The 110,625-nt window shown below is 62.4% G+C and carries 117 protein-coding genes and 2 pseudogenes (1 of these 119 only partly in view); 53 read left to right on the top strand and 66 right to left on the bottom strand.

The window, feature by feature from the left end; genetic code table 11:
- A protein-coding gene (locus tag E5X88_RS19285) for a PfkB family carbohydrate kinase (RefSeq protein WP_292164023.1) crosses the window boundary here: on the top strand, positions 1-755 show its 3' portion. The gene continues 154 nt to the left of window position 1, outside the view; 755 of the gene's 909 nt are visible here — the last part of the coding sequence; its start codon lies off the left edge, out of view; the stop codon is at positions 753-755.
- Positions 752-1,594: a BtpA/SgcQ family protein gene (locus tag E5X88_RS19280; RefSeq protein ID WP_292164021.1), complete on the top strand. Its 843-nt coding sequence runs from the start codon at positions 752-754 to the stop codon at positions 1,592-1,594. The genes E5X88_RS19285 and E5X88_RS19280 overlap by 4 nt, the downstream gene beginning before the upstream one ends.
- Here the strand turns inward: E5X88_RS19280 and E5X88_RS19275 are convergent.
- Positions 1,587-1,793, bottom strand: a pseudogene (locus tag E5X88_RS19275) (hypothetical protein); the annotation flags it as partial. The gene E5X88_RS19280 and the pseudogene E5X88_RS19275 sit on opposite strands and share 8 nt — an antisense overlap.
- Positions 1,794-1,805: 12 nt before the next feature.
- Here E5X88_RS19275 and E5X88_RS19270 point away from each other — a divergent pair.
- Both E5X88_RS19270 and E5X88_RS19265 read left to right on the top strand, forming a co-directional pair.
- Entirely contained in the window at positions 1,806-2,315 is a 510-nt protein-coding gene (locus E5X88_RS19270) for a type IV secretory system conjugative DNA transfer family protein (RefSeq protein WP_292164020.1), read from the top strand.
- On the top strand, positions 2,312-2,605 hold the full coding sequence (locus E5X88_RS19265) for a hypothetical protein (protein ID WP_292164018.1): 294 nt from the start codon (positions 2,312-2,314) through the stop codon (positions 2,603-2,605). The genes E5X88_RS19270 and E5X88_RS19265 overlap by 4 nt, the downstream gene beginning before the upstream one ends.
- Before the next feature lie 459 nt (positions 2,606-3,064).
- Here the strand turns inward: E5X88_RS19265 and E5X88_RS19260 are convergent, their stop codons facing one another.
- From E5X88_RS19260 to E5X88_RS19240, 5 genes are all read right to left on the bottom strand, one after another.
- Positions 3,065-4,012 (bottom strand): spore coat protein U domain-containing protein, encoded by a 948-nt coding sequence (locus E5X88_RS19260; protein WP_292164017.1) that lies wholly within the window; start codon positions 4,010-4,012, stop codon positions 3,065-3,067.
- Positions 4,013-4,019: 7 nt separating this feature from the next.
- Positions 4,020-6,239 carry a fimbria/pilus outer membrane usher protein gene (locus E5X88_RS19255; protein WP_292164015.1) on the bottom strand — a complete coding sequence of 740 codons (2,220 nt, stop codon included), beginning with the start codon at positions 6,237-6,239 and terminating at the stop codon, positions 4,020-4,022.
- 211 nt (positions 6,240-6,450) lie between these two features.
- Positions 6,451-7,176: a molecular chaperone gene (locus tag E5X88_RS19250; protein ID WP_292164013.1), complete on the bottom strand. Its 726-nt coding sequence runs from the start codon at positions 7,174-7,176 to the stop codon at positions 6,451-6,453.
- A gap of 29 nt (positions 7,177-7,205) precedes the next feature.
- Positions 7,206-7,703 carry a spore coat U domain-containing protein gene (locus tag E5X88_RS19245; protein ID WP_292164012.1) on the bottom strand — a complete coding sequence of 166 codons (498 nt, stop codon included), beginning with the start codon at positions 7,701-7,703 and terminating at the stop codon, positions 7,206-7,208.
- Positions 7,704-7,917: 214 nt separating this feature from the next.
- Complete coding sequence (locus tag E5X88_RS19240; protein ID WP_287291938.1) at positions 7,918-8,061, bottom strand: hypothetical protein; 144 nt, start codon at positions 8,059-8,061, stop codon at positions 7,918-7,920.
- A gap of 121 nt (positions 8,062-8,182) precedes the next feature.
- On the opposite strand from E5X88_RS19240, the pseudogene E5X88_RS19235 reads away from it, so the two are divergent.
- Positions 8,183-9,424 (top strand): annotated as a pseudogene (locus tag E5X88_RS19235) (xanthine dehydrogenase family protein molybdopterin-binding subunit); the annotation flags it as partial.
- 180 nt (positions 9,425-9,604) lie between these two features.
- On the opposite strand, the gene E5X88_RS19230 reads toward E5X88_RS19235, so the two are convergent.
- Both E5X88_RS19230 and E5X88_RS19225 read right to left on the bottom strand, forming a co-directional pair.
- Positions 9,605-9,796, bottom strand: coding sequence for a hypothetical protein (locus tag E5X88_RS19230; protein ID WP_292164008.1), 192 nt, complete (start codon positions 9,794-9,796; stop codon positions 9,605-9,607).
- A gap of 412 nt (positions 9,797-10,208) precedes the next feature.
- Positions 10,209-10,790: an XRE family transcriptional regulator gene (locus tag E5X88_RS19225; RefSeq protein ID WP_292164007.1), complete on the bottom strand. Its 582-nt coding sequence runs from the start codon at positions 10,788-10,790 to the stop codon at positions 10,209-10,211.
- Between the two features lie 163 nt (positions 10,791-10,953).
- On the opposite strand from E5X88_RS19225, the gene E5X88_RS19220 reads away from it, so the two are divergent.
- The 5 genes from E5X88_RS19220 (at position 10,954) to E5X88_RS19200 (ending at position 13,555) form a co-directional block, all read left to right on the top strand.
- Positions 10,954-11,439, top strand: a complete 486-nt coding sequence (locus tag E5X88_RS19220; RefSeq protein WP_292164114.1) for a fasciclin domain-containing protein — start codon at positions 10,954-10,956, stop codon at positions 11,437-11,439.
- A 31-nt stretch (positions 11,440-11,470) separates the two neighbouring features.
- Positions 11,471-11,743 (top strand): DUF378 domain-containing protein, encoded by a 273-nt coding sequence (locus E5X88_RS19215; protein WP_292164005.1) that lies wholly within the window; start codon positions 11,471-11,473, stop codon positions 11,741-11,743.
- A gap of 4 nt (positions 11,744-11,747) precedes the next feature.
- Positions 11,748-12,242 (top strand): TspO/MBR family protein, encoded by a 495-nt coding sequence (locus tag E5X88_RS19210; RefSeq protein ID WP_292164004.1) that lies wholly within the window; start codon positions 11,748-11,750, stop codon positions 12,240-12,242.
- Positions 12,239-12,748, top strand: coding sequence for a hypothetical protein (locus E5X88_RS19205; RefSeq protein WP_292164002.1), 510 nt, complete (start codon positions 12,239-12,241; stop codon positions 12,746-12,748). The genes E5X88_RS19210 and E5X88_RS19205 overlap by 4 nt, the downstream gene beginning before the upstream one ends.
- A 297-nt stretch (positions 12,749-13,045) precedes the next feature.
- The gene (locus E5X88_RS19200) at positions 13,046-13,555 is read left to right on the top strand and encodes a pyridoxamine 5'-phosphate oxidase family protein (protein WP_292164000.1); all 510 of its coding nucleotides are present in this window, start codon (positions 13,046-13,048) and stop codon (positions 13,553-13,555) included.
- Positions 13,556-13,700: 145 nt separating this feature from the next.
- Here the strand turns inward: E5X88_RS19200 and E5X88_RS19195 are convergent, their stop codons facing one another.
- Complete coding sequence (locus tag E5X88_RS19195; RefSeq protein ID WP_292163998.1) at positions 13,701-14,492, bottom strand: hypothetical protein; 792 nt, start codon at positions 14,490-14,492, stop codon at positions 13,701-13,703.
- 372 nt (positions 14,493-14,864) lie between these two features.
- Here E5X88_RS19195 and E5X88_RS19190 point away from each other — a divergent pair, with 372 nt between their 5' ends.
- A complete protein-coding gene (locus E5X88_RS19190; protein ID WP_292163996.1) occupies positions 14,865-15,251 on the top strand; it encodes a hypothetical protein in 387 nt (128 codons plus the stop codon).
- Positions 15,252-15,964: 713 nt separating this feature from the next.
- On the opposite strand, the gene E5X88_RS19185 is transcribed toward E5X88_RS19190, so the two are convergent.
- The 3 genes from E5X88_RS19185 to E5X88_RS19175 form a co-directional block, all read right to left on the bottom strand.
- Positions 15,965-16,765 (bottom strand): endonuclease/exonuclease/phosphatase family protein, encoded by an 801-nt coding sequence (locus E5X88_RS19185; RefSeq protein WP_292163993.1) that lies wholly within the window; start codon positions 16,763-16,765, stop codon positions 15,965-15,967.
- A 140-nt stretch (positions 16,766-16,905) separates the two neighbouring features.
- Entirely contained in the window at positions 16,906-18,366 is a 1,461-nt protein-coding gene (locus E5X88_RS19180; protein WP_292163992.1) for a phospholipase D-like domain-containing protein, read from the bottom strand.
- A 172-nt stretch (positions 18,367-18,538) separates the two neighbouring features.
- Complete coding sequence (locus E5X88_RS19175) at positions 18,539-19,285, bottom strand: class I SAM-dependent methyltransferase (RefSeq protein WP_292163990.1); 747 nt, start codon at positions 19,283-19,285, stop codon at positions 18,539-18,541.
- 495 nt (positions 19,286-19,780) lie between these two features.
- Here E5X88_RS19175 and E5X88_RS19170 point away from each other — a divergent pair, with 495 nt between their 5' ends.
- The 4 genes from E5X88_RS19170 to E5X88_RS19155 all read left to right on the top strand — a co-directional run bounded on the left by E5X88_RS19170 (position 19,781) and on the right by E5X88_RS19155 (position 24,020).
- Positions 19,781-20,167: a DUF302 domain-containing protein gene (locus E5X88_RS19170; protein WP_292163988.1), complete on the top strand. Its 387-nt coding sequence runs from the start codon at positions 19,781-19,783 to the stop codon at positions 20,165-20,167.
- A gap of 841 nt (positions 20,168-21,008) precedes the next feature.
- Entirely contained in the window at positions 21,009-22,124 is a 1,116-nt protein-coding gene (locus E5X88_RS19165; protein WP_292163986.1) for an efflux RND transporter periplasmic adaptor subunit, read from the top strand.
- Positions 22,121-23,254 (top strand): ABC transporter permease, encoded by a 1,134-nt coding sequence (locus E5X88_RS19160; RefSeq protein WP_292163985.1) that lies wholly within the window; start codon positions 22,121-22,123, stop codon positions 23,252-23,254. The genes E5X88_RS19165 and E5X88_RS19160 overlap by 4 nt, the downstream gene beginning before the upstream one ends.
- 1 nt (position 23,255) lies before the next feature.
- Positions 23,256-24,020: an ABC transporter ATP-binding protein gene (locus tag E5X88_RS19155; protein ID WP_292163983.1), complete on the top strand. Its 765-nt coding sequence runs from the start codon at positions 23,256-23,258 to the stop codon at positions 24,018-24,020.
- 630 nt (positions 24,021-24,650) lie between these two features.
- On the opposite strand, the gene E5X88_RS19150 is transcribed toward E5X88_RS19155, so the two are convergent.
- From E5X88_RS19150 to E5X88_RS19135, 4 genes are all read right to left on the bottom strand, one after another.
- A complete protein-coding gene (locus tag E5X88_RS19150) occupies positions 24,651-25,637 on the bottom strand; it encodes an NAD-dependent epimerase/dehydratase family protein (RefSeq protein WP_292163981.1) in 987 nt (328 codons plus the stop codon).
- A gap of 118 nt (positions 25,638-25,755) precedes the next feature.
- Positions 25,756-29,214: a chromosome segregation protein SMC gene (gene smc, locus E5X88_RS19145; RefSeq protein WP_292163980.1), complete on the bottom strand. Its 3,459-nt coding sequence runs from the start codon at positions 29,212-29,214 to the stop codon at positions 25,756-25,758.
- 93 nt (positions 29,215-29,307) lie between these two features.
- The gene (locus tag E5X88_RS19140) at positions 29,308-30,060 is read right to left on the bottom strand and encodes a DsbA family protein (RefSeq protein ID WP_292163977.1); all 753 of its coding nucleotides are present in this window, start codon (positions 30,058-30,060) and stop codon (positions 29,308-29,310) included.
- 133 nt (positions 30,061-30,193) lie between these two features.
- Entirely contained in the window at positions 30,194-30,691 is a 498-nt protein-coding gene (locus E5X88_RS19135; RefSeq protein ID WP_292163975.1) for a DUF721 domain-containing protein, read from the bottom strand.
- A 54-nt stretch (positions 30,692-30,745) separates the two neighbouring features.
- Between E5X88_RS19135 and mutY the strand changes: the two genes are divergently transcribed.
- Together mutY and E5X88_RS19125 are read left to right on the top strand one after the other, a co-directional pair.
- Positions 30,746-31,858, top strand: coding sequence for an A/G-specific adenine glycosylase (mutY, locus tag E5X88_RS19130; protein ID WP_292163973.1), 1,113 nt, complete (start codon positions 30,746-30,748; stop codon positions 31,856-31,858).
- A gap of 51 nt (positions 31,859-31,909) precedes the next feature.
- Positions 31,910-32,521, top strand: coding sequence for an HAD family phosphatase (locus tag E5X88_RS19125; protein ID WP_292163971.1), 612 nt, complete (start codon positions 31,910-31,912; stop codon positions 32,519-32,521).
- A 66-nt stretch (positions 32,522-32,587) separates the two neighbouring features.
- Here E5X88_RS19125 and E5X88_RS19120 read toward each other — a convergent pair whose 3' ends face one another.
- A complete protein-coding gene (locus E5X88_RS19120) occupies positions 32,588-33,721 on the bottom strand; it encodes a site-specific DNA-methyltransferase (RefSeq protein ID WP_292163969.1) in 1,134 nt (377 codons plus the stop codon).
- Between the two features lie 171 nt (positions 33,722-33,892).
- Here E5X88_RS19120 and E5X88_RS19115 point away from each other — a divergent pair, with 171 nt between their 5' ends.
- The gene (locus E5X88_RS19115; RefSeq protein WP_292163967.1) at positions 33,893-34,582 is read left to right on the top strand and encodes an HAD family phosphatase; all 690 of its coding nucleotides are present in this window, start codon (positions 33,893-33,895) and stop codon (positions 34,580-34,582) included.
- A gap of 40 nt (positions 34,583-34,622) precedes the next feature.
- Here E5X88_RS19115 and E5X88_RS19110 read toward each other — a convergent pair whose 3' ends face one another.
- Positions 34,623-35,297, bottom strand: a complete 675-nt coding sequence (locus tag E5X88_RS19110) for a hypothetical protein (RefSeq protein WP_292163965.1) — start codon at positions 35,295-35,297, stop codon at positions 34,623-34,625.
- Positions 35,298-35,425: 128 nt separating this feature from the next.
- Here E5X88_RS19110 and thrC point away from each other — a divergent pair, with 128 nt between their 5' ends.
- From thrC to E5X88_RS19090, 4 genes are read left to right on the top strand one after another with little or no spacing between them, the layout of a single operon-like run.
- Complete coding sequence (gene thrC / locus E5X88_RS19105; RefSeq protein ID WP_292163964.1) at positions 35,426-36,823, top strand: threonine synthase; 1,398 nt, start codon at positions 35,426-35,428, stop codon at positions 36,821-36,823.
- A gap of 14 nt (positions 36,824-36,837) precedes the next feature.
- Positions 36,838-38,130: a pitrilysin family protein gene (locus E5X88_RS19100; protein ID WP_292163962.1), complete on the top strand. Its 1,293-nt coding sequence runs from the start codon at positions 36,838-36,840 to the stop codon at positions 38,128-38,130.
- A gap of 15 nt (positions 38,131-38,145) precedes the next feature.
- Positions 38,146-38,742 (top strand): GNAT family protein, encoded by a 597-nt coding sequence (locus E5X88_RS19095; protein WP_292163960.1) that lies wholly within the window; start codon positions 38,146-38,148, stop codon positions 38,740-38,742.
- Between the two features lie 3 nt (positions 38,743-38,745).
- A complete protein-coding gene (locus tag E5X88_RS19090) occupies positions 38,746-41,634 on the top strand; it encodes an EAL domain-containing protein (RefSeq protein ID WP_292163959.1) in 2,889 nt (962 codons plus the stop codon).
- A 202-nt stretch (positions 41,635-41,836) separates the two neighbouring features.
- Here the strand turns inward: E5X88_RS19090 and E5X88_RS19085 are convergent, their stop codons facing one another.
- Positions 41,837-42,445, bottom strand: coding sequence for a YqgE/AlgH family protein (locus E5X88_RS19085; RefSeq protein ID WP_292163958.1), 609 nt, complete (start codon positions 42,443-42,445; stop codon positions 41,837-41,839).
- A gap of 148 nt (positions 42,446-42,593) precedes the next feature.
- On the opposite strand from E5X88_RS19085, the gene E5X88_RS19080 reads away from it, so the two are divergent.
- The 3 genes from E5X88_RS19080 to E5X88_RS19070 all read left to right on the top strand — a co-directional run bounded on the left by E5X88_RS19080 (position 42,594) and on the right by E5X88_RS19070 (position 44,532).
- Entirely contained in the window at positions 42,594-43,400 is an 807-nt protein-coding gene (locus tag E5X88_RS19080) for a protein-disulfide reductase DsbD domain-containing protein (RefSeq protein ID WP_292242240.1), read from the top strand.
- A 116-nt stretch (positions 43,401-43,516) separates the two neighbouring features.
- The gene (locus E5X88_RS19075; RefSeq protein ID WP_292163952.1) at positions 43,517-43,999 is read left to right on the top strand and encodes a peroxiredoxin; all 483 of its coding nucleotides are present in this window, start codon (positions 43,517-43,519) and stop codon (positions 43,997-43,999) included.
- 53 nt (positions 44,000-44,052) lie between these two features.
- A complete protein-coding gene (locus E5X88_RS19070; RefSeq protein ID WP_292164111.1) occupies positions 44,053-44,532 on the top strand; it encodes a DUF2938 domain-containing protein in 480 nt (159 codons plus the stop codon).
- A 17-nt stretch (positions 44,533-44,549) separates the two neighbouring features.
- Here E5X88_RS19070 and rnhA read toward each other — a convergent pair whose 3' ends face one another.
- The 11 genes from rnhA to coxB all read right to left on the bottom strand — a co-directional run bounded on the left by rnhA (position 44,550) and on the right by coxB (position 53,678).
- Positions 44,550-45,089 (bottom strand): ribonuclease HI, encoded by a 540-nt coding sequence (gene rnhA / locus E5X88_RS19065; protein WP_292163951.1) that lies wholly within the window; start codon positions 45,087-45,089, stop codon positions 44,550-44,552.
- On the bottom strand, positions 45,086-46,048 hold the full coding sequence (locus tag E5X88_RS19060) for a homoserine kinase (protein WP_292163949.1): 963 nt from the start codon (positions 46,046-46,048) through the stop codon (positions 45,086-45,088). Before E5X88_RS19060 ends, rnhA begins: the two co-directional genes overlap by 4 nt.
- Positions 46,049-46,055: 7 nt before the next feature.
- Positions 46,056-47,066: a 4-hydroxy-3-methylbut-2-enyl diphosphate reductase gene (gene ispH / locus E5X88_RS19055; protein ID WP_292163946.1), complete on the bottom strand. Its 1,011-nt coding sequence runs from the start codon at positions 47,064-47,066 to the stop codon at positions 46,056-46,058.
- Positions 47,067-47,163: 97 nt separating this feature from the next.
- Positions 47,164-47,919, bottom strand: a complete 756-nt coding sequence (locus E5X88_RS19050; RefSeq protein ID WP_292163943.1) for an SURF1 family protein — start codon at positions 47,917-47,919, stop codon at positions 47,164-47,166.
- Positions 47,916-48,302, bottom strand: a complete 387-nt coding sequence (locus E5X88_RS19045; RefSeq protein ID WP_292163941.1) for a DUF983 domain-containing protein — start codon at positions 48,300-48,302, stop codon at positions 47,916-47,918. Before E5X88_RS19045 ends, E5X88_RS19050 begins: the two co-directional genes overlap by 4 nt.
- Before the next feature lie 82 nt (positions 48,303-48,384).
- Positions 48,385-49,266: a cytochrome c oxidase subunit 3 gene (locus E5X88_RS19040; protein ID WP_292163939.1), complete on the bottom strand. Its 882-nt coding sequence runs from the start codon at positions 49,264-49,266 to the stop codon at positions 48,385-48,387.
- A gap of 1 nt (position 49,267) precedes the next feature.
- A complete protein-coding gene (locus tag E5X88_RS19035) occupies positions 49,268-49,909 on the bottom strand; it encodes a cytochrome c oxidase assembly protein (RefSeq protein ID WP_292163937.1) in 642 nt (213 codons plus the stop codon).
- A gap of 8 nt (positions 49,910-49,917) precedes the next feature.
- Positions 49,918-50,079, bottom strand: a complete 162-nt coding sequence (locus tag E5X88_RS19030; protein ID WP_292164120.1) for a hypothetical protein — start codon at positions 50,077-50,079, stop codon at positions 49,918-49,920.
- A gap of 2 nt (positions 50,080-50,081) precedes the next feature.
- Entirely contained in the window at positions 50,082-51,026 is a 945-nt protein-coding gene (locus E5X88_RS19025) for a heme o synthase (protein WP_292163935.1), read from the bottom strand.
- A 77-nt stretch (positions 51,027-51,103) separates the two neighbouring features.
- Positions 51,104-52,756, bottom strand: coding sequence for a cytochrome c oxidase subunit I (gene ctaD / locus E5X88_RS19020; protein ID WP_292163933.1), 1,653 nt, complete (start codon positions 52,754-52,756; stop codon positions 51,104-51,106).
- 37 nt (positions 52,757-52,793) lie between these two features.
- Positions 52,794-53,678, bottom strand: coding sequence for a cytochrome c oxidase subunit II (gene coxB, locus E5X88_RS19015; RefSeq protein ID WP_292163932.1), 885 nt, complete (start codon positions 53,676-53,678; stop codon positions 52,794-52,796).
- Between the two features lie 373 nt (positions 53,679-54,051).
- Here coxB and E5X88_RS19010 point away from each other — a divergent pair, with 373 nt between their 5' ends.
- The 3 genes from E5X88_RS19010 to E5X88_RS19000 all read left to right on the top strand — a co-directional run bounded on the left by E5X88_RS19010 (position 54,052) and on the right by E5X88_RS19000 (position 56,487).
- Positions 54,052-54,627 (top strand): invasion associated locus B family protein, encoded by a 576-nt coding sequence (locus E5X88_RS19010; protein WP_292163929.1) that lies wholly within the window; start codon positions 54,052-54,054, stop codon positions 54,625-54,627.
- A 141-nt stretch (positions 54,628-54,768) separates the two neighbouring features.
- On the top strand, positions 54,769-56,181 hold the full coding sequence (tldD, locus tag E5X88_RS19005) for a metalloprotease TldD (RefSeq protein WP_292163926.1): 1,413 nt from the start codon (positions 54,769-54,771) through the stop codon (positions 56,179-56,181).
- Positions 56,182-56,223: 42 nt separating this feature from the next.
- Entirely contained in the window at positions 56,224-56,487 is a 264-nt protein-coding gene (locus E5X88_RS19000) for an AbrB/MazE/SpoVT family DNA-binding domain-containing protein (RefSeq protein ID WP_292163924.1), read from the top strand.
- Here the strand turns inward: E5X88_RS19000 and E5X88_RS18995 are convergent.
- The 4 genes from E5X88_RS18995 to E5X88_RS18980 all read right to left on the bottom strand — a co-directional run bounded on the left by E5X88_RS18995 (position 56,476) and on the right by E5X88_RS18980 (position 59,461).
- Positions 56,476-56,982, bottom strand: coding sequence for an RES domain-containing protein (locus tag E5X88_RS18995; RefSeq protein WP_292163921.1), 507 nt, complete (start codon positions 56,980-56,982; stop codon positions 56,476-56,478). The genes E5X88_RS19000 and E5X88_RS18995 overlap by 12 nt on opposite strands.
- Positions 56,975-57,346, bottom strand: coding sequence for an antitoxin Xre/MbcA/ParS toxin-binding domain-containing protein (locus tag E5X88_RS18990; RefSeq protein WP_292163918.1), 372 nt, complete (start codon positions 57,344-57,346; stop codon positions 56,975-56,977). The genes E5X88_RS18995 and E5X88_RS18990 overlap by 8 nt, the downstream gene beginning before the upstream one ends.
- Before the next feature lie 82 nt (positions 57,347-57,428).
- Complete coding sequence (locus E5X88_RS18985) at positions 57,429-58,670, bottom strand: class I SAM-dependent RNA methyltransferase (protein WP_292163916.1); 1,242 nt, start codon at positions 58,668-58,670, stop codon at positions 57,429-57,431.
- Entirely contained in the window at positions 58,667-59,461 is a 795-nt protein-coding gene (locus E5X88_RS18980; RefSeq protein ID WP_292163914.1) for a TlyA family RNA methyltransferase, read from the bottom strand. The genes E5X88_RS18985 and E5X88_RS18980 overlap by 4 nt, the downstream gene beginning before the upstream one ends.
- Before the next feature lie 172 nt (positions 59,462-59,633).
- Between E5X88_RS18980 and E5X88_RS18975 the strand changes: the two genes are divergently transcribed.
- A complete protein-coding gene (locus E5X88_RS18975; RefSeq protein ID WP_292163911.1) occupies positions 59,634-60,035 on the top strand; it encodes a GFA family protein in 402 nt (133 codons plus the stop codon).
- Here E5X88_RS18975 and E5X88_RS18970 read toward each other — a convergent pair.
- From E5X88_RS18970 to E5X88_RS18935, 8 genes are all read right to left on the bottom strand, one after another.
- Entirely contained in the window at positions 60,032-60,319 is a 288-nt protein-coding gene (locus E5X88_RS18970; protein ID WP_292163909.1) for a hypothetical protein, read from the bottom strand. The genes E5X88_RS18975 and E5X88_RS18970 overlap by 4 nt on opposite strands.
- 148 nt (positions 60,320-60,467) lie before the next feature.
- Positions 60,468-62,408, bottom strand: coding sequence for a 1-deoxy-D-xylulose-5-phosphate synthase (dxs, locus tag E5X88_RS18965; protein ID WP_292163906.1), 1,941 nt, complete (start codon positions 62,406-62,408; stop codon positions 60,468-60,470).
- A gap of 105 nt (positions 62,409-62,513) precedes the next feature.
- Positions 62,514-63,434, bottom strand: a complete 921-nt coding sequence (locus E5X88_RS18960; protein ID WP_292163904.1) for a pirin family protein — start codon at positions 63,432-63,434, stop codon at positions 62,514-62,516.
- A gap of 35 nt (positions 63,435-63,469) precedes the next feature.
- The gene (locus tag E5X88_RS18955) at positions 63,470-63,736 is read right to left on the bottom strand and encodes a DUF2277 domain-containing protein (RefSeq protein WP_292163902.1); all 267 of its coding nucleotides are present in this window, start codon (positions 63,734-63,736) and stop codon (positions 63,470-63,472) included.
- Between the two features lie 35 nt (positions 63,737-63,771).
- Positions 63,772-64,023, bottom strand: coding sequence for an exodeoxyribonuclease VII small subunit (locus E5X88_RS18950; RefSeq protein WP_029355594.1), 252 nt, complete (start codon positions 64,021-64,023; stop codon positions 63,772-63,774).
- 3 nt (positions 64,024-64,026) lie between these two features.
- Positions 64,027-64,953, bottom strand: a complete 927-nt coding sequence (locus E5X88_RS18945) for a histone deacetylase family protein (RefSeq protein WP_292163900.1) — start codon at positions 64,951-64,953, stop codon at positions 64,027-64,029.
- 71 nt (positions 64,954-65,024) lie between these two features.
- Complete coding sequence (locus tag E5X88_RS18940; RefSeq protein ID WP_292163899.1) at positions 65,025-66,008, bottom strand: hypothetical protein; 984 nt, start codon at positions 66,006-66,008, stop codon at positions 65,025-65,027.
- 54 nt (positions 66,009-66,062) lie between these two features.
- Positions 66,063-66,707: a TetR/AcrR family transcriptional regulator gene (locus tag E5X88_RS18935; protein WP_292163898.1), complete on the bottom strand. Its 645-nt coding sequence runs from the start codon at positions 66,705-66,707 to the stop codon at positions 66,063-66,065.
- A 119-nt stretch (positions 66,708-66,826) separates the two neighbouring features.
- Between E5X88_RS18935 and E5X88_RS18930 the strand changes: the two genes are divergently transcribed.
- Positions 66,827-68,050 (top strand): MFS transporter, encoded by a 1,224-nt coding sequence (locus E5X88_RS18930; RefSeq protein ID WP_292163897.1) that lies wholly within the window; start codon positions 66,827-66,829, stop codon positions 68,048-68,050.
- 57 nt (positions 68,051-68,107) lie between these two features.
- Here the strand turns inward: E5X88_RS18930 and ribB are convergent, their stop codons facing one another.
- Together ribB and aroC are read right to left on the bottom strand one after the other, a co-directional pair.
- Positions 68,108-69,202, bottom strand: a complete 1,095-nt coding sequence (ribB, locus tag E5X88_RS18925) for a 3,4-dihydroxy-2-butanone-4-phosphate synthase (protein ID WP_292163895.1) — start codon at positions 69,200-69,202, stop codon at positions 68,108-68,110.
- Positions 69,203-69,289: 87 nt separating this feature from the next.
- The gene (gene aroC, locus E5X88_RS18920; RefSeq protein ID WP_292163893.1) at positions 69,290-70,399 is read right to left on the bottom strand and encodes a chorismate synthase; all 1,110 of its coding nucleotides are present in this window, start codon (positions 70,397-70,399) and stop codon (positions 69,290-69,292) included.
- Positions 70,400-70,683: 284 nt separating this feature from the next.
- Between aroC and E5X88_RS18915 the strand changes: the two genes are divergently transcribed.
- Positions 70,684-70,947, top strand: coding sequence for a DUF1344 domain-containing protein (locus tag E5X88_RS18915; RefSeq protein ID WP_292164108.1), 264 nt, complete (start codon positions 70,684-70,686; stop codon positions 70,945-70,947).
- A gap of 81 nt (positions 70,948-71,028) precedes the next feature.
- Here E5X88_RS18915 and E5X88_RS18910 read toward each other — a convergent pair whose 3' ends face one another.
- Together E5X88_RS18910 and E5X88_RS18905 are read right to left on the bottom strand one after the other, a co-directional pair.
- Entirely contained in the window at positions 71,029-72,342 is a 1,314-nt protein-coding gene (locus E5X88_RS18910; RefSeq protein WP_292163891.1) for a HAMP domain-containing sensor histidine kinase, read from the bottom strand.
- 14 nt (positions 72,343-72,356) lie between these two features.
- Complete coding sequence (locus tag E5X88_RS18905) at positions 72,357-73,016, bottom strand: response regulator transcription factor (protein WP_292163890.1); 660 nt, start codon at positions 73,014-73,016, stop codon at positions 72,357-72,359.
- 165 nt (positions 73,017-73,181) lie between these two features.
- On the opposite strand from E5X88_RS18905, the gene E5X88_RS18900 reads away from it, so the two are divergent.
- The 3 genes from E5X88_RS18900 (at position 73,182) to E5X88_RS18890 (ending at position 76,317) form a co-directional block, all read left to right on the top strand.
- Complete coding sequence (locus E5X88_RS18900) at positions 73,182-73,451, top strand: PepSY domain-containing protein (RefSeq protein WP_292163889.1); 270 nt, start codon at positions 73,182-73,184, stop codon at positions 73,449-73,451.
- Between the two features lie 4 nt (positions 73,452-73,455).
- A complete protein-coding gene (locus E5X88_RS18895; RefSeq protein ID WP_292163888.1) occupies positions 73,456-73,995 on the top strand; it encodes a cytochrome b/b6 domain-containing protein in 540 nt (179 codons plus the stop codon).
- Positions 73,996-74,247: 252 nt separating this feature from the next.
- Positions 74,248-76,317: an LTA synthase family protein gene (locus E5X88_RS18890; protein ID WP_292163886.1), complete on the top strand. Its 2,070-nt coding sequence runs from the start codon at positions 74,248-74,250 to the stop codon at positions 76,315-76,317.
- 108 nt (positions 76,318-76,425) lie between these two features.
- On the opposite strand, the gene E5X88_RS18885 is transcribed toward E5X88_RS18890, so the two are convergent.
- From E5X88_RS18885 to E5X88_RS18870, 4 genes are all read right to left on the bottom strand, one after another.
- The gene (locus E5X88_RS18885; protein WP_292163884.1) at positions 76,426-77,013 is read right to left on the bottom strand and encodes a histidine phosphatase family protein; all 588 of its coding nucleotides are present in this window, start codon (positions 77,011-77,013) and stop codon (positions 76,426-76,428) included.
- 60 nt (positions 77,014-77,073) lie between these two features.
- Positions 77,074-77,892 (bottom strand): enoyl-ACP reductase FabI, encoded by an 819-nt coding sequence (gene fabI, locus E5X88_RS18880; RefSeq protein ID WP_292163882.1) that lies wholly within the window; start codon positions 77,890-77,892, stop codon positions 77,074-77,076.
- Positions 77,893-77,998: 106 nt separating this feature from the next.
- Positions 77,999-78,922 (bottom strand): DnaJ C-terminal domain-containing protein, encoded by a 924-nt coding sequence (locus E5X88_RS18875; RefSeq protein ID WP_292163880.1) that lies wholly within the window; start codon positions 78,920-78,922, stop codon positions 77,999-78,001.
- A 99-nt stretch (positions 78,923-79,021) separates the two neighbouring features.
- On the bottom strand, positions 79,022-79,495 hold the full coding sequence (locus tag E5X88_RS18870; protein WP_292163879.1) for an RT0821/Lpp0805 family surface protein: 474 nt from the start codon (positions 79,493-79,495) through the stop codon (positions 79,022-79,024).
- A gap of 40 nt (positions 79,496-79,535) precedes the next feature.
- Here E5X88_RS18870 and pdxH point away from each other — a divergent pair, with 40 nt between their 5' ends.
- The 4 genes from pdxH to E5X88_RS18850 all read left to right on the top strand — a co-directional run bounded on the left by pdxH (position 79,536) and on the right by E5X88_RS18850 (position 81,452).
- Positions 79,536-80,153 (top strand): pyridoxamine 5'-phosphate oxidase, encoded by a 618-nt coding sequence (gene pdxH / locus E5X88_RS18865; RefSeq protein WP_292163877.1) that lies wholly within the window; start codon positions 79,536-79,538, stop codon positions 80,151-80,153.
- Between the two features lie 64 nt (positions 80,154-80,217).
- Positions 80,218-80,847: a LysE family translocator gene (locus E5X88_RS18860; protein WP_292163875.1), complete on the top strand. Its 630-nt coding sequence runs from the start codon at positions 80,218-80,220 to the stop codon at positions 80,845-80,847.
- A gap of 69 nt (positions 80,848-80,916) precedes the next feature.
- Complete coding sequence (locus E5X88_RS18855; protein WP_292163873.1) at positions 80,917-81,162, top strand: CopG family ribbon-helix-helix protein; 246 nt, start codon at positions 80,917-80,919, stop codon at positions 81,160-81,162.
- On the top strand, positions 81,159-81,452 hold the full coding sequence (locus tag E5X88_RS18850) for a type II toxin-antitoxin system RelE/ParE family toxin (RefSeq protein ID WP_292163871.1): 294 nt from the start codon (positions 81,159-81,161) through the stop codon (positions 81,450-81,452). The genes E5X88_RS18855 and E5X88_RS18850 overlap by 4 nt, the downstream gene beginning before the upstream one ends.
- A 43-nt stretch (positions 81,453-81,495) precedes the next feature.
- Here E5X88_RS18850 and E5X88_RS18845 read toward each other — a convergent pair whose 3' ends face one another.
- Positions 81,496-82,248: a crotonase/enoyl-CoA hydratase family protein gene (locus E5X88_RS18845; RefSeq protein WP_292163870.1), complete on the bottom strand. Its 753-nt coding sequence runs from the start codon at positions 82,246-82,248 to the stop codon at positions 81,496-81,498.
- A 53-nt stretch (positions 82,249-82,301) separates the two neighbouring features.
- A complete protein-coding gene (locus E5X88_RS18840) occupies positions 82,302-84,071 on the bottom strand; it encodes an acyl-CoA dehydrogenase (protein WP_292163868.1) in 1,770 nt (589 codons plus the stop codon).
- Positions 84,072-84,281: 210 nt separating this feature from the next.
- Between E5X88_RS18840 and E5X88_RS18835 the strand changes: the two genes are divergently transcribed.
- The 4 genes from E5X88_RS18835 to E5X88_RS18820 all read left to right on the top strand — a co-directional run bounded on the left by E5X88_RS18835 (position 84,282) and on the right by E5X88_RS18820 (position 87,096).
- Positions 84,282-84,518, top strand: coding sequence for a hypothetical protein (locus E5X88_RS18835; protein WP_292163867.1), 237 nt, complete (start codon positions 84,282-84,284; stop codon positions 84,516-84,518).
- 156 nt (positions 84,519-84,674) lie between these two features.
- A complete protein-coding gene (locus E5X88_RS18830; RefSeq protein ID WP_292163865.1) occupies positions 84,675-85,112 on the top strand; it encodes an antitoxin Xre/MbcA/ParS toxin-binding domain-containing protein in 438 nt (145 codons plus the stop codon).
- Positions 85,112-85,573 carry an RES family NAD+ phosphorylase gene (locus E5X88_RS18825; RefSeq protein ID WP_292163863.1) on the top strand — a complete coding sequence of 154 codons (462 nt, stop codon included), beginning with the start codon at positions 85,112-85,114 and terminating at the stop codon, positions 85,571-85,573. Before E5X88_RS18830 ends, E5X88_RS18825 begins: the two co-directional genes overlap by 1 nt.
- Before the next feature lie 422 nt (positions 85,574-85,995).
- Positions 85,996-87,096: a glycoside hydrolase family 25 protein gene (locus tag E5X88_RS18820; protein ID WP_292164106.1), complete on the top strand. Its 1,101-nt coding sequence runs from the start codon at positions 85,996-85,998 to the stop codon at positions 87,094-87,096.
- A gap of 18 nt (positions 87,097-87,114) precedes the next feature.
- On the opposite strand, the gene purD is transcribed toward E5X88_RS18820, so the two are convergent.
- Positions 87,115-88,392: a phosphoribosylamine--glycine ligase gene (gene purD, locus E5X88_RS18815; protein ID WP_292163862.1), complete on the bottom strand. Its 1,278-nt coding sequence runs from the start codon at positions 88,390-88,392 to the stop codon at positions 87,115-87,117.
- 344 nt (positions 88,393-88,736) lie between these two features.
- Positions 88,737-89,255, bottom strand: coding sequence for a hypothetical protein (locus E5X88_RS18810; RefSeq protein ID WP_292163861.1), 519 nt, complete (start codon positions 89,253-89,255; stop codon positions 88,737-88,739).
- A gap of 257 nt (positions 89,256-89,512) precedes the next feature.
- Between E5X88_RS18810 and ubiA the strand changes: the two genes are divergently transcribed.
- Positions 89,513-90,496, top strand: coding sequence for a 4-hydroxybenzoate octaprenyltransferase (gene ubiA, locus E5X88_RS18805; RefSeq protein WP_292163859.1), 984 nt, complete (start codon positions 89,513-89,515; stop codon positions 90,494-90,496).
- On the opposite strand, the gene E5X88_RS18800 is transcribed toward ubiA, so the two are convergent.
- From E5X88_RS18800 to E5X88_RS18790, 3 genes are all read right to left on the bottom strand, one after another.
- Positions 90,497-91,063 carry a DUF6101 family protein gene (locus tag E5X88_RS18800; RefSeq protein WP_292163857.1) on the bottom strand — a complete coding sequence of 189 codons (567 nt, stop codon included), beginning with the start codon at positions 91,061-91,063 and terminating at the stop codon, positions 90,497-90,499.
- 182 nt (positions 91,064-91,245) lie between these two features.
- Positions 91,246-92,676, bottom strand: a complete 1,431-nt coding sequence (locus tag E5X88_RS18795; protein WP_292163855.1) for an FAD-binding oxidoreductase — start codon at positions 92,674-92,676, stop codon at positions 91,246-91,248.
- Between the two features lie 18 nt (positions 92,677-92,694).
- Complete coding sequence (locus E5X88_RS18790; RefSeq protein ID WP_292163853.1) at positions 92,695-93,675, bottom strand: L-threonylcarbamoyladenylate synthase; 981 nt, start codon at positions 93,673-93,675, stop codon at positions 92,695-92,697.
- 160 nt (positions 93,676-93,835) lie between these two features.
- On the opposite strand from E5X88_RS18790, the gene E5X88_RS18785 reads away from it, so the two are divergent.
- Positions 93,836-94,294, top strand: a complete 459-nt coding sequence (locus E5X88_RS18785) for a hypothetical protein (protein ID WP_292163850.1) — start codon at positions 93,836-93,838, stop codon at positions 94,292-94,294.
- A gap of 78 nt (positions 94,295-94,372) precedes the next feature.
- The gene (locus tag E5X88_RS18780) at positions 94,373-94,762 is read left to right on the top strand and encodes a hypothetical protein (protein ID WP_292163849.1); all 390 of its coding nucleotides are present in this window, start codon (positions 94,373-94,375) and stop codon (positions 94,760-94,762) included.
- A 48-nt stretch (positions 94,763-94,810) separates the two neighbouring features.
- Here E5X88_RS18780 and E5X88_RS18775 read toward each other — a convergent pair whose 3' ends face one another.
- The 3 genes from E5X88_RS18775 to E5X88_RS18765 form a co-directional block, all read right to left on the bottom strand.
- Entirely contained in the window at positions 94,811-95,140 is a 330-nt protein-coding gene (locus E5X88_RS18775; RefSeq protein WP_292163846.1) for an ATPase, read from the bottom strand.
- A 110-nt stretch (positions 95,141-95,250) separates the two neighbouring features.
- A complete protein-coding gene (glyS, locus tag E5X88_RS18770; protein WP_292163844.1) occupies positions 95,251-97,731 on the bottom strand; it encodes a glycine--tRNA ligase subunit beta in 2,481 nt (826 codons plus the stop codon).
- Positions 97,732-98,135: 404 nt separating this feature from the next.
- On the bottom strand, positions 98,136-99,056 hold the full coding sequence (locus E5X88_RS18765; RefSeq protein ID WP_206616857.1) for a glycine--tRNA ligase subunit alpha: 921 nt from the start codon (positions 99,054-99,056) through the stop codon (positions 98,136-98,138).
- Positions 99,057-99,272: 216 nt separating this feature from the next.
- Here E5X88_RS18765 and E5X88_RS18760 point away from each other — a divergent pair, with 216 nt between their 5' ends.
- Positions 99,273-99,734, top strand: a complete 462-nt coding sequence (locus tag E5X88_RS18760; RefSeq protein WP_292164100.1) for a GNAT family N-acetyltransferase — start codon at positions 99,273-99,275, stop codon at positions 99,732-99,734.
- A 65-nt stretch (positions 99,735-99,799) separates the two neighbouring features.
- Here the strand turns inward: E5X88_RS18760 and E5X88_RS18755 are convergent, their stop codons facing one another.
- Positions 99,800-101,575, bottom strand: coding sequence for a tetratricopeptide repeat protein (locus tag E5X88_RS18755; RefSeq protein WP_292164097.1), 1,776 nt, complete (start codon positions 101,573-101,575; stop codon positions 99,800-99,802).
- Between the two features lie 278 nt (positions 101,576-101,853).
- On the opposite strand from E5X88_RS18755, the gene E5X88_RS18750 reads away from it, so the two are divergent.
- Positions 101,854-103,008 (top strand): helix-turn-helix transcriptional regulator, encoded by a 1,155-nt coding sequence (locus tag E5X88_RS18750; RefSeq protein WP_292163842.1) that lies wholly within the window; start codon positions 101,854-101,856, stop codon positions 103,006-103,008.
- Positions 103,009-103,054: 46 nt separating this feature from the next.
- Here E5X88_RS18750 and E5X88_RS18745 read toward each other — a convergent pair whose 3' ends face one another.
- From E5X88_RS18745 to E5X88_RS18725, 5 genes are all read right to left on the bottom strand, one after another.
- Entirely contained in the window at positions 103,055-103,471 is a 417-nt protein-coding gene (locus E5X88_RS18745) for a DUF1284 domain-containing protein (protein WP_292163840.1), read from the bottom strand.
- The gene (locus E5X88_RS18740) at positions 103,468-104,073 is read right to left on the bottom strand and encodes a biotin transporter BioY (protein ID WP_292163838.1); all 606 of its coding nucleotides are present in this window, start codon (positions 104,071-104,073) and stop codon (positions 103,468-103,470) included. The genes E5X88_RS18745 and E5X88_RS18740 overlap by 4 nt, the downstream gene beginning before the upstream one ends.
- Positions 104,074-104,369: 296 nt before the next feature.
- On the bottom strand, positions 104,370-104,780 hold the full coding sequence (locus E5X88_RS18735) for a hypothetical protein (protein WP_292163836.1): 411 nt from the start codon (positions 104,778-104,780) through the stop codon (positions 104,370-104,372).
- 19 nt (positions 104,781-104,799) lie between these two features.
- On the bottom strand, positions 104,800-105,468 hold the full coding sequence (locus E5X88_RS18730) for a GntR family transcriptional regulator (RefSeq protein ID WP_292163834.1): 669 nt from the start codon (positions 105,466-105,468) through the stop codon (positions 104,800-104,802).
- An 84-nt stretch (positions 105,469-105,552) separates the two neighbouring features.
- On the bottom strand, positions 105,553-106,569 hold the full coding sequence (locus E5X88_RS18725) for a polyprenyl synthetase family protein (protein ID WP_292163832.1): 1,017 nt from the start codon (positions 106,567-106,569) through the stop codon (positions 105,553-105,555).
- A 166-nt stretch (positions 106,570-106,735) separates the two neighbouring features.
- Between E5X88_RS18725 and E5X88_RS18720 the strand changes: the two genes are divergently transcribed.
- The 6 genes from E5X88_RS18720 (at position 106,736) to moaB (ending at position 110,555) form a co-directional block, all read left to right on the top strand.
- Positions 106,736-106,960, top strand: coding sequence for a DUF2007 domain-containing protein (locus E5X88_RS18720; protein ID WP_095483967.1), 225 nt, complete (start codon positions 106,736-106,738; stop codon positions 106,958-106,960).
- Positions 106,960-107,760, top strand: a complete 801-nt coding sequence (locus E5X88_RS18715) for a methyltransferase (protein WP_292163831.1) — start codon at positions 106,960-106,962, stop codon at positions 107,758-107,760. The genes E5X88_RS18720 and E5X88_RS18715 overlap by 1 nt, the downstream gene beginning before the upstream one ends.
- A gap of 94 nt (positions 107,761-107,854) precedes the next feature.
- Positions 107,855-108,721 carry a S49 family peptidase gene (locus E5X88_RS18710; RefSeq protein ID WP_292163830.1) on the top strand — a complete coding sequence of 289 codons (867 nt, stop codon included), beginning with the start codon at positions 107,855-107,857 and terminating at the stop codon, positions 108,719-108,721.
- A 179-nt stretch (positions 108,722-108,900) separates the two neighbouring features.
- Complete coding sequence (locus E5X88_RS18705) at positions 108,901-109,086, top strand: hypothetical protein (protein ID WP_292163829.1); 186 nt, start codon at positions 108,901-108,903, stop codon at positions 109,084-109,086.
- A 25-nt stretch (positions 109,087-109,111) separates the two neighbouring features.
- On the top strand, positions 109,112-110,014 hold the full coding sequence (locus tag E5X88_RS18700) for a 4-(cytidine 5'-diphospho)-2-C-methyl-D-erythritol kinase (RefSeq protein WP_292163828.1): 903 nt from the start codon (positions 109,112-109,114) through the stop codon (positions 110,012-110,014).
- Positions 110,001-110,555: a molybdenum cofactor biosynthesis protein B gene (gene moaB / locus E5X88_RS18695; RefSeq protein WP_292163827.1), complete on the top strand. Its 555-nt coding sequence runs from the start codon at positions 110,001-110,003 to the stop codon at positions 110,553-110,555. The genes E5X88_RS18700 and moaB overlap by 14 nt, the downstream gene beginning before the upstream one ends.
- Positions 110,556-110,625: the final 70 nt, after the last annotated feature.

Genomic DNA, 110,625 nt, shown 5'->3' with positions numbered 1-110,625 from the left:
CGGCGGTGACGCTTTGGACGGCGCTTGGCAAGGACGTCGCGGGGACTTGGATCCGAGGCTGTCTCGACAGGGAACTGTCCAGTTTCCAGGCGATCGCGTTCGACCTGCCGAGCGACCGCTCGACCATCGTCACCCAAGCTGGTGGCGAGAATTTCATCGTCAGCGCCGTCGCCTGCAGCGAAGCATTCGATCCGATTGCGCAGACCGCACTTGCTCGCCGGATCGCGTTTGGCGACATCCTCGTCTGCCAAGGGAACCTGCGAGGTGACGCGACAAACTCCTGCCTGCGGGCCGCACGCGAACGTGGCGCGCAAACCGTTCTGAACGCCAGCCCTGTCGATGCGGCGGCCCCGCCTGACTTCGGTCTGGCTACTCTGCTTGTGGTGAATCAGTCCGAGGCAAAAGCACTGACCGGCCAGGGTGATATGGCAACCGCGGCCGGCGCGCTAGCGGCCAAAGGCGCCGGGACGGTGGTGGTCACGCTCGGCGCCGAAGGTTGTCTCGTGCTTGGCACGGACCAGGGAGGATCGCTTCGTTTGCCCGCGCCACGCGTCGAGGCGCTCGACACCAGCGGCGCCGGCGATGTTTTTTGCGGCTGTCTGGCCGGCGGGTTCGCCAGGGGAATGTCAGTTACCTCAGCGCTGAAATTCGCGCTCGCGGCCGCGGCAATTGCGGTGACACGGCCGGGCACACTGATATCCTGTCCTTCAGCGTCTGAAATGGCGGCGCTCGTCGGTCAAACGGAGTTCTCATGACCCAGCCCTCACGTCCGATCGGCCAATCAGGCAGCGACGCGCTCTTTCAGCTTTTCGGGCGCACCAAGGTGGTGATCGGCGTCGTTCACCTTGCGCCGCTTCCTGGCGCGCCGCGATACGACGGCGAGGCTGTCGAGGCGATCTATCAGCGGGGGTTCGATGATGCGAGATCCTATCTCGATGGCGGATGCGACGGCGTGATCATAGAAAATCATGGCGACATTCCCTTCGCCAAACCTGACGATATCGGACCGGAGACAGCGGCCTATATGGCGGTCGTCTCCGACCGTATTCGCCGCGAACTTGGCAAGCCAATCGGCATCAATGTGCTCGCTAACGCCGCCATCCCTGCCCTAGCGATCGCAAGTGCCGCTGGCGCGGGCTTCATCCGCGTCAATCAATGGGCGAATGCCTATGTCGCCAACGAGGGTTTTGTCGAGGGGGAATCGGGTCGCGCAGCGCGCTACCGCGCCAGGTTGCGCGCCAACGGCATCCGAGTTTTCGCCGATGCTCATGTCAAGCATGGCGCGCATGCGATCGTCGGCGACCGCCCGGTGGAGGAACTGGTCAAGGATCTGGTCTTCTTCGACGCCGATGCCATCATCGCGACGGGTCAGCGCACCGGGCACGCTGCGGATCTCAGCTACATCCGCATGATCAAGGAGGCCGCCGGCCTACCGACGCTGGTGGGCAGCGGCGTGACGCCCGACAATGCCAACGATATTCTTGGCATAGTCGATGGCATCATCATCGCCAGCGCGCTGAAGCATGACGGCGTCTGGTGGAACAAGGTCGACCCCGCCCGAGTAAAGACCTTCATGGCCGTGCTGAGTCGATGATCGAGCGGCAATCGATGCGAGGCTGGTGGTGGCGCGAGGGCCAAGGCAACTGCGCTGCCTGGAGGACCGTCCGATCGTCAAGCGCGATATCGGTCCGGCCCGCTTCCCCCTTGCCAGCCCGGCGCGGTCCCACGATGAGGACCGCCGGAGTGTCTGACAGGGCTTCCTCCGCCCGACGCTCCACGAACCGTTCGTACATGCCACTTTCCGAATGACCGCCGACTATGCTTCCCGTGCGCTCGGCAAGCGGACCATCCGCTACCAGTCGGAATCGCGCACAATTGAACTGCTTGGTCTGCCGAGGCGCACGAAGGTCGAACAGATTCGCGAACGTGACCTGATGATGCCGCAGGAAATCCGGCAGATGTCGGAAACAAAGATGGTACTGCTTGTTGAAGGCCAGCGCCCGATCTTCGGCGACAAGCTGCGCTTTTTCGAGACGCAGCCATTCAAGTCCGCGGAAGCATTTTCTCAGGCGCACATGCCGGATGTACCGCCGATCGAATATCTTCCGATTCAACCCGTACCGGCTTTGACCGACTATTACGCCCAAGCCGGCCAGCCCGCCGAAGATGCCGGTGCCCCGACTACCGGGATGCTGACATGGCTGATTCCGAAAAGAGAACGTCATCACCAGTTAACAGCGCTGAGGCGATGCCAACTATCGCTGCGACCGCGAAAGCGGAGCCGGCAACAAAGCGGGCCGCAGCTCGCATTGTGAAACGCAAAGCCAGCCTGCCGAAACCGACACGCGCTAAAGCGGCGTCGAATGGCGGATCTGGAAACGAAGCGGAGGCGACACCGGATTTAGCGGCTGTCGACGCGCGGATTAAGGTTGCTGAAGAAAGCTTGAAACCTAGCGCTGAACGCCTCAAGGAGACGGTTTCTCAGAAAGTCGAAAAGCTCGGCCAAGTGTCGCCTACGAAACGGCGGAACTATCTCGACGTTTTCGCAGCGACGGTCCCCGATCCCGTCGAACTCGGCCTGGAGGCCGTGGAGGCCCAAGCATAAAGAGCCGCGAATTGCGGGTCTTATGCTTTGGCTCGCGGGGTTCGCGCCTATAGCTTAAGAGAGCGCGTGTATTCATCGCTTCCCTAATACTCGCGCCCCAATGGGTGACCAAAACAGGAACAAAAAGCGAATTTGAAATCAGGCGGAAGACGTAAGCGCGGCGGCGAATGGAAGCTTCGCAAAGCCCATGAGTTTGGCCAGTTCGTACTCGTCCGCTGCGTCTCTGCACGTAAAGTGTTGGTATCAGCCGAGTGGCCTGCGGTAAATCTTTGGGGATGTTGAAGCAGAGTTGCCGGGGAGCAAAATGAGTTGCGGGCGATGCGGCAACAACGAATTCGTCTATGCCGAGACACAGAGGTTGTGGAACCGGGATCTGGACTCGGCTTTCGATGTGACAGCCCCTGCAGACGCGGGCGCTGGGCTGTGACAAGCCTCGACCGACGACGTCGGGCGTTTGAGTCAATAGGTGACCGTGACCACCACAGTGTCAGTATAGGTACCTGGGGACGGTGTCGATTGCGCTGGCACGCGGCCATAGACGGGCAGGTTCTGCGTCGCGCCCGCGCCGGTGCCTGCGAAGGTGTCGGTCCCGATGGTTCCACCCCAGGGCTGACTGCGCGCGGCATCCATGTAGAGGCCATAGGTCACGGCTTGGCCGCCGAGCATCATGCGCCGTGCCGTCGGACCGGTGCCGCTTAGCCCGTTGTTCAAGCCGACATTGTAGGTCGTGCCCGGGGTACAGGTAACGCCGACGGCGCCGGCCGCATCGGCCGCGGCGTCGAGCACACCGTGGCTGCCGAAATTGATGTTCTGCGCCGTCACGTTGCAGTTGTTGACGACGTTGGCCTGCGCCATGAAGCTGGGCCGGACGGGGTTTTGCGTGACTGAGCTGCAGGCGGGAGGGGTAAATAGGTAAGTGGTCCAGTTGAAGCTCACTTGGCTCCCGGAGAAGCTCGATGTGTAGAGGCCAGCCGCCGCGCTTTGCTGGCTCCCGGAGACGCGCGCATAGATCGTCCGCGTCGCCATCGCAGTGGTGAGCGGCAAGGCGGTCAGATTCACGGCCACCGGATTGCCGAGCGCAGGCTGCTCTCGTGAGCCCCACTTCGTGATGCGCGCCGCTTCCTGGTAGAGATTGTAGTTCAGTGCGGCACTGGTGGCATTGCGCATGTGGCGGGTGCCCGACGTCGCGCCGCCCGTTCCGGCGTTGAGGTTAAGGCAGACGTGGAAATTCGCGCCGAGCGGTCCTCCGTTGCAGCTGATGTTGACCGTCGCCGTCGTATCGGCCGCAGCGCCCGACAGGGTATCGACATTGCCGAAATTGACATTGGAGACGCTGGAGGAACAGCTCTGGGCTTGCGCCTGGGCGGGCACAAGCAGGAAGCAGGCCAGCAGGATCAGACGGAGCATGACTTCCTCATTCGATTGGACGGCAGACCGCATTGGGGATCGCCACCTGCTCGCCCTTGCGCGGTTCGAAGTCAAATTCCGCTGCGCAGCGGCCGCGGGTCGGCTGATCCACCACGATGCGGTTTTGCGGACCGAGCCCCGTGATATAGGCCTGCCCTCCATAGCCCACGACGAAGCCTTCCGAGGCTCCCCCTTCCACCTGTCCCGCCGCACCTGTCTCCAGGAATTCACCGCTCTCGTCGCGGAGCGTGACAAGCGCGTTTTGGGCACCGGCCTCGACATCGAACTTGACCACGGTGCCGCTGCGGTCGGCCGGAACGGTGACCTCGCGGGTGCCAGCGACCGTTGCATCGATCGGCAGGTTCGTCGGGTCGATGGTGATCTGGTTCGGCTCGTAGGAGCGCAGGTCCGGCACCAGCAGCTTGCCCCTGCGGTTGGTGCGGCCGGCCGGCCGGTTTTCATATTGGACGTCGATATCCGGAACACCAGCATCGACCACGGTGAAAGCGTCATCGATGCGATTGGAAAAGAAAACGTCGCGGCCGGCGAAGACGACGGAACCATCGGCCTGGGCCGTTGCCCGAAATTGATCTTCGTACTGCTGAACACCGGCCTCGAAGCGGGCAAAAGGTGCGCGATAGCTGGCGGATGCGGCACGGTCCGTGTAAGCGCCTTCCGTGTCGCGGAACCGCCAGCCGACGCTGCCGATCTCGGTGTTTTCCGACTTGACCAGGTCCGCCGTCACCGCCGTCCCGTCGGAATCGGAGGAAACGCCCGCCGAAGCATAGATATCCTTGCCGAGCGGGATCGAGACCCCGGCGAACGCGCCGAACGAGTCCTCGTCCTCGAGGTCCGTGAAGGCGGTTGCAAAAAATGATGCGCCGTTGCCGAAGGGGCGGTTGAGGGAGAGCCCGACGATCTGGGATCTCTCACCCTCGACCGTCTTGATCTGCGTGTAGCTGAAATTGAGCGCCGCCGGATCGAACTTCAGGGGCACCGAGACCGACAGCTGATCGAGCACGCGCGGCGGTGCGGCGCTGTGGAAGTCATGATCGGGCAACAGCGGCGGGAGCGGATCGACGGTTACCGCGGCAATGTCGTTGTAGTCTCCGAACGTGCGCTGCGTTCGCGCAAAAAAATGCAGGTCCCAAAGCTCAAACTCGACACTGCCCGCCACCTGAAATCCCGTCTGCCCGCCATAGCTGCTCGCGGAAGCCGCGAATGATCCCACCCCGTATTGGCCGAGCCCGAACACCGCGCCCGCACCGCCGTTAACAAGGCCGCCTCCGCCTTCGGCATGGCCTTCGAGGGTCAGCCAGTCGGTTAACCCGTAGCGAAGCGTGCCCGAGGCCATGAAGCGCCCGTCATAGTCTTCGGATTCGACGCCATAGAATCGGCGGGCAAAGCCTGCTTCGGCCGAATAGTCCCAGAACCCCGACGCCAATAGGTCGGATGATGCGAAAAAGGGGGTTTCGGAAACCGTCTCCCGTCCGAGAGCGTCGCGCACCACGACACGCGCCGTTCCGCTTCCCGTCACCACTGGCAGATTGGTGATCTGGAACGGGCCGGTCGGAACCTGCTCCGACAGGCGACGGGCATTGTTGACATAGATATCGACCGTCGACGGAACGGCCGCGGAACCGGAGATCTCGGGCAAAGGCATGGTCACGAGATCCGGCCTCAGGCCGAAGTTGCGCTGGATCTGCACCCCGCCCAGGCGTGTGGGCCGAGTCCAGCTCAACCCGCCCGTAATGACGTCTCCGGCGCGAAACGTGGTCAGCCATTTGGGGTTCGAATAGGACCACGTCGTGTCGAGGCGGGTCGAGCCGTAAAGTTCGTCCGGCGAGCTGCTGGCGATATAGGAGCTCGCCAGGACGCCGAACGAACTGAATACGCGACCTTCGAACCATCCCGATGCGCCGTCGAAAGCCCACATATCATCGATCCTGTCACCTCCGGTGCTGGCGAACAGCGTGTAGTTCACAAGCGCGCCGAGGCTGCTTTGAGGGTCCGCGGCGGAAGTGTCGTCCTGAGCCCGCTCATGGGCATCGATGACGCGCGCCGAACGCGCGTCATATTCGACGGTGAAATGGATGGTCTGGGCGGTCTCGTCGAATTCGAAGGAAACGCGGGAAAGCTTGACAATGTCGATCAGCCCATCCGGCCGCGTCGCTTCTTCGCCGGGTTCGATGCCGACATTGCGCAGCTGGTCCGGTTCGATTGCCAAGGTTCCATCGGCATCCTGCCGGAACGCTGCAATCAGATCGGTCGATGTGCCGTTGATGAACACCTCCAGTTGAAGATCACGAGAGGCGCTGACGGGTGTTGCCGCTGCATCGATGCCTGCTGTTGGGGGGCCCGCTGCTGAGGGGATCGATTCAGCAACGGCTTTTGAGCCGTGCAGCGCAACGAGCCCGATCGACATCAAGAATGGAGCGCTAGCCGCCTGTAAGGCGCGCGGTAGCATCAAAACGTCCCGCTTCGCTGTCCGCCGAGATTGCCAGCGAACTACCGGACAGCCGACCGCGGCCGGTGGCCGGCACAAACCACTTCGCTGTGGAGTTCCCGAGTGCATAGCCGACCAGGCCGTCCCGGCGCGCAACGGCCCTACCGCCGCTGCTCAAGGCGAGGTTCGATATCTTGAGCCGCATCGATCCCCGGTTGCGGACGGTGACGAGATAGCCACCGCGCCTTTGCTGGACGCTCCACGACGGAGACGCTCCGGGAGCATCGCTCGTGGCGAAGAAAACAGGTATGGAATGGCGCACCACCAGAACGACTGTTCCGGCCACGCGGCGGGACGGGTCCGGCAGCTCGTCCACCACCAGCCGGTAGCTCTCTTCCCCGTTGACGGGACGTTTCGAGGTTCGGACAATCCGGATCAGATTTTCGCCCCCGGGTCGAAGCGTCGTGATCGGCGGACTGGCGACCACATCATTCGTCGTCTGGTAGGTGTCCTCACCGTTCTTCTGGGTCCAGCGTAAAACGCGGACCTGCACATTAATCGGCCGGCGCGCATCGTTCCAGATCCGAATCGTGGAGGCTGCCGTCGGCGCTCTGAGGTCGAGCACGACGGGTGCTACGCGCAACGACGCGGCTTCCGAGGAGCCGGCAAATTCAAGGACGGCTGCAAGACATGCGACTATGACGGCGAGTGACCGCATTTTCCCTCTCCCTGGTGCGGTGTGTGACCTCAGTAGGTCAAGGTTACCGTGATGGTGTCGGTATAAGTGCCGGCTGTTGGGGTGTCCTGCACTGGCACCTGACCATAGACGGGATAGGTCTGCTCGGCGCCGGTGCCGGTGCCGGCTACGGTGTCTGTTCCGATCGTGTCGCCCCAAACATCGGCATGGCCTGCATCTGTATAGAGGGAATAGGTCACCGTTTCCGAATTCGGCCCGGTCATCAGTCGGGCAGCTTCAGTTGCACCGGTCCCTTGTCCAACATCGAGCCCGATGTCGTAGTCCGTTCCATTGGTGCACTGAACGGCGATGGCGCTCGATGCTGCGACGGCGGTGTCGATCACGCCCGACGAGCCGAAATTCAGATCGGTCGCCGAATTGATCTGACATTCGGCGCTGATCGTGATCTGGACGTTGAACTGAGTGGTATCAGTCTGAGCAAGAGCCGAAGGCACGAGCAGCGCTGGAGCGGCAAAAGAACCGGCAAGGCAGAGAAGATGGTGTCGCATGCGTTCTCCATTCAAAATGCCGGAGAGGACCACGCAAGGGGCGGACCGCCTGAACCGGCAATCACCCACCCGCCTTCATCTGTATCACACACGCGCGCGTTGCAAAGCCCTTATTTGGCCGTAATTTTGCCTTTTCGGAATCGTGACCCGGATAGCCTGCCGGGAAAATGTGGTGATCCCGGCAGGGGTGTTTCGGAAAACCTGGATGTGCGGTTTAGTTTTCCTGAACTGATACGCCCGAGTCGTCGATCCGAAGTTCCACGCCTTTCGGCTTCGTCTCCTCGCGATAAACGTAAATGCCCAAGGCAATGACAGCGGCGACCAACGCGCCGATGACGAGATAAAGATTGTTCTTCATCGTCTGTCGTTAGCGATATGATGGGGACGAGTCCAGCAGTTCGTCGGACGGACGCGGCTAGGTCCCGTGAGGGAGATGCAGGAATTCGCGAGCGAGATGCCTATACCGCCTTCGCGGCGGCTGCCCGAGCGTGCGCACCCAGTATCGCCTGGCCGAACTCGATACGGGCACGCCCAACCACATGCGCGGTCCGGGCGAGGCAAGCGGCATCTTTGCGCTCGAAAGCGCCATGGACGAGCTGTCCTACAAACTCGGGATCGATCCGATCGAGCTGAGACGGCGCAACGAGCCGAAGATCGACGAGGCCGAAAACAGGCCGTTCTCCAGCCGCTCGCTGATCCGATGCTACGACCTTGGCGCCGAGCGCTTCGGCTGGGATCGAAGGTCTCCTGAGCCGCGCTCGATGCGCGACGGACGCCTGTTGATCGGAATGGGCACGGCAACCGCCACCTACCCAGCTTTCCAGGCGCCCTCGAACGCCAGGGTGCGACTTCTCCCAGACGGCACTGCCGAGATTGAAGCGGCGGCCAGCGACATGGGGCCAGGCACCTACACGTCGATGACGCAGGTGGCGGCCGAATTCCTGGGGCTGCCGCCGGAACAGGTACAGTTCGGGCTTGGCACGACGGACTACCCACCGACACCGTCCCACGGCGGCTCCTGGACGATGGCTTCGGTAGGATCCGCGATTCGGGCAGCCTGCCTCGAAGCGCAGTCGCAGGCCGCCAAACGGGCCATAGCCGATCAAGGCTTGCCTGTCTTTGGAGCCTCGATCGAGGACCTTGAATGGGTGGGCGGACGCCTTCGCCGACGCGGGGATGGCTCGCCGGGCATGTCTTACCAGGACATCCTAGCGAATGTCGGCAACCCTATCGAGGCAGACGGCTCCGCCCGGCGCGATCCGGAGGTAGCAGAAAAATATTCGATGCACTCGTTCGGCGCTGTATTCGCCGAAGTGTCGGTCGATCCCGATGTCGGTACGATCAGGGTACGCCGCCTCGTGGGCGCCTATGGCATTGGGCGAGTGGTCAATCCGCTCCTCGCCACGAGCCAGTGCACGGGCGGGATGATCGGCGGCATGGGCATGGCGCTGATGGAACGGACCGTTCTGGATGCGCGTGACGGTCGCCCGGTCAACGCCCACATGGCTGACTACCTCATGCCCGTGAACCTCGATACTCCGAAGTTGGAGGCGCTCTTCGTCGACGAGGTCGACCCGCATGTGAACCCGCTTGGCGTAAAAGGGCTGGGCGAGATCGCGTTGGTGGGCATGGCTCCGGCAATAGCCAACGCTGTGTTCCACGCGACGGGCAAGCGCGTGCGCACCCTGCCGATCAAGATTGAGGATGTGCTAACTGCATAAGCGTCACGGTTAGAAATTGGATCGGCATTGCGCCCCCATAAGACTGCAGCGACCACTACGGATCGTGGACATGCCGGGCATATTCGAGGGCTCAAGTATAGAGGCGCGCGACAGGCGTTCAGGCCTGACTGGAGTGCCGCCAAGGTCTTTCCAGCAGCGCATCGTCGATGCCGCGGTCCATCACAGCACGATGAAGGTACCGTTGGACTGTCCCTCGCCCGCATCACGCGCATGCAGTGGGATTTCAGAGGGTTGCACCACATCGCGCACCAATTGCAGCAGAAGCTGTCCCGCGGGGCAGTCCACCACTCTCTTGACGCGGATGATGCTGTCGCCGCGCCGCGAGCACCGCGAAAGCCAAGCCGAAAACATAATCCAGCTGCCCTCCTCCTGAGAAACTCGAGACGATAGGGCCGTATCGATTCGCGCGCCCGATAGTTCCGGGAGGTTGACAGGTTCGACATCCGACGCAAGTGGCAGCAATACTTCCTCGCTGCTCTGCCGCTTCGATCGCCGCCCCCGCGTTGGGCGCGCTAGGTTAATTTCGCTAAATCCTCGGCCGTCTCAGGCATCGGAAGCGCACAGTTCCGCACTGTCGAATTACCTCTTGCATTGCGGGAGCCATCCACAGAGGACAGTCAGCTTTCGGTCCCGACGCTGCCGATCAGAACGCGCCGCATATCGGCGGTTGACTATTCGCTGCTCCCCACCTGAAAGCCGACTTCCTTGGCCAACGCTGCGATGCATAGGGGATGAGTTTGAGGAGTACTCAGTCAACGATGGCCTACGAAGAGGTCACAACAATGGCCGTTGAAATTGCCTCGCCTTCGCGGCGATAATTGTGCGGAACACTAGAGTCGAAATATATTGCGTCCTCCGTATCCAGCGCGACCTCCTTGCCGTTCACATTCACTACAAGCCGACCGCTGAGCACGTAGATGAACTCAGCGCTGCCATGTTGATGCGGCTCTGAAGGCGGCGCATCGAGCGGGAACTCGGCGTAGAATGCCTCCATGCGGCGGCCAGAAGCGGGATAATCCAGGCTTTCGAATATATAGGCTGGGTGCTTTCCGCCCGGCGGGCTTGGAAGTTTGAGACGCTGTTCCTTTCTGACGATCGCGATGAGCGGCTCCTCCTCGGCAGTGAAGAAGTGGTCGAGGCCGACGCCGAAAACCATGGCGATCCGAAGCAGCGTGGGCAGCGTTGGAAACATCTGCCCGCGCTCGATCTTCGAGAGCATCGCAGGCGAAAGGCCGGTGTGCCCGGCCAGTTGCACCAGCCCCAGCTTCTTCCTTAGGCGTAGTGCCTTGATACGCGAGCCGATGGCGTAGCGCTGGAGCTCGTTTGAAAGGGTGTCGGAGAGCACGACGCAAACTCCTTTTCGTTTCGGGAAATTATGCAATGGCAATTTTCTTCACAAGAGAATCTCCTCCATTATCACGAAAATTTGAGTGGTAAGAAAACCAATTTTCTCCAGATGAAAGGGGCATGACGTGCATCTCGCACCGGTCATCGAGAGGAGAAACGCAATGAAGTTGAAAAGCCTTCTGGTCGCTGCAGCAATGATGCTCGCCAGCGGCGTTAGCGCATTCGCTGCTGAAAAGGATATCGTCAATACTGCAGTGGAAGCGGGTCAGTTCAAGACATTGGCAGCCGCGCTCGAAGCGGCCGGCCTAGTATCCACTCTCAAGGGAGATGGTCCGTTCACGGTCTTTGCTCCAACCGATGAGGCATTTGCCAAGCTGCCGGCCGGTACGGTCGAAAACCTGCTGAAGCCGGAAAACAAGCAGCAGCTCACCGAAATCCTGACCTACCATGTGGTCCCAGGAAAGGTCATGGCGGCGGATGTTGCTGGTCTTGATGAGGCCAAGTCTGTCAACGGCAAGATGATTGACATCGAAGTCGAGGGCTCCTCCGTCAGGGTCAACGATGCCGCCGTCACCGATGCCGATGTGGCTGCCTCGAACGGCGTAATCCATGTCATCGACAAGGTGATCATGCCGCCGGAAGGCTGACCTCGCGTCCCGTGGATCTTGGAGAAGAACAATGAAGTTCATCAACATCCTCACGCTCATCCTCGTTATCGTAGGAGGGCTGAACTGGGGGCTGGTCGGATTATTCAGCTTCGACCTCGTCGCCGCCATCTTCGGGGCCGGCTCAGGGCTTGCCAGGATCGTCTACGTCCTGGTGGGGCTATCGGCGGCCTGGCAGATTGTCCCGCTGCTTTCTGATGTGGGCTCCGGCGAGGTCGCCGCTGGCCGGACCGATAGCGCCTTCGGAGGACCTGCTTGGCTCGTCGGCGGTTCCCTCCATCTATAACCTGATGGACATACATTCGCTCCTCGCGCTTGTTGCGTTTGTAGCTGCGAGTTTCGCTGCGGCAGCCACCGGCATGATCTTCAGGCCAGGCGACTGGTATAAGCAGCTGGACAAGCCAGGATGGCGGCCGCCGGACTGGCTGTTCGCCCCAGTCTGGTCAGTGCTCTATGCATCGATCGCCCTGTCGGGCTGGCTCGTATGGCGAGAGGCGGGCATTGCCGGCGCAGCACTCGCTCTCGGCGTCTATGCAGCCCAACTTCTTCTCAACGCTGCGTGGGCGCCGATCTTTTTCGGACTTCACCGACCCGGGTTGGCGCTGGTGGAGATTATGGTGCTTTGGGTTGCGATCCTGGCAACGATCATTCTGTTTCAGCGCGTATGCTTGGCCGCCGCATTGCTGCTTGTTCCTTACCTGGCGTGGGTGAGCTTCGCGGCGGCACTCAACTATTCCATCTGGCGGCGCAACCGCTCGAAAGTACTGTCGAAGCGCTCCCGATGAAGCTGCGGTGGGTTGACGTGAACGACAGGATGCAGCACGGCTATCGCTATGCTCTCGTTGCGCCAATTGGCCATGACTTTCATCCCGAATTCCGGCCGGACCTGACGCCCGCCGCAATGCTGGCGCTCGGCGTGTTCGGCGGCAAATACATGACCGATTGCCGCGACGAATTCCCAAAAAGCTGGTTTGCAAAGGCGCGGCTGTCGCCGCTGCGAAAAGATCCGTTACTCAACTGGTTCGGCGTCGACGCCAGCCAGCCGCTCAGCGTCTGGCGAGCCAAGAGATGGATACATCCCGACGATCCGCGTGGCTGGTTCCAGTGGTACTGTCGCTATTACATGGGTCGCCGTCTATCAGGTGAGGACGAGCGGCAGATCGCACGTTGGAAAGCCATTCGCCGCCATGTCGCCCAGCTTCGCCGAGCGTGCGAACCGGCCGACTGCTGGTGCCGGCCGCGCCAACGCCAGGCCTTACTGCATTGGGCGTACGACAGCCGTTCGATTTAACCCTGCCACCGCTGTGCTGAAAAGCGTGCGGCATCTTGCTTGCGAGGCGAGAAGCTACCAGTCCGCATGTCGGCCCCAAAGCTGCCGATCATCGAGAACGCGCTTTCCTTTCAGGAAGGCGCTGAGAAGATCAGCGGCTAACGCCGGCTGCTTCTCCGAGGAAAAATTACCGCCTGATGTCGGCCGACCCTGCATGTCTTTCGTCCAGCGATACACCATAGCGCGAGCAAGGACAGGACAGTGGGAACGCTGTAGGCGGGAAGGCGTTAGCGAGGATGTCCAGCAAGCGAGCGAGCCATGGCAAACCACAAAGAGCAAGAAAATGACTTGACCCAGGAAGAGTCTACAGACCGGATTTGGGAACTCGCAAAGCAGATTGACGTCTGCATGTTTGCCACATGGGACGGAGAATATACGCGTGCTCGTCCGCTATCGGCCCGCGTACAACGCAAAGAGCATTCGATCTATTTTCTGGTCAACGACGACGGTGCCAAAAACGATCAGCTGAAGCGCTATCCGAAAGTCACTTTGGCCTGGAGCGACAACAGCAACTACAAATATGTGACAATTTCCGGCCCTGCGGTCGTGTCGAACGACCGCGCGAAAATAAGGGAGCTTTGGGAGAAGACCGACGAAGCTTGGTGGGATAACTCCGATGATCCGGATATCCGTCTCATCACCGTTACGCCGGATGACGGCGAACTCTGGGACAGTCCGGGCAAGATCCTCGCCACTGCCAAAATGATCGTGGCCGCCGTGACAGGTGCGAAGCCTGACATAGGCGACAATGCAAAGGTCGACCTCTAGATCCTCAACTTAATCGCTCTACCGACGGGCCCAAAACGCGAGGTCTCATGATTGGCTTCGCATGGTGGTCAGCGGAATGCCCGATTGCAGAACGGTGAGCCAAAAAAGACATTGACGCCGACCCAAGCTGATCGCGAGGTTCGTTCTATGATCTTTGCAGTCCGCGTGCGCTGCGCACCCATTGCTCGATATCCGCAAGGTTCGCCGGAACAGCGAAACCGCACTGGTTCAGCTCGGTGTTGAGCTCGAGAGTGATGCCTTCCTTGCCTTTGGCGAAAGCGTCGGCGATAGGACCGCTCGAGACCGGCGTCGTGGCATTCTTGATATCGGAGGCGCCGTTGCATAGATGCACGACCTTGCCTCCGTCGCTCCACCAAACAAGATCCTGACCAACGAGGTTCGTCACGACTTGAGATTCCACCGCTACCTGTTCCTGTGACAGCGGCTTGAAGTCGATACCAAGCACAGTCGCCGCAACCGCGACGATGATACCAGCGGCGCCGGCGATGTTCTTTTGCTTGGCATCCATGTCCTTGTTGAGGAAGATCATGACGATCAACGGCAAGAATGCCAAAAGCGCGATAAAGGCGCCGAGTTGATTCTGGATGAAGAACTTCACCGGTTCCTTGCGTGTTGCCGGATCCTGATGATTGGCTCTTTTCCATAAGAGCGAGCCGATTATCGCGAGCACGCCGATTACCGCGATGAAACCGAGAAGGGTGTACCAACGCCATTGCGGGAAGCCGTGATTGGCGGCCAGTTCGTCGAAAGGCGGCCGCATCACCCAGAAGATGGCCACAAGTTCGAGGATGATTGCTGCCGCCCAAAGCACGAGCGCGATGATCCGCGAGCGAGTCGCCTGGGCCTTTGCCGCTGGCGTCGTGGTAAACGCCGGGGCTTCAGTTTGAGTGGCGGGTTTCTTCGAAGCTGTCGCCATGGGCCTGGACTCTCACTTATGTCGCGATTGCATCTAGCGCAGGTTGATGACGATCCAAAGGAAAATCGCTTCCTAGCTACCGACAGGGTTCGTGCGTCGAAAAGACTGTCGCCATAACATAATCACCAGTCCTGATCGACAATATATCAATGAGCGTCTGTTTTCAGGTTTTGGCAAAAGCTGCGTCGCGGCTGACTTACGGCCCGCACCAGAACGGCCGCATGCTTATTCCTCCGGCCCCAAAGCCGCCTTTGGCCACCACCTCGGCCCGACGAATTGCGATCCTCCGCCAAGCGGCCCCTTGCCATCTGTGTTCACTTGCTATGCGTTGGAATGTGCATATATTGTGCGGATGAGAGATCGGAGACTGTCATGACCCACGCACAGCTCGCAAATTCCACGGCGATCTCAGTCTTTGTCGATAGCCTGCAGGAGCCGCGCACGCCTTATATCTCGCCGAAGCGCCTGTCGCAGGCGCTTGGCGTGAAGGTGGCCAATCTGGCGCAGCTGACTGGTGTTCATCGCAACACGCTACGCAATCCCTCGTCGGAGCGACTGCAGGGGCGGATGCGCGAGATGGTCAAGGTGATTTCTGCTGCGACAGAACTCACCGGCGACGTCGAGAAGGCAATCTACTGGTATCGCAATGAGCCGATCGCCGACTATGGCCACCGCACGGCGGCCGAACTGGTCGCGGATGGGCAGGTCGAAGCGGTCCTGGCCTTCATCCGCGATCTCGAGAACGGGGCGCGCGGGTGAAGCTAACCCGCGTCGGCCCGGACGAGATCTTCCATCGCTACCTGACACCCAAATGGGCTTTCCTGCCTACCAGCGGTGCAGGCGCGGCGATGGATGGTGGACGTTTCAATCGGCCAGGTGTCGAAGCACTTATCTGTAGAGTTCAGCCCGGCATCGCCAACACCGCCGCCTTCGAAAACGCCCTCACGCTGGCAAGCAGGTTGGCTGCATCCCGCGAGAGCGCGGTCGACCGATACCTGCGCATCGGATGCCGACGACGAGCGTCGGTTCTTGACGCCGCCTTAACGCTCTGCCGGCCTCGCCGAGCATCTGTAAAAGCGCCTGCGCCACGTCGAGGACATGCTCGCCCGCGATGTTGTGTTTCTTTCAGACTGTCGCTCGTCGGTAGCAGGTCGAGGTCGAAATGCGGGCCGTCGCGGACCGCGACGATCGCGCCCACCATGATCATCCAGATAAAGCAGAGCGCGCGATTTCCTCGGCCCAGATGTAGCGGGGAATAAGCCCGGTAAAGCGCGACAGAACCTGCATTGAAACAGGCGCCAACAACCTCTGAACTATATCCATCGTTTTCAGACGGCAACGGCGCGTCGGTCACGGCCGCGTCAGGTCGATATCTCGTGGTCTCGTTTGTGGGTGGAAAGATCGGGGCGAATAGAAGCGCATGATGGATTAACCTTTGAACCGATCTCCGCCCATGGGGCTGGGCAGCGACTTCACAGGCGAACGAATGCTGTAAGCGGCAGATGATCGGAGGCGACCCGCGAAAGCGGCGTATCATGGGCTTCGACGGTTGATATCATTCCGTGTCGATTTGCCATGATCCGGTCGAGCGCCAGCAGCGGCAGACGCGATGGAAAGGTGGGAACCGCCGGCAGCGCAGAACCGAAAGTCGTGTGCAGCGTATTTAGCGCGGATCGGTTTCCGAGTCGCCATTCGTTCAAATCGCCGAGCAGCAGTGTTGGTTTTTCGTCCGGGCTGTTCATGATATCGAGTACGACACGGGCCTGTTCGGAGCGCGATCGGCGCAGCAAGCCGAGATGGGCTGCGATGATGCGCAAAGTTCGTTTCCCTTCCAGATCGATTTCAGCAACCAGGGCTCCGCGCGGTTCCAGTCCCGGGAGCTCGATCTGATGGACATCGCGAACGATACCCCGTTTGAAAAGCAGAACGTTGCCGTGCCAGCCGTGCCCCTTGCCGTTTCCGGACACAGGCACTGGCACCAGGCCTGTTTCCAATTCGAGACGCGGCAGATCCAGAAGGCCGGCACGATCTCCAAATCGATTGTCCGCTTCCTGCAACGCAATGACATCCGGCCCGATTTCCCGGATGACGCGACCGATTCGTTCGGGATCGAACTTTCTGTCGACGCCCACGCATTTGTGGACGTTGTAGGATGCGACCAGTGTCCCCGCGGGGCGTGTCCCTTCGGACGACGCAGCCTTGGCCTTCTGCTTTTTTCTGTCGCGAATGGACTTGAGCACACTTGCAGGAAAGCTACGTCCAGTTCTTTGCATGAGTCTGTTGCTCGTCTCACTGCCTTCAAGACTTGGCTTTGTCCCACTCAAATAGGATCGGCAATCGCTGCCTCCATTCCCTGACGAGATCGAACGATGGCTGCGTCACCCAAATTCCCTCCGGCAGAAAGAGAAAGCCTCTAAAGATAGGGCGATCCCAGCCACAACACTCGGTCGAACAGGCGACCGATGAATGGCCGGGCTCTCAAGGTTTCGATCGTTACGGGCGCTGCGGAGGCGATTGCCGATCCGATCCGCGCTTCAATCTCGGCGGCAAAGCCTGCATCAAGAACCTCCATATCAATCTCAAAATTCAGCCGCAGGGACCGGGCATCAAGGTTGGAGGACCCTATATAGGCCCAAACCCCATCGACCGACAGCAGCTTCGAATGATCGAACGAGCCCTTCGTGCGCCATACACGGCAATAGTGCTTCAGGACCTGATCGAATTGGGCTGTCATCGCGCGGTCGACAAGGAAGAGATTGTTCACCGCCGGTACCACGATGTCGATCTCGACGCCTCGCCTGGCCGCGGTCGTCAGCGCGCTGATCAGTTCCCGATCCGGCAGGAAATAGGGGGACATGATGCGGATCGATTGGCGAGCGACGGAGAATGCCCCGATCAGCAATTTATGGTTCGTTTCGATACTGGCATCCGGCCCGGACGCAACCGCCCGCGTCAGCATCGGCTGACCGGGAGCCGCGGGAAGCGTGGCCACTTGCCAGGTGTGGCCTTTCAGGAGCTCGCCGCTCGCGAAGCGCCAATCTTCGGCGGCAACCGAAAAAAGGTCGGCCACGACCGGGCCGGTGACCTGAAAATGCGTGTCCCTCGCGCTGGAGGAGCCGGCGAACTCGGCTGAGAATCCCTTTCGGATGTTCATCCCTCCGGTGAACGCAATCGTGCCATCGACGACCAGGATCTTCCGGTGTGTTCTGAGATTGGCGTAGGGAAGACGCAGGCCCATGACGATGTTGCCGTTGAAGAGGTCGGCTGTGATTTTTGCCTCTCGCAGATGCCCAAGAATGCTGGGGACTGAGTAACGCGCCCCAACCGCATCGATCAGCACGCGAACGCCGACACCCCGCTGGACGGCTCCGGCGAGAGATTTCACGAAAAGCCGCCCGACATCGTCATTGTCGAAGATGTAGGTCTCGAGAAGGACACTGTGTTGAGCGCCATCAATCGCTCGGCACATTGTGGCATAGGCCTCGTCACCTGTCTCCAATATCGCAATTGCGTTTCCCGAGGTCAGGGCACGCCGCGCCACTCGGTCGCCCAATGTCTTCAGGCCGGTGAAGCGTTGGCCGTACCGCTCGGCGATCAATTCCTCGGCGGCAATGTCGCGCTCATGTTTTGCGGAAGCCGCCTCGCTGGAAAGGGGCCGCATGGCGCTGATCGTTGCACGACGGATACGGTTTATGCCGGCAACGGCGTAGATGATCGGGCCAAGGAACGGCGACAGGAACATCACGCCGACCCAACCTGTGGCGGCACGGACGTCTTCCTTCGTCATTATGGCGTGGACGATGCCGATGACCGCCATCACCACCGAAATGATAGCGAGGATCTGGGGCCAATGAGTCATTAAGGTCTGCAACATCGCCAGGACTATCCAGCGAGCAGCTACAGAACGCAATGCAGCTCATTGGCGGGCGCTGATACTCAACAAATCCTAGGAAGCCCACCGCGGCGTGCCAGTCGCGCTCGACCAAGGGCCGTTCGGCTTCGGACGGATCGAGGGCTCGCTGCCGCCAGATGCCACTTGCCTTACATCACCGCGCCATCAGCGCGAACACACCCCAGCCCAGGTATTCGCGCGTGTACGCGGCGTAGCGTTCGGGTTCCGAGGTCAGTTGGGCTCGAACATCTTTCGCGAAATCGTCGTCGGGATTCGCGTCGAGCCACCGGCGCATTGTGAGCCACTTGGCCGCCTCGTACCTGTCCCAGCCGTCCTGGTCCGCCAGGACCATTTCCACAACGTCGTAGTCGAGGTTGCCGAAAGACGCGAGAAGTCCTGGAAGCATGAGAAAGTCGGAGGTCGAACCGGCAAGGCATCCCTTGGCAACGTCTTCAGTGGGCGGCAACTGCAGCCAGTACGGCTCGCCGATGAGGATAATCCCTCCGGTGTGGAGGCTCTTCGCCAGAAGCTTGATGGTGCCGACGACTCCCCCGCCGATCCACGTGGCACCGAGACAGGCTGCCACACCGACCTTTGCGTCGGCCACATAGCCGGCAGCGTCGCCGTGGATGAACTCGACTCGATCGGCGACCCCGAGTTCTTCAGCGCGCAGCTTCGCTTGCTCGGTGAACAACTGGCTCATGTCAATACCAGTGCCGCTAATCCCGTAATCGCGTGCCCAAGTGCACAGCATCTCGCCTGAACCGCTGCCAAGGTCCAGCACACGGGTCTCTGGTTCCAGGCGCAACGCCGCGCCGAGAGTGGCGAGCTTTTCGGGTGTGAACGGATTATGGATGCGGTGAGCGCCTTCCGCGACGTTGAAGATCCGGGGGATGTCCACTGCAGAAACGCCTTTCGTGTGTAAGTGGAACGCTGAGTCACCAATAGTACACAAATTTTACTGGCCGGGGTGGTTCTCACCCGACCGACGCACAACTCACGAACTGGAGCAAGCGTGGCGACCACATCTTCACGGCCGCCAACACGAGAAAGGCGGCGGAGGATTTTCGGGGTTTTGTCGTATCGGGTGGCGAGGCGACGAAGCTGTTTGAGCCGGTTGAACATCTGCTCGATGCGTTTCGGTCCTTGTAGCTCGGAAGTCGCAGGCCAGCGGGCCATTCCGGTTGGGCTTTCGCGGAATGACTGGCCTGATACCATGCATCCAGTTTTCGCCGACGGGCAGGGCGTATGGGACGCGCTCTGGAGGCGCTTGTCGAACTTGGGCCGAGCGACGACTAGCAGCACATGATCGACAGCACCCCTTCAGGCTGCGGGTCCTACACACCTTGGGAACGCTTTCCGCATCCCGTCGTTGATCGGTAAAACAGGAGCTCCCATGACTTACACCATCAACCGCAAGTTCGACAGCGCCAGCTTTGATGACGTCGTCGAGAGGACCCGCGCGGCGCTAGCGGATCAGGGTTTCGGCGTGCTGACCGAAATCGACGTAAAGGCGACAATGAAGAAGAAGCTGGACGTCAACATGGATCCCTATCTCATATTGGGCGCCTGCAATCCGAAGATGGCCCATAACGCCATTGAAATGGAACCGCGAGTAGGAGCCATGCTGCCCTGCAACGTCATCGTCCGACAAGTCTCGGATGCGGTGGAGGTCAGCGCTATCGACCCTGTAGCTTCCATGGCCGCGATCGACAACCAGGAACTCACCCGCGTCGCCAGCCAGGTCCGCGATATGCTGGCCGAGGCCGTGAGGCGGATCTGAAGCCCCCTACATCCTTTTCGGCTACGAAACTGAGGAAAAGCCAGGTGACGTGATCGTCGGCTTCCGCAGGCTCCCTGACGGGAAGGGGCGCGACGATGTAAACGATCTGCTGGACGAGATTGCCAAGGACGCCGCGGGAGAGTGAGCTGGCGGCGGCGCTGGCTGACGTGAGCTTCAGGGTCCGTAGTAAAGGGACCGAGCCGAAAGCAGACCATGAACTGGAGCCGGCACCATAGCATGACACAACTCACCACTGAGATGTCAAGGGAGTAGAGTATCGTGCCGATGCGCGCGGAGACCTCGCGCCGATTGGCCCGTGCCGGTGCAAGTGGATTCTGGATCAGGATGCTTGTTGGGGTGCTTGAAAAGTCCGCTCATCCGGCGACCGTTCCTTTAGCCGCCGCAAATGCGACGTCGCCGTGCAGCCGGAAGGGTCATTCCCCTGGAAAGCTCTTCACGAAATCACCCACAATGGCGGCACACCCTTCCTCGACCAGGTCCGACACGCTGTTTCTACCGCCAGCCGGGCTGGACCCACCTGAAAACGCAGAAACGGCTGGAGTGGCGGTTGCGACTTGTCGCAGATCAAAGATGGAGCTTCGCTTGGCAGATAGGATGACCACCAAGGCTCAGTGCGAATTGTAGGCGTGGTGACACTTGATTTGGCACGACGATTATCTCGGCTGACGTCGCAAAACGAGTGAAGGCGTAGGAGTGGCCGGACGCTTGTCCTGCCTGAACTGACCTGAGGTTCAACATGCAAAGAAATCAAACCTCGGGTGTGGCTACCTTGATCCGCAGGCCTGCAATTTTGTACCCGCTGGTCGCGGTCATAGTTATTTTGACCGGCTTTGGAGGGTATGCCCTCTACAACCAGCGTCCAGTCGCCGTCGAGATTGTGGCGGAGGAACACGATGTCCCCGTCCGCGTCTTCGGGCTTGGCACTGTCGAGGCGCGCATCCGCTCCGATATCGGCTTTGAGGTTGGCGCCACCCTGGTGCAGCTCAACGCTGACGAGGGTGATCGCGTCCAACAGGGCGACCTGCTTGCAAGCCTGACGCTGGGAGAGCAACAGGCAAAGTTGGAGAAGGCCAAGGCTGCCCTGCTCGTTGCCGAAGCTACCGTCGAAAAGGCGAATGCCAACCTCGGAAAGACGCGAGCCATCCTAGCGCAGAAGAAGGACGCGAATGCTCGCAAACAGTCGCTTGCCGGGCAGAGTGTGGTGTCTCGGCAGTCAGCCGAGGAGGCGCTTATGGACGAGGCCGTCGCTGAAGCCGACGTCGCGGTAGCTTCGAGCGAAATCAAGGTCGCGCAAGCGCAGCTTGCCGATGCGGGAGCGCAATTGCGGTTCGAGGAAACCATGCTGCGCCACCGTAAGGTGGTAGCGCCCTACGACGCCATAGTCATTGACCGTCACAAGGAGATTGGCACCGTGGTGAAAGCCGGTGATCCGATCTTCACGCTGATAGCTGCCGACACCTACTGGGGCCTTGCCCATGTCGACGAAGCGCGCGCAGGGTTCATCGAGGAAGGCCAGCGCGTGGACGCGCGGCTGCGTTCGCGTCCGCAGGACGCATTCACGGGACGCGTGGTCCGTATCGGGCTTGAAAGCGACAGGGTAACCGAGGAACGGCGCGTCTTCATCAAGGGCGATAATCCACCGCCACGGGTCTATCTCGGGGAGCAGGTCGAGTTCTGGATCACGGTTGCGACAATCGACGCGGCACTGCTGGTGCCTGAGGCGGCCGTACAAGGTTTCGACGGCAGGCAGGGCTCGGTCTGGACGGTCGAATCCAGCCGTCTGCGATCCCGCGTTGTCAGCTTCGGCCATCGGACTGAGGATGCACGACTGGAAATCGTCGATGGACTTCCCCACGGCGCCAGCGTCGTCGCGCGGATCGTAAGTGGCTTTCGCGAAGGTCGTTCTGCGCGCGTGGTGGAGGCAGTCGGGAATTGAACCTCGCTTATCGCGATATCCGCCACGGTCTGGGCCGGTTCCTTCTTACCTGTGTCGGGCTCGGCCTCCTGCTCGGCGTGGTTCTCGCAATGATTGGCATATACAGGGGACTTGTTGTCGAGGCACTCACCATCGCACGCGCGCCAGGCATCGATCTGTGGGTGGTCGAGGCGAACACACGCGGTCCGTTCGCCGAGGCCTCCCGTATACCAGCCGACACACGCGAGGCGATCGCCCGAATTGCCGGCGTTGCCGCCGCCGGCAGCATCACCTACCAGACCGTCGAAGCCGAATACCAAGAACGAAAGCTAAGGCTCTACGTCATCGGCTATGAGCCGACGCGTCCGGGCGGTCCACCCGAGATCGAGGAAGGACATGCGATCGCTCGCAGCCATTTCGAGATGGTCGCCGATCGCTCTTCAGGGCTTGTCCCGAAAGACCGCGTTCGTCTCGGACGTGACACCTTCACCGTCGTCGGATCGACCCGCCAACAAGTCAGTTCCGGCGGAGATCCGGCAGTCTACATAACCCTGCAGGATGCGCAGAAACTTCAGTTCGACCTTGCCCCGCCCGCAACCCGCGTACAACTGGCGCGCGGCACAGGAAGCACGGGCCGCGACACCGTCAACGCGGTCGTGGCCCGCCTCCACCCCAACGCTTCGCCCGATGCCGTGGCCGAGACAGTACGCAGGTGGAAACATCTGGCGGCTGTGACGCAGGAGGCCCAGGAACTGATCCTGACACGCTCACTCGTCGATCGGGCGCGCAGGCAGATCGGTCTCTTCACATCGCTTCTGCTCACCGTCTCCGCAGTCATCATAGCGCTCATTATTTACACGATGACGATGGAGAAGCTCAAGCAAATCGCTACGCTGAAGCTGATCGGGGCGCCGGATCGAACGATCATCGGCATGATCGTGCAGCAGGCGCTGGCCCTCGGTTCGATCGGGTTTGCAATCGGCGCCACGCTCATCGCCAGCATCAAAGACTATTTCCCCCGTCGCGTGGTCCTCGAGCCCGACAACGTCTTGGCGCTAGGCGCGATCGTCATCGTCGTCTGCCTGCTGGCCAGCGCGCTCGGCGTTCGCGCAGCCCTCAGGATTGACCCCGCCACGGCCCTCGGAGGTTAGCGTGTCGGACAAGAAAGCAAACCAGCCCCCACTCGTCCGGCTCAGGGACCTGTCGAAGCACTTCGGCGAGGCGGAAACACGCGTCGATGCGTTGCGCAATGTATCACTCGACGTCCGAGCAGGCGAAGTCATTGCCCTGCTCGGACCCTCGGGATCCGGCAAGACCACCCTGCTTAATATCATCGGCTGCATCCTCGATCCGTCCTCGGGCTCGATGGAGCTCGACGGCGAAGTGGTGTTGACGGATGGCCGCTGGGTTCGACCAAATCTGAGGCGGCTGCGGCTCGACAAGATCGGATTCATCTTCCAGTTCCACAATCTGATGCCCTTCCTCGACGCGACCGATAACGTCGCCCTGGTCCTGCAACTGGCGGGAACCGACCCGCGCGAGGCCAGGCGTAGGGCGCTGGAGCTGCTCGACTATCTCGAGGTCGGGAACCGTCGGAGTTCAATGCCGGCACAACTTTCGGGCGGAGAGGCGCAGCGTGTGGCGATCGCGCGGGCCCTCGCCAACCAACCGCGCATCATCCTGGCGGATGAGCCGACAGCGGCGCTCGATTCGAAACGGGCTGGCATCGTCATGGATCTCCTGCGCAAAGTGGCCGTTGAACGCGATGCCGCGATCATAGCCGTCACCCACGACGAGAAGATCTTCGATCGCTTCGACAGAATATTCAACCTGCGCGACGGAAGGCTCGAATCCATGTCCAGCAACGGAATGAAATCCATCATGGTGGGACCGGGGGATGTCGGCGAGCGAATTTGACCTGTGTCCGGTGCGCCACTGGTTGCTGTAGTTTGCACGAGACTGCGATATCGCAGCACGGCGTCCGGAACAATGTTTGACCTCTGACGGCTCGAGGCTCGGCACCGCTCCCTGGTGAAGGATATCGTCGACGACAAACGGGCGCCTGATCTGGTGGCGGCGGTATTGCGGCACGGTAGGCTGCCCGTGGCGGGGCCAGCTTCGTGTTGAAGACATGCTAGCGCACGGCACGGAACAAGTTTGTCGGACTCGTCGACCGCGGTTTCCTGAATCTGACGCTCCGAAGGCACCAGTGCAGATCCCTTTCCGCTCGATATCAGGGAACGGCAGTTTCCGAATCTCTTCGTCGATGCCCAAGTCAATGTCTCCGAACCGCCCTCGCTGTCTTTCAGGTGAGTGGAAATTTTTAGGAAGTTGGGAAGAATTGGAACTCGGGGGCTAGGAGTGGGTGGAAGGGACATATCCAGACTTTTGGCGGCGCCGGGTCGATGCCTCGCTCGACAATCGCCGGGGATCGCGACGCCATCTGGTCACTGGCTGGCTTGGCCTCCCATCGGCGCGCAAGTTGGCATTGGTATGGTGCCCCCGGGGTCATAGATGGCGCGGGCAACGACGACACTCAGGCCGCAGTCACCTTGTCGTTGATCCCGCAGCCCATTCCGACCGGTACCAGTCGACAAACTTCTTCAGTCCATCTTCCGTCGAAACGCTCGGCTTGAAGCCGAAATCCCGCTCCAACGCGGTCATGTCCGCATAGGTCCGCTCGACGTCGCTGCTCTGCATCGGCTCGCTTTGGCGGATGGCCTTTACACCGAGCAGTTTTTCCAGAGTGTCGATGAAGTCGGCCAGCCGCACCGGCCGGTTATTGCCGACATTGTAGATCCTGCTGGGCGGAACGTCGGCCGTGGGCGGCTTGTCGAGCACGGCAACGACCGCCCGCACCACATCGTCCACGTAAGTGAAATCCCGCCACATCTCGCCATCGTTGAACACCCGGATCGGCTTGCCTTCGAGCATCGCCTTGGTGAATATCCAATAGGCCATGTCGGGCCGGCCCCAGGGACCGTAGACGGTGAAAAACCGCAAGCCCGTCAGCGGCACGCCAAAGAGATGGGCGTAGGTATGGCTCATCAGTTCATCGGCTTTTTTGGTGGCAGCGTAGAGCGAGACGGGCCTGTCGACCTGATCGGTCTCGCTGAACGGAACCTTGCGATTGCCGCCATAGACCGAACTCGACGAGGCATAGACTAGATGCTCGAATGCGGGCTGCGCGCGACAGAATTCGAGCACTTCGAGATGACCGACGACATTGGAACGGACGTAGAGCCTAGGATTGTCGAGCGAATGGCGCACGCCCGCCTGGGCGGCGAGGTGGACAATCCGGGTTATGTCTTGCCCTGCCAGTGCCGTAGCGAGCGCGCCCTGTTCGGCGATGTCGATCTGATGGAACGAAAAATCCTTGCGGGGCTGAAGGCGGGCGAGCCGCCCCTTTTTCAGCGCCAGGTCGTAATAGTCGTTCATATTGTCGACGCCGACGACCGCTTCCCCTCTGTTCAAGAGGTGATGACAAACATGGCTGCCAATGAACCCCGCGGCTCCGGTGACGAGTACAGGCAACAAGGTTCTCCATGCATATAGCCAGTTTGGTCATCCGATTGGACGGAGCCGACCATTCCGTTCGTGCTATAGCCGAAAGCCCCAACAGGCGCTACCGACAAGCTGTGCGGTCAACGCGTCAGCTCGCCTCGCGCATGGCCTCGGCCGCCTGCAGGTCGACCGAGACGAGTTGGCTGACGCCCTGTTCGGCCATGGTCACCCCGAACAGCCGGTTCATGCGGGCCATGGTGATCGGGTTGTGCGTGATGATGACGAAGCGCGTCTCGGTGGTGGCGGCCATTTCGTCCATCAGATTGCAGAAACGCTCGACGTTGTGGTCGTCGAGCGGCGCGTCGACTTCATCGAGCACGCAGATCGGCGCCGGATTGGTCAGGAATACGGCGAAGATCAACGACATCGCCGTCAACGCCTGCTCACCGCCGGAAAGCAGCGTCATGGTCTGCGGCTTCTTGCCCGGCGGCCGCGCAAGGATTTCGAGACCGGCCTCGAGCGGGTCGTCGGACTCGATCAGTTGCAGTTCCGCCGTGCCGCCACCGAACAGATGCGAAAACAGCCGCTGGAAATGGCCATTGACCACGTCGAAGGCAGCCAGCAGCCGTTCGCGGCCTTCACGGTTCAGGCTCTGGATTGCCTGCCGCAGCTTGCGGATGGCCTCGATGATGTCCTCACGTTCGGAAACGATGGTCTCCAGCCGGTCCGACAGTTCCTTCTGTTCTTCCTCAGCGCGCAGATTGACGGCGCCAAGCCGTTCACGCTCGATCTTCAGCCGGTCGAGCTGACGCTCGATCTCGGCCATTTCCGGCATCGGGCTGTCGGCCTCCAGGCCGGTATGGCGGATAACCAGATGCGGCGGCGTGTTCAACGTCTCCTGGATGCGCGCCTCGACCTCCAGCCGTCGCTCATCGGCAGCGGTCAGCCGCTCTTCGGCGCGGACACGGGATTCGCGCGCTTCGGCCAGCGACTGGATCGCTGATGTCGCGGCCTTGTCCAGTTCGGACTGCCGGTTCTCCGCCTCCTGCAAACGATCGCCGGCTGCATGGCGCAGGCTTTCGGCCTCGGCAAGCTGCGACAGCAAGGCGCGCCGCTTGGCGTCGATCTCGTCGGGTGCGTCGGCCAGCCTTTCGCGCTCGGCCTCGGCTTCCGCCTTGCGTTCACCAAGTGCGGCGATCTGCGTCGAGGCGTTTTCGGCGCGCTCCAGCCAGTTGCGGCGTTCCGCGCCGATGGCGTCGAGGCGGCGCATACGCGCCTCGGCTTCGCGCTTCAAACCTTCATGGACGGCGCGTGCATCGGCAAGCGTGGCGCGGTCGCGAGCGACGTTGGCGGCCGATTGTTCGAGCTGCAACTGCAGATCGCCGAGATCGGGAGCGCTTTGCAGCAGCATCTCCGCCTCGACGAAAGCCGCCGCCGTCTCTTCATGGCTGTCGACGATGCGCGCGCGCGCCTCGTCAAGTGCTGCGCGTCGGCTCGACAGCTCACCGCCGGCCTTCTCGGCCTCGGCCAGTGCGTTGCGGGCGGCGTCCAGCCCATGCTGGGCATCACGGCCGGCCTGACGGGCGTAGCGCTCGGCCTCACTCGCCTGGGCAAGCGCCTGCTCGGCATGGGCAAGAGCCTCTTCGGCATGGCGCAGGATGCGGGTCGCATGGACCGCCTCGGCGTCGAGCTCAGCCAGCCGGTTTTTCTGCGCCAGTCGCTGCGCGGCCGCGGTCGGCGCGTCGGCGCTGGCGGTGAATCCGTCCCAACGCCAGAGCGCCCCTTCGCGGCTGACCAGCCGCTGCCCGGGAGCAAGCAGCGCCTGCAGCCGCTTTCCGTCGCCGGCCTCGACGATGCCAATCTGCGCCAATCGGCGGGCCAGTTGCGCCGGCGCGCGGACCACACTGGCAAGGCTCTTGATACCTTCGGGCAGCGCGTCGTCGCCAGGCTGGACCTCGCTCTGGCCCCAATGCACCGGTGCGCTGCGATCGAGCGGCACGTCGAGATCCTCTCCAAGGGCCGCGCCCAGCGCCGTCTCGTAGCCGCGCTCGACGCTGATCTGCTCCAGGACGGAGGGGAACAGGTTGCCGCTTGCGGCATTCAGGATCTTGGCCAGCGTGCGGGCCTCGGTTTCGATCCGCGCCAGTTCGGCCTTTGCATCCTGAACCGGCGGGCGGGCATCGCTTTCCGCCGCACGCGCCTCGGCGACAGCCTGTTCGCCGGCAATGGCGGCGGCTTCGGTCTCCTCCAGCAGCGCCAGGGCCTGTTCGACCAGAAGCCGCTTCTCGGCGGGATCGGGCAGGCCCGCGACCCTGGAAGCGATGTCGGACAATTCCCGATCGACATCGGCGAGTTGGCGAGCGAAACGGTCGCGGCGCTCGGCGGTGTCGCGCAGCGTTCGTTCGATCTGATTGCGGGAGGCGGCGGCCTCCGCCCGTTCGGCCGTCAGCCCGGCGAGTTTGGCTTCACTCGCTGCAAGCGTCGACGCAGCCTGTTCGAAAGCCGCGCGGGTGCTGGCCTCGCGCTCACCGGCGCCGGCATTCTCGGTATTGAGGGCGGCTTCTTCTGTAGCGAGGCGTTCGAGGATATCCGCATTGTCGCGGACCATCCGCTCCTCACGGGCGATGTCGCCGTCGAGTTGCTGGAGCCGGCGGCCGAGTTCGTCCTGACGGGCGCGGATGCGGCCTGCTTCTTCTTCGATCTGCGTCTTGGCGATCGACAGGCGCTGGAAAGCGGCAGCGGCGGCCGCTTCCGCATCGCGCAGGTCAGGCAATCGGTGGGCACCGATCCCCTGCTCCTTGGCGGCGGCCATCTGGGCGGCGGCGCGCTCGCCGACCAGTGCCGTGGCAATCGCCAGCGCCGAGCGCGCCTCGCCTTCCTGCGTCTTGGCCAGCGTCCAGCGCAGATGCAGCAGCGTCGCTTCGGCCTTGCGGATATCGGCCGACAGGTTCTTGAACCGCGACGCCTGGCGGGCCTGACGCTTCAGGCTTTCGATCTGGCTTTCCAATTCGCCGACGACGTCGTCCAGCCGTTCCAGATTCTGTTCGGCCGCCTTCAGCCGGAGCTCGGCCTCGTGGCGGCGGGTGTGCAGACCCGAAATTCCGGCCGCCTCTTCCAGCAGCGCGCGGCGTGCCTGCGGCTTTGCCTGGATCAGCTCGCCGATGCGGCCTTGCCCGACCATCGAGGGCGAGCGCGCGCCGGTCGACTGGTCGGCGAAAAGCAGCTGCACGTCCTTGGCGCGGGCTTCCTTGCCGTTGATGCGGTAGAGCGAACCCGCCTCGCGCTCGATGCGGCGCGAAACCTGCAACTCGTCCGCATCGTTGAAGGCGGAGGGCGCGGTACGGTCGCTGTTGTCGAGGAAAAGCGTGACTTCGGCGGTGTTGCGGGCCGGACGCGTTCCCGAACCGGAGAAGATGACGTCGTCCATGCCGGACGCACGCATGTTCTTGTATGAGCTTTCGCCCATCACCCAGCGCAGCGCTTCGACAAGGTTCGACTTGCCGCAGCCGTTAGGCCCGACAATGCCGGTCAGGCCGCGTTCGATGACGAATTCGCCGGGTTCCACGAAGGACTTGAAACCGAGCAGGCGGAGGCGCGAGAACTTCATTCGCGCTGCCCCATAGACGGGTTTCGCAAGAACCCGAGGCACAACAAAAAGCCGCGCGCGCCGAAGCGCGGCCGCTTCGGCGCTGCCGAAACGTCAGAGCAGAGGGTCGATGATGGCCGACATTTCTGCAATCGACAGCGCCCCCTTGTAGGTCTTTCCGTTGATAAAGAAGGTCGGCGTCGAGTCGACCTTGAATTCATCGGCGCCGCGCTTCTGGACCGATCTCACATCGTCCAGAAGTTTCTGGTCCGTCAAGCAGGCCTCGAAGGACTCCTGTGTAAAACCGGCCATCTTGGAGATTTGCAGCAGGGCGTCCTTGACATTGCCACCACCCGCCCAGTTCGCCTGCTGCTTGAACAGAACGTCCACCATCGGGAAATAATTGTCCTTGGAGCAGCGCGCCAGCATGAAACCGGCCTCGGCGCTGGGGTCGAACGGAAATTCGCGCAGGATAAGGCGAGCCTTGCCGGTGTCGATATATTTCGTCTTCAGCTCCGGGAGTGTGGTTTCGTGGAAATGCGCGCAATGGGGACAGGTCATCGAGGCATATTCGACGATGGTGACCTTCGCGTCGTCCTTGCCCAGTTGCGCGTCGGGCAGTGCGCCGGGCTTCAGCAATGCCGCCATATCCACCGTGCCCTGAGCTTCTGGCGCCTTGGCGGCGGCCGGAGCAGCCGGGGTGGCCGGCTTAGCCGGATCGGCGGGGGCCGCAGGCTCGGCATCCTGCGCCACGGGTTTTTCGCCCGAGTCGCTGCATGCGGCGAGCAGAACCACCGCCGGAATGGCCGCCAGCGAAGACAGGAGGTTTCTGCGGGACAAGCTTTTGCCAAACGGGGGACGGTTCATACGAATCACCTGACAATGGTTGGATTTTGCAATGCAAAGGCTAGAAAAGGCGAGAGTTGGCGCGAATTAAGGCATCGCCGTCCCCATTCCAATCGCCAAACCTTGTGGACGCGATCACGAAAGCGCGAGTTTGTCACTTCTTTTGGCCGAGAATTGTGGCGCCGAGCCGCTCCAGCGAAGCGCGCAGCCCGTCATCCTCGATCAGTCCGACAGTGCCCGACAGTTTTGCTTTCTCAGCCACGGTCAGCGGTCGCAAGCTTGGTTTAGGCCGCCTCTTGTCCGCTGTCACCGGCTTTTGCACGATTCTGATCCGGCCGATAGCGTTGAAGCCGAGAAAGGCGTTGACCCGGTTGATGATCTCGCCGGTCTCGTGCTGCAGATGGAGCGCAGCCATGCCCTCGCAGGCGATGACCAGCACCGCCGGCTCGAACGGATCGTCTTCATGCATGCGGCGCGGCCACTGGATCTTTTCAGGGCGCGAGCAGCCGGCGAGCCGCGGCCCGGCAATCTCCTCCCATGACTGGACGAGCCCGATCGACATGCCGGCCCGCTTGCGCAACACCGGATCGAGGATCTCGGTTGCGAGATCGCTCACCGGAACGGGATTGCCGAAGGGCCTTTTCCCTGCCATGTGCGTTCTCCAGTCGACCTTCACCACTTCATCGGTTAGGCCAGTCCTCGATCAATGGCACTGCACGACCAGACCCGCAAGACTGCATCCGGAGATCGCGGCGAGATCGCGGCGCGCCTGCTTGTCTGGTACGACGCGCACCACCGAGACTTGCCGTGGCGCATCGCACCGCGCGAGCTGGCACGCGGCGTGCGGCCCGATCCCTACCGCGTCTGGCTTTCGGAAGTCATGCTGCAGCAGACCACGGTCGAAGCGGTAAAATCCTATTTCCGGGCCTTTGTCCAGAAATGGCCCGATATCAATGCGCTGGCCGCGGCACAGACCGAGGATGTCATGAAGGCCTGGGCCGGGCTCGGCTATTATTCCCGCGCGCGCAATCTCAAGGCCTGCGCCGATCTCGTCGCACGGCAAGGCGGCAGTTTTCCCGATACGCAAGCGGGTCTGAGAGCGCTGCCCGGCATCGGCGCCTACACGGCGGCGGCGATCGCGGCGATCGCCTTCGACGAGCCCGCCGCGGTCGTCGACGGCAATGTCGAACGGGTCGTCTCCCGGCTATTTTCGATCGCCACGCCGCTGAGCGAAGCCAAGGGCGACATCCGCGCCTATGTCGAGCGCATGGTTCCAGGGACCAGACCGGGCGATTTCGCCCAGGCGATGATGGATCTGGGCGCGACGATCTGCACGCCACGCCGGCCGCGCTGCATGCTGTGCCCGCTGCGCGAGGATTGCAGCGCAACTGTTTCCGGCGATCCCGAGCATTTCCCGGTCCGCCTGCCGAAGGGCGAGAAACCATTGCGGCGCGGGGCTGCCTTCGTTGCGTTGAGGGCTGACGGCGCCATCCTTTTGCGCAAGCGCGCGGACAAAGGCCTGCTCGGCGGCATGACCGAGGTGCCGACATCCGGCTGGACCGCGCGGGTCGACGGCGCCACCACCGACGCGGCGGCACCCTTCCCCGGCGACTGGCGACTTGCCGGGCGGATTGGCCATGTGTTCACCCATTTCGCGCTCGAACTCGACGTCTTCAAAACAATGACCGATGGCGCCGCGCCCGTGGGGCATTTCTGGTCGCTGGCCCAAGAAATTTCCGGCGAAGCGCTGCCCACTGTCATGAAAAAGGTAATCGAAGCGGCGATACCGGGTGCGACGAAGAAACAGCGTGCACATTGAATCACTCACATTGAATCGCCCCGCGTTGAATTGCATTGAACGAGGACAAGAATGACAGAAATCCGCCACATCGTTTTCGACATCGGCAGGGTGCTGATCCGCTACGATCCAAGCTTACCCTTCAGCCGGTTGATCCCCGACGCGGAAGAGCGGAAATGGTTCTTCGACAATGTCTGCACGCATGACTGGAACATCGAGCAGGATCGAGGCCGGACCTGGGAAGAGGCCGAGGCGCTGGCAATCGCACAGCACCCCCATCACGCGGAGAACATCCGCAATTTCCGTCGCTACTGGCACGAGATGGTGCCCCACGCCTATGACGACAGCGTCGCCATCATGATCGGCCTGATCGAGAGCGGCCACGACGTCACCATGCTGACCAATTTCGCCACCGACACGTTTGCCGAAGCCCGGCAGCGTTTCGACTTTCTCAACCGTCCGCGCGGAGTGACCATTTCGGGCGAGGTCGGCATGATCAAGCCGGATCGCGGCATCTACGACTATCACGTCGCCGCATTCGGCCTCGAGCCCGCGGCCACGCTGTTCATCGACGACAGCCCGAAGAATGTCGACGGTGCCAAGGCGGCCGGCTGGCAGGCCGTGCTGTTCATCGATGCAAAGACGCTTGGAGCGGACCTCGATCGCCTGGGGATCAGAGCGTGATTTGAATCACTTCGACAGGCTGATTGATAATTCGCTTTAACACGGCAGATACGTAAGATCCGTTCGTCAGGCCCCTGCCCGCTCCATGCCGAGGCGGGCGATGCGGCGAAGCTCGTCGATCGGGGTCAGGCCGCCGCTGCGCTCATAGTGCCAGAAGGTCCAGCCGTTGCAGGCGTCCAGCCCCTGCAATTGCGCGCCGATCTTGTGGATCGACCCGGCACTGTCGCCGATCGCCACCGTGCCGTCGGCGCGCACCTTGGCGGCCCAGCGCTTCTTGGCGTCATAGAGCGTGGCGCCCGGGGCCATCAGCCCGGTGTCTATGAGGCTGACGAAGGCGACGCGCGGCTCGGCGCGCTTGCCGGTAAGCACGGTTAGATCAGCGCCGTCCAGCGGCCGCACTGCATCGATGCGCTCGTTGGCGGCGTCGATATAGACCTGCTCACGCTCGATGCCGACGAAATGGCGGCCGAGACGCTTGGCCACCGCGCCAGTGGTGCCGGAGCCAAAGAAGGGATCAAGAACGATATCGCCGGGCTTCGTCGAGGCCATCATGATGCGGGCGAGCAGCGCTTCGGGCTTCTGCGTCGGATGCAGCTTGTCGCCATTTTCATTCTTCAGGCGCTCGCTGCCGGTGCAGATCGGAAACAGCCAGTCGGAACGCATCTGTATGTCGTCGTTCGACGCCTTCAGCGATTCGTAGTTGAAGGTGTAGGCCTTGCCTTTTTGGTCGCGCGAGGCCCAGATCATCGTCTCATGGGCGTTCTGGAAGCGGCGGCCGCGGAAATTCGGCATTGGATTGGTCTTGCGCCACACGACATCGTTGAGGATCCAGAACCCCAGATCCTGCATCTTGGCGCCGACCCTGAAAATGTTGTGGTAGGAGCCGATGACCCAGATGGTGCCGTTGGGCTTCAGCACGCGGCGCGCCGCCAGTAGCCAGGCGCGGGTGAAGGCGTCGTAGACCTCAAAGCTCGCGAACTGGTCCCAATCGTCGTCGACGGCATCGACCTTGGACTGGTCGGGCCGGTGCAGATCGCCGTCGAGCTGCAGATTGTAGGGCGGATCGGCAAAGATCACGTCGACGGATTTTTCGGGTAGCCGGTCGAGCGCGGCGACACAGTCGCCCTTCAGGATCGTATCCAGCCATTCGGATTGCTGGGGAGCATGGGAAAGCTCGTCGAGAAGACGCACGGCAGACATTGTGACACCCAAAGCACGCGTTACTGTTTACTCCCTGTTATGGTTACCGATCAGCGTAAATATTCGGTGAAGGATGAGAATTCTGACCTTAGGTAATTTGCGAAGGCCGGCCTGTTGGTGTATGCCGCGCCGCCTGAGTATCTCAGCCTCCCTCCCGTTTTCCGGATTGCCATGCCCCAACCAGACCTTGTCATCTTCGATTGCGACGGCGTGCTCGTCGATTCCGAAATCATCGCCGCGCGCATCGAAGCCGAGCTTTTGACGTTGGCCGGCTACGAGATATCGGCCGAGGAGATTGCCGAAACCTATGCCGGGCTGACGTTCAAGGACATCATGATGCGGGTCGAAGAGAAGTCTCGCATCCCGTTCCAGGCTTCGCTGATCGATCGAGCCGAAGACCTGGTCGACCGCAAGCTGCGCAGCGACGTGCGCGCCGTCGAGGGGGTGCGCGAGGCGGTCGCCGCCGTGACGGCACCGCGCTGCGTCTGCTCGAATTCGCGCACCGAGCGGATCGAGTTCATGCTGGAGAAGGTGCATCTGCTGCCGTTTTTCGCCGGCCATATTTTTTCGGCGCTGGAAACACCGAGCGGAAAATCCAAGCCGGCGCCCGACGTGTTTCTCTTTGCCGCGGAAAAGCTCAAGGCCGACCCGGCGAATACTTTCGTCATCGAAGATTCCGTCCATGGCGTGACCGGCGCCAGGACAGCCGGCATGCGTGTGATCGGCTTCACGGGAGGGGCGCACAGCTATCCCGGGCAGGCCGACGCGCTGACCGAGGCCGGCGCCGAAACGGTCATCCGCCGTTGGGCGGAACTGAAAAGCGTGATCGCGGCCCTGTCGGAATGGTCGGCGGATGCGTGAGGAGCGCGTCCAACTCGACGCTCTCCTCCAATGCGGCCTCTTATTGCGCGGCGGCAATCTTCTTGTCGGTCTTCTTCGGCGGGCCTTCGTCATAGCCGGCGAACGCCTGATAGTCCTGCGCGGTTGGCTCGGGAACGACAACATTCGAATCGGTGAAGACGAACTGGGTGGCACTCGAGGGATCAGTGACCTGGACCTGATATTTGTGAAGCTGCGAGTAAAGGACCTCGGTGCCACGCATCACGGCGACACGGATCGGCATGGTGATGGTGCCCGGGCTGAACATCGGTCCCGGAACGACCTTGCCGGCGACGGCGATCGTCATCGTCAGCGAGCCATTCGCACGGTTGCAGTCGCGGGTCACATCGGTGATCGATGCCTGGTAGATGACCTTCGCGGAATCGTCCTCCTGGTCGATGCTTGGGTCAAGTGCAGCAGCTTCGGCGTCCTGAGCCGCAGCTTTTTTCTTGGGCTTCTGGCTGCCCTTGGCGTAGGTGTTGAAGAAGGCGGTGCCGTCGCGCAGCGTCACTTTCGGACAATAGGCCAGCAATTGGCTGGCGAGGACCTTGGGATCGCGCGGTGGCGGCGGCGTCGTGTCTTTCTTTCCAAAGCCGAGGATGCCATTGCCGCCTGATTGGCAGCCGGCGGCGGCAAGCATAAAGCCGGTGAGCGCCAGACCCGCGATAAAACGACCATTGAATGATTGAAACGCCATGAACTGCACTTCCCTCTCGCAAAGCGGGTGACGTATATCAACCGCGCGGCAAAAATGCGACTGAGCAAGCGCGGAAATTAACCACTTTGCCGCGGACGAAACCGCCCGGCAGCAATGGACATGTGACGATGCGATATGTGAGTACCCGCGGGGAAGCGCCCGTGCTTGGATTTTCCGACGCGGTGCTGGCGGGACTGGCGCGCGATGGCGGGCTTTATGTGCCTGATAGCTGGCCGCAGTTTTCGGCGGCCGAGATCCGCGCCATGCGCGGCCTTACCTATCCCGAGCTCGCCATCCGCGTGCTGTCGCCGTTTCTCGGCGGCGAGATCGCGATGCCGGTCGTCGAACGCCTGGTGCGCGAAGCCTATGCGACCTTTCGTCACGAAGCCGTCTGCCCGCTGGTGCAGACCGGGTCGAACATTTTCGTCCTGGAGCTCTTCCACGGCCCGACGCTTGCCTTCAAGGACGTGGCCATGCAGCTTCTTGCCCGGCTGATGGACCATGTTCTTGCCGAACGCGACCAGCGCGCCACCATCGTCGGCGCCACGTCCGGCGACACAGGCGGGGCCGCTATCGATGCCTTTGCCGGGCGCAACCGCACCGACATCTTCGTTCTTTTCCCGCACGGCCGGGTCTCGCCGGTGCAGCAACGGCAGATGACGACATCCACCGCCGCAAACGTCCATGCACTGGCGGTCGAGGGCAATTTCGACGATTGCCAGGGCCTGGTGAAGGACATGTTCAACGATCACGGTTTTCGCGACCGGGTGTCGCTGTCCGGGGTCAATTCGATCAACTGGGCCCGCATCATGGCCCAGATCGTCTATTATTTCTCATCGGCGCTGTCGCTCGGCGCGCCCGACCGGCCGGTTTCCTTCACGGTGCCGACCGGCAATTTCGGCGACATCTTCGCCGGCTACGCCGCCAAGAAGATGGGGCTGCCGATCGAGCGGCTGATCATCGCGACCAATGACAACGACATCCTGGCGCGCACGCTGTCGAGCGGCGAGTACCGCACGAAGGACGTCTTTTCGACCACGTCGCCATCGATGGACATCCAGGTCTCGTCGAATTTCGAGCGCTTGCTGTTCGAGGCGGCCGGCCGCGACGCCTCGACGGTGCGACGCTACATGAGCGGCCTCAAGCAGTCCGGCGCCTTCACCATCGAAGCGGACGAGATCGCCAGGATCCGCTCCGAATTCGATGCTGGCCGTTCGACCATGGACGAAGTGGCCGCCACGATCCACTCGACGCTCGCAGCCAGCGACTATCTGCTCGACCCGCACACGGCCGCAGCCATGCATGTTGCAGTCGCGAAGACCACCAAAGCCGTGCCCATGGTGGTGCTGGGCACCGCCCATCCGGCAAAGTTCCCGGCCGCCGTCGAAGCCGCCAGCGGCGTGTCGCCTGCCCTGCCCGCATGGCTAGGCGGGTTGATGAGCGCCGAGGAAAAATACACGGTACTTCCATCCGACCTGAAAATGGTGGAAGATTATGTTAGCCGTCACACGCGGGCGGCAAGTTAGGGAGTATTTGCTATATGGGTGTTGAGGTAAGCCGTCTGTCGAACGGCCTGACAGTCGCCACCGAAACCCTTCCAAGCCTCGAATCCGTCGCTCTTGGCGCCTGGGTCAAATCAGGAGCCCGCAACGAGCGTAACGAAGAGCACGGAATGGCCCACCTGCTTGAACATATGGCGTTCAAGGGAACCAGAAGGCGCAGCGCCTTCGAGATCGCCTCGGAAATCGAGGATGTCGGCGGCGAGATCAATGCCGCCACCAGTGTCGAGACCACCTCCTATTATGCCCGGGTGCTGAGCGACGACGTGCCCCTGGCCGTCGATATCCTCTCCGACATCCTGCAGGAATCCGAGTTCGACCCGCAGGAACTGGAACGCGAGCAGCATGTGATCCTGCAGGAGATCGGCGCCGCGCACGATACGCCCGACGACGTCGTCTTCGACCGCTTCACCGAGACAGCCTTCCGCCACCAGACGATCGGCCGTTCCATCCTCGGCACGCCGGAGACCGTCAAATCCTTCACCTCGAAGCAATTGCACAAGTTCATCGAACGGCAGTACGGCGCCGAGCGTATGGTGGTCGTCGCCGCCGGCGACATCAAGCATGACAATTTCGTGCGCGAGGTCGAGAAGCATCTCGGCGGTTTCCGCAGCAAGTCCGACAACACGATGCCACAATATGCGCAATATATCGGCGGCGATTTCCGCGAGGACCGCGATCTGATGGACGCGCAGATCGTGCTGGGGTTCGAGGGCCGCGCCTATCATGTACGCGACTTCTACGCCTCGCAGGTTCTGTCGATGATCCTTGGCGGCGGCATGTCGTCACGTCTTTTCCAGGAGGTCCGCGAAAAGCGCGGGCTTTGCTATTCGGTCTATGCCTTCCACTGGGGATTTTCCGACACCGGTATATTCGGCGTCCATGCCGCGACCGGGCAGAGCGACATCGCCGAATTGGTGCCGGTGGTCATCGAGGAGTTGCAGAAGGCCGGAGAGAGCATCCTGCAGGAGGAACTAGACCGGGCACGCGCCCAGTACCGTGCAGGCCTGATCATGTCCGCTGAAAGCCCGGCCAGCCGCGCCTCGCAGATCGCCAGGCAAATGCTTCTGTTCGGCCGGCCGATCGCCAAGGAAGAGCTGATGGAACGGCTTGCGGCGCTAACGGTGGAGCGGCTGACGGACCTGTCGTCGCGGCTGTTTTCGACCACGCCCACGCTGACTGCCGTCGGACCGGTGGGTACGCTGGCTCCCTACGAGGCGATCCTCGAGTCGCTTTCGGGCACGCAGACCACGGCCCGAAAGCTCGCCGTCTAAGTCCATCAAAGCGTCATGTTCGCGCTCCCTTTTTTCCGCCGCGACCTGCCGGCACTGAAGGGCGACCAGGTCACGCTGCGCGTGCCGCTGACCAACGACTATCGCGAATGGTCGGCGCTGCGCGGGGAAAGCCGCGCCTTCCTGGAGCCGTGGGAGCCGCGCTGGAACCCCGACGAACTCGAGCGCACAGCCTGGCGGCATCGCCTCAGCCGCTACCGCGAAGATTACGCGCAGGGAACGGCCATAGCCTTCTTCATCTTCGAGAAAAGCAGCGGCAAGCTTGTCGGTGGAATCACCCTCGGCAACATCCGCCATGGCGTCGCGCAAAGCGGCCATATCGGCTACTGGATCGGCGAGTGCTACAGCGGCCGCGGCCTGATGACCGACGCGGTCAAGGTGGTGGTGCGCTTCGCCTTCGATGCGCTGAGGTTGCACCGGATCGAAGCTGCCTGTATTCCCGACAACGCCCGGTCGATCCGTGTGCTTGAAAAAGCCGGATTCCGGCGCGAAGGACTTCTGCGATCCTATCTCAGGATCAACGGCATCTGGCAGGACCATTACCTCTACGCCCGGATCGAGGACGATCCGCCGGGCGCGGGAACGAAGGACTGATTTTTGACGAATTTCCTGCGAATCGGGTCGCTGTTCGCCTTTGTCCTGACGGCAATCGTTACGCTTTGCGTGGCGTCCTCGGCCTTCGCCGTCGAACCGATCAAGATCGCTCGCGACGACGTGGCGCTCGACCTTTCAGGCGCCGTCGAAATCTACCGCAACCAGGGTGAGAACTTCCAGGTGTCGACCGCACCGGGACCGGACGGCATCGTGCGGCGCATCGAGGTCGAGGCCAATGATGCGCGCTCGACCGGCGACTGGGCGGTGTTCGCGCTTGCCAACACCACCGACCAGCAGCTCGACAGGCTGATCGTCGCACCGCATTTCCGGCTGGTGAATTCCGGCATCTTCTGGCCGGATCTCGGTTCGACCCGCATTGCTGCGATCACGCCCAGCGAGGGCTTCGCGCTCGACCGCCGGACCAGCCCTGACGCCGATGTGTTCCGTGTGACGCTGAATCCCGGAACGGTGGTCACCTTCATTGCCGAACTTGCCTCGCCCAAACTGCCGCAGGTTTATCTATGGGATCCGGAATCCTACAAGGATTCGGTCAACTCCTACACGTTGTTTCGCGGCATCGTCATCGGCATCGCCGGCCTTCTGGCGCTGTTCCTGACCATCCTTTTCGTCGTCAAGGGGACCTCGATGTTCCCCGCAACCGCAGCACTCGCCTGGGCCGTGCTCGCCTATATCTGCATCGATTTCGGCTTTCTCAACAAGGTCCTGGAAATATCGCCCGGCAACGAGCAGATCTGGCGAGCCGGAACGGAGGTGGCGCTTGCGGCGACATTCGTGGTGTTCCTGTTCGCCTATCTCAACCTCAACCGATGGCATGGCCATTTCAGCTACGGCGCGCTGGTCTGGATACTGGGGCTGGTGCTGATCGCAGGCGTTGCAATCGTCGATCCGGCGGTCGCCGCAGGCATCGCCAGGCTGTCCTTCGCCGCCACCGTGCTGACCGGACTTGGCCTGATCGTCTTCCTGGGTATACGCGGCTACGACCGTGCCATCATGCTCGTGCCCAGTTGGGTGATGGTGCTGTTATGGCTATGCGGGTCATGGATGGCGGTCACCGGCATGCTCGACAACGACATCGCCCAGCCGGCGCTGGGCGGCGGGCTGATCCTCATCATCCTGTTGATAGGTTTCACCGTCATGCAGCACGCCTTTGCTGGCGGCGTGCTGCATCAGGGCCTGTTCTCCGATCTCGAACGGCAGGCGCTGGCCGTCGCCGGATCGGGCGACACAGTGTGGGACTGGGACGTGATGCGCGACCGCGTCGTCACCAAGCCGGATGTCAGCATCCAGCTGGGCCTTGCGCCCGACAGTCTGGGCGGGGCTGCCCGCAACTGGCTGCCGGTACTGCACGCCGACGATCGCGACACGTTCCGTACCACGCTCGACGTGGTGCTCGAACACCGGCGCGGCCGGGTGTCGCAGAACTTCCGCCTGCGCGGCGCCGACGGGCACTATCACTGGTTTTCGCTGCGCGCCCGGCCGGTGATCGGATCGGACGGCGAGGTCATCCGCTGCGTCGGCACCATGGTCGACGTGACCGAGCAGAAGAAGTCCGAGGACAGGCTTCTGCACGATGCCGTGCATGACAATCTGACTGGCCTGCCGAACCGGGAATTGCTGATGAACCGGCTGGAGGCGATCATCTCGATCGCGCGCACAGAAGAGAAGGTGCGTCCGACCGTCTTCGTCATCGATATCGACCGCTTCAAGCAGGTCAATGACGGGCTCGGCATCTCGGCCGGCGACACCATCCTGCTCACCATTGCGCGCCGGCTGCACCGGCTGCTCAAGCCAAAGGATTCGCTGTCGCGCTTTGCCGGCGACCAGTTCGCGCTGATGCTGCTTTCCGAACAGGATCCGGCCCGCATCGCGGCCGTTGCCGACGCCATCAAGCATGCGATCAACAAGCCGATCACCTTCGCCAAGCGTGAGATCATGCTGACCGCCTCGATCGGGCTGGTCACCTGGACCTCGGCGCAGAGTTCGGCCGAGGACATGGTCAAGGATGCCGAGCTTGCCATGCACCAGGCCAAGCGTTTCGGCGGCGACAGGATCGAGCCCTTCCGGCCCGCCTTCCGCACTGTCGGGACCGACCGGCTGCAGTTCGAGTCCGACCTGCGCCGCGCCATCGAACGGCGCGAATTCACACTCGCCTACCAGCCTATCGTGCGGCTGGAAGACGGCAGCGTTGCCGGCTTCGAGGCGCTTTTGCGATGGGACCATCCGCGCCGCGGCATGATCCCGCCGGGCGATTTCATCCCGGTCGCCGAGAGCTGCGGCCTGATCGTGCAGCTTGGCCTGTTCGCCATGCAACAGGCCGCCGAAGATCTGGCGGGATGGCAAAAGCAGATCGGAGACGCGCCGCTGTCGGTTTCGGTCAACCTGTCCAGCCGCCAGCTCATCCGTCGCGATCTGGTCAGCGACGTCCGCTCGGTGATCGCGCGGGCCAATCTGAAGCCGCGCTGCTTCCGGCTCGAACTCACCGAATCGCTGGTGATGGACAATCCCGAGCAGACAGCCCATGTGCTGACCAAACTGAAGAAGCTTGGTATCGGCCTGTCGCTGGACGATTTCGGCACCGGCTACTCATCGCTGGCCTACCTGACGCGCTTCCCCTTCGACACGATCAAGATCGACAAGAGCTTCGTCGACGACGCGACACCAAAGCGCGCGGTGCTGCTCAGATCCATGGTCAACATGGCGCATGAACTCGGCCTTTCAGTCGTGGCCGAAGGCATTTCGGACGAAAGCGACGCGCTCGAACTGCGCCAGATGGGCTGCGAATATGTGCAGAGCTTTATGTTCGGCGCGCCGATGCCCGGCGATCAGGTGCTGAAGACGTTGAAGGAACAGTATCCGCTGACTCGGGCCTGATTTCGTACCTTTCGTTGTCCCAAGAACTTTTGAGCATCCTCGGTTCAAGACCGAGGGCTTGCTTTGGGTGACGTGCACTCAGCGCCGCGCGTCTTTTCGGACGCTCAAAAGGACGCTGTGAAATTTTGATTTTGCGCATGATCCCCAGCAAAAGCCGGTTTCCGATCTTCGCTGACGCGGACCTCCGATTCGGGGTCATGCGCTAGGCGTGACCGGCCGCCAGGCTGAGATGCGCGAGGTCGATACCGATCGAAGCGAGAATCCGGTCGTATTTGCGCTCGATGTCTGCATCGAACAGGAGCTCGGCATTTGCCGGGCAGGTCAGCCAGCCATTCTCGGCGATCTCGCTTTCCAGCTGGCCGGCGCCCCAGCCCGAATAGCCAAGCGCCATCAGCGCATGCCGGGGTCCACGGCCCGTCGAAATGGCGCGCAATATGTCAACGGTCGCGGTCAGGCAGATGTCGTCGGAGACGGTCAGCGACGATTCCACGCGGTAGTCGCCCGAATGCAGCACGAAGCCGCGGCTGCGGTCCACTGGTCCGCCGTTACGCACGACGAAATCGCGGGCGTGCGCGGGCAAGCGGATCGCCTCCTGTTCGTTCATGATGCCGAGCTGCACGAGCAGATCCGGAAACAGCATCTGCTGCGTCTGGTTGATGATCAGGCCCATCGCGCCCTCATCGCTATGCGCGCAAATGTAGATGACGGAGCGCGTGAAGCGGTCGTCCTTCATGCCAGGCATGGCAATCAGGAACTGATCGTCGAGAAAGCCGCGTCCCGCGACCATCTTCTTGTGGCGCAACAAGTCCATAAGTAAGAGCGTAACGCGTTTCCGGAGCGTCGAAAAGATGCACAGCGCGTGATTTGGTCTCCGGCGCGCATCTAAGGTCACGCAAATATGATAACAGCGACGCCATGAGATCATTGTGCAGCCATTAAGGGACGTTCAAATCACCGCCATGCAAAGTTTGAAAATCCTGCTGATCAGCGCCGCTGTTGGATGTGGAACCGGCCTTCCCGCCGCAGCCTCCTCGTCGATCTGGTATGATACCGAAGGGGGCAAAGTGCGCCTTGTGACCAGCGGCAAGCCCGACCAGGCCGGACGCATCCATGGCGTACTCGATATTGCGCTCAAGCCCGGCTGGAAAACCTACTGGCGCGATCCGGGCGACGCGGGCGTGCCGCCGCAACTCGATATCTCGGCCAGCACCAACATTGCCGGCGCGACGTTTTCGTTTCCACCGCCCCAGCGCCATGACGACGGCTACGGCAAATGGGCCGGCTACGACCATCCGATTTCGCTGCCGGTGACGTTCACGGTGTCGGCGCCGAATGCGCCGGCTGTCATCGATGCCGATGTTTTTCTCGGTATTTGCGAGACGATCTGCATCCCGGTGCAGACGAGGCTGACCGTCGATCCCGGCTCCGATCCCGACAATACCGAGGACGCTGCGCTGGTGAAAGCGGCGCTGGCAACCTTGCCCGCTCCTGCAAGGCCCGATTTCGGCGTCAACATCCTGCCGGGAGACCACGAGACACTGATTGTCGAGGCGCGCTTTCCGGGCAATCCGGAGGCGGCGGATTTCTTCGTCGCCGGCGAGCGGGATTACATGTTCGGCGTGCCGGTTCGCAGCGAAAAGGACGGTAAGCTGGTGTTTACCGCGCCGATCCTCGACAGGCCGGCGACAACGCCGACCGATGGCGGACTTTACTACACACTGACAACAGCCGACGGCGCGGTCGAAGGCCTGCTGCCCTTCCCTTGATTCCGAAGGGATTTCAAGTCGAACATCTTTTGCTCCAGGCTCCCCGACGGTTGCGGGAAACGGCCGAGTTCGCTATCGCAAGGACTCTCCCTTCCATTTTTCAAGCGAGAACGATGATGACGATTGCCGTTGGCGATAAACTGCCCGATGCGACCTTCAAGACGATGACTGCCGACGGCGCGAAACCGATCACGACAGCCGAGATCTTCTCGGGAAAGAAGGTGGTGCTGTTCGCCGTTCCCGGCGCTTTCACACCGACCTGCAGCAACAACCATCTGCCTGGCTATCTCGACAATTACGACGCCATCCTGGCGCGCGGCGTTGACACCGTCGCTGTCGTCGCCGTCAACGATGTTCACGTCATGGGCGCCTGGGCCCGCTTCAGCGGCGGCGAAGGCAAGCTTCTCTATCTTGCCGACGGCAATGGCGATTTCGCCAAATCGATCGGCCTCGACGCCGACCTTTCCGGCGGCGGCATGGGGCTGCGTTCGAAGCGGTTCTCGATGATCGTCGACGACGGCAAGGTCACCGCGCTCAATGTCGAGACAAAGCCCGGCGTCGACGAATCCGGGGCGGCTCATATTCTCGGACAGCTTTAGATTTCCGCTGGCTCTTAAACCAGGGATTGCCTGCTTTTTGGGAAACCTCAATGATGTTTGACATCTTCTGGCGTGCTGTGGCGATCGGTATCGGCGCCACGGCGCTCATGGACCTATGGGCGATTTTCCTGAACGCGGTGTTTGCTCAGCCGCGACCGAACTGGGGACTGGTCGGCCGCTGGGTCTGGCATCTGAGGGACGGCAAGGTCTTCCACGACGATATCGGCAAGGCAGCACCCTATGTGCATGAATCGGCGCTGGGCTGGGCCTTCCACTATTTTGTCGGCATCGTCTATGGCATCATTCTGGCCGCCTTGGCGGGAGCGGCGTGGCTGGCCGCGCCGACCTTCCTGCCGGCCTTCATTCTCGGCATTGTCACTGTTGGCGCCGGCTGGTTCCTGCTGGCGCCTGGCATGGGCGCCGGCTGGGCTGCATCAAAACGCCCCAACCCCATGCAGATCCGCGCCCTCAACCTCGTGTCGCATACGGTGTTCGCGCTCGGACTTTTCGGCACGGCGCTGCTGATCCGCTGAGACCAGCGAGCGGGCAGTCAATAGCTCTGGGTCGAGCGGCGCATTTTCTTGGCTGCCGGCCGCTTGGCCTGGGTGCTTTCCTTGGCCGGCACGGTGGCGGGCGCAGATCTGGCGGTCTTGTTCTTGAACGGCGCCATGCCGAGCCGCGCCAGTTCGTCGGCACGTTCGTTCTCCGGATGACCGGCGTGGCCCTTGACCCAGTGCCAGACCACCTGGTGACGGTTGCGCGCCTCGTCGAGCGCCTGCCACAGCTCGACGTTCTTAACCGGTTGCTTGGCGGCTGTCTTCCAGCCGTTGCGCTTCCAGCCATCGATCCAGGAGAAAATACCGTCCTTGACATAGTTGCTGTCGGTATAAAGATCGACGGTGCAGGGCTCCTTCAGCGCATTGAGCGCCGAGATGGCGGCCAAAAGCTCCATACGGTTGTTCGTGGTAGCGGCCTCGCCGCCCGACAGCTCTTTCGTAACGCCGTTGAAGCGCAGGACCGCCCCCCAGCCGCCAGGCCCCGGATTGCCCGAACAGGCACCATCGGTGAAGATTTCTACGCGCTTGGTCATGTCAGTCCGTATTCGGAAGGAGAGCTGATCGCCCGGTGAAAGCGCATCCTGCGGATATATTCGGTCGGATCGCGTTTTATGACCAGTCCGCCATCGGGAACGGTCAGCCAGTCGTAGAGCCGGGTCAGCATGAAGCGCAGCGCCGAGCCGCGCGCCAGCATCGGCAGCGCGGCTTTCTCCCCGCCGCTCAATGGCCGCACGCTCTGATAGCCGGCAAGCAGTGCCGTACCCTTGGTCAGGTTGAAGGAAAAATCCTTCTCAAAGCACCAGGCGTTGAGGCAGGTGGCGACGTCGTAAGCATAGAGATCGTTGCAGGCGAAATAGAAGTCGATCACCCCTGACAGTTTTTCGCCGAGGAAGAAGACATTGTCGGGGAAGAAATCGGCGTGGATGATGCCATGTGGCAGGTCTTTCGGCCAGTTCTGCTCGAAATCGGCGAAGTCGGCATCGACCTCGGCTGCCAGTCCCGGCTCGACCTCGTCGGCACGGGCGTGGGAGGCGTTCCACAGCTTGCGCCAGCCATCGATGGCAAGCGCGTTCTGCCGGGTCATGGGAAAGTCCTGACCCGCAAGATGGAGTTGCGCCAGCGCCTTGCCAACCTCACCGCAATGCGCCGCCGTCGGTCGCCGCAGCGACAGGCCTTCGAGGAAGGTGATGATGACCGCCGGCCGGCCGGCCAGCGTGCCGATGACTGTGCCGTCATGCGCGGTGACCGGAAGCGGGCAGGAAATGCCCTTTCTGGCGAGATGGCCCATGAGGCCGAGGAAGAACGGCAGGTCGGCCTTGTCGACGCGCTTTTCATACAGCGTCAGTATGTAGGAGCCGCTGGTCGTGTGGAGCAGGAAATTCGAGTTCTCGGTGCCTTCGGCGATACCTTTGTAGGACAGCAGGCCGCCGACCGGATAGGCCTTCAGGAATGCGCCGAGTTCGCCTTCATTGACGTCGGTATAGACTGCCATGGGCTCTTCACGCGGCCCCGTTGACGAAGGCCATGTCGGCCTTCGTCAGTTCGACATCGCGCAGAACCCGCATGACTGGAAAATCCTCCGTTTCCGTCGCCGTGATCGCCAGGTCGATGGTTACGTCGAAGCGTTGCCTGAACGCATCGATGATCTCGTCGACGATGATTTCCGGCGCCGACGCGCCCGCCGACAGGCCGAGCGTCGAGATACCGGCAATGTCATTCCACGGAATTTCGGAGGCGCGCTGTACGAGAAGCGACATCGAGGCGCCGGCGCGCTCCGCCACTTCGACAAGGCGCCGCGAGTTGGAGGAGTTAGGTGCGCCGACGATCAGGAAGAGATCGGCACCTGCGGCGGTTTCCTTGACTGCTTCCTGGCGGTTGGTGGTGGCATAGCAGATCGATTCCGCGGCTGGCGCCTGCAAATCGGGAAAACGATCCTCAAGTGCCCGGATGATGCCGGCGGTGTCCTCGACCGACAGCGTCGTCTGGGTGACGAAACCGAGTGCATGCGGGTCGGCGGGTACTAGATTCGCAGCGTCGGCTTCGGTCTCGATCAGGGTGACGGCGCCGTCCGGCAATTGCCCCATCGTGCCGATCACTTCCGGGTGGCCGGCATGGCCGATCAGAAGCACATGGCGGCCGAGCCGCTGATGGCGCATCGCCTGCTTGTGGACCTTCGACACCAGCGGGCAGGTGGCGTCGAGATAGAAGAGGTTGCGCGCCTGGGCGTCCGCCGGCACAGACTTCGGTACGCCATGCGCCGAAAAGACGACCGGGCTCTGGCGATGCTCCGCCGGTATCTCGGAAAGCTCCTCAATGAACACCGCGCCCAGGCTTTGCAGCCCCTCGACGACGTAGCGGTTGTGTACGATCTCGTGGCGGACATAGACCGGCGCGCCGTATTTTTTCAGCGCCAGCACGACGATCTGGATGGCGCGGTCCACGCCGGCGCAGAAGCCCCGCGGCTGGCAGAGCCTTATCGTCAGCGGTGGCTTTGTGGTCGTGTGAAGCATGATTCCGGACCGGTTGGTCGTATCGTGACTCAAGTCGTGAGCTCAAGGCGCGAAATGAGGTGTGCACCCCTGCCCTGTCAAGGGTGCCGGTTGGCGATCAGTCCTCTTTCGGCGGGCGGCGAAGCCTGAAGATGAGGACGCCGGCAAGGGCGACTGCAAGGCCGTACCAGGTTACGGCGTATTGCAAATGGCTGTTCGGCAGGTCGATGACGGTAACGCCGCCGACCGGCAGCCCACCCGGGTTCGACGTGGCGTCCGCGTCGACGAAGAATGGCACCAGCCCCGCGCCGGCTGGCAGACCGGCGCTCGCCGCCATCGCGTCGCGATCCTTCCAGTAGAAGATGTTCTTCTTCGGATCATTGTCGGGAAGCATCATCGAGGGCTTTGCCGGCAGCGGGTTGCGGGCGAGCCCCGTCACCGTCACCTGGCCCGCTAGCTGGCTTTGCGGGCGCTTGGCCGCGTCCTTGAGATCGTAGGGGACGAAGCCGCGGTTGATCAGGACGAAGCGGCCATCCTCCAGATGCAAGGGGGTAAAGACATCGAAACCGGACTGGCCTTCCCAGGTCGCGAAGAAATGCCGCTCGCCTCGATGCAGGAAAGTGCCGGTCATCGTCACTGGCGTGTAGTCAACGTCGCCGGTGGCGGCGAACCGCTTTTCGACCTCGGCCAACGGCACAGGCACCGAGTGCGTACGCTGGTCGATGGTCCGGAGAAGACCCTCCTTCCAGTACAGGCGCTGGACCTGCCAGGTGCCGAGCGCCAGCAGGGTAAACAACAGCACGAGACCGAGGCCAAGCAGCAATGCCGTCTTCGGCCGCGAACGGCTTGCAACCGAACCGGATGTCGCGCTCATTCGCCGCGGTCCAGCCTGCCCTCGGCTGCCTTGTTGCGGTATTGCAGCGTCAAGAGCACACCCTTGATCAGCCTGAGCGCGCCGAGGCAAAGCACCAATGTCAGCGGTATCCACAGCACGAGATGCAGCCAGAGCGGCGGATTGAGCGTCACCTCCATCCACAGTGCCAGCCCGACGACGATGAAGCCGATGATCAGGATGACGAACACCGCCGGCCCGTCGCCGGCGTCGGCATAGGAATAGTCGAGGCCGCAATTGGCGCAGCGTTTTGCAACGGTGAGGAAGCCGGAAAACAGTCGTCCCTCACCACAGCGCGGGCAGCGGCCATGGAGGCCGGCCGAAATCGGATCGATCGGTGGCCAGATCGCCTTGTCGTCGCTCATCCCGCAACCATAGTGCCGTTCGCCCCAAAAGATAAGGCGGCCACGTCGCCGCAGCCGCCCACTCAATTCCTCGAGAAGACTATCAGTGGCCTTCGATCACCGCACCGGCCGAGGCCCAGACATAGATCGACGCGAACAGGAACAGCCAGACCACGTCGACGAAGTGCCAGTACCAGGCAGCCGCCTCGAAGCCGAAATGCTGTTTGGGCGTGAAGTCGCCCTTCATCGCGCGGACTAGGCAGACCAGCAGGAAGATGGTGCCGATGATGACATGGAAGCCGTGGAAGCCGGTCGCCATGAAGAAAGTGGCGCCGTAGATCGAATCCCTGAAGCCGAACGGCGCATGCATGTACTCGTAGGCCTGCACCATGGTGAACAGCATGCCGAGACCGACGGTCAGCACCAGGCCGTTGATCAGCCCCTTGCGGTCGCCATGAATGAGCGCGTGATGCGCCCAGGTCACGGTTGTGCCCGACAGAAGCAGGATAACGGTGTTGTAGAGCGGCAGGTGGAAGGGGTCGAGAACCTCAAGGCCCTTGGGCGGCCAGACGCCGCCGGTGAACGCGGTGCGGGCGTATTGCTGTGCCTCGCCGGGAAACAGGCTGGCGTCGAAGAAAGCCCAGAACCAGGCGACGAAGAACATCACCTCGGAAGCGATGAACATGATCATGCCATAGCGCAGATGCAGCGACACGACACGCGTGTGGTGGCCTTCATGCGCTTCCTTGATGGTGTCCGACCACCAGGCATACATAGTGTAGAGGATGATCAAAAGGCCGATGAAGAACAGCCATGGATTGGCGATGTTGAAGCCGAAGATCGAGAAATCGCCGCCTTTGAGATACTGCATGTAAGAGACGCCGCCGATCGCGGTGACCAGCGCGCCGACCGAGCCTAGGAACGGCCACGGGCTCGGGTTGACGAGGTGGTAGTCATGTTCTGGTTTTGCGTGCGCGTCTGCCATATCAACCCCCGAGGCTTCCTTCGGTATGTGAAACTTTGTTGCTCTTGTCCTTGACCGGCGCTGATGACACCACCGGCTTGTTTTTCTCGTTCTTCTCGACCGGGAACATCGTGTAGGACAGGGTAATCGTCTTCAGTTCCTTCAGTTCAGGCACATTGACGATGTCAGGATCGACATAGAACACGACCGGCATGTCCAGCGTCTCGCCGGGCTTCAGCGTGGTGTCGGTGAAGCAGAAACACTCGACCTTGTTGAAGTAAGGCCCTGCCAGTTCCGGCTGCACGTTGAAGGTCGCGCGGCCGGCGGTGGCGTAGCTGAGCTTGTTGGTCGCACTATAATGCGCCTCGGCCGTCTCGCCTATCTTGACGGTGATCGAGCGGGCGACCGGCTGGAACTGCCACGGCACGCCGGCTGTGTTGGCGTCGAAACGGATAGTGATATCGCGGCCGAGCACGCGGTCGGCATATTGCTGCGTTGCGCGTTTTACGGTGCCGCCGTAACCGGTCGCCTGGCAGAACATCGCGTAGAGCGGCACCGCGGCATAGGCCATGCCGATCATGCCGCCGAAGAAGGCGACGCAGACGCCGGCGACGATGCGGTTGGTGTTCTTCTTTTGGGGATGGGTCACTGCCTGGCGGTTCATCTTGAGCCTCACATCGTTCCGGTGAGGTTGTGACCGAATTTCACGACAGTCGCGATATAGAAGATGATGACAAGCACCGCCAGCGCCAGGCCGATGGCCACCGAGCGGTTGCGCCGGGCCTTCTGCTGGCGCTCCGTCAGCGCGACGAGTTCAAGCTTGTTGTCGACCATGATCATGCTCCACCCGTAGCCAGGGCGCGCCCGACAACGCAGTCGGCAAGATAGATGGCGAAGATGGCGAAGAGGTAGAGCAGCGAGTAGCCGAACAACGCCTTGGCCGGCTTCATCACATGGTCGTCGTCGGCCATCCGCAGCACCTTCCACGCATACCAGACGAAGCCAGCGCCAAGCAGCACCGCAAGGACGCCATAGGCTGATGTGGTGAAACCCAGCGCCCAAGGCAGCACGCCAACCGGCGCAAGGATCAGCGCGTAGGCGAAGATCTGGCGTCGGGTCGAAGCATGGCCGGCGACATTCGGCATCATCGGGATGCCGGCCCTGGCATAGTCTTCGGATTTGAAGAGTGCGAGCGCCCAGAAATGCGGCGGCGTCCACAGGAAGATGATCAGGAACAGGACGACGCTTTCCAGGCTGACCGTTCCGGTCGCAGCCGCCCAGCCGATCACCGGCGGAATGGCGCCGGCAGCACCGCCGATGACAATGTTCTGCGGCGTCCAGCGCTTCAACCACATCGTATAGACGACGGCGTAGAAGAAGATGGTGAAGGCCAGGAGCGTCGCCGACAGCCAATTGACCAGCACGCCCAGCGTCATCACTGACAGCACCGACAGCACCAGGCCGAAACTCAGCGCCTCGCCGGGCCGGATGCGGCCGGCAGGCACCGGCCGGCCGGCCGTCCTGGTCATCACCGCATCGATATCGGCGTCATACCACATGTTGAGCGCGCCGGAGGCGCCAGCACCAATGGCGATAGCCAGGATCGCGATCACCGCCAGAAGCGGATTGATGGTCACAGGTGCCGCGACCAGGCCGACAAAAGCGGTGAACACCACCAGCGACATGACGCGCGGCTTCAGCAGAGCGAAGAAATCGCCCGCCGTCGCTTCCGACATGCGAAAGCCCGGTTCATCAATCAATTGGTCGTCGACAAGGGCCATGCGTACTTAAAGTCCATCATTCCGTTGGCCAAAACCGCCGGGCGGGCCGGCGGTTTCGTATTCGCCCAGGCTGCCGCCTATTTGATCTTCGGCAGCTTTTCCCACTGGTGGAAGGGCGGCGGCGAAGGCAGCTGCCATTCGAGCGTCGTCGCACCCTCGCCCCATGGGTTGGCGCCGGCCACCCGCTTCTTCTGGAAGGCCTCGAACACGCCATAGAGGAAGATGACCACGCCGACGGCCGAAATGTACGAGCCGTAGGACGACACCATGTTCCAGCCGGCAAACGCATCCGGATAGTCGATGTAGCGGCGCGGCATGCCGGAGAGGCCGAGGAAATGCTGCGGGAAGAAAACCAGGTTGACGCCGATGAAAGTGATCCAGAAGTGGGTGTTGGCGATGACGGGCGAATACATGTAGCCGGTCATCTTCGGGAACCAGTAGTACCAGCCGGCGAAGATGGCAAAGACCGCACCCAGCGACAGCACATAGTGGAAATGCGCGACCACGTAATAGGTGTCGTGCAGCGGGCGGTCGAGACCGGCATTGGCAAGCTGGACCCCTGTAACGCCGCCGACGGTGAACAGGAAGATGAAGCCGATCGCCCACAGCATCGGGGTCTTGAGCGAAATCGACCCGCCCCACATAGTGGCGACCCACGAGAAGATCTTCACGCCCGTCGGCACCGCGATAACCATGGTGGCGAAAACGAAATAGCGCTGCGTGTCGAGCGACAGGCCGGTCGTATACATGTGGTGCGCCCAGACGATGAAGCCGACCGCGCCGATTGCGACCATGGCATAGGCCATGCCGAGATAGCCGAAAATGGGCTTCCTTGAGAAGGTCGAGACGATGTGGCTGACGATGCCAAAGCCCGGCAGGATCAGGATGTAGACTTCAGGGTGCCCGAAGAACCAGAACAGGTGCTGGAACAGGATCGGATCACCGCCACCATCGGGGGTGAAGAAAGTGGTGCCGAAATTGCGATCGGTCAAAAGCATGGTGATGCCGCCGGCCAGAACCGGCAGCGACAAAAGCAGCAGGAAGGCGGTGATCAGCACCGACCATGCGAACAGCGGCATCTTGTGCATGGTCATGCCAGGCGCGCGCATGTTGAAGATGGTGGTGATGAAATTGATGGCGCCGAGGATCGAAGAAGCACCGGCGATGTGGATCGACAGGATCGCCAGGTCCATCGCCGGCCCGGGCTGGCCCGATGTCGACAGCGGCGGATAGATCGTCCAGCCGCCGCCGACGCCGTAGGCGCCAGGCGCGCTCGGCACGAAGGCCGAGATGATCAGCAGGATGAAAGCCGGTGGCAGCAACCAGAACGAGATGTTGTTCATGCGCGGGAAAGCCATGTCGGGCGCGCCGATCATGATCGGCACCATCCAGTTGGCAAAGCCGCCGATCAGCGCCGGCATGACCATGAAGAAGATCATGATCAGCGCATGCGCGGTGGTGAAGGCGTTGTACATGCTCTTGCCGCCGTCGAGGGCGGCGTCGGCGTTCAAGCCATAGACCATCTGCGCCAGGCCAGTGAAAATCTGGATTCCCGGCTCCTGCAGTTCCATGCGCATGACGACCGAGAGGGCACCGCCGACGCAGCCCGCGATGATCGCGAAGATCAGGTAGAGCGTACCGATATCCTTATGGTTGGTCGAATACACCCACCGGACCCAGCCATGATACGGCTTGTGGTCGTGATCGTCGTGAGCTGCAGCGTCTGCCATGTTCGGCTCCGTTCCCTGATCTTTTCTGGCCGCGGCATCAGTTGCCGGCGGTCGCTACCTTGTTTGCGCCATCGACCTTAGCCATCAGCGCCTTGTTGGCGCCGGGAAGGTCGGTGCTGGCTGCCGCCAGCCAGGTCTTGTACTGGTCGTCGGAGACAACGCGGATCGCAATCGGCATGAAGGCGTGGTCCTTGCCGCAGAGCTCCGAGCACTGGCCGTAATAGAGGCCTTCCTTTTCCGCCTTGAACCAGACCTCGTTGATGCGGCCCGGAACCGCGTCGGTCTTGATGCCGAAGGACGGCATCGCAAAAGCGTGGATCACGTCGGTCGCCGTCACCAGCACGCGGGTCATGGTGTTGACCGGCACCACCATCTCGTTGTCGACGGCGAGCAGGCGCGGATAGACGGCACGATCTTCCTTGCCGGCCGCCGCGCGGTCAGCATCTAGAAGGATCGCGGAGTTGAAGGAAAGCGTGTTTTCGATCTGGTACTCGTAGTCCCAGTTCCACTGGTTTCCCGTCGCCTTGACGGTCAGCTTGGCTTCTTCCGGCGGGGTGTATTGCGCGGTCAAGAGCTGGAACGAGGGGATCGCGAGGCAGAGCAGGACCACGACCGGCCCAACCGTCCAGATCACCTCGATCAGTGTGTTGTGGCTGGTACGCGAAGGGGTCGGGTTGACGCTCGCGCGGAATTTCAAGATGCAATAGGCGATAAGGATGAGCACGAAGAGCGTGATCGGCACGATGAACCACAGCGTGTAGTGCTCGAACCAGGCGATCTGCCGCATAATGTCGGTGGCGGCGGGCTGGAAGGTCACCTCCCACGGCGCAGGCTGGGCCGCGTGGGCGGACGCACCGGCGAACAGTGTGGCGGCGGCCCAAGCGCTTGCTAGGAATTTGGCGCCTGCTAGGAATTTTCTCATTGCCCTCATTATCTCCCAGTTCCTCGCGATCGGACCGCAAGAATATCGAACAATGCCGGGACGGGAATCCCGGACAGTCCCAAGCTGGTTCAAACCATACTCTATTTGCCTCCGCAAGAAAGGAGCGGACGAAACCGTGCGGCATTTTTGCGCGCAAGCGCGGCTGCGCCTTTTAGCGGCGGCCGCAGCGGTAGCGGATCGCGGAGGCGCAACCGGCGGAGCGTCCCGGCAAAATGCGCCGGCCGGTCGCAATTCGGGCGAATTTGGCTCGGAAAAGCGCGTAATTGCCTTGGTCGAGGCAGGCCGGCAGTGGTCTCGTCCTTTACTTGCTCTTGGCGCGGCTTAAAGTGCCGTGATTCGCAATGGAGCCGTCATGAACTCTTGGCTTTGGGGACTTGGGCTTACGAGACTGGGGCTTTCGAGAACCTTGGCGAAGGTCATCCTTCTCGCTGCCTCGTTTGGAATTGGCTTGTCCGGCATCGGCCTGCCCGGCGTCATCCAGGCCAATGCCGCGCAGCCAAGCGGCAAAGTGCGGTCGACGCATGGCGCGTGGTCGATCATCTGCGACACCCCGGCCGGCGCCACATCAGAACAATGCGTGATGATGCAGAACGTCGTCGCCGAGGACCGTCCCGAGATGGGGCTTTCCGTCGTCGTGCTGCGCACCGCCGACAACAAGGCCGAAATCCTGCGTGTGCTGGCGCCGCTTGGCGTGCTGCTGCCCAACGGGCTCGGCCTCAATGTCGACGGCAAGGACATCGGCCGGGCCTATTTCGTGCGCTGCTTCCAGGACGGCTGTTATGCCGAAGTCATTCTCGAAAAGCCGCTGCTCGACACGCTGAAGACCGGAACGTCGGCCACCTTCATCGTCTTCCAGACACCGGAGGAAGGCATCGGCATCCCGGTCGAACTCAAGGGCTTCGCCGACGGTTTCGCCGCCCTGCCTTGAGGCTGGCCAGAATCCCAAAATCCTAACCGAGGAAAAGAGATTGTGACCGGCTTCGGCAATGACAGCGATCATTGCCGATTGTCTGGGCGCACCTTCGCGCCTACATCGTGAGGACAAACTCTTTCCACGGACGGACCTGCCATGAACAGCCTCATCGGCCAATTCGACATTTCCGACGATCGCATCAAGCAGATCGTCGCCGAGACCATCAACGGCGCCGACGATGGCGAGTTGTTCCTCGAATACAGCGAGACCGAAGCGCTGATGTTCGACAATGGCCGGCTGAAGACCGCCAATTTCAACACCGACCAGGGCTTTGGGCTACGCGCCGTCGCCGGCGAAGCGAGTGGCTACGCGCATTCCAGCGATCTTTCCGAGGCATCGCTGCTGCGCGCGGCCGACGCCGTCTCAACCGTCAAGGGCGGCTATTCCGGCACGCTCGCCGCGGCGCCCGCCCGCACCAATCGTCATCTCTATGGCGACGAGAACCCGATACCCTCGCCCTCCTTCGAGGCCAAGGCCAAGCTGCTTCAGGAAATCGACGCGTGGCTGCGAGCCGAGGATCCGCGTGTGCGGCAAGTAACGGCCTCGCTCGCCGCCTCCTGGCAGCATGTCGAGATCGTGCGTGCCGACGGCCAGATGGTGCGCGACATCCGCCCGCTGGTCAGGATCAACGTGTCGGTGGTGGTCGGCAATGGCGACCGCCAGGAGAGCGGCTCCTACGGCATGGGCGGACGCAAGGGTTTTGGCGAATTCCTGGTCGAGGAGAGCTGGAAGCACGCGGCCAAGGAGGCGCTGCGGCAGGCGCTGGTCAACCTCGAAGCCATCCCGGCGCCCGCCGGCACCTTCGACATCGTCCTGTCCAGCGGCTGGCCGGGCGTCATGCTGCACGAGGCCGTCGGCCACGGGCTGGAAGGCGACTTCAACCGCAAGAAGACATCGGCATTTGCTGGGCTGATGGGCCAGCAAGTGGCCGCAAAAGGCGTCACCGTCGTCGACGACGGCACCATGGCCGAACGGCGCGGCTCGTTGACCGTCGATGACGAAGGCACGCCTTCGGCCCACAACGTGCTGATCGACGACGGCAAGCTTGTCGGCTACATGCAGGACCGCCAGAATGCCCGGCTGATGGGTATGAAAGCCACTGGCAACGGACGGCGCCAAGGTTATGCGCACCAGCCGATGCCGCGCATGACCAACACCTACATGACATCAGGCGACATGGAGCCGGGAGAGATCATCGCCTCGGTCAAGAACGGCATCTATGCCGTCTCCTTCGGCGGCGGCCAGGTCGACATCACGTCGGGAAAATTCGTGTTCGGCTGCACCGAGGCCTACATGATCGAGAACGGCAAGGTGACGCAGCCGATCAAGGGCGCCATGCTGATTGGCAACGGGCCGGACGCCATGCACCGGGTTGCGATGGTCGGTAACGACATGAAGCTCGACACCGGCATAGGCATGTGCGGCAAGGCCGGACAGGGCGTGCCGGTCGGCGTCGGCCAGCCGCATCTCCGGATGAACCAGATGACGGTCGGCGGCACGCGGGTTTGATGGAGACGGTCTCTGATTTGTCTTACTCAGGGATACGCCTTGATGGCAGCCGAGGAAAAGCTCGTAGTAATCATCTCGACCGAGGGGCAGGTCGCCTTACCCAGCGCGATCGGGAAGCGGAGAAAATGGGGCGCAGGCACACGCCTTCTGGTCGAGGATACCCCGGAGGGCGTGCTGCTTAAGCCTGCACCGGCGTTTACCACCACGCGACCGGAGGACGTGTTCGGGTCCCTGCCGCATAGAGGCAGGCCGAAGACGCTGGAAGAAATGGATGCTCGGTCGGTTCGAACTGCCCTAAAGCCATGACGCCGGTGTTTTCGGCAGGCGATGATCGGGATCGACGACACCCAGGCGCGGCGCGGCGTCCTGGTTCCATCGCCAGAGCGCAACGCATGTGCCACCGGGCGACATGAAGGACGGGTAGATCACGCCGTGCAGCCCATCGGCAAGCAAGCGATCTCTTAGCCCGTGCGTCTCTGGCACAAGTCCTCGATCCAGTATGTCGCGCCACTCACACCGATGAATGTCCGTTGTTGCCTCGAGTTCGGCGAGCGTATCGGCGTCGGTCAGGTCGGCCAGCCGCGCGCCTGAGAGTTCGAGCTGGGCGATCAGGGCCGGGTGCTGGACAAAGCCCTGATTGTATTCGGCCCAGGCGGTGGACAGTTCCCGTGCCGCGTAGATCGTCGGAGCGCCCAGCGGATTCCAGCGTCCGCCGAAGTGGGAAGCACCCTCGCCCGAAAGCGGCATGTGCGCCCAGCGCGGCACGAAGGCTCGCCACAGGGTCAGGCTGGCTTCAGGCATAGATGCCGGAGCGGACAGCCTCCAAATAGGCAAGCACCTTGTCCGTCTTGCCTTCGCGAACGAGATCGTAGGCGGTCTTTCCTGCCCAGCCGGGAATCGGCTGATGCTTGAACCAGATCGCCGCGCGCTGTTCATTGCCGGCCATCTCGCCGGCCATTGCCAGAATGCGAACGACAGGACTAAGCGCTGCGTCGACCTTGCGCGCGCCGGTCTTGGCGGCAAGCGTGTTACGCGCGACACCGATCAGGGCTGCCAGTTCGGTCATATTGACGCCCAGCAGTTCAGCCACCCGTCTTGCCGAAAGAAACGGCGACTGTTCCTCGCCAAAGCGCGACGCAGGAATTTCGAGGGCCACGGAATTCATGACTTTTTCCTAGCACATCTTGACACGTTCATTATCAAAATATGCTCAATTCATGCGCAATTCAAGTGCATACCCGCACCGCCTATCGCCTTCGCCTCGGCTTCTCCAGCAGCGCGACGGCCTCGACATGCGGCGACCACAGGAACTGGTCGATCGGCGTTACATTTTTCAGGGCATAGCCGCCGTCGATGAGGATGCGCAGGTCCCGCGCCAGCGTCACCGGATTGCAGGAAACCGCCGCGACCAGCGGCACGTCGGAACGGGCAATCTGCTTCGACTGGTCCTCGGCGCCGGCGCGAGGCGGATCGAACACAATGCCATCGAAGCTATTCAGTTCCTTGAAAGTAAGCGGCCGGCGGAACAGGTCGCGCCGTTCGCTGGTCACCCGCTTGAGGCCGGTAGCGAAACGGAATGCCCGGTCGAGCGCCGAAAGCGCTGCCGCGTCGCCCTCCACCGCATGGACTTCCGACTTCGCGGCCAGGCGCAGCGCGAAACTGCCGCAGCCGGCGAAGAGATCGGCGACCTTCTTGGCGCGCGTGAGGTGCTGGCCGACGATATCCGCCATCGCCTGCTCGGCGGCCTCGGTCGCCTGAAGGAAGGCGCCCGGCGGGACCGCGACAGCGATGCCGCCGAACATGACAACCGGCTTTTTGGGTTCGATGATGATCTCGCCGTCGACCGAAAGCCTGGCCAATCCCTCGGCGATGACGAAGTTGGAGGCGACGCGGCGCTGGTTCTCGCCGAGCTTGCCGGACTCGTGAACCGCGACATCGAGGCCGGAACCGGTCACAGTGACCGTCATGCGGAACGATTTCGTCGTTGCGCAAACCAGTTCGGCGAGTGCTTTCAGACGGTCGAGCTTTGCGACGATCTCGGGCAGTGAGATCGGGCATTCCTGGATGGAAATGATTTCGGTCGACAGTGCGCGAACAAAGCCGAGCCGCATGCCGGCCTCGCTCCGTCGGGCGGTGAACACGACGCGGCGACGCGTCTGCGGCGCGCACGGCACCAGCGCGTCAACGTCGCAGGAAATGCCCTTGCTGTTCAGCGCATGCGCAACCTTTTCGCGCTTCCACTGCTGGTAGGCTTCAGCCTCGAAATGCTGGACGGCGCAGCCGCCGCATTCGGTAAAATGCCGGCAGGCCGGATCAACCCGTAGCGGCGAGGCCTCAAGCACCGCCATCAGCGTGGCGCGATCCTTTTCGCGCGCCGCGGTGACGGTTTCACCGGGCAGCGTGAACGGAATGAAAACCTCGCCGGTTTCGGTCTCGGCGACGCCGTGGCCCTGGGAACCCAGTCTTGCGATCGTGAAGCGCCCGGTCATCGGCCCGCGATCCCCCTGTTCTTCACTCCGGCATCTTTGATCCCGGCGAGCAGGAACTCGCGGTTGCCGTCGCCGCCCTCGATGGGGGACAGATGCAGCCCCAGCGAGCGCCAGCCGGGGACACCGTCGAGCCAATCCTGCAGCAGACCGGCAACCCGAGCCGCGTCGTAGGGGTCTTTCAGCAAACCGCCCTTGCCGATTGCCTCGCGGCCCGCCTCGAATTGCGGCTTAACCAGAAACACAGCCCTGGCGCCATCGTTGGCGATAGCGAGCGCTGGCGGCAGCGCCAGTTTCAACGAGATGAAGCTGACATCGCAGACGATGAAATCCGGGATGCGACCGGCAAGGTCGGCGGCTGAAAGATCACGGGCGTTCAATCCCTCGATGTCGGTCACGCGCGGATCGCCAACGATATCCGGATGCATCTGACCATGCCCGACATCGATCGCCGTGACATGTGCCGCGCCGCGTTCGAGCAGCACTTGAGTAAAGCCGCCGGTCGAGGCGCCGATGTCGAGCGCCTCGCAGCCGGCGGGATCGAGACCGAAACGGTCGAGACCGGCGATCAGCTTCAGCGCAGCGCGCGACACGTAACCCTGCGCCGGATCGTCGATGGCGATGAGACAATCCGCCAACACGGTCTGGCCGGGCTTGTGGGCGATGACGCCGTCGACCGTCACCGTGCCACGATCGACCGCATCGCGGGCGCGCGAGCGGCTGGGGAACAGGCCCCGCGCGACGAGGAGTTCGTCGAGCCGCTGGCGTGCGTTGGCTGGCAGAGGGGAGTTCATCGGCCTTCATGGCGAAAGCCTGTCACGAAGGCAAGGATATTGGGAGACAACGACCATCTTCGAAAAGCGGCGAACGGATCAGCCTGCCCCACAATTTGTTGAATATCGTACCAGGTTCGGCACAATGTCAGGACGATATGCCGTTTTGCTGCCAGAACGCGAAGGAGGACGGATGCTGACCGGAACCTGCCATTGTGGCACGGCCCACTGGACGCTGGAGGGCGATCCCGGCTCGATCACAGCCTGCAATTGCACGCTTTGCCGCCGCTATGGCGCGCTCTGGGCCTACGATTATGTTGATGAACGCATCCGCCTTGCGGGACCAACAAGTGCTTATACGCGCGCCGAAAAGGATTCCCCGTCGCTCGAGATTCTGTTCTGTCCGACATGCGGCTGCGTCCTGGCCTGGCGTGGTTTGCGCTCCAGTACCGCCGGTCGCACCCGAATCGCTGTCAATGTGAGGCTTGCGCCGCCTGACGCCGTCGCCGACCTGCCAATCGACCATTTCGATGGTCTCGATAAATTCGAGGACCTGCCGAGCGATGGTCGCTGCGTGCGCGATATGTGGTTCTAGCTTCTAGAAGATCGTCCGCGACGCTCGACCGCCGGCACCAAAGCGTCATTGCCGGAAGCTTGCTTGCGAGGATGCCCGGTGGCAACGGGCAGCGCCGGCGCGGCCTCCGGCAGAACGACCAACTGCGGCATCTGCCCGTAGGAAAAACCGCCGCGGATCTCGCCGATCTTGCCGGCGACGATGTCCATCACCGCTTTTTCGAGGTTACGATCATAGGGCGTTTCGGCCGCGGCCGGCATGGCGATGACAGCCAAAAGCGTCACGCCGCACAGAAGCGTCTTCATTGGTTCGGTCTCCCTGCCTGATCACATCCTGGCAGGGCGCCGTTGAAAAACGGCCAAGAGACACGGTAAGCAAAACGCCAAATGGCAGCGTAAACAGTCAGTTACGATCGTCTGTCGGCAAACTGATTCAAGCCGTTGAGATTTTGAATCAGGCGCTTTGAGCGCTGGCGGCGTGTCCCAGCGCCACGAAGACGGTGCGCACGATGCCGGCGGCATCCAGCCCGGCGTCGGCATACATCTTTTCGGGCTTGGCGTGATCGACAAAGGCGTCGGGCAACACCAGCGGGCGTACCTTCAGGCCGGTTTCCAGCAGCCCCTCATGCGCCAGGAATTGCAGCACGTGGCTGGCGAAGCCGCCGACTGCGCCCTCTTCCACCGTCACCAGCACCTCGTGCGAACGCGCCAGCCGCCGGATCAGATCCTCATCGAGCGGCTTGGCGAAACGAGCATCGGCGACCGTGGTGGAAAGCCCTGCCGCGCCGAGCTCCTCAGCCGCAGCCAGGCAATCCTGCAGTCGCGTGCCGAAGGACAGCAGCGCAACCTTGGTGCCCTCACGGACGATACGGCCCTTGCCGATTTCGAGGACTGAGCCACGCTCCGGCATGTCGACGCCGACGCCGTTGCCGCGCGGATAGCGGAAGGCAATGGGACCGTCATCATAGCTTGCCGCCGTGCGCACCATGTGGCGCAGTTCGGCCTCATCTGCCGCGGCCATGACGACGAAACCGGGCAGTGTCGCCAGAAAGGTCGTGTCGAAGGCGCCGCAATGGGTCGCCCCGTCGGCACCGACAAAGCCGGCGCGATCGATCGGAAAGCGCACCGGCAGGTTCTGGATCGCCACGTCGTGGACCACCTGGTCGTAGGCGCGCTGCAGGAAGGTCGAATAAATCGCGGCGAAGGGTTTGAGGCCTTCGGCGGCGAGGCCGGCGGCGAAGGTCACCGCATGCTGCTCGGCGATGCCGACATCGAAAGTCCTCGACGGGAACACCTCGCCGAAGAGGTCGAGGCCGGTGCCGTTCGGCATGGCGGCGGTGACGGCGACGATGCGATCGTCTTCCCGGCCTTCCTGGATCAGGCTTTCGGCAAAGACCTTCGTGTAGCTCGGCGCGTTGGCCGGCGCCTTGGCCTGCGCGCCGGTAATGACGTCGAACTTGTTGACGCCGTGATATTTGTCGGCAGCCGCCTCGGCCGGTCCATAGCCCTTGCCCTTCTGGGTCACGACATGGATCAGCACCGGGCCGTCGGCATTGTCGCGGACATTCTTCAGCACCGGGATCAGATGTTCGAGATTGTGTCCGTCGATTGGGCCGATGTGATAAAAGCCAAGCTCCTCGAACAGCGTGCCGCCGGTGACGTAGCCGCGCGCGTGCTCGACCGCCCGCGTGATGGCGCGATCGGCGCGCTCCCCGAGATAGGAGGTCAGCTTCTTGCCGAAATCGCGCAAGCCCAGATAGGTCTTGCCCGACGCAAGACGGGCCAGATAGGCGCTCATCGCGCCGGTTGGCGGAGCGATCGACATGTCGTTGTCATTGAGGATGACGATCAGCCGGGCATCGAGGGCGCCGGCATTGTTCATCGCCTCAAAGGCCATGCCGGCCGACATGGCGCCGTCGCCGATGACGGCAATGACATTGTTGCGGCCATCGGCGAGATCGCGCGCCATTGCCATGCCGAGGCCGGCGGAAATCGAGGTCGAGGAGTGGGCGGCGCCGAACGGGTCGTATTCGCTCTCGGCGCGGCGGGTGAAACCGGACAGGCCGCCCTCTTGCCGCAGTGTGCGGATGCGATCGCGGCGGCCGGTCAGGATCTTGTGCGGATAGGCCTGATGGCCGACGTCCCAGATCAGCCGGTCGTCCGGCGTGTTGAAGACATAGTGCAATGCGACCGTCAGTTCGACCACGCCGAGACCGGCACCGAGATGTCCGCCGGTGTGGGACACGGCGTCGATCAACTCGGCACGGAGTTCCGATGCCAACTGCGGCAGATCATCTTCGTCAAGCGTCCGAAGGTCGGCCGGGATGCGGACCTTGTCGAGAAGTGGCGTATGGAGCTTTGCGTTCACTGGTGGCAGGGCCTGCTTTTTATTCATGTGCGAAATAGGCCGCTGGCTGGCGAATGTAAATGCGTGTCAGTGACGCGGCGTAGATTCGAAGTGTTAGAGCGTCCCTTGCGCGTCCAAAGGACGCGGGACGTTCTAATTGTCCGGCAGCGGTATGAACTCTTCTTCATCTCCAGGAACGATATCGAAGCGGCCTGTCTTCCATTCTTCTTTCGCCTGTTCGATGCGTTCCTTGGACGATGAGACGAAATTCCACCAGATGTAGCGCTTGGAGCCGAGCGAGGCGCCGCCGAACAGCATGAAATGCGCTCCTCCTTGCGAGGACACGACGATTTCGTCGCCGGGTCGCAACACCAGCAGCCGCTCCGCCGGAAAGCGGTCATTGGTGATCGAAACCTCACCTTCCAACGTGTAGATGGCTCGCTCCTCGGCATCGGCAGGGATTTTGACGCTGGCGCCGGGTGCCAGTCTGAGATCGGCGTAGAGCGTGTCGGAAGCAGTCATGACCGGAGACTGCAGCCCGGAAAACGCGCCGATGACGATGCGTCCGCTGACGCCTTCGGCGTCGATTTCGGGCAGACTTATGGCTGCCGTATTCTCGAAAACCGGCGCGACCTCCTCCTTGCCGTCCGGCAGCGCCAGCCATGTCTGCAGGCCGGAGACCGACATCGGCGCGCCGCGGAGCTCTTCCGGCGTGCGCTCGGAATGGACAATGCCGCGGCCGGCGGTCATTAAATTCACGTCGCCGGGCTGGATCACCATTTCGGTGCCGAGCGAATCGCGGTGCCGGATTTTGCCGTCGAACAAGTAAGTGACCGTCGACAGGCCGATATGCGGATGCGGACGGACATCGAGCGCCTGGCCGGCCCGCAAGATGGCCGGACCCATGCGGTCGAAGAAGATGAAGGGACCGACCAGCCGACGCCTGGCGGTCGGCAAAGCGCGACGAACCTGGAAGCCGCCAATGTCCTTGGCGTTTGGAATGACCATCAGTTCGATCTGGTCGCTGGCGAAGGCGTCACCGGGCAGCGGGTCGTTTCCGGGGAAGAAGCTCACGAAATCTCCTTGTCAGCGGCAATACACGGCTGCCATCAGGTGAAGCGGATCGCTGCTTTTGCGCGCGCCTTGGCCGCCACCTCCTCGCGACTGCGCGCAGGGTACGTGGTTTCGAGGGAATCGAGAAGTTCGCGCGCCGATGCGGCAATGGCGTCGACGGCATGGTCGAAGGCATGCTGATTTCGCTTCGAGGGACGAGTCGATCCGCTCAGCTTGCGGACGAACTGAAGAGCCGCGTCACGGATTTCCTCATCCGTCGCCGGTGGATCGAAATTGAACAGGGCCTTGATGTTTCTGCACATTGCTTCGGGACCTCCGTATCTCGCTTTATCCTTGTTTACTCCGCATCCAGCGGCTCTGTTCCCACCGGCTTACCGTCGCGCGAAAGCCTGATCTTCTCGACCTTGTCCTCGGCCGCTTTCAGCAGCCGATCGCAATGCACCTTAAGCGCTTCGCCGCGCTCGTAGATGCGGATCGACTGGTCGAGCGGCACGTCGCCGCGCTCCAGATCATCGACGATTTTCTCCAGCGCGTCGAGCGCCTGCTCGAAGCTCATCGCCTTGACGTCTTCGTTGGTCTCACCAGCCATCGTCTATCCTTTCATCAGTCGCCCGACATGGGCGGCGACCGAAAATGCCAGTCCCTGCAGATCGTAGCCGCCCTCGAGCAGGCTGACGAGCCGGTTGCCGCTGTGGCGCCCGGCACGCTCAATCAACTGGCCGGTCGCCCAGTCGAAATCGTCCTCGGTCAGGTTGATCTCCGCCAGCGGATCGCGGTGGTGCGCGTCGAAGCCTGCCGAGATAATGATGAGGTCAGGTGCGAAATCGTCGAGCGCCGGCAAGATGCGCGACAGGAAAGCGTCGCGGAAGACATCGCTGCCGGCCTGCGGCGCCAGCGGCGCGTTGACGATGTTGCCGGCGCCGGTTTCGCTCAAAGCCCCGGTTCCGGGGTAAAGCGGCATCTGGTGCGTCGAGCAGTAGAGCACCGACGGGTCGTCCCAGAAAATGTCCTGCGTGCCATTGCCGTGGTGCACGTCCCAATCGACGATGGCAACGCGCTCGGCCTGGTGTCGCCTTTGCGCGTAGCGCGCCGCGATTGCCGCGGTGTTGAACAGGCAGAAGCCCATGGCCGTGGTCTTCTCGGCATGGTGGCCGGGCGGCCGCGCAGCGACAAAGACATTGTCGGCGCGCCCCTGAAAGACATCGTCGACGGCGGCGTTTGCGGCGCCGATTGCCGTCACGGCCGCCTGCCAGCTTTTCGGGCTGGCTGTGGTGTCGGCGTCGACGCGGGCAATGCCTGTATCGGGTATCGCGGCACGGACCTTCTCGACGAATTCCTGCGGGTGCGCGTAGAGGATGGTGGCCTCGTCGCCGTCCGGGGCCTCGGCACGATCGAGGGCCGCAAAGGCCTCGTCGTCGAGCACGCGCTCGATGGCGCGTAAGCGGTCGGGCCGCTCCGGATGACCGGGCGGGGTTATGTGCTCAAGGAAGATCGGGTGTGTGTAAAGCCTCGTGACCATGCCCCGATATAGGCGCGCCTGACGGCTTTGACCATGTTTTCGCGCAGCCAAGGGCGAACGTTCAACAGGGTTTAAGCGGTCGGCGTCGGCCGGCTCCAGCGCGAACCATCGAAGGAAGCCAGCGCCTTGTCCCTGAGTTGCCTGAATTTCGAGGAGGCCTCGGTCAGCCGCCGGTCCCAGTCGGGGTCCGGAACCTGGCCCTCGATGGTCTTGAAATAGACCTGCATCAGCGAAGCGACGGCGAACGGTTCGATGAAGGCGGCCTTGAAGGCCCAGGCAAAGACGATGGCCAGCACGAAAGCCCAGCCGCCGAGTTGGCCCGGCATGAAATACAGGATCGCGCCTGCCGGCGCCAGCATAGCCAAGAAGATGACGAAGGACACGCTCCACATGATGGCCGCCAGCCAGATGGCGTTCTTGACCATGGTCTTGCCGTTCTGCGCGTAGAGCACGACCCCTTGCCGCGCCGTCTCAAAGGGCGAGTCGGAATTGATGCGGTCGTTGTAGCCGAGGATGATCTCGTCGACATAGGTCAGCGACAGGCGGATGACCGTATTGAAGAAGCTGACCAGTCCACCGAGCCCGGGAATCGGCAGGAACGCTGCAAAGCCGCCGAGCAGATTGGTGATGGCGCGGATGGCGCCTTTGACCAATTGGTCGAGCACGAAAAGGATGTTGGCCTCGGCGAAGCGTTCCTTCACGACATCCCTGGCATAGGCGATCTGGCTCTGGCCGCCGGGCACGTCGCGGCCATCGATCAGGTGGACCATCACGGCGATATGGCCGGCCTTGACGATGTAGAGGATGTATTCGCGGATCCAGTAGACGGCGACCGAGACGACGCCGAAGCCGACCACCCCGCCCCACAAGGCAAACGACAGCGGTCCGTCAGGATCTGTGGAGATGTGGCCGACGCCATAGCCGACGCTGGCGCCCGTGCCGGTCGCGATGATGTAGGCTAGTGTGATGCCGAAACAGACGATCATGCGGAAGACGATGAAAGGCCACGTCCGCATCATGATGGACACCGACTTGCCGACATGGAAATCCCACATGCCCCAGCCCTCCCCTCAGAGACGACTAAGAAGATGACCTCAAGCTGGCGGTTGTCAATCTTGGGCCGAACCCATCAATGCCGGCTGTTTCAAGTTCTGCTGCCTGCCAGCTTGCTTGAGCAACCCCTCCAAAAGCACGTTGAATGCCTTAACCGCCTTTTTCGACGTCGCTTCGGGATCGTCCGAATTTGCAATCCACTGCGCGGCATGTAGCGAGGCGCCGCTGATCAGCCTTGCTGCGGCTTCGGGGTCAACGGCAAGGATGGTTCCTTCGTCGCTCAGCCTTTGCAGGCTTTCGCTCATCGAACGGATGCATTCGTTCTGAGATGGCCATTGCGACGGGTCACCGAGCACTGCCGGGCCATCGCGAAGAACAATGCGCTGGATCTCCGGCTCCAGCGCCATCTCGATATAGGCGGTGCATTCGTCGACAAAGCCCTGCCAGAGATTGTCCGCCCTGGCCGAAACGATTTTCAGCCGAGCCAACATTTCCGCGTCGATCTCGGCGATAACCGCCTGGAGAAGACCCTTCTTGTCGCCAAAGTGATGATAGAGGGCGCCGCGCGTCAGCCCGGCCGATGCGGTGAAGTCGTCCATCGAGGCTTCGGCATAGCCGACGGCGCCGAAAGCGTGGCGCGCCGCGGCGACCAGTTTGGCACGGGTCTCGGCAATCATCTCCTTGCGTGGTCTGTGCCCCATTCGCCCATTCCTTCACATACGTCTCGTATATTAATTGACATACGCCTCGTATGTCATTATCTGACTTGCATACGCCACGTATATAAGTGGCTCGGCCTCGAAAATCCAGGAGTCTTCTCATGCCCAATCCCTATCGCGAGATCTTCAAGGCAAAGGGAGCCAAGGGCTTCGCCGCGGCCGGCTTCGTTGCCCGGATGCCGATGGCCATGGCGCCGATCGGCATCGTCGCGATGCTGTCGCAGACGCACGGCGAGTACTGGCTGGCCGGCGCCGTCTCCGCGACATATGCGCTGGCCAATGCTTTCGTCGCGCCGCAGATATCGCGGCTGGTGGACCGCCTCGGCCAGACGCGGATTGTGGTGCCCACCACGGTCATTTCCGTGCTCGCTTTCGTGGCGCTGATTGCGGCGGCCAATCAGGACTGGCCGATATGGACGCTATTCGTATCAGCGTTGCTGGCCGCCGCAATGCCCAGCATCCCGGCAATGGTGCGTGCGCGCTGGACAGAGATCTTCCGGGACCGCCCCGAGATGAACACCGCGTTCGCCTTCGAGTCGGCGGCGGACGAGCTGGTCTACATCGCCGGGGCTTCGCTATCGGTAGGCCTGAGCGTCGCTCTTTTCCCGGAAGCGGGAATGTTGGCGAGCACATTGTTCCTCGCCCTCGGCTCGACAGCCTTCATCCTGCAGCGCTCGACCGAGCCGCGCGTGCGACCGGTGGAACTTGGTTCGAGCGGCTCGGCAATCCGCCTGCGGCCGGTCCAAATCATCACTTTCGCCCTGATCTTCATCGGCGCGACCTTCGCGACCACGGAGGTAAGCACTGTTGCGATCACCAAGGAACTTGGCCAGCCGGGCGCCGCAAGCCTCGTCATCGGCGTCTACGCCCTCGGATCGTTCGTCGTCGGCATTGTCATCGGCGCCCTGAACCTGAAAACACCACTGCAAATTCGGCTTGCCATCGCGATCGCCATCATCGCGCTCACCACGCTGCCGCTGCTCGTCGCCGACACGGTGCCTCTCCTGGCACTGGCCGTCTTCGTCAGCGGTGTGGCGATCTCGCCGACCTTCATCACGGCATTCGGCCTGATCGAGCGGCGCGTCCCGGAGGCCATGCTGACGGAGGGCGTCACCTGGGTCATGACCGGCATAGGCATCGGCATGGCGCTCGGCTCCTTCGCCGCCGGATGGGTGGTGGACGCCTTTGGCGCACAGAGCGGGTTTCTGGTGTCAGTGGCAGCGGGCACAATCGCATTGGCCATCGTGCTCGCCGGCCAGCGCAGCCTTGCTGCGCCGGATTGCGACACCTCCGCATGCGATGCTGCCGCGGTTCCTGCTGAATAGTCGCCTATGCGTCCGGTCCCAATTGGGGCCGGGCGCATGCCGGCGGCCGCTATCCGCCTAGAGAATTTCCGTCTTGGCGATATGGATGCCGAAGCCTTCCAGGCCGACATAGTGGCGTTCGCGCGAGGCGATCAGGTTGATCGAGGAAATGCCCAGATCCTTCAGGATCTGGGCACCGAGGCCGATCTCGCGCCATTCATTTTCGCGGCGACGCGCCTCTTCGTGGTCCTCGCCACTTGCCGGCCGGTTGCGCTCCTGATGGGCGACGCCGACCGAGCCTTCGCGCAGATAGACGATGACGCCGCGCCGGCGCTCGCCCATCGATTTCATGATGCCGTCCAGCCTGTGGCCGGTGCCGAAGACGTCGCTCACCACATCCTCTGAATGCAGCCGCACCGGCACCTCCTCGCCGTCGCGGATGTCGCCGAAGACGATCGCCACATGGTGCATGGAGTCCCAGGGCAGCGTGTAGGTGAAGACCTGCGCCTTGCCGCCAGGCGTGTTGATGTCCGAACAGGCGACGCGCTCGACCAGCGTTTCCTTGCGCTGACGGTAGGCGATGAGGTCGGCGACCGAGATCTGCTTCAAACCGTTCTTTTCGGCGAAGGCCTGCACCTGCGGGCCGCGCATCACGGTGCCGTCGTCGTTGACCAGCTCGGAAATGACGCCGACCGGCGGCAGACCGGCGAGCTTGCACAGGTCGACCGCAGCCTCGGTATGGCCCGAACGCATCAGCACGCCGCCTTCGCGCGCGATCAGCGGAAAGATGTGGCCGGGGCGGACGAAATCGGAGGCGCCGACATTGCCGTTGGCCAGGTTGCGCACGGTCAATGTGCGGTCCTCGGCCGAAATACCTGTTGTGGTGCCATGCTTGAAATCGACGCTGACGGTGAAGGCGGTGGTGTGGGCCGAATCATTGTCGGCGACCATCGGCGACAGGTTCAGCCGCTTGGCTTCCTCACGCGGCATCGGCGTGCAGACGATGCCGGAGGTGTTGCGGACGATGAACGCCATTTTTTCCGGCGTGCAATGGACGGCGGCGACGATCAGGTCGCCCTCGTTCTCGCGCCCGTCATCGTCCATGACGACGACGATCTCGCCGCGTTCGAAGGCGCGCAGGGCTTCGACGATTTTCTTCTGATCGTAAGGCATGGGCGCTCGCTAGCTAGGGGAGTAGGGGAATAGGGCAGTAAGGGAACAGGGAAAAGGAAAAAACGGCCGACAGCGCAACATATTGCCCTACTCCCCTACTGCCCTCCCCGTTTGTCCCCTATGACGCAGATAGTGATCGGCAATGGCGCAGGCAACCATCGCTTCGCCGATCGGCACGGCGCGGATGCCGACACATGGATCGTGTCTGCCCTTGGTCATGATCTCGACGTCGTTGCCGTCTTTGTCGATCGACTTTCGCGGGGTCAGGATCGACGAGGTCGGCTTGACGGCGAAGCGCGCGACGATCGCCTGGCCGGTCGAGATGCCGCCAAGAATGCCGCCGGCATTGTTGGACAGGAAGATCGGCTTACCGTCATTACCCATGCGCATCTCGTCAGCGTTCTCTTCGCCGGTTATGCGGGCGGCCTCGAAGCCGTTGCCGATCTCGACACCCTTGACGGCATTGATCGACATCAGGCCCGAGGCAATGTCCTGGTCAAGCTTGGCGTAGATCGGCGCGCCGAGACCTGCCGGAACGCCATCGGCGACGATCTCGATGACCGCGCCGACCGACGAACCCGCCTTGCGGATGCCGTCGAGGTACGCGGCAAAGATGGCGACCGATGCCGGATCGGGCGTGAAGAACGGATTTTCGGCGTCGCTAACGAAATTCCAGTTCCAGTTGGCGCGGTCTATTCGTTTTTCGCCCATCGACACCAGCGCGCCGCGCACGATCATTCCGGGCACGACCTTGCGGGCCAAGGCTCCGGCCGCCACCCGCGCCGCCGTCTCGCGGGCCGAAGAGCGGCCGCCGCCGCGATGATCGCGCAGGCCGTATTTGGTCTCGTAGGTATAATCGGCATGACCCGGCCGGTACTGGCGGGCGATCTCGCCATAGTCCTTGGAGCGCTGGTCGACATTCTCGATCATCATCGACACCGGCGTGCCGGTGGTGATCATGGTCTCGCCATCCTCATCAAGGATGAAGCCGGACAGGATCTTGACGTCGTCGGGTTCGCGGCGCTGCGTGACAAAACGCGATTGACCAGGGCGGCGCCTGTCGAGTTCGGCCTGAATCTCCGCACGCGTGAAGCGGACGCCGGGCGGACAGCCGTCGACCACGCAGCCGAGCGCTGCGCCATGGCTTTCGCCCCAGGTGGTGACACGGAAAAGATGGCCAAACGTGTTGTGAGACATGAAACCAGCCCTGCCGGCATCGGAGCCGGCTTTGCGCATGACCCGAAATCGGAGCGATTTTCGGAAAGGATCATGCGCAAAATCAAAAAGTGCTACAGCGTCCTTTGCGCGTCCAAGACAACGCGCGGCACTGTAGTCTGCCTTCTATTGGCGTTTCCCGCAGTGGTCAAACTGTGATCTGGCGGATTTAGTTTTGACACATTCGATTGGTTTCTGCTTCCCTCGACCCGTCTGTTGAACACCCCCCGCCGCCACCGTGGCGGCGCAATGATAAGAGGACGATGATGCGTATCCTGATCGGCGCCGTTGCCGCCACATTGCTGATTTCCACCGCCGCCTTCGCCGGCCAGACCGAAGGCCTGATCAAAGAGATCGACAAGGACACGTTGACGCTGACACTCGACGACGGCAAATCCTACAAGCTGAATGCCGAAACCGATATCGAGGCGCTGAAACCCGGCATGGATATCGTGATCGCCTACGACGAGACAAACGGCGAAAACGTCATCACCGACATGCAACTGCCGGACAGCGGTTCAGCCGAATAGAGCCTTTCCGGCTGATCCATCCCGAAAAAACTACCGAGAAGGGCGAGCCTTCCCCGAAGGTCGCGCTCGAGCAATATATCATCAAGGGATGCGAATTGTTGCCTCAAAACCGTTCTCGCGACCACGAGCAGGCGACGCAAGTTCGAGGTTGGCACCCATTCGCTGGATGAGCATCGCAGCGATGGCCAGACCAAGGCCTGAGCCCGTCGCTGTGGTCGCGCCACGCTTGAATCGCTTGGTCAATGCCTGAAGCTCTGCAACTGGGATCACCGGCCCCGCGTTTGCGATGGCGATGGTTCCGTCAATACGGGCGGAAACTGTTACCGGGGTATCGGGCAGTCCATGAATAAGCGCATTCTCTATCAAGTTGCGAAGGACGATAGCGAAGGCGTCGACGTCGACCTTGCGTATCAACGTGCCGCTGCCGTCGATATCGAGAATCAGTCGTCCGGCATTTTCCGGCCTTCGCCTGAAGTCCTCCACGACCAGCCGGACCGCCGGGACGAGATCGATCGCATGATCTGCGATGCCGATTCCCGATTCGGCCCGCGCAAGCTGAAGCAGTTTTTCGACGAGATGGCCGAGACTTGACAGAGATGTCTCGATGCCACGGGCCCGCGCTTTCGCCGCGCCCTGGGGAAGCTCAGCGATCAGCCTCTGCGTTTGAGCGAGCGCGCCCGCGATCGGTGTGCGCAACTCATGTGCACTGTTGGCGGCGAACTCGCGCTCGGCGTCGAGGGCCATCCGCAGACGTTCGAGAAGGCGGTCGACAGAGGCGGCGATGGTGCCCAATTCGACCGGGAGACCGATCATTCCCATCGGGGAGAGATTGCCGCCGTCGCGCGCTCCGATCTCCCGTCGCAGTACTTCGATCGGCCCCAGCGCCCGCCGGATCACGATCCAGATGACGGCCATGCTCAAAGGCGCAAGCACGAGGAGCGGAAGGACAAGCGACAGCGCGCCTTCGATGGTCGCTTCGCGGCGATGAGCGAGCGGATCGGCAATCTGAAGAAACAGCGTGCCGCTGACGGCCTCCTCCGTATAGATGCGGCGCGTGGCAGTGTCCCAGAAACCGCGACCCAACGGCGCGTCGAACGGTTGCGCCGGCGCGTCATGCGAATGCATCAGTACACGCCCCTCACGATCGCGAACCTGGTAGGTTAGATACTCTTCATGCTCGAGCACGCCGTCGCCCATGCGACGCGGGTCCGGGGAATGCGCGCGCTGAAACAGATCATCGACCACGAGCGGCATCAGGCGCTGCGCCGTTTCCTGCAGCGCGCTGTCGAAGACCTCGTCGAACTCCTCGCGCATCACGAGCGCGCCGAAGGTGGCGGCGCAAACCCAAAACAGGAGCGTTGCGCCGCCCAGCCACAGCATCAGCTTGCGCGTCATGCTGGCCGACCTCATCATGTGTCCGCGAGCCTGTACCCGACGCCGCGCACGGTCGCTATTCGGTCCGCGCCGATCTTTCTGCGGAGCCGGCTGACATAGACCTCCACAGCATTGCTCGCGACCTCCGAACCGAAAGAATAGAGCGCGTCCTCGATCTGCGTCTTCGACACGATTGCACCAGGGCGCTGCATCAGGCAGTCAAGCACCGCCCATTCGCGCGCAGTCAAGTCGACTGCCTGGCCGTTGCGGTCGATGCGTCGCTCGGCCGGCACTATGATCAGCGTCCCGAGAGAAAACGTAGGTTCCGGACGGAGCCCATAGCGACGGGCCACGGCATGGATGCGCGCGGAGAGTTCGCCAAGATCGAACGGCTTGACCAGGTAGTCGTCGGCACCTGCGTTGAGCCCCTCGATACGATCCGAGATCTGATCGCGGGCGGTCAGAATAATTACGGGAGCCATATCCAGCCGTTTCCGTGTCTCGCGCAAGTAGTCGATGCCGTTACCGTCCGGCAAGTGAAGGTCAAGAAGGACAAGCCCGTAGGAGGCAACAGCAGCGTAATCGCGCGCTGCTGACAGGGTCCTGGCCCAGTCGACCGCGTGGCCATCCGCCGCCGCATGTTCGCGCACAGCACTGCCAATGGCCTTGTCGTCTTCGATGAGCAGTATTCGCATCAGGTGTGTCGAGGTTCCAGGTCGAGGGGCAGACTCTTCCCTTATACGACAGAACCTGACGCCACGCTGAATCGCCGTCGCGCAACATCGACGGAGGCTTTCAGGTTGCTGTCAGCTACGGCTGCCAGAAGGGCCGGCATTGGAACAACCCAATGGAGACCCCCAATGAAGAACATCCTGATCGGAGCCCTTTTTCTGAACGTGACTGCCGCCGGCGCTGCACTGGCCGGCGAGAAATGCAATGTGCCGGTCGCCGAATGGCAACCGCGCGAAGCGCTACAAACCAAGCTTGAAGCTGATGGATGGCAGATCCGCTCGATCAAGACGGAGGACGGTTGCTACGAGGCTTATGCCGTGGATTCGAAGGGAAACAAGGTCGAAGCGTACTTCGATCCCAAAACCTTCAAGCGTGTGGACGGTGAGAGCGAAGGCTGAACCGATGCGCGCCACCGTGAACGTCTGGGATCCGTGCGTTCGGATCTTCCACTGGAGCCTCGTGGCCAGCTTTGCGGTGGCGTGGTTATCTGCCGACGAAATCAAGGACCTGCATGAATGGGCCGGCTATGCGGCGGCAGCACTCATCACGTTCCGGCTGGCGATAGGTTTCGCCGGGTCGCGATATGCTCGCTTCACGCAATTCATCCGCGGTCCGAGGGAGACACTCTCCTACACCAAGGATGTGATCTTCAATCGCGAAGCGCGCTTTCTTGGCCACAATCCGTTGGGAGCATTGATGGTTGTTGCCTTGTTGACTTCGACGGTACTCGTTGCCGGCACGGGCTGGCTACAAACGACTGACGCCTTTTGGGGCATCGAATGGGTCGAGGAGACACATGAGATGCTGGCTAACGTCATGCTGGCTCTGGTCGCGCTTCATGTCGGCGGCGTCGTCTTGGGAAGCTTGCGTCACAGCGAGAACCTCGTGCGCGCCATGATCACTGGGCGCAAGCCCGCTCCTGAACCCGGCGATGTCGCTTGACAGGAAATCCTCCGGGCGCGGCAAGCGCGGCGTCCGTATTGCACAATCTTTCTGAGCTGGAACTGGAATGCACCGATACAGGAGCTTTGTTCGGGTCGGCCTTCTTTTCGGGCCGATTGCACTGGCCCTGAGCTTTTTGCTGCTGCCACCCGATCTGTCGCATGACCGCAGGCACTTGAACGCCCGCTGCTCATCAGACGTCCGGGTGAGGCACAAGTGCCCAGAAACTCAGAATCCGTTCGGAGTTTCGCCATGACTTTTGCCCAATCGGTCCATGCGATTTTCTGCCGCCTAAGGCCGTTCGTCCTGCTCTTTCTCGCCGCACAGGTCCTGATCCGGCTTGGTTTGACCGTGGTCTCAATTGGCAATCTTTCGCTCGATCCGCTGGATTGGATGGTTCCGTTTCTCACCGGATTCTGGTTCGACATCATCACGCTGCTTCCAATCCTCGCGGTCTTCCTCGTCTTCCCTCTTCTCCTGCCGGCCTCGTGGGCCGGAAAGCGGTTCGATCGTGCGGTCGGGCTCTTAGTTTTCGCACTCTTCCTGTTCCTGACGGTCATGCAGGGGGTTGGCGAATATTTCTTCTGGGATGAGTTCACGACGCGTTTCAATTTCATTGCGGTCGACTATCTGGTCTACACGCAGGAAGTGATCCAGAACATCATGGAGAGCTATCCGGTCGTGCCGCTGCTTGCTGGCATCGGCTTGTTGGCAATCAGCGGCACCTTTCTGTTGCGCCGTCAGGTGACGGCAGGGTTCGCGCCACATCCGCCTTTTATGAACCGCCTGGCGGTTTTCGCGGCGACAACAGGAGCGGCCGTCGCGAGCGTGTTGCTGACGCCCGATTCGATCACACGGCCGATGCCGAGCGCGGTCGCCCGCGAACTCGGCGGCAACGGTCTCTATGGTTTGGTCAGCGCTTTCTTCTCGAATGAGATCGATTTCGCGAATTTCTACCGGACCTTGCCCGAGAAGCAGGCGGCCGAACGGGCGCGCGACCTTTTGGCCGAAAACCACGAGCCGTTCGAAAGTGCCAACCTGAACGACGTCACACGCGACATCCGGGCCGAGGGCCCGATGCTGCGCAAGAACGTCATCCTGGTCGGGATGGAAAGCATGAGTGCCGAGTTCCTGGGCGCCTTTGGAAATCCGAAACGGCTGACGCCCAATCTCGACCGGCTGGCGTCCGAAGGTCTGCTTTTCACGGAAATGCGAGCGACGGGCACGCGCACAGTGCGCGGGCTGGAAGCGATTGCGCTTTCAGTCCCGCCGACCCCGGGGCAATCGATCCTGCGTCGCCCGGGCAGCGACAATCTCTTCACCATTGGCTCGGTGTTCCAGGATTCCGGTTACGACACGCGCTTCATCTATGGCGGCTACGGCTATTTCGACAACATGAATGCGTTCTTCTCCGGCAACGGCTTCGGCATTGTCGACCGCGGCACGATGAACGCTGCCAATGTGCATTTTGCCAACGCGTGGGGGGTCAGCGACGAGGTTCTCTATGACGAGGTGATCCGCCAGGCCGACGCCTCGGTGACGGAAGGCAAGAACTTCTTCAGCTTCGTCATGACCACGTCGAACCACCGACCATTCACCTATCCGGACGGTGCAATCGATATCCCGTCGCCAGGTGGTCGCGACGGGGCGGTCAAATATTCCGACTATGCGATTGGCGAGCTGGTGAACAAAGCCGCGGCGAGACCGTGGTTCAAGGACACAGTATTCGTTTTCGTCGCCGACCATACGGCAAGCGTCGCCGGCAAGATCGAACTCGACATGAATAAGTACCACATACCATGCATCATCTGGTCGCCGGGCTTTGTCGACCCCCGGCGGATCGACCGCTTGGCGAGCCAGGTCGATATCGCGCCGTCGCTGCTCGCCATGTTGCACGCCAGTTATCGCAGCCGCTTCTTCGGCGACGACCTCATCAATGCGGACGAAGCCGAGCGGCCGGTCTACATCTCCAACTACGAGAGGGTGGCGATGATCCTGCATGGTCGCACGACTATCCTTGAGCCCAAAAAGCAGATCGTCCAGCTGAAGGGTGACGAGGTGGTGCGGCAAGACGCTATCGATGAGGAAGCAGTCGACGATACGGTGGCCATCTATCAATATGCCTCGCATTGGCGCGATATTTCACGCCGCATTCCAAGTGCTCTTGACAGCGTCACACCGGCATTTGACCGGCGTCCTGTTGGGCAGCCAGCCAAACCCGAAGCCACCCGGGCCGCCGTCCAGGACCACGCCCACCATACCGCTGCGCTCACAAAGCCGGAGCGCCAGCACATCTTGGGAATGCCAGGTCTGTCCCGGTGATCTTACGAAGAGCGAGGACCGCTTAGTAACCCTTTCAAGACCTTCGTGCCTCGCATGGCAACGACGTAGGGTTGAACTCAGTCGTTCAGAGTGATTGGATTTTGACCCCTAGAGCCACTCCAGGCGCTGGCCCTCCAGCCTGAGCAAGCGATCCTGAGGCACATCCAGGTTTGCGGCTTCTTCCTCGGGCATTCCCAGCACCACGCGGAACAGGGCACGCACGATGCCGCCGTGGGTCACGCAGACCGTCTGGCGGTCCAGCGCATCGAACCAGGGTTTTACCCGTTCGAGCAGCATCTGATAGCTTTCGGCGCCCTCGCCGGGCGGTTGGAAATTCCATTTGTCGAGGCGGCGTTGCCTTGTCGAACCGGGATCCTTCGCCTTGAGTTCGGCAAAGGTGAAACCCTGCCAGTCGCCAAAGCTCAACTCTACGAGGAGCGGCTCGGTACGATAGGCGTACGGATCGAGCTTCATCGCCGTGCGCAGGCGCTCCATCGTTTCGCGTGTGCGCCGCATCGGGCTCGCGACAAAGTCGAAATCCTGGGGGTTATGGACGAGTTCGGCCAGCCGGCGCCCGTTGCGGCTGGCCTGCTCGCGGCCGAGCGCGTTGAGATCGGTGTCGGCCTGCCCCTGCAGCCGGGACTCGGCGTTCCACTCCGTCTGGCCGTGGCGCGCGATGTAGACGAGCGGATACATCAAGTCATCCGGAGAAGGGTCGAGAGCAGGCTGCGGGCGGAAGAAATATTCGAGGAAGGTTTATTCCTTGACGGTCGAAATATCAGGCGCATCGACCGCCTTCATGCCGACGACATGGTAGCCGGAATCGACGTGGTGGATCTCGCCGGTGACGCCGCGTGAGAGGTTGGATAGGAAATAGACGGCTGAATCGCCGACCTCCTCTTGTGTCACTGTCTGCTTCAGCGGCGAATTGTATTCGTTCCACTTCAATATGTAACGGAAATCGCCGATGCCGGAGGCGGCCAGCGTCTTGATCGGGCCGGCGGAGATGGCGTTGACGCGGATTTTCTTGGCGCCGAGGTCGACGGCCAGATAGCGCACGCTGGCTTCGAGCGCCGCCTTGGCGACACCCATGACGTTGTAGTGCGGCATCACTTTTTCCGCACCGTAATAGGTCAGCGTCAGCAGCGAGCCGCCGTCGGTCATCAGCGCCTCGGCGCGCTTGGCGATGGTGGTGAAGGAAAACACCGAAATGTCCATGGTGCGCAGGAAATTGTCGCGCGTCGTCTCGACATAGCGGCCCGTCAGTTCGTCCTTGTCGGAAAAGGCGATGGCGTGGACGAGAAAATCGAGCTTGCCCCAATGCTTGGCGATATCGTCGAAAACCGCATCGAGGGTTGCCGGATCGGTCACGTCGCAATGGCCGGCGATATGGGCGTTGAGTTCCGCCGCCAGCGGCTCGACGCGCTTCTTGAACGCCTCGCCCTGATAGGTCAGCGCAATCTCGGCGCCGTGGTCGACGCAGGCCTTGGCAATGCCATAGGCGATCGATCGATTGTTCGCGACGCCAAGGACAAGCCCCCGCTTGCCGGCCATAATGCCTTGTCCACTCGTCATGTGAGCGCTCTCCGCAAGATCTTCTGCTTGTGGGAGTGCCTATCGCACAGGCACGGAGACCCTTCAAGCGCTCAAGGCGGACAGTTCGGGGGACAAAAGCGTCCAGTCAGCGTTTTCGGTTGCGCATCAGCGCGTCGAGATCGCTGTCGCCACCTTCTGGCAGCATCAGCCGCACATGCGCGTAGAGATCGCCGTGACCGCCACCTTTTTCCGGCAGGCCCCTGCCCTTCAGCCGCAGGACCTTGTCCGAGCTCGACCAGGCGGGAACATTGACCGCTAGCCGGCCCATCGGCGTTTCGACCGCCACCTTGGCGCCCAGCACGGCATCCGCCAGTGCAACCGGCAGGTCGGCATGGAGGTCGCGGCCTTCGACGCGGTAGCGCGGATGACGCCGGAAGCGGATCTTGACCAGCGCGTCGCCCGGCTGCCCCGGTCCTTGCTCGCCCTGGCCTTTCAGCCGGATGGTCTGGCCGTCCTCGACATAGGCCGGCAGCTTGACGGCGACCTTGCGCCCGTCGGGGAACATCGCCGTCACCTTCTCAGCGGTCGCCGCTTCCTCGATGGTGATGTCGAGCGTCACGTTCAGGTCGGCGCCGGAGGGCGCCTGCCGACCGGCGCCCGTACCGGCACCGCGGGAGAAGGTCTCGCCGAAAATCTGGCTGAAAATGTCGCTGTTGCCGTCGAACGGATCGCCGCCCGGACGGCCCGAGCGAAACTCGAAGCGTGAGCCGCCCGGCCCTTGCTGCCGGCGAAAACCGGCAAAAGGATCGGCGCCGCCCGCGGCGCCCTCGAAACCCTGAAAACGCGGCTTGCCGTCAGCATCGATCTCGCCGCGATCGAAAGCCGCCCGGCTCTTCTCGTCGCCGACGATCTCGTAAGCCTGGTTGGCCGCGGCAAAACGATCTTTCGCCTTGGGATCATCCGGATTCTGGTCCGGATGATACTTCTTGGCGAGTTTTCGGTACGCCGATTTTATGTCCTTGGCCGATGCGTTCTTGGCAACGCCCAGCACCTCATAGGGGTCGCGCATGCTTTCTGCCCTGGAGAAGGAGTGAGTCCACGATTGCCACCTATATGCGCTCGCATAGGAAGAAATTCCAGTAGTGTGCGGTCATATGATGGCGGAAAATCAGAGCGCCTTGAAGTCCTGCATCCGCCAGGCGCCGGCGCTGGCCAGGCATACCTCGCCCTTGAACAGGGCGACGCCGTCGAAACTCTCGCGCGAGGCGGTGAAGCGGCGGCAAAGCCGGCCGTTGTCCCTGGACTCAGCCAGTTCGGTGATCGAGCCGCGCGAACCGGTATCGGAATTCGCCCAGGGAACGGCCTGCCCGCGAAGTTCCTGGATATCGGCGGAAGACACAGCATTACCGATCGTCGCCTGGTCCGAGGCGCGATCCTGATCGACCGGCGAGGCAGAAGCAGCCGTGCTGCTGGTGAGGATCGTGCGGTCGACCTCCGCCTGCTCCAGGCTAAAGCCGCCGGCACCGCAGGCGGCAAGCGGCAAGGCGGCCAGCACGATCGCGACCTTGACCGCAGCCCGGGCGCTGGCCGAAGCAATAAGGCTCCATTGCCTGCTGTCAAAAGGTTGCGCGATACGCGACAATCGGCAATCTCCCCAGCCGGCAATGGAATTTGAGAAAACTATGAGCGAGACTGAGTTAACAAGCGGTGACTTTACCGAGGCTGCCGAGCCATTCCGCCTCTTTGCGGCATGGCTCGACGACGCGACAAAGAGTGAGATCAACGATCCCAACGGCGTGGCACTGGCGACCGTCGATGCCGACGGCATGCCGGATGTGCGGATGGTGCTGCTCAAGGGGTTCGATGAAAGCGGGTTTGTCTTCTACACGAATTTCGAGAGCGCCAAGGGCCGTGAGATTCTCGGCAGCATGAAGGCGGCGATGTGCTTCCACTGGAAATCGCTGCGCCGGCAGGTGCGCGTGCGCGGACCGGTGGAGATCGTCAGCGACGCCGAAGCGGATGCCTATTACGCGACGCGCCCGCGCGGCAGTCGCATCGGCGCCTGGGCCTCGAAACAGTCGCGGCCGCTGGAGAGCCGCTTCGCGCTGGAAAAAGCCGTTGCCGAATACACGGCGCGCCATGCCATCGGCGAGATTCCGCGACCGAAATACTGGTCGGGCTTCCGTATCGTGCCGCAGACGATCGAATTCTGGCACGACCGGCCTTTCCGGCTGCACGACCGCGTCGTCTTTTCCCGCAACGCCGAGGGCGGCTGGGACAAGACGAGGCTTTACCCCTGACCCTTGCGAAGACGGTGCGGCAAGATATGAATTCATGCCGTTTCAGTCGCACAAGAGGTGAACCATGAGCCTGTTCCTGGCATTCCTCGGCGTCTCGTTCATCGTCATCGCCACACCCGGACCGGACACGGCCATAACCATTCGCAACACGCTGCTCGGCGGTCGCGCCGGCGGCGTGTCGACCGCGCTTGGCATCGCCAGCGGCCAGACGATCTGGGCGCTGGCCACCAGCGCCGGCATTGTCGCCCTGCTGGTCGCGTCGGAGCCGCTGTTCCTCGCCGTCAAATATGCGGGTGCTGCCTATCTCGTCTATCTCGGCGTCAAGGCGCTGCAGGAGGCGCTGCGGCCGTCCCATCAGGCGGAGGTGTTGGCCGTCGCCAAGCCTTCACGGCTGACGGCGGCAAGCGCCTTTCGCCAAGGCCTGATCAGCGATCTCGGCAATCCAAAGATGGCCGTGTTTTTCGCCAGCCTTTTGCCCCAGTTCGTGCCGCCGGGCCAGGAAAGCTTCGCGGCGTTGCTTGGTCTTGGAGTGGTCTTCGCCGTCATGACCTTTACTTGGCTGGCGCTTTACACGACGGTCGTAGCCAAGGCCGGGGATTTCCTGCGCCGGCCATCGATCCGCCGCGTCATCGAAGGCGTGACCGGAACGCTGCTGATCGGTCTCGGCATCCGCATCGCGACCGAGCATCGCTAGCCGGAGTGCACCAAATTCAGCACCTCAACACGTGTCACGAACTCGTTCACCGATTGTCCTCTATGACCCATGACTGCCTTTACCGTGCGCGTCCCGGACGAAACCGCAAAAAGGCTTGACCAACTCGCCGAAAAGCTCGACCGCTCGCGCTCCTATGTGGCTGCGCAGGCCATTGAGGACTTTGTAGCCCGTGAGGAATGGCAACTCGCCGAGATAGAGGCCGGGTTGACCGAAGCCGAGCGCGGCGATTTTGCCAGTGACCGTGACGTAGCCGCAGTTATCGGAAAATACGTTAAGTCCGCCCGCCAGGCATGAGCCGCAAAAGAATCCGCTGGACCAAACGAGCGCTGCGTCGGCTTGACGAAATCGGCGCACACATCGAAAAAGACAACCCTGAGGCCGCCGCCCGAGTCATTGCGCGGATCGTGAGCGCGACGGAACATCTCGCCGAGCGACCGGCCATGGGGTGCATCGGGCGCATCAAGGCGACGCGGGAGCTCGTTTTGGTTGATATTCCGTATATCGTCCCCTATCGCGTCAAGGGTGACACTGTCGAAATCGTCACCGTCATGCACGCCGCCCAGCGGTGGCCGCGGACCTTGTAAAGTCGCCCAACACCGTGGCCCGCGTCATCAGGCCACACCGCCTTCACCCCTTCTTCCTGGCCATGAAGGCCATCAAGGCGGCGCGGGCTTCGTCGGATTTGAGCCGCTCGCGGAAATGCTCGCTTTCCTGGCCGATGCGGGCAACAAGCTCCTCGCGCGAGCCGCGCATCAGGTCTCGCGCGATCTTCAGCGCTTGCGGCGGCTTGGCCGCGATCTGGCTGGCGGCGTCAAGTACGGAGGCTTCGAGCTCGTTTTCCTCGACCACCGCATAGATCAGTCCGGCGGCTTTCGCCCGCTCGGCCGAAAGGCCTTCGCCGAGCCCAAGCAGCGCGAAGGCGCCTTGCCGGCCCAGTATCTGCGGCGCAAGCAGGCTCGACCCCGCCTCGGGCACCAGGCCGAGATCGACGAAGGGCGTACGGAACATTGTGCGCGGCGTGGCGAAGGTCAGGTCGCAATGGAGGTTGAGCGTGGTGCCGATGCCGACCGCAATGCCGTCGACGCCGGAAACCACAGGCTTTTCCACCCTGGCCAGTGCCATCAGGAAATCCCAGACCTCCGTGCCACCCTCGCCGCCGGTAGCGACGACCATGAAATCGGCAAGGTCGTTGCCGGACGAGAAGGCGCCTGGCACGCCGAGGAAGGCATGGACGCGGACCGCCGGATCGGCATCCCCCTCGGCAAGGGTTTTGGACATTTTCGCATACATGGCGCGCGTCAGCGCGTTCTTCTTGTCCGGGCGGTTCATGCGGATGATCTGAATAGCGCCCTGGCGCTCGACGAGGATATGCTCTGTCACGGGTGATCCTTTGTGAACGTCAGGCCCTTGTGAAATGCCAAGTTTAATGAACGTCAGGCAGAAATCAGAGTCTTGCCGGCAGCGGCAAGGCTTTCGGCGCCGCCGATGACGCGCTCCTTCAGCGCGCCCGCCTCGCCAAGCAGGTTTTCGGCGAAGAAACGGCAAAGGGCGATGCGGTTCTGGTCGGCAAGCGCGCCGCGTGCCAGATAGGCGCCGCCCGCCGCAAGCGAGATCAGCCTCAGATACGGCGTCGCGCCGGCCAGCGCCTCGTCCATGCGCCCGTTGGCCAGCAGTCCTTGCAGGAAGCGTGTCGCGTGGCCGAGGTCGTCGAGCGCCTGATCGAGACAATCGGCGGTGCGGCCGAAACCCTGAAGGTTCGAGGTCCGCACTTGATTGGCGATCGCTTTCAGTTCGGCGATGTAGCCATGCACATGCTCGCCACCGCCAAGCGGCAGCTTGCGCGTCACCAGATCGATCGCCTGGATGCCGTTGGTGCCTTCGTAGATCGGCGCGATGCGCGCGTCGCGATAGAGCGCCGCCGCACCCGTCTCCTCGATGAAGCCCATGCCGCCATGCACCTGCAGGCCGAGCGAGGCGACCTCGACGCCGACATCGGTGGAAAAGGCCTTGGCCAGCGGGGTCAACAGATTGGCACGCTCCTGCCAATGGGCGGCTTCGTCGTCACTGGACATCCGCGCGGAGTCGATGGCATGCGCACAGGAATAACTGATGGCGCGTGCAATCTGGGTCAGCGCCTTCATGGTCAGGAGATTGCGCTGCACATCCGGGTGATGGACAATCGGCGCCATGCCGCCGCCATCATAGCTTGCAGCCTTGCCTTGCCGGCGGTCATTGGCGTAGGCGAGCGCCTTCTGCGTGGCCGTTTCGGCGACCGCCACGCCCTGCATGCCGACGGCCAGCCGCGCATTGTTCATCATGGTGAACATGCAGGCGAGGCCCTTGTTTTCCTCGCCGATCAGCCAGCCGATCGCGCCAGGCACCGTCCCTTCGAAACCATCGCCATAGATCATGGTGCAGGTGGGCGAGGCGTGGATGCCCAATTTGTGCTCCAGCCCGGAGCAGAACACGTCGTTGCGCGCGCCCAGCGCGCCATCGTCGCCGACCAGGAATTTCGGCACCAGGAACAGCGAAAGGCCACGCGTGCCGGCCGGCGCGTCCGGCAGCCGCGCCAGCACCAGATGGATGATGTTGTCGGTGAAATCGTGCTCGCCATAGGTGATGAAGGTTTTTTGTCCGAAGATGCGATAAGTGCCGTCGCCGGCCCGCTCTGCGTGGGCACGCAAGGCATTCAGGTCCGAGCCCGCCTGCGGCTCGGTCAGGTTCATCGTGCCCATCCATTCGCCGGAGACGAGCTTTTCCAGGTACTTGGCCTTCAGCGCCGGCGAGGCGTGCTTGTCGAGTGCTTCGACCGCGCCCATGGTCAGCGTCGGGCCGATGCCGAAGGCCATGGCGGCGGAGTTCCACATTTCGAGCGCTGCCACACCCAGCATGGTTGGCAGCGCCTGGCCGCCGAATTCCTCCGGTGCGGACAGCGCGTTCCAGCCGCCGTCGATCCAGCGGCGATAAAGTTCCTTCCAGCCGGCCGGCGTGGTGACGGCAGCGCCGCTCAGCACCGCGCCTTGTTCATCGCCGATCTTGTAGAGCGGCGCGACCTCCTCTGTGGCGAAGCGGCCGGCTTCCGCCAGAATGGCGTCGACGAGGTCTTCGCCAAGCTCACCAAAGGTGCCGGCGTCGAGCGCCGGCTGCAGGCCGGCCACATGCTTCAGCGTGAAAGCGATTTCCTCGACTGGTGCCCGATACATGCCGCTCGCTCCTCCTCTGTCCGGCAGGTCAACTTAAGATCCGTGCCGACACAAAACCATCCGCTTTTGGGTCGCCTCCCCCGCCTTCTTTTTACGTAAACGTCAAATTTTGTCACGCAGATTTTGCAATTGCTGCGGCGCACGCTAAACTTGGCAAAAGCCGGACCAATTCGACCGGCGACAGATCAAGAATACCGGATCGGACTGCCCATGCTCGCCAGACCTGACGCCTATCGCTGCATCGAATGCGGCCTGCCCTACCGAGCGGCAGGTTTTTCCTACCATCGTGGCAAGATCGAGGACGGCGCCGCCTATTGGTCAGATCGCGGCATTCTGTGTTCGCCGCGATGCTCGCTGGCCCATCACCGCAAACGCCAGGCCGAGGGAACACTGTCGCAAGCGCCGGCGCCCGACCCGTTCGAGATCCAGCCGCTCTTCCGCCGTTGACCGCCGGTCAGCGGTCATAGCTGGTTGTGAAAAAGCGTCTCATGTTTGAAATCTAACCGCTGGGCGCTCGTTGATCGCTCGCGACATCGAACCTTGCAGAACGGCAAGATGCCGCCTATATCTACGGCAGGTTGCCAACATACAAGGAGTCCGTCATTGTCTACCGCCATTGTTGAGGAGGTTGCTCGCAAGCTTGGCGGCCAGACGGTTCTTGGGGCCATCGTCCGGTCGCAGGCCGATCTGGCGCTCGCCGTCCGTAACCGCCTGCCACTGGCAACGCTCAAGGGGCTGACCCTTGCGGGGCTGAGTGACCAGGAGATCGAGAAATTCGTGATCCCCCAGCGGACCCGCCGACACCGCGCCGAGAAGCACCAGCCGCTGACGATCGATGAGTCCGATCGGGCCGTCCGACTCCTGCGGGTCCAGTCGCTGGCGGAAGATACCTTTGGCGACAACGACAAGGCCAATCGCTGGCTACGCCGGCCCCTCACCGAACTTGGTGGCGAGACGCCTCTGGAGGTTGCCCAGACCGAGGCGGGCGCCCGCGTCATCGAAACCATTCTCGGCAAGGTCGCCTGGGGCGCGGCCGCCTGATGCTGCTATGGCGTCTGTCAGGCAGGCAGCACGCCCAGGCACTTGACGGCGGCTATGGCCTGCATTTTGACGGCAGATGGAACTCGGTGGGACATGCGGTCACCTATTGCGCGACCTCTCCCTCCCTCTGTGTCCTGGAGAAACTCGTTCACATCGAGGATCCGGCTCTGCTTCCCGAACTTGTCATGGTCACTTACGATGTTCCAGATACTCTCGGCGTCGAGACCGTCGGTCTTGATGATCTTCCGCCAGACTGGCGCCGTCAGGAGGCATGGACGCAGCAACGAGGGGATGCCTGGCATCAGGCGCGCTCGACGCTGTTGCTCCAGGTGCCGTCGGCAATTGTGCCGATCGTCCGTTCGCCTGATCTGAACATGGTCGTAAATCACAATCATTCCGCTGCGAGTGAGATGAAGATCATAGGCGCTGAGCCATTCGTCCTCGATTCGCGGCTATTCTAGGATGAAAACGCAATTAGGAACCGCCGAGTTGGGTGGCTAGCCACCGTTGAGCTGTTCATCCCGACGTTCGATCGCCAACGCCGGAAAGGCCGCGCTTCAGAGTCCCCCGCTATCGTTGTTCCTGCCTATAGCAACGGCCTTGAAGCTACTTGACTGACAATCACGCTCGTCGCTTTGCCCTCAAACTTGAGGGTGCGATAATGATCGCTTCGCCAGCGCCCAACTCTGCCTCGTCCGGACTCGAAGCATTTCCTTAACCATGGCGGTTCAGGATCGGGCTTTGGCCAGCAAGGATCTGCCGTTTGAAAACGCCGGCGCACCCTCTTCGCCGCTTCAAGTCTTTGTTTGTGTATGTCGTTATCCCAAAGCTGCTGCGTGCTTTTGGGCGGCCTGCACTGGCGCTTCTCGCCATCACCGCCGCGATGGCGCTGGCGCAGGCAGCAAAAGCCTCCGATTTCTCCCAGCCGTGGAAGGATGCCGACCGGGCGCTGGTGATCGACGCCTACGAATACAATTCCATCGATTGGGCTAAACTTACCACCGACAAGCGCATCGTCGGCTTCATCAACAAGGCGTCCGACGGGATGCCGCCAGCCTATTTCTGTTTCGGCGACGAGACCGAGACGAGGCTCTGCAAGGCGTTGTGGAAGCGCCATGCGGTGGCACAGGAACTGTTCCAGACGCGCAAGGTGGTTGCCAAGGCGCTCGGCCTGAAATGGGGCGCCTATCATCTCGCTCGACCCGGCAACCCCGTGGGACAGGCCAATAACTTCATCGATTTCGCGAAACCCGGGCCTGATGACCTGCTTGCCCTCGACATCGAAGACGACGACCCCACGCGATGGATGTCGCTAGAGGATGCCGAGGAATTCGTTCGGCATGTGCATCGGCGGCTTGGCCGCTTTCCGGTGCTCTACACCAACGGCAAGACCGCCAGGCACATCGCCGACAACAAGTACAAATACCAGCTCCTGTCGCGGCTGCCGCTCTGGTATGCGCGCTACAAGCCCGACATCGACGTGCATTTTCCAATGGGCAACTGGCAAGGCTACGCACTCTGGCAGTTTTCGGCGAAAGCCAATTGCGGCAGGTTCCGCTGCCCCTACCGGGTCGCGGGCACACCGAACGATATCGACGTCAATGTCGCGCCGATGGATGCCGCGACATTGCGCGCGCAATGGCCGTTCGGCGGCCTGATCGACGTGCAGCCGGATTACCTCGCCTCGATTCCGGTGCCCCTCTCGCGCGAGGCCGGGCTGGCCGGCGACACCATCACCTACGCCACCGTGGCGACACCACCGACCTTCGCAGAAATGGTCGCCGTGTTCAGCGCACGCTGGGCCAAATTCCGCAACAGCTTTCAGATGCCTGCCGTGGAGACGGCGCCACGCGCTCCGCGCGGAATTGCCGAATATGTGGCCTGGACGCGGACGGAAAAGCGCTCCACATCGGCCCTTGAAGCCGCGCCCGTCGCCGGCGATCCAGTCAGCACCGCGTCGACCGAGTTCGACCACCGCCGCTGAAATCTGCCCTTCGAAGCGTCAGCGCGCCTGCTCACGTGCGACGGCCTGCCAGCCAATGTCGCGGCGGCAGAAGCCTTGCGGCCAATCGATCCGGTCGAGCGCGGCATAGGCTCGTTTCTGCGCCTCGCCGACCGTGCCGCCGGTCGCCGTGATGTCGAGCACACGGCCGCCATTGGCGACCAGCGCACCGCTGTTGATGGCAGTTCCGGCATGAAAGACCTCGACGCCATCGCGCGCGGCCTCTTCGACGCCGCGGATGACCGAGCCCTTTTCCGGCGTGCCGGGGTAGCCCCTGGCCGCCATCACCACGGTGAGTGCCGTCTCGTCACGCCAGCGCACCGAAGTATGCGCAAGCTGGCCATCGGCGGCAGCGTTGAGCAGGACCAAGAGATCGTCCTTCAGCCGCATCATCAGCACCTGGCATTCCGGATCGCCGAAACGGGTGTTGTATTCGATCAGCTTCGGTCCCTTGTCCGATATCATCAGCCCGGCAAACAGCACGCCCGAAAATGGCGCGCCAAGTTCGGCCATGCCGCGCATTGTCGGCTCGACGATCTCGCGCATGGTGCAGTCGATCATCTCCGGCGTCATCACCGGCGCCGGCGAATAAGCGCCCATGCCGCCGGTGTTCGGGCCGACGTCGCCATCGCCGACGCGCTTGTGGTCCTGTGCGGTGCCAAACGGCAGCGCGGTGACGCCATCGCACAGGCAAAAGAAACTCGCCTCCTCGCCGACGAGAAACTCCTCGACCACCACCTCCGCGCCGGCCTTTCCGAAGGAGCCTTCGAAACAGGCATCGAGTGCGGCCAGCGCCTCGGTCAACGTCATGGCGACGGTGACGCCCTTGCCGGCGGCCAGCCCGTCGGCCTTGATCACGATCGGCGCGCCCATCTTCTCGACATAGGCCCTGGCCGACGCCAGGTCGCCGAAACGGCCATAGGCGGCGGTCGGGATGTCGTACTTCGCGCAAAGGTCCTTGGTGAAACCCTTCGAGCCCTCCAACCGTGCTGCCGCCCTGGACGGCCCGAAGACGCGAATGTCTGCGGCGCGAAGGTCGTCGGCAATGCCGGCGACCAGTGGCCCTTCCGGCCCGACCACGACGAGATCGATCTTTTTCTCGGTGCAGAACCGGGCCACCGCCGCATGATCGGCAATGTCGAGCGTCACCAGTTCGGCTTCCTGGCCGATGCCCGGGTTGCCTGGCGCCGCGTAGAGCTTCGTCAGCAGCGGCGAGGCTGCGATCTTCCAGGCCAAGGCATGTTCGCGGCCGCCGGAGCCGATCAACAAAACACGCATGCCCAGATCCCTTGCCATTCCACGATCAGGACTGCGCTATTGCGCCCCGGACGATGGGTCAAGACATTTGGGTGGTTTGACCCCACTTGCACACGGGAACGTGCGGCACCGATGTTTCCGATGCGCGCAATCCTGCCGGCTGCGATCAGCTCCGCAAGACGACCGGAAAACCAGTCTTCGCACAGTTTCTGTCATGTCGTGGCCGGGATATGGAGGAGACGTTCGGCGGGGGCGCTCGACATAGCATCGTCGCCGACCCATCGCAGCGACCGCGCCCTGCGCGGGCTGGTTTTCGCCCCTCAACAGGCCGGCCTGAATCAGGAATACGCGTTAAGTGGATACCACTAGCTGGAGCAATTTGTTCGGCGGGCTAAATGTTCATATGTGATTTGCCAAGGGTCGCTCTCGGAAGATCTTTCCTCGCCGATCCAATGGAAGCTGTTGGCAGTGATCTCAGTGAAACGCCATCGAGTTCTCAGACCGCGCGAGTCATTGCCGAGCTGGACAATGTCCTTACCCTCGGCCCGCCCGATTTGGCGCGAGTAATCTCGGTTGAGCGGGTCGTTCCATATGATGTGCCAGCCATCGATCCCAGGATCGAAGATGCGCAAAGTCGTGCCATACATCGTCGACGGCGCAGGGCGCTTGGGCCTGATCCAAACGTCCTGAATCGCGCGGCCTTCGAGCACCCAGCCAAAATGGCATTCTCCATCCCATTTCTGGATTGTGCCGTCGTCGAGGTGGCGGACCGTGTCCATTTCCCAGCTTCCGATTAGCCATCCATACAGATCCATGTCTTTCGCTCGGTCGGCTGGGGGACCTTCGGATCCGAGAGCAGTGAGAAACGGGGAAATCATCGTCATGGTTTCTCCTGTGGATAAGCGAGCCGCCGCAAGGCGCCGGAACATTGCCGCCACAACTTGCAGCGTTGCGGTTTCCAGGGCTTGGGGAAAATTGCTGTAATGCCGCCATGGGCGGCTTCCTTGAATTTGTCGATTTGGGGCTTTTCAGCCCTTTGCGCAGGCCCTGCTGGACGAAATTGATCGAGTGGTTCGAATTTCAAACTGACCCACTACCGACGAGACTTGACGCTTTCCGCCTCTGCTGCCACTCCAGCACAATGGAAACCGTCCAGTCGAAAGCGGCCCAGGGCCGCGTCGCCGATGCGCCGAGCGGCCACTGGGTCTACCGCGTTCTGCCACGCTGGCTATGGCCCTATGCGCAGCTTGCGCGATGGGACCGGCCCATCGGCTGGCAGTTGCTTTTGTGGCCGTGCTGGTGGTCGGCGGCCCTCGCGGCAAGCGCCTATCCTCGCCCCAGCGACCCGCTGCTCTCGCTGCTGCCGGCGCCATGGTATCTCCTGCTGTTCCTGATCGGCGCCATCGCCACGCGCGGCGCCGGCTGCACCTACAACGATCTGGTCGACCAGGACATCGACAACCAGGTGGAACGCACCCGCTCGCGGCCACTGCCGTCGGGAAAGGTCACGGGCCGGCAGGCCTGGGCGTTTCTCGCCATCCAGGCTTTGGTCGGCCTCGCAGTGCTTCTGCAGTTCAACAGCTTCGCCGTCCTGCTCGGCATCTGTTCGCTCGTCGTCGTCGCCATCTATCCATTCATGAAGCGGTATACCAACTGGCCGCAACTGGTTCTCGGCCTCGCCTTTTCCTGGGGTGCACTGATGGGATGGGCGGTCGAGTTCGGCGACATCGACGGGCCCGCCGTCATGCTTTATATCGGCTCGATCCTGTGGGTGATCGGCTACGACACGATCTATGCGCATCAGGACAAGGAAGACGACGCCATCGTCGGCGTGGGCTCGACCGCACGCCTGTTCGGCGACAACACCAAGACCTGGCTTGCCGGGCTTTATAGCGGAGCGCTGGTGTGCTTCGCCATCGCCTTTGCATCGGCGCAAGCGCCGATGCCGGCGCTGGCCGGTTTGATCGCCGCCGGCGCCCATATGGCGCGGCAGATAGCAAGGCTGAACATCGACGATCCGGACCAGTGCCTGCGTCTGTTCAGGTCGAACAACCAGGTCGGCTGGCTGATCTTCCTTGGCCTGATCGGTGGCGCTGTGTGGGTGGCGCTGAAGCCGCTGGTGTAGCTATTCGCGCGAAATGATTTCCTGGCCGCCGATGACCAGCCTAAGGCCGAGGTCGCCGGCCCTGCGGCGGGCGAGGAAGCGCGGCCGGCGCGTGGTCGAAACGCGGCCCTTGCGGCGATCCTGCGCCGGAAGCGTCTTGATGGCGGCGCCAAGCGATTCTTCCAGCGTGCGGGCGACGCCGTCCGATTCGATCAGCAGCATCGGCAGACGGTAGGCATCGGCCCAGGCGCGCCAGTCGGCGGCGACATCGTCGAGATCGTCGGCCACCAGCAGCGGCACCGACAGCATCGGATCATTGTGCAGAAGCTCCAGCGTCACCGTGACATTGCCATCCGGATCCTCCATCGCGCGGGCGGCCACACCGCGAAACGCGTTGGCGGGCAGAGCGATGATCGCCGGCACGCCGCTCATCTCCAGCGTGCGGCGAATGATGGCGCCGCGGTGGTCGATGGTGAAGGTAACGTCGCCATAGTCGTCGCGCGTGGCGTAGCTCACCACCTGCGGCAGGCGGAATGGGTCGAGGCGCATGTTGCGTCCGGCCCAGACTGGCTTCAGTCCAGTGTTCATGTAATGCCTTCCTGTTTCTCCTGAGAGCCGGTTTTCCGGTGCTCCGGGCCGGTTTTTCCAGCCTCGTTGTGGGGAAACATTAGCGCGGGCTTCTTACCGCGGCGCTTAAGAAAGTCGGTTAAATTTTGCTGACCTCAGGCGATGGTTATCGGAATACGACCAGGCACGAGACGTCGAAAGGATCAGATAACCTTACCGGGATTCATGATGCCGGCCGGGTCGAAGGCTGTCTTCACCCTGCGCATCAAATCGATCGCCATCGGCGGCGCCGTCGCGATCAATTCGTCGCGCTTCAACTGGCCGATACCGTGCTCGGCCGAGATCGAGCCGTGAAGGCTGCGCACGACGTCGTGCACGGCCTGGTTCATGGTGTGGTAGAGGTCGAGAAACGCGTCGTCGTCGCCGCCGACAGGCCGGGAAATGTTGTAGTGGAGGTTGCCGTCGCCCATGTGGCCGAAACAGACCTCGCGCGCACCGGGACTGACGGATTGCACGGCGCCGGCCGCCTTTTCGATGAATTGCGGGATGGCCGCCACCGGCACCGAGATGTCGTGCTTGATCGAGGCACCTTCGGGCTTCTGCGCCTCGGGCAGCACTTCGCGGAAATTCCAGAAGGCGTCGCCCTGTGCGATGCTTGCCGCGATCACCGCATCGCCGACGATCTCATGCTCGAGGCCGGCTGAAAGCACCTCCTCGATCAGGGTCCTCGCATCCTCCGCCGAGCGGCCCGAAGAGATCTGCATCAGCACATACCACGGCCAATCCCCGGCCAGCGGCCGCACAACGCCTTGCGCGTGGGCAAGCGTGAAGTCGTAGGGTCTCCGGCCGATCAGCTCGAAAGCGGTGAGTGCGGCACCGGCGCGATCCATCGCCAGGCTAAACAGGGACAGTGCCGCCTCAGGCGACGACAGGCCGGCAAAGGCCACCTCGCGCCCCTTGGGCTTGGGGAAAAGCTTGAGCACGGCGGCGGTGATAACGCCGAGCGTGCCCTCCGCGCCGATGAACAGGTTCTTCAGATCGTAGCCGGTGTTGTCCTTCTTCAGCTTGCGCAGATCGTCGAACACCTCACCGGTCGGCAGCACCACTTCGACGCCGAGGCAGAGTTCACGCGCATTGCCATAGGCAAGCACGCCGGTGCCGCCGGCATTGGAAGAGAGATTGCCGCCGATCTGGCAGGAGCCTTGCGCGGCAAGCGACAGCGGAAACAGCCGGTCGGCGGCATCGGCGGCCTCCTGCAGCGTCTGCAGGACGACACCGGCCTCTACGGTGACCGTGTTGGACAGAACGTCGATCTCGCGGATGCGGTTCAGCCGCGACAGCGACAGCACGATTTCGCGGCCGGACATATCGGGCATCTGTGCTCCGACCAGCCCGGTGTTGCCGCTTTGCGGCACGATGGGCGTGCCTGTCTCGGTCGCCAGCCGCATGATACGGCTGACCTCGTCGACGCTGCCGGGCCTCAGCACCAATGCCGTCCTGCCATGCCACAGACCGCGCCTCTCAATGAGGTAAGGCGCGATATCCTGCTGGTCGCGGAGCGCATATTTGTCGCCGACGATGGCCGCAAAGCGGTGGATGAGGGCGGGATCGAGATCCGGGGATATGTCGTTCATAGGTGGAAACTATGGTGCTCAGTCGATCTTGTCACGCGGGGCGGACTGGTCACGAGGGGCGGCGGCGCGCGAAAGCCGGTCGTTGATCGCCTCGCCCAGCCCGTCGAACGGGATCGGCTCGACGGCGATTGTCCTGGCGCCGCTGCGATCGAGGTCCTGCATGTGGGCGAAGAGATTGGCCGCGGCCTCGCGCAGGTCGCCTGCCTCGGACAGGTTGCGCAAGGCGACAGCGCCTTGCCAGCCTTCGGCACGGCGAGGGCCGAACGCCAGCAACGCTTCGCCCTTTGCCACTTTTGCGGCGTTGACCCGCACCGCGGCACCCGGCGCATAGTGCGAGGCGAGCATGCCTGGAGCCTCGATGCCGCCCGCACCGCGCGACAGTTTCACGCCAGCGACAGCTTCGATTTCCTCGGCGGCAATGCCGCCCGGCCTCAACAGCCGCAGCTTTCCGTCCTCGACCTTGACGATCGTCGATTCGAGCCCGACCGAGGTTGCGCCGCCATCGACCACCAGCCTGATTTTTGAACCGAGATCGGCCGCCACGGCCTCGGCCGTCGTTGCGCTGATCTTGCCCGAAGAATTGGCGCTGGGCGCGGCAAGCGGGCGACCGAGCCTGGCGATCAGTTCGCCGCCAAAGCCTTTCGGCATGCGCAGCGCGATCGTATCAAGCCCAGCCGTGACCAGCGGATGAATGCCGTTGCCAGGGCGCTGCGGCAGCACCAGCGTCAACGGTCCGGGCCAGAACGTCTGCGCCAGTTTTTTCGACAGGGGATCGAACAGCGCGATGCGCTCGGCCATCGCCAGATCGGCGACATGGGCGATCAGCGGGTTGAAGCGCGGCCGGCCCTTGGCCTCGAAGATGCGCGCCACGCCAGTGCCATTGGTCGCGTCGCCGGCCAGCCCATAGACGGTTTCTGTCGGAATGGCGACGACATCGCCGCCTTCGAGCAGCGCCAGCGCCCGCTCCATCGCCTCACCGGCCACAAGTATATCAGCCACTCTCTTCACCTCACAGATGCCGGGTGCGTAGTACGGTGGCGCTCACGGGGCAAGTCCGGGCATTAGCGAATGATCGATCGCTAAAATGCCACCTTTCCTCGCAAGCCCGCATCAATTCCCGGACAGTATGGTGCCAGCCTGTTGGGCAAGGGGAATTATCATGGTCTTGGTGCGTATCCTGGGAGCGCTTGGTCTCACTCTGGCGGCGGGCGGAGTGCAAGCTTCGTCCTTCGTCGTTCTCGGAGCATCGACGTCAACGCCGTCCATCGTCACGCTCAGCGCGCCTGAGCCAGTGAAGATGGCTGAGAGCACAAAGGCCGATCCCTCGACGCCATCGATCGTGGCGATCGGCGAACCAGTGCCCGATGTCACTTACGAAAAAGTTGCCGCGATCCCGAGTCGGCCCCAGCCCAAGCATGATTTCAGGCAAAGCCCGATGATCATTCGCGGCGGTATCGTCGGCGACGCCTTCGCGAAACCGGCCCCCCCCGCCGCGCCGGCTGCGATCACGGCTGCCAAAGCGCCTACGGCGAGTGCCGGGTCCGACAAAGAGACAACGAACGGCGAGCCCTCGACGCCGCAGCCGACACCCATTCCCGATATCGACCCGGCCAGTTAGCCGCTCTCGGCTTGACGCCGGTCCGGCGCCCAACGCACCATCGCGCCAGGGAGATCGCTCAGAGCAAAAGGGTTTATCGTGAGCAAGGCAAGACCATTCACCGTCGCTGGCCTGTTGCTGGCATCATTGCTGGGCACCGGCACAACCAATGCAGATGAAATGCTGGGGTCCTACGTCGCGCGCATTTCCCACCGGGATCATTTCGCCAGTGACGGCTACGCGCTGGGCAATGCCGCACAGATGGTGCGGCAGGATCGCGCCAACTGGCACAAATTCCGCAGGCGCGACAGCGACGACGAGAACGACGTCTGGTTCAGGACCAACGGCCAGCGCACGGAACTGCAACGCATGCTGGAGCGCAGCGGGGCGATGAATGGTTCTACGAGGCGCGCCATCGTCAACGGCGAGCCGCTGATCCAGCTCGACGTCTACACGAACCGCGTGCGCGTCAGCATTCTGGAAGACTGACAAGCGATCAGGGCGGCACGTGAGCGCAGCCCTGATTCACTGAGTACCTCAGGCCGCGGCCTCGTCGTCCGCGGACTCCTCGTCGGACTCTTCCTCTTCGTCGGTGTCCTCTTCGTCAGCATCCGGGGCTTCAGCCTTCACGCCGTCGTCGTCATCGTCATCTTCTTCGTCATCGTCATCCGAGAGGGTAGCGTCGCCTTCAGCGCCTTCCTCGCCCGTCTCTTCGCTTTCGTCGTCGTCACCGTCCTTGTCGTTGTCCGACAGATCGGCAGCTTCGATCGCGGCAGCAGCGGCCCGGTCGAGGGTCGTTTCGGAAGCGGACTCAAGCGTCTCGGCGGGAGTTACTTCTGTCACTTCGACGTCGCGAGCGGAATTCATGGAAGCCTCCGTGGGTTGGGGAACATGTCCCTTGTGCCACGCAGAGATCATCGTCATATGACTGTAAGCCGGCTCGAATCGCCGGTTGGGAGAAATTATTCTCCCAAGCCTCAGCCGGCGATCTTCGAGAAATCCGCGACCTGGTCGGTCGCTGTCCGGATGCGCGCCAGCAACGCCAGACGATTGGCACGAACGGCCTGATCCTCGTCGTTTACGAGCACTTGTTCAAAGAATGAATCAACCGGTTCGCGCAAAACGCTAAGCGCCAGCATGGCAGCGGAAAAGTCTTCGTTGTGAATCGCTTCGCCGGCTTCCTTCTCGGCCTGATTCACCGCCGCAAACAACGCTTTCTCGGCATCTTCGCGAAATAGAGCCGGCTCAACACGTTCGGCGATCGTCGTTTTCTTCTTTTCCTCGGCGGCCAGAATGTTGGCCGCACGCTTGGTGCCGGCGAGCAGGTTCTTGCCGTCCTCGGTGTCGAGGAAAGTGCCCAGTGCCTCGACCCGGCGGACGATTTGAAGGAGATCGTCGTTGGATGATTGGCCAATCTCCCCCCTTGTGGGGGAGATGCCCGGCAGGGCAGTGGGGGGCAACGTAGGGCGCCCTTCCTCGACAGAGGCCGGCGGGACAGCGCCCCCCTCTGTCGGCTTCGCCGACATCTCCCCCACAAGGGGGGAGATCGGGCGCGAACCCGCCGCCAACACCGCATCGATCAAATCGTGGCGTGCGCCCTGATCGCGAAGGTAGACCTTCAGGCGGTCGTGGAAGAAGGCGAGGAGATCGGCAATTATTTCACCCGCAGAATGGTCTGGGGGTTCTATGCCACGTACCTCCGAGGACAACAAACCTGCTCGCTCACTGATCAGATCATCGGCCGATCCTACGCCGGTAGTGAAATCGCCTCCGTCATCCGCTCGCCAGACCACCGAAAACCGATTACCGCCATTGTATGTAAGTCCGAACAGTGCGTTAAGAAACTGGCGCTGGACCGGTAGCCTCACGCCATTCTCGACGAGTATCCTGATCACGCCCAGCGCCGCTCTCCGCAGCGCATAGGGATCCTTCGACCCAGTCGGCTTTTCATCAATCGCCCAGAAGCCGACCAGCGTATCGAGCTTATCGGCGAGCGCTACGGCCACCGATACCGGATCGGCCGGCACACGGTCGGACGGGCCCTGCGGCTTGTAATGCTCCTCGATGGCTGCAGCGACCGAAGGATGCTCGCCCTGCAGCAGCGCGTATTTGCGACCCATGGCGCCCTGCAGTTCCGGGAACTCGCCGACCACTTCGGTGGTGAGGTCGGCCTTGGCCAAGACGGCCGCACGGCGAGCCAGCGCCGGAATCTCCCCCCTTGAGGGGGAGATCGAACTCGCGACGATCGGCGCCAATTCTCCAGCAAGCCGAGCGATCCGCTCCACCCGCTCGCCTTGCGTGCCGAGCTTGGCGTGGAAGGTGACGACGAGATGGTCGAGGCGGGCCATGCGCTGGTCGAGCGGCTTTTTGAGATCGAGCCCGAACTTTTCCGCCGATGCCTGCAACTGGTCGAGATCAGGCAGGTCGCCTTGGTCGGTTTTCCAGAAATAAAGCGCGTCGGACAGGCGGGCGCGCACCACCTTACCGTTGCCGTGGGCGATCTCCTTGCCGCTGTCCTTGGCCTCGATGTTGGCGGTCAGGATGAAGCGGTTGGAAAGCTCTTCGCCGGCGCCGTGCGGCCGCGTCACGAAACACTTCTGATTGGCGCGGATGGTCAGCCGGATCACCTCGGCCGGAATGGCGAGAAAGTCCTGCTCGAATTCGCCCATCAGTACGACAGGCCATTCGACCAGGCCTGACACTTCCTCAAGCAAACCCTCGTCCTCGACAAGATCGAGCCCGTTGGCGAAAGCGAGGTTCCTGCCGTCGGCAAGGATGATCTGCTTGCGCCGGTCGGCATCGAGCACCACCTTCGCCGTCTCCAGCTTGGCGACATAGTCTTCGAAGCGGCGCACGGTAATCGCGCCGGGCGCATGAAAACGGTGGCCATAGGTGATGTTGCCCGAGCGGATGCCGTCGATCTCGAAATCGACTACGACCGGCTCCTCGGTCTCCGGGCCGAAGGTGCAGAGGATGGATTGCAGCGGCCGCACCCAGCGCAGGGATCCGGGTTTGGCCGAGGCCGGCCCCCAGCGCATCGATTTCGGCCATGGAAAGCTGCGGATGATGCCAGGCACCAGCTCGGCGATGATCGCTTCGGCCGCCCTGCCCGGCTTCGCAATATGGGCGACGTAGAAGTCGCCCTTCTTCGGATCGGCATGGACATGCGCCTCGGCGATCGAGGAAAGACCGGCCTTGCGCAGAAAGCCTTGCACCGCCTGTTCGGGCGCCTTGGTCGAGGGTCCCTTGATCTCCTCGTTGATGTCCTTCGAGCGCGCGGTCACGCCGCGAATGTCGAGCGCCAACCGGCGCGGCGTCCAATATTCGCGCGCCGCCTCATAGGTCAGCCCGGCCTCGACCAGACCGTCGGTCAGCATCTTCCTCAGGTCGCCGGCAGCCTTGCGCTGCATGCGGGCGGGAATCTCTTCCGAACGAAGTTCTAAAAGCAGGTCGGGCATTGATGGGGCTCACGCGGCAAAATGGTCCGGGCGGGGCATAGCAACTCGGCTGGCCGCTGTCACCCTTCCCTGCAAGATCGGGGCGTCTGCCGGCGATTTCCGAAAAATTTCGACGGACTGTCGGGCTGAAGCGAACCCGTGCGTCCTTGGGTCAAAGATTTCCATGAACCGAACGCAGCGCTGAAGCGACCAACGCTCAGGCAGAGAACTATTGGCTGAACGACCATGAAGACGGCATCGACATTCCTCCAGATCCTCGCGCTCAGCGCCTGTTTTGCGGCGCAGGCTCATGGCACGTTCACGATGCCTGGCGTTAGACAAGCGCTGCGGACAATCGATGGCGCAAGCAGCCAGGGCGTATTGCCAATCAGCACTTCAGTCGAAATCGCAAATAGCGTCTGGAGCTAAGCCGCCAGCCCGCCAGCCTGGGTCAGCAAAAACGCCTCGCCGCAGGCCTTGGCCAGATTGCGCACCCGCAAGATGTAGCTCTGCCGCTCGGTGACGGAAATCACGCCGCGCGCGTCGAGCAGGTTGAAGACATGGCTGGCCTTGATGCACTGGTCGTAGGCGGGGAACACCATGCGGTGCATCGCCAGATTGTCGTTCGACGCTGGCGCGCCGGCATCGAGCAGCGCCTTGCATTCGGCTTCGGCGTCCTCGAAATGCCGAAGCAGCATCGCGGTGTTGGCGAATTCGAAATTGTGGCGCGAATATTCCTGCTCGGCCTGCAGGAAAACGTCGCCATAGGTCACCTTGTCGGCGCCCTCGCGACCATTGAAGTTGAGGTCGTAGACATTGTCGACGCCTTGCACATACATGGCCAGACGCTCCAGCCCGTAGGTGAGCTCGCCCGCCACCGGCGCGCACTCGATGCCGCAGACCTGCTGAAAATAGGTGAACTGCGACACTTCCATGCCGTCGCACCAGCACTCCCAGCCCAGCCCCCAGGCGCCCAGCGTCGGGCTTTCCCAGTCGTCCTCGACGAAGCGGATGTCGTGCAGCAAAGGATCGACGCCGATCGCCGCCAGCGAACCGAGATAAAGTTCCTGCAGGTTGGGCGGGTTCGGCTTCAGGATCACCTGGTACTGGTAATAGTGCTGCAGCCGGTTCGGGTTCTCGCCGTAGCGCCCGTCCTTGGGTCGGCGCGAAGGCTGCACATAGGCCGCGTTCCAGCGCTTTGGCCCGAGCGCGCGCAACGTCGTCGCCGGATGGAACGTGCCGGCGCCGACCTCCATGTCATAGGGCTGGAGAACGACGCAGCCATAGTCCGCCCAGTAGTTATGCAAGGTCAGGATCAGCCCCTGAAACGAGCGGCTGGGATGCATAGGGGCTGGGATATCAACGGTCACGGCGGCCTCGACGGAGCGGCGGGATGCGGCACTCCCTAGAGTGCAGACCGCCAAGCGTCAAGGCGAGGCGCGCCGCGTCGGATGTACCCTCGAATGCGCAAGGAACATGGTGAAAGCTTTGCGAGTGGCTGGCCCATTGCCGAGCGCAGGAGCTCAATGCTCTATCACCAAGTCAACTGCAACAGGTTCGCCATGCTCGGTCCGATCACAATTCGTCCCGTCACGCGGCAGGATTTCGACCCGTGGCTGCCGCTGTGGGACGGCTACAACGCGTTTTACGGTCGGTCGGGCGAGACGGCCCTGCCAAGCGAGGTCACCGAGATGACATGGTCGCGCTTCTTTGATGCCTATGAGCCCGTCCATGCGCTTGTCGCCGAGAGCGCAGGACAGCTTCTCGGGCTCGTGCACTACCTTTTCCACCGCAGCACCACGGCGATTGCGCCAAACTGCTATTTGCAGGACCTCTTCACCAACGAGGCTTCGCGCGGGAAGGGCGTGGGCAGGGCTCTGATCAACGGGGTCTACGACCGTGCCAAGACTGCCGGCTCGGGCCGCGTGTACTGGCTAACACATGAAACCAATCACACCGCGATGAAGCTCTACGACAAGGTTGGGGAACGCTCGGGATTCGTCGTTTATCGAAAAATGTTCTGACACGGGTTCCAACGAAAACGGAGCTCCGACAACGGGCCTCCTTCTCAAATCAATATCACCGATTTTTATCCTTTCGGCGCAGGCACCGGTTCGGGCTTGACCTTCGGGGTCTCCTGCGCCGTGTTGGATTCGATCGGCGGCAGGCCCTTCAGCAGTTTCTGCTGCAAGGCGGCGAGCACGTCGGGATCCGGCTTCAGATCGCGGGCCTGGTTCCACTGGAAGGTGGCTTCCAGCCTGCGGCCGACGCGCCAATAGGCATCGCCGAGGTGATCGTTCAGCACCGGATCTTCCGGCTTCAGCGACACGGCACGCTCCATTTCGCGCACAGCGTCTTCAAACCTGCCCAGGCGGAAATAGGCCCAGCCCAGCGAATCGACGATGTAGCCGTCGCTCGGCCTGAGGTCGACGGCCTTCTGGATCATCTCAAGGCCTTCCTTGAGGTTGATGTTCATGTCCACCCAGGAATAGCCCAGATAGTTCAGAACCTGCGGCTGGTCGGGGAACAATTCCAGCGCCTTGCGGAAATTCGGCTCTGCCTTCGGCCACTCCTTCAGCCGCTCATAGGCGATGCCGCGCTGGTAGAAGATGTTCCAGTCGGCGCGGGTCGGGGTCTTCAGCACCTCCACCGCCTTGTCATAGAGACCGGCCGCGGAGCGGAAATCCTCCTTTGAGGCATAGACGCCACCGAGCGCCTGATAGGTGCGCATGTCGTCGGGATGCGCTTCGACGAGGGCCTTCAGATGGGCGATGGCCTCGTCATGGCGGTCAAGATCGGCAAGGTTGAGGCCTAGCTGCAGTTCCGAAAGCTCCTTCAGCGGCGACGAGTCCGGGATGCGGCGGTAGAGGGCGATGGCCCCCTCGCCGTCCTTCAGCTGCTCGGAAACGGCGGCGAGCTGTACGAGAGCGGCATCGCTGTCGGGCTTCAGAGCCAGCGCATATTGAAGATAGAGGCGGACGAACGGCTCGCCGCCGCCGCGATTGAGCGCGGTGGCGAGATCAAGGAGAATTTCCGAGGCGCCGTCGGACGGGCCGGCAACGAAGGGTTCGATCTTCTCGCCCTTGGTGATCTTGTCGCGAAGCGCCGATATCTCCACCTTGCCGGGTGCAAATGCCTCGGCCTGATCGAGCACGGACAGCGCCTTGTCCTTGTCGCCCTTGCGGGCAAGGAAGGAGGCATAGGCCTGCGCGTTGCGCATCCAGGTTTCGGGCGCCGCTCCACCGGTCGCGGTGTCCTGCAGGGTGGCGGCGTAGATCGCATCCGCCTTTTCGGGCAGGCCCGACGCATCCGCGATCAGCGCGCGATGGAAGGATTTGAAGAGGCCGAACCAGTCCGGACCCTGCAGCTTGTCGATGGAGGCCATGGCCTCGCTGGCATCGCCGGCGCCCTGCTTGGCCCAGCCGGTCATAACGCCGGAGATCAGCCGGTCGAGATCGGATTCGAGCGAAAGCTTGAGCCAGTATTCGGCCTTGGAAAAGTCCTTCTTGTGAAAGGAGCCGACGGCCAGCGCTAGGCGCGAGAACCGCTCGACGTCGGGAACCGTCTTGAGCTTGTCGGCATAGACCAGGGATTCCTCGAAGCGCCCTTGCGCGATCAACGACAGCATCAGGCTCTGCTGCAACGAGGTATCACCGGGAGCGAAGGCGAGCGCCTGCTTGTAGTAGGCGATGGCGCTTTCGAGATCATTGTCGCCTTCTGCGACCCGCGCGGCGAGATAGGCCCCCGAGAAAGACGTGATCTTGACTGGCTCGGTGGTCTCTTTGGCGTAGGCAGGCAGACCGGAGATCGCCATGCCCGTCACAATTGCCAGCCCGGTCAGCCAGCGCGCACATCCTTGCCGCATCGTATCCCTTTCAGTCAAAGCCGCATCCGCGTCAGCGGGATCGCCGTAGACTCGATCTTTTCCGGGCAAAGCATGGCCTTTTTGGGGTCAAGCTTCAACCCGGCCCAAATTCACAATCGGGTCAGCCGATTAACAAAACATGGCGAAGCGCGCGCCAACTGCGACCGTCGCCCCACTTTGCCGGCCTGGCGGGCTGGCCGGCTTGTCCTGCTGCAGCACCGGCACCCGATGCCGTAAGCGATCCGTAAGCGGCGGGCGTTGAAAGTTTACGCGACGGAATGATGCGTGGAACCGTGCCGATGGATGCCGTTGCTTCGCCCAGGAAGATGCCGATGCTGGAAATGCCGCGGGACGCGCAGGCCTTCGCCATTGTCGATCGAATCTACGAAGCGGCGTTCGCGGCCGAGCTGTGGCCGGATGCATTGGAAGCGGCCAGCGCGCTGTCTCATTCAGCAAGCGGCGCGATCTTCCTGGTCAGCGACCATTTGCCGGTTCGCGCCATTGGCGAGGCACATCTCCAGCCCTTGCTCGACGAATTCATGATGGGGGACAACTGGACGCTTTCCGAGAGCGTGCAGCGCATGTGCAGCATGCAGCCCGCAAGCTTTGTGCGGATCGACGATTTCATGACCGGCGAAGAGATCGGGCGCGACCCGATTTATGCTTGCTCCAGAACGTTCGGCGTCGGCTCGCCTGTCTGCACATCGATTTGCATGCCCAACGGAGAGCTTGCCTTGTTTGTCTTCCAGCGCTGGCTGAGGGACGGCAAATATGATCAGGCCGCGATCGATCTGTTGAACGGACTGCGTCCGCATTTCGCGCGGGCCGGCCTTGTCGCCGGGCGCCTGGGCCTGGAACGGGCCGGGACCGCCGTATCCATCCTCCGGGACATCGGGCTGCCGGCTGCAATCATGAGCGGGTCGGGCAGCGTGCTGACGGCCAATCGCCTTCTCGAAGACATGGCGGACGTGTTCCTCCCCTTGGCCCATGGCGGCATGGCCCTTGCGGATGAACAGGCAAACGCGCTTTTCCAGCAGGCCATCACGCAGAACCGGGATAACCGCGTCGTGCGATCCATCCCGGTTGCAGCCACCAGGGGGCGGCCCGCTCTGATCGTTCACGTGTTGCCGCTGCACCGCGCCGCGCATGACGTTTTTTCGGGCGCGGATATTCTCGTTGCCACAACCGCAGTCGACATCGGCGCGACTGTTCCGTCGCCTGGCATCCTTTCAGGCCTGTTCGACCTGACGCGAGCGGAAGCCCGGCTTGCCACCGAGCTTGCCTACGGCCGTTCCGTGCAGGAAGCGGCCATGGAAATCGGCATCTCCATCAAATCGGCCCGCACCTATCTCGAACGAATTTTTCGCAAAACCGAAACCGGTCGTCAGAGCCAGCTCGTGGCGCTGCTCAAAAGCGCACGGACGTTTTCGTAAGCCACAGGCATGGAATGATCGCCGATGGTCCGGCGGGCCTGCAACCCTACAGCCGGGTGTCGCGATACCCGCTCGTGGCGACGGTGGTGCAAAGTCCGGCCCATTCGCAGCCTTGGCAGGCCGGGCGCGTGCGCCCGCCCGAAAAGGCCTTGCGCAGCGCCGCCAGGATAGCCGCGTCGAGCTGGAGACGCGTGCCTGCCTGGATCGGTCGGGCCAGCAAATCCCCAACGTCGCGCGCCGCAAGCCGGTCCCGCTCGGCGGCGCTTTCGCGCAGGCAGTGCGGCTCCGGCACGCCGAGCAGCGGCACGCAGATGTCGTCTGGACCGGTGACGATCAGGATATCCTCGCCTCGGCCAAGACGCTCCGCGATCCCGTCATAGTTTGCCGTGAAGGCCGCGCTGTAGCCCTTGCCGACATAGGTCAGCAGGCAAAGCAGATGGTGGGAGCGCAGCCTGACGGTCATCGCTTTCTGGTGGGATCGATCGGATCCGCCTTGTTACCGGAAAACAGCTTCAGCGTCGCGGCGCCGAGCGCCGACTTGAGGAGGCCGCCGACGATGAACGGCAGGAAGCCGAAGGTTACAGCCTTTTCGAGGCCGATCATGACGGCGAGCCACGCCGTGCCGAGAACCAGGCAGGCGAGGTTGCCGAGCAGCATGGCGACAAAGGCAAGCACAACCCGGCTGCCGTTCCAGCCGCGTTCGGCCAGCCAGCCGACCAGCGCACCGGTGAGCGGAAAGGCAAAAAGATAGCCGCCGGTCGGCCCAAGGAAATGCTGCACGCCGGCTCCGCCGCCGGCCAGCACGGGAAAGCCCACTGCGCCCTCGACAAGCCAGGCCACGATGGTGATCGCGCCGAGCCGCCAGCCGTAGAGGGCGCCGATCAGCGTCACTGCGAAGGTCTGCATGGTCACCGGCACCGGCACCATCGGCACCTCGATATAGGACGACAGTGCCAGGAAGAGCGTGCCGAGGGTGACGGCTCCGACCTGCCAGCCGAGGGATCGGCTTTGCAGGCGCAGCGGGCTGAAAGACGACTTGCGGAACGAAGAAGCGATGTCGGTCACGGTGGTTTTTCCTAGCTGATTCAAAATTATAGATAATTTCTGCTCTCGATCTATTATCGAATCCATATTTTCGTGGAGATGGCAACCCCTCGCCTGGAAAAGGCTTGGGGAATGCATAGGACATCGCTTCGTCATCCTCAGGCGCCGTGGAGACCTTCAGGCTCCGCGGCTTCCGAGCGTCGCGATGCAGAACCTCTTGAGGCCGGAGGGACAGCCCCTCTATCCTTCGGACAGCTCTATCTTCGGACAGCGGGTGCGAGGGATCGCTTCAGAACGGCTTCTACCCGCGCGAGGTCCTAGAAAAATCCGTCCAGAAAGGCCGTGACCTCATCGGAGATGCCGACGATCTTGTTCGTTGCCTGACGATAGAACTTGAAATTGAGCTCCGTTCCGGGCTGGCCGTCATTCCACTTGGTGAGATGTTTGAGCTCGCGGCGCCCCAGCCGGCGCTTGGCGAACGCTGTGCAGCTGATTGAGAGGCTCACGCGTGGCGTCTGCCTGAGGATGCCAGGTTTCCTGGCGACCGCTTCGACCGAGGTGACAATACCGCGTGCGATCAGACCCTGCCCGCCCTCGTTCTCGCTCGCGAACACGAAAATCGTATCGCCCTCGGCGATATGCTTGCCGCCATACATCGTCTTTTGCGCGGAGAAGGCGAACGTCGTTGCCTGCGGATCGGAAACCCCGACCTTGATCGCGAACGCCATGCTCTCCACCCCGTTCGCTTTAGCCGACGATGGCGAAAGCGTCGCGCGTCCTGCCGGAGGCCGTCTTGACCGGCTTCTGGCCGATCCATTGCACGTGCCGGCCAAGGATGGCGGCGGCCGATTCGGTGTTGCCTTGGCGGAGCGCGCCGAGGATTGCCCGGTGATCCTGGTCAGTTCGGGTTTCCCATTCCGAGCGCCAGGCGGCAAACAGGAAGCGGGCGCTTGCCGCGTGCAGGTCGTCGATAGTGGCGAGAAGACGCGGCATGCCGCATGGCGCCAGGATCAGCCGGTGAAAGGTGCGGTTGGCCTCCTCCCAGGAGCGGACGTCGCGCGACTTGTCGCCGGCCCTGGTCGCCTCCTCGGCTAGGTCGAGGATGGCCGCCGTCAGATGCGGCGCTGCATGGCGCAACGCCAGCACTTCGAGTGCGGCCCGCATTTCGGCGACCTCCCGGACCTCGCTTAGATCGAAGGCGGCAACGCGCACGCCACGGCGCGGCTCGCCGATCGCCAGCCCTTGCGCTTCGAGACGGCGGAAAGCCTCGCGCACCGGGACATGACTGGTCTGGAATTCCTCGGCGATATGGTCCTGCCGCAGCCGCGCTCCCGGCTCGATGGCGCCGGATATGATGCGATCCGCCAGCACCTTGCTGATGCGGACGGCGATGGTGTCGTCTGCGGTCTTTGCCATGCTTTATAGATAATTTGCGGCATGGCCGCTTGTCGAGACGGCCGTCGCCGGATTCGCGGCAAAGTTGCTACGGCCGACCGAACCTCAATTCACCCGGCTAATGCAGAAATCAATGACGTCGATCAGCGCCGACTTCTGCGGCGTCGCTTCCAGCGGCGCCAATGCATCGCGGGCGATCTCGCCGAAATGGCCGGCGCGCCCGATGGTGTCGGCGATCGCCCCGTGACGGGTCATCAATCCGATCGCCTTTTCCAGCCCGGCGTCGTCGGTGACATTGTCCTCGATGGCGCGCTTCCAGAAGGTGCGTTCGGCCTTGGTGCCGCGCCGGTAGGCGAGGATCACCGGCAGCGTCACCTTGCCTTCGCGGAAATCGTCGCCGACATTCTTGCCCAGATCCTTGCTGGTGCCGCCATAATCCAGCGCATCGTCGATCAGCTGGAAGGCAAGGCCGAGGTTCATGCCATAGGAGCGCAGTGCCGCGCGATCGTTTCGCGTCGCCTGGGCGATGACCGGACCGACTTCGGCGGCGGCCGAGAACAGCGCCGCGGTCTTGGCCTTGATTACCGCGAAATGCTCATCCTCGGTGGTTTCCAGGTTCTTGGCGGCGGCGAGTTGCATCACCTCGCCCTCGGCAATGATCGAGGCGGCGCTGGACAGGATATCGAGCGCTTCCAGCGAGCCGACATCGACCATCATGCGGAAAGCCTGGCCAAGCAGGAAATCGCCGACCAAAACGCTCGCCTGGTTGCCCCAGATCATGCGGGCGGTCTTCTTGCCGCGCCGCATGCCGCTCTCGTCGACGACATCGTCGTGGAGGAGCGTGGCCGTATGCATGAACTCGACCGATGTGGCGAGCTTGACATGACCCTCGCCGGAATAGCCGAACATCTGGGCCGAGGCGAGCGTCAGCATCGGCCGCAGCCGCTTGCCGCCCGAGGAGATCAGGTGGTTGGCAATCTCCGGGATCATCTCGACGTCGGAACCGGCCTTTGACAGGATCAATTTGTTGACGCGCCCCATATCGGCCGCCGTCAGGTCGATGAGATCCTTGATGGAGGCGGCTTCCCGCTTCCCGTTTTCGATGTTGAGAACGACACCCACCACAAACACTCCCGTCTATAAGTCACGCGCACGACGGCACCCTGATCCCGCCACGGACTCTAGGGCGGTACCCACGGGCACGGCAAGAGGCGATTTGGCGCGGTCGAGGCTGGCGACGGGAGCCACCCACGTTTACATAACGGCTGCAACCTGCGAGTTTCATCCGATGATAGAGCTTATCCGCACCAACGATGCTGTGATCATCTCCTTTGTCGAATCGCTGATGCGCGATGCTGGCATCGGTTGTTTCGTCGCCGACCAGAACATGAGCGTGCTCGACGGTTCGATCGGCATCCTGCCCCGGCGCATCATGGTCGAAGCCGATCAGGCCGATGCGGCGCGGCGCATCCTGACGGACGCCGGCATCGCCAACGAGATCCGCCAGAAGTAATGTCCGCGGCGCGCGCCACCCTTGCCCGGGATACGCCGGCCCACACGGTCGATGCCTTCCACCGCGGGCGGTTCTGGCTGGTGCAGCCGAAACAGGCCGGTCATCGCGCCGGCATGGATGCCATGATGCTGGCCGCTGCCGTGCCGTCCTCCTTCGCCGGGCGCCTCGCCGATTTCGGCGCGGGCGCCGGTGCCGCAGCCCTGGCCGTGCTGTCGCGCTGCCCCGATGCCGAGGCCGTGCTCATCGAACGGTCTCCGGAAATGGCTGCCTTCGCCGCAACGACCCTTGCCCACCCCGGCAATGCGCATCTCAACGACCGCGCCTCTGTGCTTGCCGCCGACGTCGCGCTGTCGGGCCGGGCGCGAACAGCCGCCGGCCTTGCCGACAAGTCCTTCGATTTCGTCGTCATGAACCCACCCTTCAACGCCGCCGAGGATCGCGCCACGCCCGACCCGCTCAGAAAGGCGGCGCATGTCATGGAGGACGGGCTGTTCGACCGCTGGATCCGAAGTGCGGCTGCCGTGGTCCGGCCGCGCGGCGGTCTTGCCGTGATTGCCAGGCCCGATCAGCTCGGCGCCATCCTCGATGCGATATCGGGCCGCTTCGGCGACGCCGAGATGCTGGCCGTCCATCCTCGCCCGGAAGCAGCGGCGATCCGCATCGTCATCAGGGCAATACTCGGCGCACGCGGGAAACTGTCGATCCGCCCGCCGCTGATGCTGCACGCGCGATCGGGCGACGGCCCAACGGAGCGAACCGAGATGATCAACAACGGACTTGCATCGCTGTTCGGCGACTGACCCTTTTTTCGGCCGGCGACTTACCGGCTGGCGAGGGCATTGCCGTTGGCCGACGAATCCCTACATGCCATCAAGCCAATTGACCGGAGACTCCGTGAAACGCTTTCTCAACCGCCTGCTGCCGAAATCCTGGCGCTCCGACATCGTCACCATTCCCGTCATCCGGCTGCATGGCACCATCATGGCCGGCGGCGGCCAATTCCGGCCGAGCCTGTCGCTCGCGTCCACCGCCGGCCCTATCGAGAAGGCGTTTTCCTTCGAAGCGCCCGCGGTCGCCATCTCGATCAATTCGCCGGGCGGCTCGCCGGTGCAATCGCGGCTGATCTTCAGGCGCATCCGCGACCTGGCGACCGAGAAGAACAGAAAGGTCCTGGTCTTCGTCGAAGACGTGGCGGCGTCGGGCGGCTACATGATCGCGGTCGCCGGCGACGAGATTTTTGCCGATCCGTCCTCCATCGTCGGTTCGATCGGCGTGGTATCGGCCTCGTTCGGCTTTCCCGAACTGATGAAGAAGATCGGCATCGAGCGCCGCGTCCATACAGCCGGCCAGAACAAGGCGGTGCTCGACCCGTTCAAGCCTGAGAAGAAGGAAGACATCGAGCGGCTGAAGGCGCTGCAGCTCGAGGTCCACGAGACTTTCATCGACCTCGTCAAGGATCGGCGCGGCCCCAAGCTCAAGGACGACCCGGATCTGTTCACCGGCCTGTTCTGGACCGGCAAGAAGGGGCTGGAGCTCGGTCTTGTCGATGCGCTCGGCGATATGCGCAGCGTGCTGAAGACCCGTTTCGGGCCAAAAACCCAGCTCAAGCTGATCACGGCGCCGCGCGGCCTGTTCGGCCGGTTTGGCTGGTTCGGCTCAAGCAAGGGAGGCTTTTCGGCGCCCGATATCGCCGCTGCTGCCGCAAGCGGCCTGATCGATGCGGCGGAAGAGCGCGCGCTATGGGCTCGCTTCGGGCTTTGAAAAACCGTTGAAAACGTCTAGCATGAGGCCTTGGAGCGTGGCGTATCCGAAGATATCCATGCGGCGCGCTTTAAGTTTTTTATGCATGTCGTTGTCCCAAAACCGCTGCGCACTTTTGGACGACATGCATTAACCGACCCGACCGGCCTCTGCCGGCCTTGCGAGGGAGGAGTTTCGACATGCCGCAGATCATTTTCTTCGCCCTCGTCGGCGCCGTCGCCTATTTTGGCTATCGCTCCTTCGTCAGGGAAGCCGAGCGCGTGACGGCCAAGATACGGCGCACCGAAAAGCAGGCTACCAACGGTACAATGGGCACGCTGGTCAAGGATCCGAAGACCGGCGAATACCGTCTGGCCAAGGACTGACATCATCCCCCTCGCGACTGACACAGTGGCTTCCGGCATCACCGTCCGGGCTTTGCACGCGCATGCCAAGATAAATCTCGCGCTGCACGTCACCGGCAGGCGCGCCGACGGCTATCACATGATCGAGAGCCTGGCGGTGTTCACGCGCTTCGGCGACAGGGTCGAGATCGAGTTGGCCGACAGCGACGGGTTTTCCGTGTCGGGCCGATACGCCTCCGCGGTCCCGCTCGACGGCAACAACCTGGTCGTGAAAGCGCGCGACGCGCTGCGAAGGCAAGCTGGTCAGCGGCACGCACCGCCGGTGGCCATCAGGCTCGAAAAGAACCTGCCGGTCGCATCCGGCGTCGGCGGCGGGTCGAGCGACGCCGCTGCGGTATTGCGCGGGTTGGCTGAGACATGGGGGCTGGACCTCGACGACGCCCAACTGGCGCGGATCGGCCTCTCGCTGGGCGCCGACGTTCCCATGTGCCTCGCGGCAAAGCCGTTGATCGCGCGCGGCGTTGGGGACGAGCTGTCGGCCGTGCTGGATTTTCCGGCACTCGGGCTGGTTCTCGTCAATCCCGGCACCGCCATCTCCACGGCCGAGGTGTTCAGCGCGCTTGGCAATCGCGACAACGAAGGACTGCCGCCGTTGCCGCGCAGCATCGATTTCCACAGCCTCCGCAACTGGCTGGAGACCACGCGCAACGATCTCGAGCCCGCGGCCCGCGCCATCCAGCCGGCCATCGGCAAGGCGCTGTCGGTGCTCAACAAGGCCGGAGCGGGATTCGCCCGGATGTCCGGTTCCGGCGCGACTTGCTTCGGGCTGTTCGAGACCGGCAATGTGGCCAAGCGCGCGGCCGCCGATATCCGCAGCCGCCATCCCGACTGGTTCGTTGCCGCAACGCGAAGCATGACATCGGAGGCTGACGCACATGGCCAGAATTGACGAGAGCCGCTCCTTCATTCCCGTGCGCATCGCGGTGCTGACCGTTTCCGATACGCGCAGCCTCGCTGACGACAAATCCGGCCAGACGCTGGCCGACCGCATCGTGGAGGCCGGCCATATCCTTGCCGCCCGCGACATCGTCACCGACGACCGCGAAAAAATCCGCGACAAGGTTTTGGGCTGGTCGAAGGACGAAGCGATCGATGTCGTCATCACCACCGGCGGCACCGGCTTTACCGGCCGCGACGTGACGCCGGAGGCGCTGGAGCCGATCTTCGAAAAGCGCATGGACGGCTTTTCCGAAGTGTTCCACCGCATTTCCTACGACAAGATCGGCACCTCGACGATCCAGAGCCGGGCGACCGGAGGCGTCGTCAACGCGACCTTCGTCTTTGTGCTGCCGGGCTCGCCCGGCGCCTGCAAGGACGCCTGGGACGGCATCCTGAAGCCGCAGCTCGATTACCGGCACATGCCCTGCAACTTCGTCGAGATCATGCCGCGCCTGGACGAACATCTGCGGCGCGGCACCAAGACAAGTTAGGCAGCGTTCCGGAAAAGGAGGTGGGTTCAATAGGTCGCCGCAACACTCTTAATCTGAGAGGATGAGGAGG

Source organism: Mesorhizobium sp. (genome assembly GCF_004962245.1).
GTDB lineage: Bacteria > Pseudomonadota > Alphaproteobacteria > Rhizobiales > Rhizobiaceae > Mesorhizobium.
The sequence above is the reverse complement of the archived record's forward strand: the minus strand, read 5'-3'. Positions and strand labels throughout refer to the sequence as shown.

Excerpts from the sequence above, each read along its gene's own strand:
- E5X88_RS19280 (WP_292164021.1), top strand. The coding sequence starts at position 752 with ATGACCCAGCCCTCACGTCCGATCGGCCAATCAGGCAGCGACGCGCTC.
- E5X88_RS19270 (WP_292164020.1), top strand. The coding sequence starts at position 1,806 with ATGACCGCCGACTATGCTTCCCGTGCGCTCGGCAAGCGGACCATCCGC.
- E5X88_RS19260 (WP_292164017.1), bottom strand. The coding sequence starts at position 4,012 with ATGCTCCGTCTGATCCTGCTGGCCTGCTTCCTGCTTGTGCCCGCCCAG.
- E5X88_RS19250 (WP_292164013.1), bottom strand. The coding sequence starts at position 7,176 with ATGCGGTCACTCGCCGTCATAGTCGCATGTCTTGCAGCCGTCCTTGAA.
- E5X88_RS19245 (WP_292164012.1), bottom strand. The coding sequence starts at position 7,703 with ATGCGACACCATCTTCTCTGCCTTGCCGGTTCTTTTGCCGCTCCAGCG.
- E5X88_RS19240 (WP_287291938.1), bottom strand. The coding sequence starts at position 8,061 with ATGAAGAACAATCTTTATCTCGTCATCGGCGCGTTGGTCGCCGCTGTC.
- E5X88_RS19230 (WP_292164008.1), bottom strand. The coding sequence starts at position 9,796 with ATGTTTTCGGCTTGGCTTTCGCGGTGCTCGCGGCGCGGCGACAGCATC.
- E5X88_RS19220 (WP_292164114.1), top strand. The coding sequence starts at position 10,954 with ATGAAGTTGAAAAGCCTTCTGGTCGCTGCAGCAATGATGCTCGCCAGC.
- E5X88_RS19215 (WP_292164005.1), top strand. The coding sequence starts at position 11,471 with ATGAAGTTCATCAACATCCTCACGCTCATCCTCGTTATCGTAGGAGGG.
- E5X88_RS19210 (WP_292164004.1), top strand. The coding sequence starts at position 11,748 with ATGGACATACATTCGCTCCTCGCGCTTGTTGCGTTTGTAGCTGCGAGT.
- E5X88_RS19205 (WP_292164002.1), top strand. The coding sequence starts at position 12,239 with ATGAAGCTGCGGTGGGTTGACGTGAACGACAGGATGCAGCACGGCTAT.
- E5X88_RS19200 (WP_292164000.1), top strand. The coding sequence starts at position 13,046 with ATGGCAAACCACAAAGAGCAAGAAAATGACTTGACCCAGGAAGAGTCT.
- E5X88_RS19195 (WP_292163998.1), bottom strand. The coding sequence starts at position 14,492 with ATGGCGACAGCTTCGAAGAAACCCGCCACTCAAACTGAAGCCCCGGCG.
- E5X88_RS19190 (WP_292163996.1), top strand. The coding sequence starts at position 14,865 with ATGACCCACGCACAGCTCGCAAATTCCACGGCGATCTCAGTCTTTGTC.
- E5X88_RS19185 (WP_292163993.1), bottom strand. The coding sequence starts at position 16,765 with ATGCAAAGAACTGGACGTAGCTTTCCTGCAAGTGTGCTCAAGTCCATT.
- E5X88_RS19180 (WP_292163992.1), bottom strand. The coding sequence starts at position 18,366 with ATGTTGCAGACCTTAATGACTCATTGGCCCCAGATCCTCGCTATCATT.
- E5X88_RS19170 (WP_292163988.1), top strand. The coding sequence starts at position 19,781 with ATGACTTACACCATCAACCGCAAGTTCGACAGCGCCAGCTTTGATGAC.
- smc (WP_292163980.1), bottom strand. The coding sequence starts at position 29,214 with ATGAAGTTCTCGCGCCTCCGCCTGCTCGGTTTCAAGTCCTTCGTGGAA.
- E5X88_RS19140 (WP_292163977.1), bottom strand. The coding sequence starts at position 30,060 with ATGAACCGTCCCCCGTTTGGCAAAAGCTTGTCCCGCAGAAACCTCCTG.
- E5X88_RS19135 (WP_292163975.1), bottom strand. The coding sequence starts at position 30,691 with ATGGCAGGGAAAAGGCCCTTCGGCAATCCCGTTCCGGTGAGCGATCTC.
- mutY (WP_292163973.1), top strand. The coding sequence starts at position 30,746 with ATGGCACTGCACGACCAGACCCGCAAGACTGCATCCGGAGATCGCGGC.
- E5X88_RS19125 (WP_292163971.1), top strand. The coding sequence starts at position 31,910 with ATGACAGAAATCCGCCACATCGTTTTCGACATCGGCAGGGTGCTGATC.
- E5X88_RS19120 (WP_292163969.1), bottom strand. The coding sequence starts at position 33,721 with ATGTCTGCCGTGCGTCTTCTCGACGAGCTTTCCCATGCTCCCCAGCAA.
- E5X88_RS19115 (WP_292163967.1), top strand. The coding sequence starts at position 33,893 with ATGCCCCAACCAGACCTTGTCATCTTCGATTGCGACGGCGTGCTCGTC.
- E5X88_RS19110 (WP_292163965.1), bottom strand. The coding sequence starts at position 35,297 with ATGGCGTTTCAATCATTCAATGGTCGTTTTATCGCGGGTCTGGCGCTC.
- thrC (WP_292163964.1), top strand. The coding sequence starts at position 35,426 with ATGCGATATGTGAGTACCCGCGGGGAAGCGCCCGTGCTTGGATTTTCC.
- E5X88_RS19100 (WP_292163962.1), top strand. The coding sequence starts at position 36,838 with ATGGGTGTTGAGGTAAGCCGTCTGTCGAACGGCCTGACAGTCGCCACC.
- E5X88_RS19095 (WP_292163960.1), top strand. The coding sequence starts at position 38,146 with ATGTTCGCGCTCCCTTTTTTCCGCCGCGACCTGCCGGCACTGAAGGGC.
- E5X88_RS19085 (WP_292163958.1), bottom strand. The coding sequence starts at position 42,445 with ATGGACTTGTTGCGCCACAAGAAGATGGTCGCGGGACGCGGCTTTCTC.
- E5X88_RS19080 (WP_292242240.1), top strand. The coding sequence starts at position 42,594 with ATGCAAAGTTTGAAAATCCTGCTGATCAGCGCCGCTGTTGGATGTGGA.
- E5X88_RS19075 (WP_292163952.1), top strand. The coding sequence starts at position 43,517 with ATGACGATTGCCGTTGGCGATAAACTGCCCGATGCGACCTTCAAGACG.
- E5X88_RS19070 (WP_292164111.1), top strand. The coding sequence starts at position 44,053 with ATGTTTGACATCTTCTGGCGTGCTGTGGCGATCGGTATCGGCGCCACG.
- rnhA (WP_292163951.1), bottom strand. The coding sequence starts at position 45,089 with ATGACCAAGCGCGTAGAAATCTTCACCGATGGTGCCTGTTCGGGCAAT.
- E5X88_RS19060 (WP_292163949.1), bottom strand. The coding sequence starts at position 46,048 with ATGGCAGTCTATACCGACGTCAATGAAGGCGAACTCGGCGCATTCCTG.
- ispH (WP_292163946.1), bottom strand. The coding sequence starts at position 47,066 with ATGCTTCACACGACCACAAAGCCACCGCTGACGATAAGGCTCTGCCAG.
- E5X88_RS19050 (WP_292163943.1), bottom strand. The coding sequence starts at position 47,919 with ATGAGCGCGACATCCGGTTCGGTTGCAAGCCGTTCGCGGCCGAAGACG.
- E5X88_RS19045 (WP_292163941.1), bottom strand. The coding sequence starts at position 48,302 with ATGAGCGACGACAAGGCGATCTGGCCACCGATCGATCCGATTTCGGCC.
- E5X88_RS19040 (WP_292163939.1), bottom strand. The coding sequence starts at position 49,266 with ATGGCAGACGCGCACGCAAAACCAGAACATGACTACCACCTCGTCAAC.
- E5X88_RS19035 (WP_292163937.1), bottom strand. The coding sequence starts at position 49,909 with ATGAACCGCCAGGCAGTGACCCATCCCCAAAAGAAGAACACCAACCGC.
- E5X88_RS19030 (WP_292164120.1), bottom strand. The coding sequence starts at position 50,079 with ATGGTCGACAACAAGCTTGAACTCGTCGCGCTGACGGAGCGCCAGCAG.
- E5X88_RS19025 (WP_292163935.1), bottom strand. The coding sequence starts at position 51,026 with ATGGCCCTTGTCGACGACCAATTGATTGATGAACCGGGCTTTCGCATG.
- ctaD (WP_292163933.1), bottom strand. The coding sequence starts at position 52,756 with ATGGCAGACGCTGCAGCTCACGACGATCACGACCACAAGCCGTATCAT.
- coxB (WP_292163932.1), bottom strand. The coding sequence starts at position 53,678 with ATGAGAAAATTCCTAGCAGGCGCCAAATTCCTAGCAAGCGCTTGGGCC.
- E5X88_RS19010 (WP_292163929.1), top strand. The coding sequence starts at position 54,052 with ATGAACTCTTGGCTTTGGGGACTTGGGCTTACGAGACTGGGGCTTTCG.
- tldD (WP_292163926.1), top strand. The coding sequence starts at position 54,769 with ATGAACAGCCTCATCGGCCAATTCGACATTTCCGACGATCGCATCAAG.
- E5X88_RS19000 (WP_292163924.1), top strand. The coding sequence starts at position 56,224 with ATGGCAGCCGAGGAAAAGCTCGTAGTAATCATCTCGACCGAGGGGCAG.
- E5X88_RS18995 (WP_292163921.1), bottom strand. The coding sequence starts at position 56,982 with ATGCCTGAAGCCAGCCTGACCCTGTGGCGAGCCTTCGTGCCGCGCTGG.
- E5X88_RS18990 (WP_292163918.1), bottom strand. The coding sequence starts at position 57,346 with ATGAATTCCGTGGCCCTCGAAATTCCTGCGTCGCGCTTTGGCGAGGAA.
- E5X88_RS18985 (WP_292163916.1), bottom strand. The coding sequence starts at position 58,670 with ATGACCGGGCGCTTCACGATCGCAAGACTGGGTTCCCAGGGCCACGGC.
- E5X88_RS18980 (WP_292163914.1), bottom strand. The coding sequence starts at position 59,461 with ATGAACTCCCCTCTGCCAGCCAACGCACGCCAGCGGCTCGACGAACTC.
- E5X88_RS18975 (WP_292163911.1), top strand. The coding sequence starts at position 59,634 with ATGCTGACCGGAACCTGCCATTGTGGCACGGCCCACTGGACGCTGGAG.
- E5X88_RS18970 (WP_292163909.1), bottom strand. The coding sequence starts at position 60,319 with ATGAAGACGCTTCTGTGCGGCGTGACGCTTTTGGCTGTCATCGCCATG.
- dxs (WP_292163906.1), bottom strand. The coding sequence starts at position 62,408 with ATGAATAAAAAGCAGGCCCTGCCACCAGTGAACGCAAAGCTCCATACG.
- E5X88_RS18955 (WP_292163902.1), bottom strand. The coding sequence starts at position 63,736 with ATGTGCAGAAACATCAAGGCCCTGTTCAATTTCGATCCACCGGCGACG.
- E5X88_RS18950 (WP_029355594.1), bottom strand. The coding sequence starts at position 64,023 with ATGGCTGGTGAGACCAACGAAGACGTCAAGGCGATGAGCTTCGAGCAG.
- E5X88_RS18945 (WP_292163900.1), bottom strand. The coding sequence starts at position 64,953 with ATGGTCACGAGGCTTTACACACACCCGATCTTCCTTGAGCACATAACC.
- E5X88_RS18940 (WP_292163899.1), bottom strand. The coding sequence starts at position 66,008 with ATGTGGGATTTCCATGTCGGCAAGTCGGTGTCCATCATGATGCGGACG.
- E5X88_RS18935 (WP_292163898.1), bottom strand. The coding sequence starts at position 66,707 with ATGGGGCACAGACCACGCAAGGAGATGATTGCCGAGACCCGTGCCAAA.
- E5X88_RS18930 (WP_292163897.1), top strand. The coding sequence starts at position 66,827 with ATGCCCAATCCCTATCGCGAGATCTTCAAGGCAAAGGGAGCCAAGGGC.
- ribB (WP_292163895.1), bottom strand. The coding sequence starts at position 69,202 with ATGCCTTACGATCAGAAGAAAATCGTCGAAGCCCTGCGCGCCTTCGAA.
- aroC (WP_292163893.1), bottom strand. The coding sequence starts at position 70,399 with ATGTCTCACAACACGTTTGGCCATCTTTTCCGTGTCACCACCTGGGGC.
- E5X88_RS18915 (WP_292164108.1), top strand. The coding sequence starts at position 70,684 with ATGCGTATCCTGATCGGCGCCGTTGCCGCCACATTGCTGATTTCCACC.
- E5X88_RS18910 (WP_292163891.1), bottom strand. The coding sequence starts at position 72,342 with ATGACGCGCAAGCTGATGCTGTGGCTGGGCGGCGCAACGCTCCTGTTT.
- E5X88_RS18905 (WP_292163890.1), bottom strand. The coding sequence starts at position 73,016 with ATGCGAATACTGCTCATCGAAGACGACAAGGCCATTGGCAGTGCTGTG.
- E5X88_RS18900 (WP_292163889.1), top strand. The coding sequence starts at position 73,182 with ATGAAGAACATCCTGATCGGAGCCCTTTTTCTGAACGTGACTGCCGCC.
- E5X88_RS18895 (WP_292163888.1), top strand. The coding sequence starts at position 73,456 with ATGCGCGCCACCGTGAACGTCTGGGATCCGTGCGTTCGGATCTTCCAC.
- E5X88_RS18890 (WP_292163886.1), top strand. The coding sequence starts at position 74,248 with ATGACTTTTGCCCAATCGGTCCATGCGATTTTCTGCCGCCTAAGGCCG.
- E5X88_RS18885 (WP_292163884.1), bottom strand. The coding sequence starts at position 77,013 with ATGTATCCGCTCGTCTACATCGCGCGCCACGGCCAGACGGAGTGGAAC.
- fabI (WP_292163882.1), bottom strand. The coding sequence starts at position 77,892 with ATGACGAGTGGACAAGGCATTATGGCCGGCAAGCGGGGGCTTGTCCTT.
- E5X88_RS18875 (WP_292163880.1), bottom strand. The coding sequence starts at position 78,922 with ATGCGCGACCCCTATGAGGTGCTGGGCGTTGCCAAGAACGCATCGGCC.
- pdxH (WP_292163877.1), top strand. The coding sequence starts at position 79,536 with ATGAGCGAGACTGAGTTAACAAGCGGTGACTTTACCGAGGCTGCCGAG.
- E5X88_RS18860 (WP_292163875.1), top strand. The coding sequence starts at position 80,218 with ATGAGCCTGTTCCTGGCATTCCTCGGCGTCTCGTTCATCGTCATCGCC.
- E5X88_RS18855 (WP_292163873.1), top strand. The coding sequence starts at position 80,917 with ATGACTGCCTTTACCGTGCGCGTCCCGGACGAAACCGCAAAAAGGCTT.
- E5X88_RS18850 (WP_292163871.1), top strand. The coding sequence starts at position 81,159 with ATGAGCCGCAAAAGAATCCGCTGGACCAAACGAGCGCTGCGTCGGCTT.
- E5X88_RS18840 (WP_292163868.1), bottom strand. The coding sequence starts at position 84,071 with ATGTATCGGGCACCAGTCGAGGAAATCGCTTTCACGCTGAAGCATGTG.
- E5X88_RS18835 (WP_292163867.1), top strand. The coding sequence starts at position 84,282 with ATGCTCGCCAGACCTGACGCCTATCGCTGCATCGAATGCGGCCTGCCC.
- E5X88_RS18825 (WP_292163863.1), top strand. The coding sequence starts at position 85,112 with ATGCTGCTATGGCGTCTGTCAGGCAGGCAGCACGCCCAGGCACTTGAC.
- E5X88_RS18820 (WP_292164106.1), top strand. The coding sequence starts at position 85,996 with ATGGCGCTGGCGCAGGCAGCAAAAGCCTCCGATTTCTCCCAGCCGTGG.
- purD (WP_292163862.1), bottom strand. The coding sequence starts at position 88,392 with ATGCGTGTTTTGTTGATCGGCTCCGGCGGCCGCGAACATGCCTTGGCC.
- E5X88_RS18810 (WP_292163861.1), bottom strand. The coding sequence starts at position 89,255 with ATGACGATGATTTCCCCGTTTCTCACTGCTCTCGGATCCGAAGGTCCC.
- ubiA (WP_292163859.1), top strand. The coding sequence starts at position 89,513 with ATGGAAACCGTCCAGTCGAAAGCGGCCCAGGGCCGCGTCGCCGATGCG.
- E5X88_RS18800 (WP_292163857.1), bottom strand. The coding sequence starts at position 91,063 with ATGAACACTGGACTGAAGCCAGTCTGGGCCGGACGCAACATGCGCCTC.
- E5X88_RS18795 (WP_292163855.1), bottom strand. The coding sequence starts at position 92,676 with ATGAACGACATATCCCCGGATCTCGATCCCGCCCTCATCCACCGCTTT.
- E5X88_RS18785 (WP_292163850.1), top strand. The coding sequence starts at position 93,836 with ATGGTCTTGGTGCGTATCCTGGGAGCGCTTGGTCTCACTCTGGCGGCG.
- E5X88_RS18775 (WP_292163846.1), bottom strand. The coding sequence starts at position 95,140 with ATGAATTCCGCTCGCGACGTCGAAGTGACAGAAGTAACTCCCGCCGAG.
- glyS (WP_292163844.1), bottom strand. The coding sequence starts at position 97,731 with ATGCCCGACCTGCTTTTAGAACTTCGTTCGGAAGAGATTCCCGCCCGC.
- E5X88_RS18765 (WP_206616857.1), bottom strand. The coding sequence starts at position 99,056 with ATGCATCCCAGCCGCTCGTTTCAGGGGCTGATCCTGACCTTGCATAAC.
- E5X88_RS18760 (WP_292164100.1), top strand. The coding sequence starts at position 99,273 with ATGCTCGGTCCGATCACAATTCGTCCCGTCACGCGGCAGGATTTCGAC.
- E5X88_RS18755 (WP_292164097.1), bottom strand. The coding sequence starts at position 101,575 with ATGCGGCAAGGATGTGCGCGCTGGCTGACCGGGCTGGCAATTGTGACG.
- E5X88_RS18750 (WP_292163842.1), top strand. The coding sequence starts at position 101,854 with ATGATGCGTGGAACCGTGCCGATGGATGCCGTTGCTTCGCCCAGGAAG.
- E5X88_RS18745 (WP_292163840.1), bottom strand. The coding sequence starts at position 103,471 with ATGACCGTCAGGCTGCGCTCCCACCATCTGCTTTGCCTGCTGACCTAT.
- E5X88_RS18735 (WP_292163836.1), bottom strand. The coding sequence starts at position 104,780 with ATGGCGTTCGCGATCAAGGTCGGGGTTTCCGATCCGCAGGCAACGACG.
- E5X88_RS18730 (WP_292163834.1), bottom strand. The coding sequence starts at position 105,468 with ATGGCAAAGACCGCAGACGACACCATCGCCGTCCGCATCAGCAAGGTG.
- E5X88_RS18720 (WP_095483967.1), top strand. The coding sequence starts at position 106,736 with ATGATAGAGCTTATCCGCACCAACGATGCTGTGATCATCTCCTTTGTC.
- E5X88_RS18715 (WP_292163831.1), top strand. The coding sequence starts at position 106,960 with ATGTCCGCGGCGCGCGCCACCCTTGCCCGGGATACGCCGGCCCACACG.
- E5X88_RS18705 (WP_292163829.1), top strand. The coding sequence starts at position 108,901 with ATGCCGCAGATCATTTTCTTCGCCCTCGTCGGCGCCGTCGCCTATTTT.
- moaB (WP_292163827.1), top strand. The coding sequence starts at position 110,001 with ATGGCCAGAATTGACGAGAGCCGCTCCTTCATTCCCGTGCGCATCGCG.